This window comes from [Erwinia] mediterraneensis (assembly GCF_900604315.1).
Classification (GTDB): Bacteria; Pseudomonadota; Gammaproteobacteria; order Enterobacterales; family Enterobacteriaceae; genus Pantoea; species Pantoea mediterraneensis_A.
This window is the reverse complement of sequence record NZ_LR026978.1, coordinates 997,255-1,108,687: the sequence shown is the minus strand read 5'-3', so window position 1 is coordinate 1,108,687 and position 111,433 is coordinate 997,255. Positions and strand designations below refer to the sequence as shown.

General features: G+C 56.2%; 99 protein-coding genes, 4 tRNA genes, 3 rRNA genes, 1 other RNA gene and 1 pseudogene (1 of these 108 cut by a window edge). 64 read left to right on the top strand and 44 right to left on the bottom strand.

All coding sequences use genetic code 11. The features are described 5' to 3' along the window. Nucleotides 1–36: 36 nt before the first annotated feature. The 4 genes from E0E17_RS05195 to rrf (E0E17_RS05180) all read left to right on the top strand — a co-directional run bounded on the left by E0E17_RS05195 (nt 37) and on the right by rrf (E0E17_RS05180) (nt 3,387). Nucleotides 37–2,938: ribosomal RNA gene (locus tag E0E17_RS05195) — 23S ribosomal RNA — on the top strand. A 92-nt stretch (nt 2,939–3,030) separates the two neighbouring features. Next, nucleotides 3,031–3,146: ribosomal RNA gene (gene rrf, locus E0E17_RS05190) — 5S ribosomal RNA — on the top strand. A gap of 14 nt (nt 3,147–3,160) precedes the next feature. Then, nucleotides 3,161–3,236, top strand: a tRNA-Thr gene (locus tag E0E17_RS05185). A gap of 35 nt (nt 3,237–3,271) precedes the next feature. Further along, a 5S ribosomal RNA gene (rrf, locus tag E0E17_RS05180) occupies nt 3,272–3,387 on the top strand. A gap of 214 nt (nt 3,388–3,601) precedes the next feature. On the opposite strand, the gene E0E17_RS05175 is transcribed toward rrf (E0E17_RS05180), so the two are convergent. From E0E17_RS05175 to msrP, 14 genes are all read right to left on the bottom strand, one after another. Beyond that, the gene (locus tag E0E17_RS05175) at nt 3,602–4,363 is read right to left on the bottom strand and encodes an amino acid ABC transporter ATP-binding protein (protein WP_130832164.1); all 762 of its coding nucleotides are present in this window, start codon (nt 4,361–4,363) and stop codon (nt 3,602–3,604) included. 8 nt (nt 4,364–4,371) lie between these two features. Next, on the bottom strand, nt 4,372–5,472 hold the full coding sequence (locus E0E17_RS05170) for an amino acid ABC transporter permease (RefSeq protein ID WP_130832162.1): 1,101 nt from the start codon (nt 5,470–5,472) through the stop codon (nt 4,372–4,374). Between the two features lie 15 nt (nt 5,473–5,487). After that, complete coding sequence (locus tag E0E17_RS05165; protein ID WP_130832160.1) at nt 5,488–6,666, bottom strand: amino acid ABC transporter permease; 1,179 nt, start codon at nt 6,664–6,666, stop codon at nt 5,488–5,490. A 67-nt stretch (nt 6,667–6,733) separates the two neighbouring features. Beyond that, on the bottom strand, nt 6,734–7,759 hold the full coding sequence (locus tag E0E17_RS05160; protein WP_130832158.1) for an amino acid ABC transporter substrate-binding protein: 1,026 nt from the start codon (nt 7,757–7,759) through the stop codon (nt 6,734–6,736). A gap of 520 nt (nt 7,760–8,279) precedes the next feature. Beyond that, complete coding sequence (gene fis, locus E0E17_RS05155; protein ID WP_000462905.1) at nt 8,280–8,576, bottom strand: DNA-binding transcriptional regulator Fis; 297 nt, start codon at nt 8,574–8,576, stop codon at nt 8,280–8,282. A 24-nt stretch (nt 8,577–8,600) separates the two neighbouring features. Continuing rightward, entirely contained in the window at nt 8,601–9,566 is a 966-nt protein-coding gene (gene dusB / locus E0E17_RS05150; protein ID WP_130832156.1) for a tRNA dihydrouridine synthase DusB, read from the bottom strand. A gap of 339 nt (nt 9,567–9,905) precedes the next feature. Next, nucleotides 9,906–10,787 (bottom strand): 50S ribosomal protein L11 methyltransferase, encoded by an 882-nt coding sequence (gene prmA, locus E0E17_RS05145; RefSeq protein ID WP_130832154.1) that lies wholly within the window; start codon nt 10,785–10,787, stop codon nt 9,906–9,908. 11 nt (nt 10,788–10,798) lie between these two features. Next, complete coding sequence (gene panF, locus E0E17_RS05140) at nt 10,799–12,250, bottom strand: sodium/pantothenate symporter (protein ID WP_130832152.1); 1,452 nt, start codon at nt 12,248–12,250, stop codon at nt 10,799–10,801. Then, entirely contained in the window at nt 12,240–12,482 is a 243-nt protein-coding gene (locus E0E17_RS05135) for a YhdT family protein (protein WP_130835469.1), read from the bottom strand. Before E0E17_RS05135 ends, panF begins: the two co-directional genes overlap by 11 nt. A gap of 70 nt (nt 12,483–12,552) precedes the next feature. Then, complete coding sequence (gene accC, locus E0E17_RS05130; RefSeq protein ID WP_130832150.1) at nt 12,553–13,902, bottom strand: acetyl-CoA carboxylase biotin carboxylase subunit; 1,350 nt, start codon at nt 13,900–13,902, stop codon at nt 12,553–12,555. Nucleotides 13,903–13,913: 11 nt separating this feature from the next. Next, complete coding sequence (gene accB / locus E0E17_RS05125) at nt 13,914–14,378, bottom strand: acetyl-CoA carboxylase biotin carboxyl carrier protein (RefSeq protein WP_130832148.1); 465 nt, start codon at nt 14,376–14,378, stop codon at nt 13,914–13,916. 21 nt (nt 14,379–14,399) lie between these two features. Continuing rightward, a complete protein-coding gene (aroQ, locus tag E0E17_RS05120) occupies nt 14,400–14,852 on the bottom strand; it encodes a type II 3-dehydroquinate dehydratase (protein ID WP_130832146.1) in 453 nt (150 codons plus the stop codon). 187 nt (nt 14,853–15,039) lie between these two features. After that, nucleotides 15,040–15,681: a protein-methionine-sulfoxide reductase heme-binding subunit MsrQ gene (gene msrQ / locus E0E17_RS05115; RefSeq protein ID WP_130832144.1), complete on the bottom strand. Its 642-nt coding sequence runs from the start codon at nt 15,679–15,681 to the stop codon at nt 15,040–15,042. After that, nucleotides 15,682–16,686 carry a protein-methionine-sulfoxide reductase catalytic subunit MsrP gene (gene msrP, locus E0E17_RS05110; RefSeq protein ID WP_130832141.1) on the bottom strand — a complete coding sequence of 335 codons (1,005 nt, stop codon included), beginning with the start codon at nt 16,684–16,686 and terminating at the stop codon, nt 15,682–15,684. A gap of 286 nt (nt 16,687–16,972) precedes the next feature. On the opposite strand from msrP, the gene csrD reads away from it, so the two are divergent. The 8 genes from csrD to tldD all read left to right on the top strand — a co-directional run bounded on the left by csrD (nt 16,973) and on the right by tldD (nt 29,494). After that, a complete protein-coding gene (gene csrD / locus E0E17_RS05105; RefSeq protein ID WP_130832139.1) occupies nt 16,973–18,922 on the top strand; it encodes an RNase E specificity factor CsrD in 1,950 nt (649 codons plus the stop codon). A 309-nt stretch (nt 18,923–19,231) separates the two neighbouring features. After that, nucleotides 19,232–20,275 carry a rod shape-determining protein MreB gene (mreB, locus tag E0E17_RS05100; RefSeq protein ID WP_004385136.1) on the top strand — a complete coding sequence of 348 codons (1,044 nt, stop codon included), beginning with the start codon at nt 19,232–19,234 and terminating at the stop codon, nt 20,273–20,275. Between the two features lie 149 nt (nt 20,276–20,424). Then, nucleotides 20,425–21,459: a rod shape-determining protein MreC gene (gene mreC, locus E0E17_RS05095; protein ID WP_130832137.1), complete on the top strand. Its 1,035-nt coding sequence runs from the start codon at nt 20,425–20,427 to the stop codon at nt 21,457–21,459. Beyond that, the gene (mreD, locus tag E0E17_RS05090; RefSeq protein ID WP_130832134.1) at nt 21,456–21,944 is read left to right on the top strand and encodes a rod shape-determining protein MreD; all 489 of its coding nucleotides are present in this window, start codon (nt 21,456–21,458) and stop codon (nt 21,942–21,944) included. The genes mreC and mreD overlap by 4 nt, the downstream gene beginning before the upstream one ends. Before the next feature lie 8 nt (nt 21,945–21,952). Next, on the top strand, nt 21,953–22,546 hold the full coding sequence (locus E0E17_RS05085) for a Maf family protein (protein WP_130832131.1): 594 nt from the start codon (nt 21,953–21,955) through the stop codon (nt 22,544–22,546). Continuing rightward, nucleotides 22,536–24,005, top strand: a complete 1,470-nt coding sequence (gene rng / locus E0E17_RS05080) for a ribonuclease G (protein ID WP_130832129.1) — start codon at nt 22,536–22,538, stop codon at nt 24,003–24,005. The genes E0E17_RS05085 and rng overlap by 11 nt, the downstream gene beginning before the upstream one ends. Before the next feature lie 166 nt (nt 24,006–24,171). Next, a complete protein-coding gene (yhdP, locus tag E0E17_RS05075; protein WP_130832127.1) occupies nt 24,172–27,984 on the top strand; it encodes an AsmA2 domain-containing protein YhdP in 3,813 nt (1,270 codons plus the stop codon). Nucleotides 27,985–28,048: 64 nt separating this feature from the next. Then, nucleotides 28,049–29,494 carry a metalloprotease TldD gene (gene tldD / locus E0E17_RS05070; protein WP_130832125.1) on the top strand — a complete coding sequence of 482 codons (1,446 nt, stop codon included), beginning with the start codon at nt 28,049–28,051 and terminating at the stop codon, nt 29,492–29,494. A gap of 32 nt (nt 29,495–29,526) precedes the next feature. On the opposite strand, the gene aaeR is transcribed toward tldD, so the two are convergent. Then, entirely contained in the window at nt 29,527–30,444 is a 918-nt protein-coding gene (gene aaeR, locus E0E17_RS05065) for an HTH-type transcriptional activator AaeR (RefSeq protein ID WP_130832123.1), read from the bottom strand. A gap of 297 nt (nt 30,445–30,741) precedes the next feature. Here aaeR and aaeX point away from each other — a divergent pair, with 297 nt between their 5' ends. The 5 genes from aaeX to E0E17_RS05040 all read left to right on the top strand — a co-directional run bounded on the left by aaeX (nt 30,742) and on the right by E0E17_RS05040 (nt 35,774). Continuing rightward, nucleotides 30,742–30,945 carry a p-hydroxybenzoic acid efflux pump operon protein AaeX gene (aaeX, locus tag E0E17_RS05060; RefSeq protein WP_130832121.1) on the top strand — a complete coding sequence of 68 codons (204 nt, stop codon included), beginning with the start codon at nt 30,742–30,744 and terminating at the stop codon, nt 30,943–30,945. A 7-nt stretch (nt 30,946–30,952) separates the two neighbouring features. Continuing rightward, on the top strand, nt 30,953–31,885 hold the full coding sequence (gene aaeA, locus E0E17_RS05055; protein WP_130832119.1) for a p-hydroxybenzoic acid efflux pump subunit AaeA: 933 nt from the start codon (nt 30,953–30,955) through the stop codon (nt 31,883–31,885). 11 nt (nt 31,886–31,896) lie between these two features. After that, entirely contained in the window at nt 31,897–33,852 is a 1,956-nt protein-coding gene (aaeB, locus tag E0E17_RS05050) for a p-hydroxybenzoic acid efflux pump subunit AaeB (RefSeq protein WP_130832117.1), read from the top strand. 123 nt (nt 33,853–33,975) lie between these two features. Beyond that, nucleotides 33,976–35,430: an NAD-dependent succinate-semialdehyde dehydrogenase gene (locus tag E0E17_RS05045; RefSeq protein WP_130832115.1), complete on the top strand. Its 1,455-nt coding sequence runs from the start codon at nt 33,976–33,978 to the stop codon at nt 35,428–35,430. Between the two features lie 74 nt (nt 35,431–35,504). Beyond that, nucleotides 35,505–35,774, top strand: coding sequence for a barstar family protein (locus E0E17_RS05040; protein ID WP_130832112.1), 270 nt, complete (start codon nt 35,505–35,507; stop codon nt 35,772–35,774). 59 nt (nt 35,775–35,833) lie between these two features. Here the strand turns inward: E0E17_RS05040 and yhcN (E0E17_RS05035) are convergent, their stop codons facing one another. The 4 genes from yhcN (E0E17_RS05035) to argR all read right to left on the bottom strand — a co-directional run bounded on the left by yhcN (E0E17_RS05035) (nt 35,834) and on the right by argR (nt 37,742). Beyond that, the gene (gene yhcN, locus E0E17_RS05035; RefSeq protein ID WP_130832109.1) at nt 35,834–36,097 is read right to left on the bottom strand and encodes a peroxide/acid stress response protein YhcN; all 264 of its coding nucleotides are present in this window, start codon (nt 36,095–36,097) and stop codon (nt 35,834–35,836) included. Between the two features lie 96 nt (nt 36,098–36,193). After that, complete coding sequence (locus E0E17_RS05030; protein ID WP_130832107.1) at nt 36,194–36,466, bottom strand: YdgH/BhsA/McbA-like domain containing protein; 273 nt, start codon at nt 36,464–36,466, stop codon at nt 36,194–36,196. Nucleotides 36,467–36,529: 63 nt separating this feature from the next. Next, complete coding sequence (gene yhcN / locus E0E17_RS05025) at nt 36,530–36,793, bottom strand: peroxide/acid stress response protein YhcN (RefSeq protein WP_130832105.1); 264 nt, start codon at nt 36,791–36,793, stop codon at nt 36,530–36,532. A 478-nt stretch (nt 36,794–37,271) separates the two neighbouring features. Next, nucleotides 37,272–37,742, bottom strand: coding sequence for a transcriptional regulator ArgR (gene argR, locus E0E17_RS05020; RefSeq protein ID WP_130832103.1), 471 nt, complete (start codon nt 37,740–37,742; stop codon nt 37,272–37,274). 430 nt (nt 37,743–38,172) lie between these two features. Here argR and mdh point away from each other — a divergent pair, with 430 nt between their 5' ends. Continuing rightward, nucleotides 38,173–39,111 (top strand): malate dehydrogenase, encoded by a 939-nt coding sequence (gene mdh / locus E0E17_RS05015; protein WP_130832101.1) that lies wholly within the window; start codon nt 38,173–38,175, stop codon nt 39,109–39,111. Nucleotides 39,112–39,194: 83 nt separating this feature from the next. Here the strand turns inward: mdh and mscM are convergent, their stop codons facing one another. The 3 genes from mscM to rsgA all read right to left on the bottom strand — a co-directional run bounded on the left by mscM (nt 39,195) and on the right by rsgA (nt 44,584). Beyond that, a complete protein-coding gene (gene mscM, locus E0E17_RS05010; protein WP_130832099.1) occupies nt 39,195–42,527 on the bottom strand; it encodes a miniconductance mechanosensitive channel MscM in 3,333 nt (1,110 codons plus the stop codon). 15 nt (nt 42,528–42,542) lie between these two features. Beyond that, nucleotides 42,543–43,439 (bottom strand): archaetidylserine decarboxylase, encoded by an 897-nt coding sequence (gene asd, locus E0E17_RS05005; RefSeq protein WP_130832097.1) that lies wholly within the window; start codon nt 43,437–43,439, stop codon nt 42,543–42,545. Between the two features lie 92 nt (nt 43,440–43,531). After that, nucleotides 43,532–44,584, bottom strand: a complete 1,053-nt coding sequence (rsgA, locus tag E0E17_RS05000; protein ID WP_130832095.1) for a small ribosomal subunit biogenesis GTPase RsgA — start codon at nt 44,582–44,584, stop codon at nt 43,532–43,534. 103 nt (nt 44,585–44,687) lie between these two features. On the opposite strand from rsgA, the gene orn reads away from it, so the two are divergent. The 4 genes from orn (at nt 44,688) to E0E17_RS04980 (ending at nt 45,675) form a co-directional block, all read left to right on the top strand. Continuing rightward, nucleotides 44,688–45,236 carry an oligoribonuclease gene (gene orn, locus E0E17_RS04995; protein WP_130832093.1) on the top strand — a complete coding sequence of 183 codons (549 nt, stop codon included), beginning with the start codon at nt 44,688–44,690 and terminating at the stop codon, nt 45,234–45,236. A 153-nt stretch (nt 45,237–45,389) separates the two neighbouring features. Beyond that, nucleotides 45,390–45,465 (top strand) — tRNA-Gly (locus E0E17_RS04990). A 31-nt stretch (nt 45,466–45,496) separates the two neighbouring features. Beyond that, a tRNA-Gly gene (locus E0E17_RS04985) sits at nt 45,497–45,572 on the top strand. Nucleotides 45,573–45,599: 27 nt separating this feature from the next. Then, nucleotides 45,600–45,675, top strand: a tRNA-Gly gene (locus E0E17_RS04980). Between the two features lie 322 nt (nt 45,676–45,997). Here E0E17_RS04980 and queG read toward each other — a convergent pair. Then, nucleotides 45,998–47,137 carry a tRNA epoxyqueuosine(34) reductase QueG gene (gene queG / locus E0E17_RS04975; RefSeq protein WP_130832091.1) on the bottom strand — a complete coding sequence of 380 codons (1,140 nt, stop codon included), beginning with the start codon at nt 47,135–47,137 and terminating at the stop codon, nt 45,998–46,000. Between queG and nnr the strand changes: the two genes are divergently transcribed. The 15 genes from nnr to E0E17_RS04900 all read left to right on the top strand — a co-directional run bounded on the left by nnr (nt 47,136) and on the right by E0E17_RS04900 (nt 65,123). Further along, a complete protein-coding gene (gene nnr / locus E0E17_RS04970; RefSeq protein ID WP_130832089.1) occupies nt 47,136–48,650 on the top strand; it encodes a bifunctional ADP-dependent NAD(P)H-hydrate dehydratase/NAD(P)H-hydrate epimerase in 1,515 nt (504 codons plus the stop codon). The genes queG and nnr overlap by 2 nt on opposite strands. A gap of 6 nt (nt 48,651–48,656) precedes the next feature. Continuing rightward, nucleotides 48,657–49,133 (top strand): tRNA (adenosine(37)-N6)-threonylcarbamoyltransferase complex ATPase subunit type 1 TsaE, encoded by a 477-nt coding sequence (gene tsaE / locus E0E17_RS04965; RefSeq protein WP_130832087.1) that lies wholly within the window; start codon nt 48,657–48,659, stop codon nt 49,131–49,133. After that, on the top strand, nt 49,130–50,782 hold the full coding sequence (gene amiB, locus E0E17_RS04960; RefSeq protein WP_130832085.1) for an N-acetylmuramoyl-L-alanine amidase AmiB: 1,653 nt from the start codon (nt 49,130–49,132) through the stop codon (nt 50,780–50,782). The genes tsaE and amiB overlap by 4 nt, the downstream gene beginning before the upstream one ends. 43 nt (nt 50,783–50,825) lie before the next feature. Beyond that, on the top strand, nt 50,826–52,685 hold the full coding sequence (gene mutL, locus E0E17_RS04955) for a DNA mismatch repair endonuclease MutL (RefSeq protein ID WP_130832083.1): 1,860 nt from the start codon (nt 50,826–50,828) through the stop codon (nt 52,683–52,685). After that, nucleotides 52,678–53,628: a tRNA (adenosine(37)-N6)-dimethylallyltransferase MiaA gene (miaA, locus tag E0E17_RS04950; protein ID WP_130832081.1), complete on the top strand. Its 951-nt coding sequence runs from the start codon at nt 52,678–52,680 to the stop codon at nt 53,626–53,628. The genes mutL and miaA overlap by 8 nt, the downstream gene beginning before the upstream one ends. Nucleotides 53,629–53,728: 100 nt before the next feature. Then, nucleotides 53,729–54,040 (top strand): RNA chaperone Hfq, encoded by a 312-nt coding sequence (gene hfq / locus E0E17_RS04945; protein ID WP_130832079.1) that lies wholly within the window; start codon nt 53,729–53,731, stop codon nt 54,038–54,040. Nucleotides 54,041–54,116: 76 nt separating this feature from the next. Further along, on the top strand, nt 54,117–55,397 hold the full coding sequence (gene hflX, locus E0E17_RS04940) for a ribosome rescue GTPase HflX (RefSeq protein ID WP_130832077.1): 1,281 nt from the start codon (nt 54,117–54,119) through the stop codon (nt 55,395–55,397). A 117-nt stretch (nt 55,398–55,514) separates the two neighbouring features. Beyond that, nucleotides 55,515–56,756, top strand: coding sequence for an FtsH protease activity modulator HflK (gene hflK, locus E0E17_RS04935; RefSeq protein WP_130832075.1), 1,242 nt, complete (start codon nt 55,515–55,517; stop codon nt 56,754–56,756). Between the two features lie 3 nt (nt 56,757–56,759). Then, nucleotides 56,760–57,764, top strand: coding sequence for a protease modulator HflC (gene hflC, locus E0E17_RS04930; protein WP_130832073.1), 1,005 nt, complete (start codon nt 56,760–56,762; stop codon nt 57,762–57,764). 60 nt (nt 57,765–57,824) lie between these two features. Further along, nucleotides 57,825–58,022 (top strand): DUF2065 domain-containing protein, encoded by a 198-nt coding sequence (locus E0E17_RS04925; protein ID WP_130832071.1) that lies wholly within the window; start codon nt 57,825–57,827, stop codon nt 58,020–58,022. A 169-nt stretch (nt 58,023–58,191) separates the two neighbouring features. Then, nucleotides 58,192–59,490: an adenylosuccinate synthase gene (locus E0E17_RS04920; protein WP_130832069.1), complete on the top strand. Its 1,299-nt coding sequence runs from the start codon at nt 58,192–58,194 to the stop codon at nt 59,488–59,490. Nucleotides 59,491–59,678: 188 nt separating this feature from the next. Continuing rightward, complete coding sequence (nsrR, locus tag E0E17_RS04915; protein ID WP_130832067.1) at nt 59,679–60,122, top strand: nitric oxide-sensing transcriptional repressor NsrR; 444 nt, start codon at nt 59,679–59,681, stop codon at nt 60,120–60,122. A gap of 16 nt (nt 60,123–60,138) precedes the next feature. Continuing rightward, nucleotides 60,139–62,580, top strand: coding sequence for a ribonuclease R (gene rnr / locus E0E17_RS04910; RefSeq protein WP_130832065.1), 2,442 nt, complete (start codon nt 60,139–60,141; stop codon nt 62,578–62,580). 85 nt (nt 62,581–62,665) lie between these two features. Beyond that, the gene (gene rlmB, locus E0E17_RS04905; RefSeq protein WP_130832063.1) at nt 62,666–63,400 is read left to right on the top strand and encodes a 23S rRNA (guanosine(2251)-2'-O)-methyltransferase RlmB; all 735 of its coding nucleotides are present in this window, start codon (nt 62,666–62,668) and stop codon (nt 63,398–63,400) included. A gap of 97 nt (nt 63,401–63,497) precedes the next feature. Continuing rightward, a complete protein-coding gene (locus E0E17_RS04900) occupies nt 63,498–65,123 on the top strand; it encodes an isovaleryl-CoA dehydrogenase (RefSeq protein WP_130832061.1) in 1,626 nt (541 codons plus the stop codon). On the opposite strand, the gene bsmA is transcribed toward E0E17_RS04900, so the two are convergent. Both bsmA and E0E17_RS04890 read right to left on the bottom strand, forming a co-directional pair. Further along, nucleotides 65,097–65,420: a biofilm peroxide resistance protein BsmA gene (gene bsmA, locus E0E17_RS04895; protein WP_130835468.1), complete on the bottom strand. Its 324-nt coding sequence runs from the start codon at nt 65,418–65,420 to the stop codon at nt 65,097–65,099. The genes E0E17_RS04900 and bsmA overlap by 27 nt on opposite strands. 57 nt (nt 65,421–65,477) lie before the next feature. Beyond that, nucleotides 65,478–67,409 (bottom strand): methyl-accepting chemotaxis protein, encoded by a 1,932-nt coding sequence (locus E0E17_RS04890; protein WP_130832059.1) that lies wholly within the window; start codon nt 67,407–67,409, stop codon nt 65,478–65,480. Nucleotides 67,410–67,569: 160 nt separating this feature from the next. Here E0E17_RS04890 and yjfP point away from each other — a divergent pair, with 160 nt between their 5' ends. Continuing rightward, nucleotides 67,570–68,319 carry an esterase gene (gene yjfP / locus E0E17_RS04885; RefSeq protein WP_130832057.1) on the top strand — a complete coding sequence of 250 codons (750 nt, stop codon included), beginning with the start codon at nt 67,570–67,572 and terminating at the stop codon, nt 68,317–68,319. Between the two features lie 47 nt (nt 68,320–68,366). Here the strand turns inward: yjfP and E0E17_RS04880 are convergent, their stop codons facing one another. After that, nucleotides 68,367–68,573 (bottom strand): hypothetical protein, encoded by a 207-nt coding sequence (locus E0E17_RS04880; protein WP_130832055.1) that lies wholly within the window; start codon nt 68,571–68,573, stop codon nt 68,367–68,369. A 345-nt stretch (nt 68,574–68,918) separates the two neighbouring features. Here E0E17_RS04880 and rpsF point away from each other — a divergent pair, with 345 nt between their 5' ends. From rpsF to rplI, 4 genes are read left to right on the top strand one after another with little or no spacing between them, the layout of a single operon-like run. Next, nucleotides 68,919–69,314 carry a 30S ribosomal protein S6 gene (gene rpsF / locus E0E17_RS04875; RefSeq protein WP_130832053.1) on the top strand — a complete coding sequence of 132 codons (396 nt, stop codon included), beginning with the start codon at nt 68,919–68,921 and terminating at the stop codon, nt 69,312–69,314. Nucleotides 69,315–69,320: 6 nt separating this feature from the next. Then, on the top strand, nt 69,321–69,638 hold the full coding sequence (priB, locus tag E0E17_RS04870; protein WP_165446206.1) for a primosomal replication protein N: 318 nt from the start codon (nt 69,321–69,323) through the stop codon (nt 69,636–69,638). 4 nt (nt 69,639–69,642) lie between these two features. Next, nucleotides 69,643–69,870 (top strand): 30S ribosomal protein S18, encoded by a 228-nt coding sequence (gene rpsR, locus E0E17_RS04865; RefSeq protein WP_000135199.1) that lies wholly within the window; start codon nt 69,643–69,645, stop codon nt 69,868–69,870. Nucleotides 69,871–69,908: 38 nt separating this feature from the next. Then, nucleotides 69,909–70,358 (top strand): 50S ribosomal protein L9, encoded by a 450-nt coding sequence (rplI, locus tag E0E17_RS04860; RefSeq protein ID WP_130832049.1) that lies wholly within the window; start codon nt 69,909–69,911, stop codon nt 70,356–70,358. Between the two features lie 50 nt (nt 70,359–70,408). Here rplI and E0E17_RS04855 read toward each other — a convergent pair whose 3' ends face one another. After that, entirely contained in the window at nt 70,409–70,942 is a 534-nt protein-coding gene (locus E0E17_RS04855; protein WP_130832047.1) for an OapA family protein, read from the bottom strand. On the opposite strand from E0E17_RS04855, the gene E0E17_RS20410 reads away from it, so the two are divergent. Both E0E17_RS20410 and bamJ read left to right on the top strand, forming a co-directional pair. Beyond that, entirely contained in the window at nt 70,929–71,273 is a 345-nt protein-coding gene (locus tag E0E17_RS20410; RefSeq protein WP_130832045.1) for a hypothetical protein, read from the top strand. The genes E0E17_RS04855 and E0E17_RS20410 overlap by 14 nt on opposite strands. Before the next feature lie 11 nt (nt 71,274–71,284). Further along, complete coding sequence (gene bamJ / locus E0E17_RS04845) at nt 71,285–71,905, top strand: BamJ family beta-barrel-assembly machinery protein (protein WP_130832042.1); 621 nt, start codon at nt 71,285–71,287, stop codon at nt 71,903–71,905. A 42-nt stretch (nt 71,906–71,947) separates the two neighbouring features. Here bamJ and E0E17_RS04840 read toward each other — a convergent pair whose 3' ends face one another. Further along, nucleotides 71,948–73,894: a bifunctional 2',3'-cyclic-nucleotide 2'-phosphodiesterase/3'-nucleotidase gene (locus E0E17_RS04840; protein ID WP_130832040.1), complete on the bottom strand. Its 1,947-nt coding sequence runs from the start codon at nt 73,892–73,894 to the stop codon at nt 71,948–71,950. A 295-nt stretch (nt 73,895–74,189) separates the two neighbouring features. On the opposite strand from E0E17_RS04840, the gene cysQ reads away from it, so the two are divergent. Next, nucleotides 74,190–74,936, top strand: coding sequence for a 3'(2'),5'-bisphosphate nucleotidase CysQ (cysQ, locus tag E0E17_RS04835; protein ID WP_130832038.1), 747 nt, complete (start codon nt 74,190–74,192; stop codon nt 74,934–74,936). 46 nt (nt 74,937–74,982) lie between these two features. Here the strand turns inward: cysQ and E0E17_RS04830 are convergent, their stop codons facing one another. After that, complete coding sequence (locus E0E17_RS04830) at nt 74,983–75,540, bottom strand: YtfJ family protein (protein WP_130832036.1); 558 nt, start codon at nt 75,538–75,540, stop codon at nt 74,983–74,985. Nucleotides 75,541–75,854: 314 nt separating this feature from the next. Between E0E17_RS04830 and E0E17_RS04825 the strand changes: the two genes are divergently transcribed. After that, nucleotides 75,855–76,061 (top strand): DUF1107 domain-containing protein, encoded by a 207-nt coding sequence (locus E0E17_RS04825; RefSeq protein WP_130832034.1) that lies wholly within the window; start codon nt 75,855–75,857, stop codon nt 76,059–76,061. A gap of 30 nt (nt 76,062–76,091) precedes the next feature. On the opposite strand, the gene paeA is transcribed toward E0E17_RS04825, so the two are convergent. Continuing rightward, nucleotides 76,092–77,414: a polyamine export protein PaeA gene (gene paeA, locus E0E17_RS04820; protein WP_130832032.1), complete on the bottom strand. Its 1,323-nt coding sequence runs from the start codon at nt 77,412–77,414 to the stop codon at nt 76,092–76,094. A 491-nt stretch (nt 77,415–77,905) separates the two neighbouring features. Here paeA and tamA point away from each other — a divergent pair, with 491 nt between their 5' ends. Genes tamA through E0E17_RS04805 form a run of 3 tightly spaced genes read left to right on the top strand, consistent with a single transcriptional unit; the run spans nt 77,906 to nt 83,759 of the window. Beyond that, on the top strand, nt 77,906–79,645 hold the full coding sequence (tamA, locus tag E0E17_RS04815; RefSeq protein WP_130832030.1) for an autotransporter assembly complex protein TamA: 1,740 nt from the start codon (nt 77,906–77,908) through the stop codon (nt 79,643–79,645). Beyond that, nucleotides 79,642–83,412, top strand: coding sequence for an autotransporter assembly complex protein TamB (gene tamB, locus E0E17_RS04810; protein ID WP_130832028.1), 3,771 nt, complete (start codon nt 79,642–79,644; stop codon nt 83,410–83,412). Before tamA ends, tamB begins: the two co-directional genes overlap by 4 nt. A gap of 2 nt (nt 83,413–83,414) precedes the next feature. Further along, nucleotides 83,415–83,759, top strand: coding sequence for a gamma-glutamylcyclotransferase family protein (locus E0E17_RS04805; protein ID WP_130832026.1), 345 nt, complete (start codon nt 83,415–83,417; stop codon nt 83,757–83,759). A 50-nt stretch (nt 83,760–83,809) separates the two neighbouring features. On the opposite strand, the gene ppa is transcribed toward E0E17_RS04805, so the two are convergent. Both ppa and E0E17_RS04795 read right to left on the bottom strand, forming a co-directional pair. Next, nucleotides 83,810–84,340, bottom strand: coding sequence for an inorganic diphosphatase (gene ppa / locus E0E17_RS04800; RefSeq protein ID WP_130832024.1), 531 nt, complete (start codon nt 84,338–84,340; stop codon nt 83,810–83,812). 101 nt (nt 84,341–84,441) lie between these two features. Beyond that, complete coding sequence (locus E0E17_RS04795) at nt 84,442–84,891, bottom strand: DUF441 domain-containing protein (protein WP_130832022.1); 450 nt, start codon at nt 84,889–84,891, stop codon at nt 84,442–84,444. 247 nt (nt 84,892–85,138) lie between these two features. On the opposite strand from E0E17_RS04795, the gene E0E17_RS04790 reads away from it, so the two are divergent. After that, complete coding sequence (locus tag E0E17_RS04790) at nt 85,139–86,701, top strand: methyl-accepting chemotaxis protein (RefSeq protein WP_130832020.1); 1,563 nt, start codon at nt 85,139–85,141, stop codon at nt 86,699–86,701. A 40-nt stretch (nt 86,702–86,741) separates the two neighbouring features. Here the strand turns inward: E0E17_RS04790 and fbp are convergent, their stop codons facing one another. Continuing rightward, nucleotides 86,742–87,749 (bottom strand): class 1 fructose-bisphosphatase, encoded by a 1,008-nt coding sequence (gene fbp / locus E0E17_RS04785; RefSeq protein ID WP_130832018.1) that lies wholly within the window; start codon nt 87,747–87,749, stop codon nt 86,742–86,744. A 168-nt stretch (nt 87,750–87,917) separates the two neighbouring features. Here fbp and mpl point away from each other — a divergent pair, with 168 nt between their 5' ends. Then, entirely contained in the window at nt 87,918–89,270 is a 1,353-nt protein-coding gene (mpl, locus tag E0E17_RS04780) for a UDP-N-acetylmuramate:L-alanyl-gamma-D-glutamyl-meso-diaminopimelate ligase (protein ID WP_130832016.1), read from the top strand. A gap of 999 nt (nt 89,271–90,269) precedes the next feature. Here the strand turns inward: mpl and E0E17_RS20595 are convergent. Together E0E17_RS20595 and yjgA are read right to left on the bottom strand one after the other, a co-directional pair. Next, a pseudogene (locus E0E17_RS20595) lies at nt 90,270–90,494 on the bottom strand (DUF3106 domain-containing protein); the annotation flags it as partial. Between the two features lie 249 nt (nt 90,495–90,743). Next, nucleotides 90,744–91,286 (bottom strand): ribosome biogenesis factor YjgA, encoded by a 543-nt coding sequence (yjgA, locus tag E0E17_RS04765; protein ID WP_130832014.1) that lies wholly within the window; start codon nt 91,284–91,286, stop codon nt 90,744–90,746. A 114-nt stretch (nt 91,287–91,400) separates the two neighbouring features. Between yjgA and pmbA the strand changes: the two genes are divergently transcribed. The 10 genes from pmbA to E0E17_RS04715 all read left to right on the top strand — a co-directional run bounded on the left by pmbA (nt 91,401) and on the right by E0E17_RS04715 (nt 100,715). Then, the gene (gene pmbA, locus E0E17_RS04760; protein WP_130832012.1) at nt 91,401–92,741 is read left to right on the top strand and encodes a metalloprotease PmbA; all 1,341 of its coding nucleotides are present in this window, start codon (nt 91,401–91,403) and stop codon (nt 92,739–92,741) included. Between the two features lie 377 nt (nt 92,742–93,118). Next, nucleotides 93,119–93,451, top strand: a complete 333-nt coding sequence (locus E0E17_RS04755) for a glycine dehydrogenase (RefSeq protein ID WP_130832010.1) — start codon at nt 93,119–93,121, stop codon at nt 93,449–93,451. Between the two features lie 60 nt (nt 93,452–93,511). Further along, nucleotides 93,512–93,868, top strand: a complete 357-nt coding sequence (locus tag E0E17_RS04750; protein ID WP_130832007.1) for an SFCGS family glycine-rich protein — start codon at nt 93,512–93,514, stop codon at nt 93,866–93,868. 2 nt (nt 93,869–93,870) lie between these two features. Next, complete coding sequence (locus E0E17_RS04745) at nt 93,871–94,170, top strand: DUF4312 family protein (RefSeq protein WP_130832005.1); 300 nt, start codon at nt 93,871–93,873, stop codon at nt 94,168–94,170. A gap of 30 nt (nt 94,171–94,200) precedes the next feature. After that, on the top strand, nt 94,201–94,977 hold the full coding sequence (locus E0E17_RS04740) for a DUF4311 domain-containing protein (protein WP_130832003.1): 777 nt from the start codon (nt 94,201–94,203) through the stop codon (nt 94,975–94,977). 12 nt (nt 94,978–94,989) lie between these two features. Further along, entirely contained in the window at nt 94,990–95,631 is a 642-nt protein-coding gene (locus E0E17_RS04735) for a DUF4310 family protein (protein WP_130832001.1), read from the top strand. Between the two features lie 42 nt (nt 95,632–95,673). Next, the gene (locus E0E17_RS04730) at nt 95,674–96,807 is read left to right on the top strand and encodes an amidohydrolase/deacetylase family metallohydrolase (RefSeq protein ID WP_130831999.1); all 1,134 of its coding nucleotides are present in this window, start codon (nt 95,674–95,676) and stop codon (nt 96,805–96,807) included. Next, entirely contained in the window at nt 96,791–97,912 is a 1,122-nt protein-coding gene (locus E0E17_RS04725; protein WP_130831997.1) for a DgaE family pyridoxal phosphate-dependent ammonia lyase, read from the top strand. Before E0E17_RS04730 ends, E0E17_RS04725 begins: the two co-directional genes overlap by 17 nt. Continuing rightward, nucleotides 97,909–98,649 (top strand): 2-dehydro-3-deoxy-phosphogluconate aldolase, encoded by a 741-nt coding sequence (dagF, locus tag E0E17_RS04720; RefSeq protein WP_130831995.1) that lies wholly within the window; start codon nt 97,909–97,911, stop codon nt 98,647–98,649. The genes E0E17_RS04725 and dagF overlap by 4 nt, the downstream gene beginning before the upstream one ends. Before the next feature lie 155 nt (nt 98,650–98,804). Then, complete coding sequence (locus tag E0E17_RS04715; protein ID WP_130831993.1) at nt 98,805–100,715, top strand: BglG family transcription antiterminator; 1,911 nt, start codon at nt 98,805–98,807, stop codon at nt 100,713–100,715. Nucleotides 100,716–102,015: 1,300 nt separating this feature from the next. On the opposite strand, the gene E0E17_RS04710 is transcribed toward E0E17_RS04715, so the two are convergent. Then, nucleotides 102,016–102,915 carry a LysR family transcriptional regulator gene (locus tag E0E17_RS04710; protein WP_130831991.1) on the bottom strand — a complete coding sequence of 300 codons (900 nt, stop codon included), beginning with the start codon at nt 102,913–102,915 and terminating at the stop codon, nt 102,016–102,018. Nucleotides 102,916–103,047: 132 nt separating this feature from the next. Here E0E17_RS04710 and E0E17_RS04705 point away from each other — a divergent pair, with 132 nt between their 5' ends. Continuing rightward, complete coding sequence (locus tag E0E17_RS04705; protein WP_130831989.1) at nt 103,048–103,752, top strand: pirin family protein; 705 nt, start codon at nt 103,048–103,050, stop codon at nt 103,750–103,752. A gap of 29 nt (nt 103,753–103,781) precedes the next feature. Here the strand turns inward: E0E17_RS04705 and dolP are convergent, their stop codons facing one another. Genes dolP through E0E17_RS04685 form a run of 4 tightly spaced genes read right to left on the bottom strand, consistent with a single transcriptional unit; the run spans nt 103,782 to nt 107,350 of the window. Further along, entirely contained in the window at nt 103,782–104,354 is a 573-nt protein-coding gene (gene dolP, locus E0E17_RS04700) for a division/outer membrane stress-associated lipid-binding lipoprotein (RefSeq protein ID WP_130831987.1), read from the bottom strand. A 16-nt stretch (nt 104,355–104,370) separates the two neighbouring features. Further along, nucleotides 104,371–104,958, bottom strand: coding sequence for a DnaA initiator-associating protein DiaA (diaA, locus tag E0E17_RS04695; RefSeq protein ID WP_130831985.1), 588 nt, complete (start codon nt 104,956–104,958; stop codon nt 104,371–104,373). A 14-nt stretch (nt 104,959–104,972) separates the two neighbouring features. Further along, nucleotides 104,973–105,368, bottom strand: a complete 396-nt coding sequence (locus E0E17_RS04690) for a YraN family protein (protein WP_130831983.1) — start codon at nt 105,366–105,368, stop codon at nt 104,973–104,975. Further along, nucleotides 105,326–107,350: a penicillin-binding protein activator gene (locus tag E0E17_RS04685; protein WP_130831981.1), complete on the bottom strand. Its 2,025-nt coding sequence runs from the start codon at nt 107,348–107,350 to the stop codon at nt 105,326–105,328. Before E0E17_RS04685 ends, E0E17_RS04690 begins: the two co-directional genes overlap by 43 nt. 62 nt (nt 107,351–107,412) lie before the next feature. Here E0E17_RS04685 and rsmI point away from each other — a divergent pair, with 62 nt between their 5' ends. Then, nucleotides 107,413–108,276, top strand: coding sequence for a 16S rRNA (cytidine(1402)-2'-O)-methyltransferase (rsmI, locus tag E0E17_RS04680; RefSeq protein WP_130831979.1), 864 nt, complete (start codon nt 107,413–107,415; stop codon nt 108,274–108,276). 33 nt (nt 108,277–108,309) lie between these two features. After that, nucleotides 108,310–108,688, top strand: an RNA gene (gene rnpB, locus E0E17_RS04675) — RNase P RNA component class A. A gap of 425 nt (nt 108,689–109,113) precedes the next feature. On the opposite strand, the gene E0E17_RS04670 is transcribed toward rnpB, so the two are convergent. The 4 genes from E0E17_RS04670 to E0E17_RS04655 form a co-directional block, all read right to left on the bottom strand. Further along, nucleotides 109,114–110,100, bottom strand: coding sequence for a glutathione S-transferase family protein (locus E0E17_RS04670; RefSeq protein WP_130831977.1), 987 nt, complete (start codon nt 110,098–110,100; stop codon nt 109,114–109,116). A 92-nt stretch (nt 110,101–110,192) separates the two neighbouring features. Beyond that, complete coding sequence (locus E0E17_RS04665) at nt 110,193–110,606, bottom strand: DoxX family protein (RefSeq protein WP_130835467.1); 414 nt, start codon at nt 110,604–110,606, stop codon at nt 110,193–110,195. A 208-nt stretch (nt 110,607–110,814) separates the two neighbouring features. After that, on the bottom strand, nt 110,815–111,102 hold the full coding sequence (locus tag E0E17_RS04660; protein WP_130831975.1) for a YqjK-like family protein: 288 nt from the start codon (nt 111,100–111,102) through the stop codon (nt 110,815–110,817). Beyond that, nucleotides 111,099–111,433, bottom strand: partial view of a phage holin family protein gene (locus tag E0E17_RS04655; RefSeq protein ID WP_207302042.1) — the 3' portion only. 64 nt of this gene lie beyond the right edge of the window; only the last 335 of its 399 coding nucleotides appear in the window; its start codon lies off the right edge, out of view; it ends in the stop codon at nt 111,099–111,101. The genes E0E17_RS04660 and E0E17_RS04655 overlap by 4 nt, the downstream gene beginning before the upstream one ends.

Sequence of the window (111,433 nt, the reverse complement as noted above, 5' to 3'; positions counted from 1 at the left end):
TACGGGTCGCGACAGCGAAACGTCTGTGGGTTGTGAGGTTAAGCGAACAAGCGTACACGGTGGATGCCCTGGCAGTCAGAGGCGATGAAGGACGTGCTAATCTGCGAAAAGCGCCGGTGAGGTGATATGAACCTTTGACCCGGCGATGTCCGAATGGGGAAACCCGGTGCACTCAGTGCATCATCGCAACATGAATACATAGTGTTGCGAGGCGAACCGGGGGAACTGAAACATCTAAGTACCCCGAGGAAAAGAAATCAACCGAGATTCCCCCAGTAGCGGCGAGCGAACGGGGAGCAGCCCAGAGCCTGAATCAGCATGTGTGTCAGTGGAAGCGTCTGGAAAGGCGCACGGTACAGGGTGACAGTCCCGTACACGAAGGCGCAGATGCTGTGAGCTCGATGAGTAGGGCGGGACACGTGATATCCTGTCTGAATACGGGGGGACCATCCTCCAAGGCTAAATACTCCTGACTGACCGATAGTGAACCAGTACCGTGAGGGAAAGGCGAAAAGAACCCCGGCGAGGGGAGTGAAACAGAACCTGAAACCGTGTACGTACAAGCAGTGGGAGCCTCTTTATGGGGTGACTGCGTACCTTTTGTATAATGGGTCAGCGACTTATATTCTGTAGCAAGGTTAACCGTATAGGGGAGCCGCAGGGAAACCGAGTCTTAACCGGGCGTTAAGTTGCAGGGTATAGACCCGAAACCCGGTGATCTAGCCATGGGCAGGTTGAAGGTTGGGTAACACTAACTGGAGGACCGAACCGACTAATGTTGAAAAATTAGCGGATGACCTGTGGCTGGGGGTGAAAGGCCAATCAAACCGGGAGATAGCTGGTTCTCCCCGAAAGCTATTTAGGTAGCGCCTCGTGAATTCATCTCCGGGGGTAGAGCACTGTTTCGGCTAGGGGGCCATCCCGGCTTACCAACCCGATGCAAACTGCGAATACCGGAGAATGTTATCACGGGAGACACACGGCGGGTGCTAACGTCCGTCGTGAAGAGGGAAACAACCCAGACCGCCAGCTAAGGTCCCAAAGTCATGGTTAAGTGGGAAACGATGTGGGAAGGCCCAGACAGCCAGGATGTTGGCTTAGAAGCAGCCATCATTTAAAGAAAGCGTAATAGCTCACTGGTCGAGTCGGCCTGCGCGGAAGATGTAACGGGGCTAAACCATGCACCGAAGCTGCGGCAGTGACACTGTGTGTTGCTGGGTAGGGGAGCGTTCTGTAAGCCGCTGAAGGTGTGCTGTGAGGCATGCTGGAGGTATCAGAAGTGCGAATGCTGACATAAGTAACGATAAAGCGGGTGAAAAGCCCGCTCGCCGGAAGACCAAGGGTTCCTGTCCAACGTTAATCGGGGCAGGGTGAGTCGACCCCTAAGGCGAGGCCGAAAGGCGTAGTCGATGGGAAACAGGTTAATATTCCTGTACTTGGTGTTACTGCGAAGGGGGGACGGAGAAGGTCAGGTTAGCCGGGCGACGGTTGTCCCGGTTTAAGCGTGTAGGCTGGTTTTCCAGGCAAATCCGGAAAATCAAGGCTGAGGCGTGATGACGAGGCACTACGGTGCTGAAGTAACTGATACCCTGCTTCCAGGAAAAGCCTCTAAGCTCCAGGTAACACGAAATCGTACCCCAAACCGACACAGGTGGTCAGGTAGAGAATACCAAGGCGCTTGAGAGAACCCGGGTGAAGGAACTAGGCAAAATGGTGCCGTAACTTCGGGAGAAGGCACGCTGGCATGTAGGTGAGGGGACTTGCTCCCGGAGCCGAAGCCAGTCGAAGATACCAGCTGGCTGCAACTGTTTATTAAAAACACAGCACTGTGCAAACACGAAAGTGGACGTATACGGTGTGACGCCTGCCCGGTGCCGGAAGGTTAATTGATGGGGTCAGCCGCAAGGCGAAGCTCCTGATCGAAGCCCCGGTAAACGGCGGCCGTAACTATAACGGTCCTAAGGTAGCGAAATTCCTTGTCGGGTAAGTTCCGACCTGCACGAATGGCGTAATGATGGCCAGGCTGTCTCCACCCGGGACTCAGTGAAATTGAACTCGCTGTGAAGATGCAGTGTACCCGCGGCAAGACGGAAAGACCCCGTGAACCTTTACTACAGCTTGACACTGAACATTGAGCCTTGATGTGCAGGATAGGTGGGAGGCTTTGAAGCGCGGACGCCAGTCTGCGTGGAGCCATCCTTGAAATACCACCCTTTAATGTTTGATGTTCTAACCTGGCGCCGTGATCCGGCGCGGGGACAGTGTCTGGTGGGTAGTTTGACTGGGGCGGTCTCCTCCCAAAGCGTAACGGAGGAGCACGAAGGTGGGCTAATCACGGTCGGACATCGTGAGGTTAGTGCAAAGGCATAAGCCCGCTTGACTGCGAGCGTGACGGCGCGAGCAGGTGCGAAAGCAGGTCTTAGTGATCCGGTGGTTCTGTATGGAAGGGCCATCGCTCAACGGATAAAAGGTACTCCGGGGATAACAGGCTGATACCGCCCAAGAGTTCATATCGACGGCGGTGTTTGGCACCTCGATGTCGGCTCATCACATCCTGGGGCTGAAGTAGGTCCCAAGGGTATGGCTGTTCGCCATTTAAAGTGGTACGCGAGCTGGGTTTAGAACGTCGTGAGACAGTTCGGTCCCTATCTGCCGTGGGCGCTGGAGAACTGAGGGGGGCTGCTCCTAGTACGAGAGGACCGGAGTGGACGCACCGCTGGTGTCCGGGTTGTCACGCCAGTGGCATTGCCCGGTAGCTAAGTGCGGAAGAGATAAGTGCTGAAAGCATCTAAGCACGAAACTTGCCCCGAGATGAGTTCTCCCTGACCCTTTAAGGGTCCTGAAGGGACGTTGAAGACGACGACGTTGATAGGCCGGATGTGTAAGTGCAGCGATGCATTGAGCTGACCGGTACTAATGACCCGTGAGGCTTAACCTTACAACGCCAGAGGCGTTTTATGAGAGACGCGATTTTCAGTTTGTTACCCGGATATGTTGTGCGGCCTGCGGGCGGCGCGACAACAGAATTTGCCTGGCGGCCAGAGCGCGGTGGTCCCACCTGAACCCATGCCGAACTCAGAAGTGAAACGCCGTAGCGCCGATGGTAGTGTGGGGTCTCCCCATGCGAGAGTAGGGAACTGCCAGGCATCCAATTTAGTGTGCTGATATGGCTCAGTTGGTAGAGCGCACCCTTGGTAAGGGTGAGGTCCCCAGTTCGACTCTGGGTATCAGCACCAGTAGTATGGCATGAGTTCGGCAAATAAAGAATTTGCCTGGCGGCCAGAGCGCGGTGGTCCCACCTGACCCCATGCCGAACTCAGAAGTGAAACGCCGTAGCGCCGATGGTAGTGTGGGGTCTCCCCATGCGAGAGTAGGGAACTGCCAGGCAACCAAACCGACAGAGCCCCGTACGCAAGTACGGGGCTTTTTCGTCTTTGTTTTCTGATACTGGCGCGCTGTATCCTCTGATTTTGTGCCTTTGCTTACTCCGGCTGCACCCGTTTCTGTCCGTATGGATCCCCTGCCAGGCTAATCACACCGCATCTGGTACAACGAGGCTAAACGGTAGCCCCGGCATCAAACCGGGGGGAGATAACAGGTATCAGTGAATAACCTGGGAGAGGAAAGCGCGCGTACGTTCTGATTTGGGATTAGCAAAAAACTCCTGAGGTGGTGCCATCTCCACAATCTCGCCGCGATCCATAAAGATCACCCGGTCCGCGACCGTACGGGCAAAACCCATTTCATGCGTCACACACAACATGGTCATGCCGTCTTCTGCCAGACCAATCATGGTATCCAGCACTTCTTTGACCATTTCTGGGTCGAGGGCAGAAGTGGGCTCATCAAACAGCATAATTTTAGGCTTCATACAGAGTGAGCGGGCGATAGCCACGCGCTGCTGCTGCCCGCCAGAAAGCTGGCCAGGAAATTTATGCGCATGCTCAGCAATACGCACCCGCTGCAGATAGTGCATTGCCAGTTCTTCCGCTGCCTTTTTTGGCATTTTCCGCACCCATGACGGTGCCAGCGTGCAGTTCTGCAGCACGGTCAGATGGGGGAACAGGTTGAAGTGCTGGAATACCATGCCGACTTCGGTTCTTACCCGTTCGATATTACGCACATCATCATTCAGCGGAATGCCATCAACGATAATCCGGCCCTGCTGATGCTCTTCCAGATGGTTAATACAGCGAATCGTCGTGGATTTGCCAGAACCGGAGGGGCCACAGAGAACAATGCGCTCACGCGCCTTCACCTGCAGATTAATGTCTTTCAGCACATGAAATTGCCCGTACCATTTGTTCACGTTTTCGAGCGTAATCATCATAGCGTCAGAAGAAGAGTGAGAAGTGTGTGTCATGTTAAGCCTCAATGCGATTTACGCCCGGTATGAAAGCGCTTTTCCAGATACTGACTGTAGCGCGACATGCTGAAACAGAAGATCCAGTAGATCAGCGCAGCGAAGACATACCCCTCGGTCGACATCCCCAGCCAGGCCGGATCAACCGTTGCCTGTTGCACGCTACTGAACAGATCAAACAGACCAATAATGATCACCAGGCTGGTATCTTTGAACAGGGCGATAATGGTATTAACCAGACCAGGAATGGTCATCTTCAGCGCCTGCGGCAAAATTACCAGGCCCTGGGTTTTCCAGTAGCCCAACGCCAGTGATTCAGCTGCTTCGTACTGCCCTTTCGGCAATGCCTGCAGGCCGCCGCGCACCACTTCAGCGACATAGGCGGACTGGAACAAAATGACGCCGACCAGCGCCCGTACCAGCTTATCGATAGTGGTGCCTTCGGCCATAAACAGCGGCAGCATAACCGAGGACATAAACAGCACGGTGATGAGCGGGACGCCACGCCAGAACTCAATAAAGATAATCGACAGAGTCCGGACTACCGGCATACGGGAACGCCGCCCCAGCGCCAGCAAAATGCCCAGCGGCAGCGCACCGGCTATACCCACAGAGGCGATAATCAGCGTCAGCGTCAGTCCGCCCCACTGCCGGGTTTCAACATGCTCAAGGCCAAACATAGAACCATAGAGCAGCAGCCAGACGACGAACGGGTAAGTAATCGCCCAGCAGGCGATATAGCGTCCCCGCCGCGGCAGCTGCCTGATAAACATCGGGATGATCGACAGCAGCCCAATAACCAGAGCAAGATTGATACGCCAGCGCTGTTCATGGGGATAAAGGCCATACATAAACTGCCCGAAGCGTTGATGGATAAAAACCCAGCAGGCGCCTTCTCTGGTGCAGTCTGCACGTGTGGTGCCCACCCAGTTTGCCTGAAACAGCAACCAGTTGAGCGCGGGCGGTATCAGTGTCCAGATGATCCACAGACAGAACAGCGTCAGTAACGCGTTGAACCAGCTGGAGAACAGATTCTTTTGTGCCCAGACGACCGCTTTGGTCAGCGGTGACCTGGGGACGGGTGACGTTTCATGAGTAGTAACAGTCATAGGGATAGAGTTCTCTTAACGTTCAACCAGCGCAATTTTGCGGTTATAGATATTCATCAACAGGGAAATTATCAGGCTGATCACCAGGTAGACGCCCATGGTAATCGCGATAGTTTCAATGGCCTGTCCGGTCTGATTCAGCACCGTTCCGGCAAACAGCGACACCATATCGGGATAACCGATAGCTGCTGCGAGCGAGGAGTTTTTAACGATATTGAGGTACTGGCTGGTCAGCGGCGGAATAATGACGCGCATGGCCTGGGGAATAATCACCTGACGGAGCGCGATCGCGTGAGGCAAGCCGAGTGAGCGAGCCGCTTCATGTTGTCCGTGGGGAACCGACTGAATACCGGCACGGATAACCTCAGCAATAAATGAAGAGGTATAAACAGAGAGCGCCAGGGTTAAGGCCGCCAGTTCAGGGATCATGACAAAGCCGCCGCGAAAGTTAAATCCGCGCAGAGTCGGTACATCCCAGTGCATAGCCGCGCCCGCGGTCAGATGGGCCACCAGCGGGAAAACTATCAGCATCGCCAGGGCGGCGGGCCAGGTACGGCGCAGCTGACCGGTTTTCAGCTGATGGTTGCGGTTATAACGAAACAGCGCAACCGTGCCCAGCACCGCAAGCACCAGGGCGATAATAAAAGGCCAGGTACCAGGGGCATATTGTGGCCAGGGGATATAAAGGCCGCGATTACTGACAAAGGCCAGATCGAAAGCGTTTAACGCCTGACGCGGACCCGGCAGATTACGCAGCACAGCAAAATACCAGAAGAAGATCTGGAGCAGCGGCGGAATATTACGAAAAATCTCGATATAAACGGTGGAGATTTTGCGCAGCAGCCAGTTATCGGAGAGACGGGCCAGGCCAATAAAAAAACCGAGAACGGAGGCAAAAATGATACAGAGTGCGGACACCAGCAGAGTATTGGTCAATCCCACCAGAAAAACGCGCGCATAGGTATCGCCTTCCGTGTAATCAATCAGGTGCTGAACGATACCGAAACCGGCGCCGCGCTCAAGGAAAGCGAAACCGGAGGTGATGCCACGGTTGGCCAGATTGATTACTGTATTATGGATAAGATAACCCACCACAGCGAGCACCGCGATGATGGCCATGATCTGGTAAAGCCAGGCGCGAACCGTAGGATTACCAAATGAAAAATCCCTTTTTACGGTTGGGCGTTGGGACATGATGGAACCTCAATGACGAAAACGCTGGTCGGACACCGCCTGATGCGGTGTCCGGTCTGGAGGGTGATTAGCGTACCGGCGGGGCGTACTGGATACCGCCATCTTTCCACAGGGCGTTCTGGCCACGGGCAATTTTCAGCGGACTGTCTTTACCGACGTTGCGATCAAAGCTTTCCTGGTAGTTACCGACCTGTTTGATGATGTTGTAAGCCCATTTGTTATCAAGCTTGAGATCTTTACCAAAGTCGCCTTCTGCGCCCAGCAGGTGAGCCATATCGGGCGTGGTGGGTTTAGCCGTCATCTCATCAACATTCTTCGAGTTGATACCCATCTCTTCGGCGTTCAGCATGGCATAGAAGGACCATTTCACCACGGTGAACCAGTCATCATCGCCACGACGTACCACTGGCCCCAGCGGCTCTTTTGAAATCACTTCAGGCAGGACGATAAACTCATCGGGTTTACCCAGCTTGATACGCAGCGCATAGAGCTGGGACTGGTCAGAAGCCAGAGTATCACAGCGGCCGCTATCCAGCGCCTTGGCGGATTCGTCAGAACGGTCGAAGGTCACCGGCGTATATTGCATTTTGTTGGCTTTAAAAAAATCCGCCACGTTCAGTTCGGTATCGGTGCCAGCCTGAATACAGACCGTTGCGCCATCCAGTTCTTTAGCGCTTTTCAGTCCCGCTTTCTGATGGGTCAGAAAGCCAATGCCGTCATAATAGTTAACGCCTGCAAACAGGAAACCCATGCCGCCATCGCGTGAAGAGGTCCAGGTCGTGTTACGAGAGAGGATATCGACTTCACCTGACTGCAGAGCCGTAAAGCGCTCTTTCGCGGTCAGCGGGGTATATTTTACTTTGGTCGCATCGCCAAAAAGGGCGGCAGCGGTTGCCCGGCAGACATCAACGTCAAGGCCGGTAAACTTACCGCTGGCATCGGCATAAGAGAAGCCCGGCAGCCCATCACTGATACCACACTGTACGAAACCTTTCTTTTTAATGGCATCCAGGGTTGTGCCGGCATGCGCCTGCTGTGCAACCGCCAGCAGAGCAGCTGCCGCGACCAGAGTAGAAAGCATCATCTTTTTCATAAAGCATCCTGTGTGACGAAATCGTGTTGTGATGTTGTGTTATGCGCTTTTGATAAGCATTTTTTCTGTCTTTGGCGTAAGCCAGCTACGACATTGCAAAAACAATGCCAGGTGCAAATCATCCTGAATAGGTTAAAAATATCTCTTAATACACTGACGTAACTAGCAATCATGCTTACTATCGCGCACCAAAAGCACGCAAGGCGAGTCGACCCGATCACAAATAGTGCAAAAACTTCTATTATCAGAAAGGGGTGTGAGCGAGCGTCCATGAAATGGCGTGTAAGCGCTGTTCCGCTCGCGACAGAAGAGGAGTGCCGTTAACAGGCGGAGATGCGCGGAAAGCGGTGAGAGGCGTTACAGAGCAGGCGAATTGAGAAGCATATAACGGCAAAAAAAGCCGGTGCCGGTAGCGTTATGCCGGGAAAGAGCGATGAGGCACCCGTTCGGGTTGAAAAGAATAATTTAACAAAAAAAACGCCAGCCCGGAGGCTGGCGTCATTAGCGGCCTGAACCAGAATCAGTTCATGCCATATTTTTTCAGTTTTTTACGCAGCGTACCGCGGTTAATGCCCATCATCAGCGCCGCACGGGTCTGGTTGCCACGGGTATACTGCATCACCATGTCCAACAAAGGCTGCTCGACTTCAGCCAGTACCAGCTCATACAGGTCATTGACATCCTGACCGTTCAGTTGAGCAAAATAGTTCTTCAGTGCCTGTTTAACCGAATCACGCAGTGGCTTTTGGGTCACCTGATCCTGTGAGTTAACGGTAGATACGGTCAGTACGTCAGAATTTACGCGTTGTTCGAACATAGTTCTTTCAGCTCTTTATTTCGTTTACGCAAGATTTTCGAAGTATGCCTCCAACGCCTCCAGCTGTTCGCTGGCATCCTCAATGGCGTTGAATGTGCGCCGAAACTGGTCGTCAGGGGCATTTTCCTGCAAATACCAGGAAACGTGTTTTCGGGCAATACGGTATCCCTTGCGCTGACCGTAAAAGTCATGCAGTTCCCGTATATGTCCGATCAGCATGTGCTTAACCTCAGCCAGAGGCTTTGGCGCCAGCAGCTCCCCTGTGTCCAGATAATGCTGGATTTCCCGGAAGATCCACGGTCTTCCCTGAGCAGCGCGACCTATCATCAGAGCATCAGCCCCCGTATAGTCGAGCACTGCCCTGGCTTTGTGCGGGTCAGTAATGTCTCCGTTCGCGATAATCGGAATGGAAACGTTCTGCTTAACTGTCCGAATGCTGTCGTACTCAGCTTCTCCCTGAAACAAGCAGGCGCGGGTGCGTCCATGAATGGTCAGAGCCTGAATCCCACAACGTTCAGCCAATTGGGCAATTTCTACACAATTACGATGTTCAGTATCCCAGCCGGTGCGAATCTTCAGCGTAACAGGCACATCCACAGCATTAACCACGGCGGTAAGAATCGACTCTACCAGCTGCGGATACTGCAGTAACGCCGAGCCTGCCATCTTACGATTCACTTTTTTGGCCGGGCAGCCCATGTTGATATCGATAACCTGCGCGCCGGAATCTACATTAATTCTGGCCGCCGCAGCCATCTCATCAGGATCGCAACCGGCAATCTGCACGGCGCGAATCCCGGGCTCATCACTATGAACCATACGCAAACGGGATTTGTCGCTTGCCCACACTTCAGGGTTCGACGACATCATCTCGGAGACAGTCATCCCGGCGCCGTTCTCGAAACAGAGCGTGCGAAACGGCCTGTCTGTAACTCCGGCCATAGGCGCAGCTATCAATCGATTACGAAGCTGGTATTGTCCGATGCGCATGAAAAGAAGTGACCCTATCTGTTCGCAAGGCGGCGTATATTACGCATTTTTTTACGAAGATGAAAGGCCAAACTTTGAACAATCAGCCGCTAACAATCAAACAATATGCCCGCCACGCCAGGCTTAAAGAAAATAAACCTTCTTTTTCATATGGTTAAAAGTTTAAAGCTGAAATTGTGAACAAACATTTTTCTGCCAGAGCCCGAAAATGCGCCACATAAAAAACGTCACATGACGCAATTAGCGATACATGTGACGGAGTGTTGATAATTAACCTTGTTTATTATCTGAGCTCGCAAGCTATTGCCGGGTGGTTCGCTGTGACACGCGCGGAAAGCCTCAACGACGGATGCCGGTGATGCGGCACCACTCCTCTTTTTCCGCGACCGGATCAAGCTCGAAGGCGTCAGCGTAGGCTTCACATACGCTGTCAGCCTGCGTCGCCAGCACGCCTGAGAGGCCCAGATGACCGCCAGACTTTGGCAGCACGCTGATAAGCGGCGCCAGCTCACGCAGCGGACCGGCGAGAATATTGGCGACCACCACATCAGCGCTCAGATTCTCCGGCTGCTGGTGGGGCAAATAGAGTGATAAGCGATCGGCGACGCCGTTACGTTCGGCATTACTGCGACTGGCCTGAATCGCCTGCGGATCGATATCAATACCGATAGCCTGCGCGGCGCCCAGCTTCAGCGCAGCGATCGCCAGGATCCCGGATCCGCAACCAAAGTCGATCACGGTTTTGCCCTGTAGATCGAGGCCGTCAAGCCAGGTGAGGCAAAGCGAGGTGGTCGGGTGCGTACCGGTGCCAAAGGCCAGGCCGGGATCCAGCATTACATTCACCGCATCCGGATCTGGCACGTCGCGCCAGCTCGGACAGATCCACAGGCGTTCACCGAAGCGCATGGGGTGGAAATTATCCATCCACTCACGTTCCCAGTCTTTATCTTCGATCTGCTCGATCTTATGACGGAAACCGGCACCCAGTAGCGGATGCTGCGTCAGCGCGGCCACCACCTGATTCATCTCCACTTCCGCATCAAACAGGCCGATAACGTCAGTATCGCCCCACAGGCGTGTTTCGCCCGGCAACGGCTCATAGACCGGCGTATCGTGGGTATCCTGGAAGGTCACAGAAACCGCGCCGGTTTCTATCAGCGCATCGCCCAGCTCTTCAGCGTGGCGACCTTCGGTATTAATCTTGATTTGAATCCATGGCATAGCATATCTCTTTATTTCAACGTTATGGTCGCGTCAGAAAGAGCAGACTGGCGACCAAACAGATTCCCTGCCAGAAAAGCCAGCAGGCTGACTGTCAGTGCAGGCACGATAGGGTGAAAGCCCCAGACCTGCAGGTCCAGACTGGCGAGCAGGGTATAACAGGCAGCACCGCACACCATTCCGCTAATGGCACCGGCGGCGTTGGCTTTTTCCCAGTACAACCCCAGCACCAGCGGCCAGAGAAATACCGCTTCCAGACCACCGAAGGCCAGCAGGTTCAGCCAGATAATCATATCTGGCGGGTTCCAGGCGGCCAGCAGCAGCAGCGCACCGAGAACAAAAGTGATACCGGCGGATAAGGTACGCAGCAGCCGCTCATTTTCCATCTGCTGCGGTGCAATGCGCAGATAGAGATCCTTGATCAGGGTAGCGGAGGATTGCAGTAGCTGGGCATTAATGGTGGACATAATGGCCGCCATGGGCGCAGCAAGAAAGATCCCGGCCGCAATGGGTGGCAGCACGGTGATCATCAATGTCGGGATCACCCGATCCGGCACCGCCATATCCGGGATAATCGCCCGTCCCAGCGCTCCCGCCAGATGCATGCCTAACATCAGCAGCGCCACGACAATGGTGCCGATAATAATGCCGCGATGCAGCGCCTTACTGTCTTTATAAGAGATACAGCGTACGGCGGTGTGGGGTAAACCGATCACCCCGAAACAGACCAGCACAGCGAAAGAGCTTAAAAAAGTGGGCGTAATAATATTGCCGGGCCCCTGGGGCTCGACTAACTGAGGATCGATGGTGCGCAGCTTGCTGACGGCGACATCAAGTCCCCCGGCAGCGTGGATCACGGCGAACAGCAGCAAAAAGGTGCCGATCAGCATCACCAGGCCCTGCATCGCATCGTTCAGAACGCTGGCGCGGAAGCCGCCAAAAGCGGTATAGAGCGCAATGGTGCCGCCAAAGATCAGCAGGCCGGTGGTATAGGGAATGCCGGCGGCGGTTTCCAGCAGGCGCGCGCCGCCAATAAACTGGACGGTCATCGCACCGATAAAGGCGATCAGCAAGCTCAGGCTGCTCAGCCAGATTAGCAGCGGGCTGCGATAGCGCGCGTACAACATATCGTTCAGCGTAACCGCGTTATAACGCCGCGCCAGAATAGCGAACTTCTTCCCCAGCACCCCCAGCGACAGCCAGACGGCGGGGAGCTGGATCATCGCCAGCAGCACCCAGCCGAGGCCATATTTATAGGCGGCTCCCGGGCCGCCAATAAACGAGCTGGCACTGATATAGGTGGTGGTTAAGGTCATGGCCAGCACGAAGCCGCCCATGGAGCGATTACCGAGAAAATATTCGTTGAGAAAGCTGCCCTGGCGCTGTTTGCGTACCGCAAAAACCGAAAGTCCGGCAATCAGGATTAGATAACCGAGCAGGGGAAGAATAATTTCAGCTTCCATGCTTATCCTCCAGTGACATATCGCGGAACAGCAGCCGTATCATCAGCCAGCATAAAAAAATGAAGAGCAGGGGCGCAAAGAGGCAAGAGAGTTCGAACCAGCGTGGCAGGCCTGTTAATCCGCTGTCGCTACCGCCCAGCCAGGCGCTGATGCCCCAGACGGCCAGATAGGCCAGCGTCAGAAAAAACGACCAGCGTGCTTCTTTATGCGCTTGCAGAAAACGAGCATCCATCATTTCATCCCAAAGCCGACAAAAAATAAAAAGGCCGGATTAACCGGCCTTAAACTGAATTAGCGGAAAATTATTTCTCCTGCAGGCCCAGTTTTTTCTCCAGATAGTGGATATTGGTGCCACCATGCTGGAAGTTTTCGTCGGACATGATTTTCATCTGCAGTTCGACGTTGGTTTTGATGCCATCGATGATCAGCTCCGCCAGCGCATTCTTCATGCGGGCGATAGCGACGTCACGGCTTTCACCGTAAGCGATCAGCTTGCCAATCATGGAGTCGTAATAAGGCGGCACGCTGTAACCCGCATAGAGATGTGATTCCCAGCGCACACCAAAACCACCCGGTGCATGAAAACGGGTCACTTTACCCGGGCTCGGCAGGAAGGTGTTGGGATCTTCCGCATTAATACGGCACTCAACGGCATGGCCGCGAATGACCACATCTTCCTGTTTGATGGTGAGCGGCTGACCAGCAGCAATACGCAGCTGCTCTTTGATCAGATCCACGCCAGTGATCATTTCGGTCACCGGATGCTCTACCTGAATACGGGTGTTCATCTCAATAAAGTAGAATTCACCGTTTTCATACAGGAACTCAAAGGTGCCCGCGCCGCGATAGCCAATTTCCAGACAGGCTTGCGTACAGCGTTCACCAATGAAATGGCGCATTTCGGGCGTGATACCTGGTGCTGGCGCTTCTTCCACCACTTTCTGGTGGCGACGCTGCATTGAGCAGTCGCGCTCCGCCAGATAAATGGCGTTGCCCTGACCGTCAGCCAGTACCTGAATCTCGATATGGCGCGGGTTCTCCAGATACTTCTCCATGTAGACCATATCGTTGTTGAATGCCGCTTTGGCTTCAGCACGGGTCATACCAATGGATTGTTCCAGATCTTTATCCGCACGTACAACGCGCATGCCGCGACCGCCGCCGCCGCCGGACGCTTTGATGATTACCGGATAGCCGATACGTTGCGCGATAGCACGGTTTTTATCCATGTCATCACCCAACGGGCCATCAGAACCCGGTACGCAGGGCACGCCCGCTTTTTTCATCGCGTTGATCGCGGAGACTTTATCACCCATTAACCGGATGGTATCCGCTTTCGGGCCGATAAAGATAAAGCCGGAGCGTTCAACCTGCTCGGCAAAATCGGCGTTCTCAGACAGGAACCCGTAGCCAGGGTGAATCGCTACCGCACCGGTAATTTCTGCAGCAGAAATAATGGCCGGAATATTGAGGTAGCTTTTTACTGACTGTGCCGGGCCGATACAGACCGTTTCGTCAGCCAGCAGTACGTGTTTTAAATCGCGATCCGCGCTGGAATGTACCGCTACAGTCTTGATGCCCAACTCTTTACAGGCACGCAGAATGCGCAGCGCAATTTCCCCACGGTTAGCAATAACAATTTTATCCAGCATGGTTCGCCTCGTTATTCGATGACGACCAGCGGCTCGTCAAATTCTACCGGTTGGCCGCTTTCGACCAGAATCGCTTTAACCACACCAGACTTATCCGCTTCGATCTGGTTCATCATTTTCATGGCTTCAACGATGCACAGGGTATCACCCGCGTTCACTTTCTGACCCACTTCAATGAAGGCTTTCGCTTCCGGGCTCGGCGTGCGATAGAAGGTGCCGACCATCGGGGAACGCACGATGTGACCGCTGACTTCCGGCGCAGAGGCTTCAATCACCGGCGCGCTCACGGGCGCCACGGCGGCTGCCAGAGCAGGCTGCGGGGCAGGGGCCGCGTAAGCCTGTTGCATCACAGGATAACCGACATTTGCAGGTGAACGGCTGATACGAACTGACTCTTCCCCTTCAGAAATTTCCAGCTCAGCGATGCCGGACTCTTCAACCAGTTCGATCAGTTTTTTAATTTTACGAATATCCATGAGTGTGGTTCCGTACTCTGTTTAATTTGAATGTGACAGGCGTTTAACTGCCGTTTGTAAAGCCCATGAGTAACCGTCAGCGCCAAGGCCACAGATAACGCCAGCGGAAACATCAGAAAGATAGGAGTGATGGCGGAAAGGCTCGCGTGCATGCACGTTGGAGAGATGCACTTCGATAAAAGGAATGCTGACCGCCAGCAGGGCATCACGCAAGGCTACGCTGGTATGCGTAAACGCGGCTGGATTAATAATAATATAATCCACCTGGCCTTTTGCCTCATGAATGCGATCGATAAGCTGGTATTCCGCATTGGATTGCAGATGGCTCAGTTTCACCTGCAGTTGTTCGGCCTGACGCGTAAGGTCGCTGACAATATCGTGCAGTGTGGTATGACCATATTTCTCAGGCTCGCGGGTCCCCAGTAAATTCAGGTTGGGCCCATTCAAAAGCAGAATGTGGAATTTATGCGCCATCTTGCGGCTATCTCCGGCAATCATTGAGGCATCGCGTAAAATACCTTGCCACTCTTCATTTGTCACCCTTCGCAGTGAAAAAGAAGAGCCAGCTTGCAATAAAGCCGGGCATTATATCTCTTTCAGGGCAATTCGCAGCAAATTACTGATCTTATCTGCGAACTTGATTCGGGAGGCAACGCTGGCCTCACTTTTCAGCTTTATTGCCCGGAGAAAGCCGTTGCGCTGAGGCTGGCCACCATTTACGGAATTTTTTATAACGCCAGGCCAGTAACAACGCCGCCATCGCGGCATAAATCAGCGGCTGCGGCGAAATAACTTTTACTGACCAGATATAGTGGACAGGCGCGAGGATCGCCACCAGATAAACCAGATTGTGCAGCGTTTGCCAGCGCCGGCCCAGCTTACGCTGGGCGCGCTGAAACGAGGTGAGCGCCAGCGCCAGTAATATGATCCAACTGCTAATCCCCAGCAGCAGATAAGGGCGGGAAATCAATTCGCTGCCCAGCAGGCGCAGGTTATCGGCCCCCAGCTCCAGCAGGTAATAGCTCAGCAGGTGCAGACAGGCCCAGGCGAAACACCAGAGTCCGAGCAGGCGGCGCGTACGGATCAGCAACGGCTGTTTGCTGTAGCGCGATAGCGGCGAGACCACCAGTGTCGCCAGCAGCAGCTTCAGAGCCATGCGGCCTGTAAAGTGCTGAATATCTTTCGCCGGATCGGCGCTCAGCCAACCGTGTTGCAGGGCGAAAAAGAGCCACACCAGCGGCAAAAACGCCGCCAGATGCAGTAATACCTTCAGGCCCGTCACCTGTTTGAGGGTCAGACGCACTCAGTAATTCCTCCGTAAATCGAGTCCGCGATAGAGCGCGGCGACTTCCGTGCCATAGCCATTGAACAGCAGAGTGGGCTGCCGTTCGACCTTTAACAGACCGCCCGGCCCGATAAAGCGCTCGGTGGCCTGCGACCAGCGGGGATGATCCACGTGGGGATTCACGTTGGCATAAAAGCCATACTCATTGTCGGCGATCTGATTCCAGGTGGTGGGCGGCTGGTTGCGCGTCAGGGTAATTTTGACAATCGATTTAATGCCTTTGAAACCATATTTCCAGGGAACCGTGAGTCGAATGGGCGCGCCGTTTTGTGGCGGCAGCGCCTTGCCATAGACGCCGGTGCTCAGCAGTGTCAGCGGGTGCATCGCCTCGTCCAGGCGCAGCCCCTCTACATAGGGATAATCGATGCCTCCGCCGATAAAGCGATCTTTTTGTCCTGGCATCTGGTCGGGAGCATAGATCGTCTGAAAAGCGACAAAGCGCGCATGGCTGTTGGGCTCGGCTGCTTTTAACAATTTACCCAGTTCAAAGCCGACCCAGGGGATCACCATTGACCAGGCTTCTACGCAGCGCATTCGGTAAATGCGCTGCTCCATGGCAAAACGTTTGAAAATATCGTCCATATCCAGAGTCAGCGGCTTTGCCACTTCACCGTCAATTTTCAGCGTCCAGTTGTCGGTTTTTAGCGAGCCGGCATTGGCGGCGGGATCGGCTTTATCCAGACCAAACTCATAAAAATTATTGTAGCCAGCGACTTTATCAAAGGGCGTCAGTGGTAGATCTGCCTGATATTTTTCCGGGCGGGTAAAGTCGAGCGCCCGGCCTGCGGGTGCCGGAGGACGGTTATTGCCTTTAAACCAGTCAAGCACATTGGCTTGCGCGATGGCTGGCATGCCGAGCGCAGCGGCACCCAGACCCAGCGTTTTCAGAACCTGACGTCGCTGCATGTTAAATACGCTTTCAGGGGTGACGTCAGTTTCGCTCAGACGGTTAACGGGCTTCATGTGGCTCTCTCCGGGAAAAGATTCTGTTTTCAGCATGCGCAAAAGCTGTCCGCCTGACGAATTATTCTGCAAAAATATGAAATTTCCTGGCTACGGAAATGTCTCTGAAAGACAGCGCGGTTGCCGGGACCGTCAGTGTCAGACTTCAGACTTCAGGCTGCGCACAGCGACGGCACCAGCCACTGCCCCCGGTGAAGATTTATGCTATTTTGCTCAGGTTTACGTCAGGCGCACTGACCAGAGCGCACGTGAAAGGCTTTAAGGTTGCAGTAAAACAGGCACAGGGATGCGATTAACCACAAAATTTTCTGCGTTTATTACATTTTTAAGCGTGCTGGCAATGCTGTTGATGCTGGTCAGCTGCGCTATCAGCTTTTTCTGGCTTAACAGCCAGCACGTCGAACATCGGGTACAGACACTGGCCACGGAAGTGGATCAGGCGTTACTGAGCCAGACGCCGGAGACGCTGACCCCCTGGCTGTCACGCATAATGCCTGTGATCCATGCCAGGCAGGTGGAACTCCATCATGATGCTGATACGCTACTGAAACTCTCGCGGCACGAACACCCTATGCTGGATGACGAGCCTAACCGTTACATCCAGTTTGATATTCCCCTGGTGCAGCAACCAGGCATGGCGCTGCGCGTCGTGCTGCTGGATCCGGCAAAAACCTGGTTCAGCTCATTTATCGGCACCTATACCCTGCTGGCGATTTTCACGGTGGTATTGGTGATGGGTATCCTGCTGACGATGACGCATCGCTGGCTTAACCGCCAGTGGGAGGGAATGGAATGTCTTGAAGCGCGTGCGCAGAAAATTCTGGCTGGCGAGCGCAGCAGCACAGGGCCGGGAAAAAAGGATGAGTGGCCGCCGAAAGCGAGCCGCGCCATCGACCTGCTGCTTTCCGATCTTAATGAAGCGGGGGAGCAGCGCCTGCGTATTGACCGGCTGATCCGCGCTTTTGCCGCTCAGGATGCGCGTACCGGGCTGAACAATCGCCTGTTCTTCGACAACCAGCTGGCAACCCTGCTGGAAGATCAAGAGGCAGTGGGGACGCATGGCGTGGTGATGATGGTACGTCTGCCCGATCTGGACACCCTCAGTGAAACCCTGGGTGCGACGCTGGTCGATGAATACCTGTTTGATCTGGTCAATATGCTGTCGACTTTTGTCTTACGTTATCCGGGGGCGTTGCTGGCGCGCTATTTCCGCAGTGATTTTGCCGTGCTGCTGCCACATCGCAGTTTAAAAGAGGCAGATGGTATTGCTGCGCAGTTGATCAACGCCGTGGATTCCCTGCCACCCATGCGTATGGTCAATCGTGACGACCTGATTCATATTGGCATCAGCGCCTGGCGTAGCGGACAAAGCGTACAGCAGGTAATGGATAATGTTGAGCTGGCAACACGTCGTGCCACCTTGCTGGGGGGAAATAACTGGGCCGTGGGCGAGGGTAATCTGGTGGATATGGGGCGCGGTAGCGTAAAATGGCGCACGCTGCTGGAAAATACTCTTAATCGCGGCGGTCCCCGGCTGTATCAAAAGCCCGCGGTAACGTTAACCGGCAAGGTGCATCATCGCGAACTGCAGACGCGTATTTTTGATGGCGATAAAGAGGTGCTGTCAGCCGAATATATGCCGCTGGTAGTACAGTTAGGTATGGCGGATGCCTGGGATCGCCAGCTGGTGCTGCGTATTCTGGCGCTTTCTGAGGTCTGGCCGGATCAAACCCTGGGGCTGCCGGTGACTATTGACTCGCTGTTACAGCGTCCTTTTGTCCGCTGGCTGCAGAAAGTGCTGCTGCAATGTCCAAAAGCGCAAAGAAAACGATTTTTATTTGAACTTGCAGAGTCTGATGTCTGTCAACACACCAGCCGGTTAATGCCGGTTTTCCGGATGCTGCGGGCGTTTGGCTGCCGTATCGCGGTGAATCAGGCCGGGCTGACCGTGGTCAGCAGCGCCTATATCCGGCTGCTGCCGCTGGAATTGATCAAGCTGGATCCGGGGCTGGTGCGTAATATTGAGCGTCGTACCGAGAATCAGCTGTTTGTCCAGAGCCTGTTGGAAGTCTGTAAACCGACCGCGACTCAGGTGTTTGCCACCGGGGTGCGGAGCCGTGAAGAGTGGCAGGTGCTGGCAGGTTTAGGTGTCGCTGGCGGGCAAGGGGATTTTTTCTCCGCTTCGCAACCGGTGAATAGCAACGTAAAAAAGTACTCACAACGCTATTCTATTTAGCGGATTAAAAGCGTTCATTTGCCGTACACTTAACCTGAACTGCTCGCTGGCGCGCATATAGGCACGGCGTCCGGGCGGAAATGTTAAATTTTATGTCTGCTGTGGCGGACACCGTCAGATAAGAAGCGTAAGGAAGGGCGGAATCAGGGCGTCCCCTTACGATCTGATGAACATTCTTATGATTTGAAGGCAACTCAGCCTATTTTTTCACCGAAGCAGAACGTTTTTGCGCCTTGTGGCAGCTTCGTGTGGTTGGTAAAGTAAGCGGATTTTATTTTCCGCCCCCAGCTTGCAGGATTATCCTTTAGTATGTTTAAAAAATTTCGTGGCATGTTTTCCAATGACTTGTCCATTGACCTGGGTACTGCGAATACCCTGATTTATGTAAAAGGACAAGGCATCGTGCTGAACGAGCCTTCCGTAGTGGCTATCCGTCAGGATCGCGCCGGCTCCCCAAAGAGCGTAGCGGCTGTCGGTCACGAAGCCAAACAGATGCTTGGTCGTACGCCCGGTAATATCGCCGCTATCCGTCCGATGAAGGACGGGGTAATTGCGGACTTTTTCGTCACCGAAAAAATGCTTCAGCACTTTATCAAACAAGTGCACAGCAACAGTTTTATGCGCCCCAGCCCGCGTGTGCTGGTGTGTGTCCCGGTAGGCGCAACTCAGGTTGAACGCCGCGCCATTCGCGAGTCCGCACAAGGTGCCGGCGCGCGTGAAGTTTTTCTGATTGAAGAGCCGATGGCTGCTGCAATTGGTGCCGGTCTGCCGGTATCGGAAGCCACAGGTTCCATGGTAGTGGATATCGGTGGCGGTACTACCGAAGTGGCGGTGATCTCCCTGAACGGTGTCGTTTACTCTTCTTCCGTACGTATCGGCGGCGACCGCTTCGATGAAGCTATTATTAATTATGTGCGTCGCAACTACGGTTCACTGATTGGTGAAGCGACGGCGGAACGTATCAAGCATGAGATCGGTTCGGCGTATCCGGGTGATGAAGTACGCGAAATCGAAGTGCGCGGCCGTAATCTGGCTGAAGGGGTGCCGCGCGGCTTTACGCTGAACTCCAATGAAATCCTGGAAGCCCTGCAGGAGCCATTAACCGGTATTGTCAGCGCCGTGATGGTCGCGCTGGAGCAATGTCCGCCGGAACTGGCTTCTGATATCTCTGAGCGCGGTATGGTGTTAACCGGCGGTGGTGCACTGCTGCGTAACCTGGATCGCTTGCTGATGGAAGAGACCGGTATTCCTGTAGTGGTCGCCGAAGATCCGTTAACCTGCGTGGCGCGCGGCGGCGGGAAAGCGTTGGAAATGATCGACATGCATGGCGGTGATTTGTTCAGCGAAGAATAATCGCCTCAATCAGCTGTGATCGCTGTCAGACTACGCACGGAATGAGCGGGAAACTGACGCATATCGCGTCGGTATGATGCGTCCAGCTCAGGGGAGTGTCTGGCTCAGCCCGCTCTCCCTTACCTGTTGTCGAGGAACACGCAGAATTTATGAAGCCGATATTTAGCAGGGGGCCTTCCCTGCAATTGCGCCTTTCTCTGGCGGTGATCGTGGCGATTGCCATCATCATCGCCGATAGTCGCGTCGGGTCCTTTACCCAGATCCGCAACTATCTGGACACGTCGGTAAGTCCGTTTTACTTCCTGGCGAATGGGCCACGGGAGATTCTTGACAGCGTTTCAGAAACGCTGGCGTCACGCCAGCAGCTGGAGCTGGAAAACAAAGCGTTACGCCGTGAACTTTTCCTGAAAAACAGTGAAGTGCTGATGCTGGGGCAGTATAAGCAGGAAAACGCACGTCTGCGTGAGCTGTTAGGTTCACCGCTGCGTCAGGATGAGCAGAAAATGGTGACGCAGGTGATCTCTACCGGCGCCGACCCCTATACCGATCAGGTTGTCATCGACAAAGGCAGCGTAAATGGCGTCTACGAAGGCCAGCCGGTGATCAGTGATAAAGGCGTGGTGGGGCAGGTGATTGCTGTCGGTAAAATCTCCAGTCGTGTGCTGCTGATTTGTGATGCGTCCCATGCGCTGCCGATTCAGGTGTTACGTAACGACATTCGCGTGATTGCCGCCGGTAACGGCTGCGCTGAAGAGCTGCAGCTGGAACATCTGCCGGGCAATACCGACATTCGCGTGGGCGACGTGCTGGTTACCTCCGGTCTTGGCGGGCGTTTCCCGGAAGGCTATCCGGTGGCAGTGGTCTCTTCAGTGAAAGTAGATACGCAGCGCGCCTACACGGTGATTCAGGCACGGCCAACCGCAGGGCTGCAGCGTCTGCGCTATTTACTGCTGCTCTGGGGTGCCGATCGCAATGGCGCTATGCCGATGCAGCCTGATGAAGTGCATCGTGTTGCGAACGAGCGTCTGATGCAGATGATGCCGCAAGTATTACCGCCTGCGGGCGAGATGGGGCCGCCGGCGCCGTCGATGATACCTTCAGGGGCGCAGAAAGCCCCGGCCGGGCCAGCGACGAGCGCTCCCCGGGAGCAGGCTCCTCCCAGCGCGCACGGAGGCCAGCCTTGAGTAGTTATCGCAGCCAGGGCCGTTGGGTTATCTGGCTGTCCTTCCTTGTTGCCCTTATCCTGCAAATTATGCCCTGGCCGGAACAGTTTTATATGTTTCGGCCCTCCTGGCTGCTGTTAATCCTCATCTACTGGGTTCTGGCGCTGCCGCACCGTGTGAACGTCGGCACTGGCTTTGTGCTGGGTGCGCTGATGGATCTTATTGCCGGTTCCACGCTGGGGGTACGCGCGCTGGGACTGAGCATCATCGCCTACCTCGTCGCCTTTAAATTCCAGCTGTTCCGTAACCTGGCGTTATGGCAACAGGCGTTAATGGTGATGGTGCTGTCGCTGGCGATGGATGTTATTGTTTTCTGGGCGGAATTTTTGGTAATAGACGTCTCGTTCCGTCCGGAGATTTTCTGGAGTAGCGTTATCGACGGCATTCTCTGGCCCTGGCTATTCTTACTTATGAGAAAAATACGCCGTCAGTTCGCCGTTCAGTAAGGAATTTTATGCTAACCCTCTATCTGGCTTCCGGTTCACCGCGTCGGCGTGAACTGTTGACGCAGCTTGGACTGCAGTTTGAACGTGTGATCACGGAGGTGGAAGAGCGTCGTCAGCCTGGCGAAAGCGCAGATGCTTATGTACGCCGTCTGGCCGTGGAAAAGGCGCAGGCTGGCGTTGCGGTTGCGCCGCAAGATTTGCCGGTGCTGGGCGCTGATACCATCGTGGTATTAAATGGCGAGGTGTTGGAGAAACCCGCCAGTGAGGCGCATGCGGCGGAAATGCTGACGAAACTCTCCGGGCAGACGCACCAGGTGATGACCGCCGTGGCGCTGGCCGACCGTCAGCGGACGCTGGAGTGCCTGGTGATTACCGATGTGACCTTCCGCACCTTAACCCCGGCAGATATCCGCGACTATATCGCCAGCGGCGAACCCGTGGATAAAGCAGGCGCCTATGCGATTCAGGGCTCAGGCGGAAGATTTGTCCGCAAAATTAATGGAAGCTATTACGCAGTGGTTGGATTGCCCCTGGTGGAGACAGATGAACTGCTCAGCCACTTCCAGGCGCTGCGTGACTTGAGAGGACAACATGACGGCTGAGTTACTGGTAAATGTCACCCCTTCCGAAACGCGCGTCGCTTATATCGACGGCGGGATCCTGCAGGAAATCCACATTGAACGCGAAGCCCGACGCGGCATTGTCGGCAACATCTACAAGGGGCGCGTCAGCCGGGTACTTCCGGGGATGCAGGCCGCTTTTGTCGATATAGGCCTGGATAAAGCCGCCTTTCTGCATGCCTCGGACATTATGCCCCATACCGAATGCGTGGCGGGCGAAGAGCAAAAAAAGTTCAGCGTACGCAACATCGCTGAGCTGGTGCGTCAGGGACAGGATCTGATGGTGCAGGTGGTAAAAGATCCGCTGGGCACCAAGGGCGCGCGTCTGACCACCGATATCACCTTACCCTCGCGCTATCTGGTGTTTATGCCTGGCGCTTCCCATGTGGGCGTCTCACAGCGCATTGAAAGTGAAGCTGAGCGCGATCGCCTGAAGGCGGTGGTATCTGCCTATTGCGACGAACTGGGCGGTTTTATTATTCGGACAGCGGCGGAAGGGATAGGTGAAGAGGAGCTGGCGCAGGATGCCGCTTTTCTCAAGCGGCTCTGGACCAAAGTCAGCGAACGCAAAAAACGTAACCAGACGCGCTGCCTGCTGTATGGCGAACTGGCGCTGGCGCAGCGCGTACTGCGCGACTTTGCCGGCGCGGCGCTGGATCGCATACGCGTCGACTCACGGCTAACTTTCGATCTGCTGCTGGAGTTTACCCGCGAGTATATTCCGGAGATGGCCAGCAAGCTGGAGCATTACAGCGGCAAGCAGCCAATTTTCGATCTCTACGATGTGGAAAATGAGATTCAGCGTTCGCTGGATCGCAAGGTCGAGCTTAAGTCAGGCGGCTATCTGATTATCGATCAGACCGAAGCGATGACCACCATCGATATTAATACCGGCGCCTTTGTCGGGCACCGTAATCTCGACGAAACCATTTTCAATACCAATATCGAAGCGACGCAGGCGATTGCACGCCAGCTGCGGCTGCGCAATCTGGGCGGCATTATTATTATCGACTTTATTGATATGAGTAATGAGGAGCATCGCCGCCGTGTGCTGCATTCGCTGGAGAGCGCGCTGAGCAAAGATCGGGTCAAAACCGGCATCAACGGTTTCTCCGCGCTGGGGCTGGTGGAGATGACGCGCAAGCGTACGCGGGAAAGTATCGAGCATGTGCTGTGCGAGGATTGTCCGGTATGTAAAGGGCGCGGCACGCTGAAAACGGTGGAAACCGTCTGCTATGAAATCATGCGTGAAATTGTGCGCGTCCATCACGCCTATGATTCTGACCGTTTTCTGGTCTATGTCTCACCCACGGTAGGCGAGGCACTCAAAACCGATGAGTCCCATGCGCTGGCGGAAGTAGAGATTTTTGTCGGGAAACAGGTAAAAGTTCAGGTTGAGCCCCTGTATACCCAGGAGCAGTTTGACGTGGTGATGATGTAATTTTCGCGTACAGAGTGGCCCGGTGACGCTTTTATCAGCGAATCGCGCTAAATATAGCGCCTTGTTTGCGTTAAAATGCCACATCATGCCCACCGTTCTTCTCTGGCGATAGTTACGGCGTGAAGAGTTAACCATCCGTCACTGAGCGGAAGACAAGGAGAGGTGTGTGAGGCAGTTGCCCAGGATCTTGTTACTGCTGCTCGCCGCGATCATCGTGATCGTGGCGCTGCTGATCAGCGGGCTGCGTCTTGTTATGCCGCATCTCAACAGCTACCGCAGCGAGGTTTTGCAGACCATCACCAGGGTCAGCGGCGTAGCGGTGGAAGCGAGCGCGCTGCAGGGAAAGTGGGAAACCTTTGGCCCCACGCTACAAATTCGCGATCTCTCTCTCGACTTACAGGCTGATGGCAAACTGGCCATTGGCCGCATTAATCTGGCGCTGGATGTCTGGCAATCCCTGCTGCACTGGCGCTGGCAGTTTCGCGATCTCACCTTCTGGCAACTGCGTCTGGAAACCAACCGGCCGCTGATTAGCAGCGATAAACAGAGAAACAGTTTCAAACCGGCCCAGATCAACCAGCTCTTTTTACGTCAGTTTGACCATTTCGATCTGCGTGACAGCAGCATCCGTTTTCTGACCCCCTCCGGTCAGCACGCCGAACTGGCGATCCCGAGACTGACCTGGCTCAATGAGCAAACGCGCCACCGGGCGGAAGGGGAAGTGAGCCTCTCCAGCTTTACCGGTCAGCATGGCGTGGTGCAGGTGCGTCTCGATTTGCAGGATCGCGACGGCCTGCTCAATGACGGGCGTATCTGGATGCAGGCGGATGACGTGGATGTGAAGCCGTGGCTGGGGCGCTGGATGCGCGATAACACCAGTCTCGACAGCGCCCGCTTCAGTCTTGCCGCCTGGGTAAACCTGCATGAAGGGGAACTCTACGCCGGCGATCTGTTGCTGCGCAAAGGGGGGGCCAGCTGGCGCGGAGATAACGAAACGCATCAGCTTAACGTGGATGGCCTGACCGCCCATCTGTCACGTTTCCAGAGCGGTTGGGTGATCAATGTGCCGCAAACCCGTCTCAGCACGGATGATATTCCCTGGCCTGCGGGCCATTTTTCCCTGCTGTGGCAACCGGAAAACAAACAGTTACTGGGAGCGGATCAACAGGCAGAAATACGCGTACGCGCCACCCGGCTCGATTTACAGCGCATCGCTCCGCTGGTGCCGTTGATCGCCCCCTTATCGCCGACGCTGATTGAAAACTGGCGCTCTCTGCAGCCGCAGGGAGAAGTGCAGGCGCTGGCGCTGGATATCCCGCTGCAGCAGCCGGAAAACACGCGATTGCAGCTGAAGTGGCATAACCTGAGCTGGCAACACTGGCAGATCTTGCCGGGTATCAGTCATCTGCAGGGTGAGGCGAGCGGCAGCCTGACGAATGGTCAGTTGAACATCGCCATGGGCCGGGCCAGCGTCCCTTACGGCGAGATGTTTCAGGCGCCGCTGGAGATTCATCAGACGCAGGCGACGCTGAACTGGCAGCGTGACGCCAGCGGCCTGACGCTGGAAGGACGCGACCTTGATCTACAGGCGCGCTCGCTGCGGGCGCGGGGCGATTTTCGCTATCAACAGAACCTGGGCAAGGAGCCACGGCTCGATATTCTCGCCGGCATTCAGCTCACAGATGCCAGTGATGCGTGGCGCTATTTTCCGCAGCAGCTGATGGGATATAGCCTGACGCGCTATCTCAGCCAGGCGGTGCAGGGCGGGCAGGTAGAGAATGCCACCCTGCTGTTTGCCGGTAATCCGCAGCGCTTTCCCTTCCGCCGCAATGAGGGGATGTTTGAGGTACAGGTGCCGCTGCGTAACGCCACTTACGCCTTCCAGCCGGGCTGGCCTGCCCTGGAAAAGCTGGATATCGATCTCGATTTCATCAATGACGGGCTGTGGATGCTGGCTCCGGAAGCGAAGCTGGGCAACGTCAGCGCGAAAAATGTCAGCGCGGTTATTCCGGACTATGTCAAAGAGAAGCTGTTAATTGCTGGCGACATCAGCGGCGAGGGCGCGGACATTGCCGACTATTTCCAGCAAACGCCGCTGAAATCCTCACTGGGAGCGGCACTGCAGCAGTTGCAGATCAAAGGCGAAACCCGCGGCCAACTGAATCTCGATATTCCGCTGGATGGCGAACTGGTGCATGCCCGCGGTGACGTGACGATGCAGAACAATGAGTTGCATATCAAGCCATTAGATACCACCCTGAAAAACCTGAGCGGGCGTTTTCACTACGATAACGGCAATCTCGACAGCGAAGGCATGCAGGCCAGCTGGTTCGGGCAGCCAGTGGGCGTACGTTTTACTACCCGGGAGAACCCGGAGGATTTCGCCGTTAAGGTGAAATTAGAGGGAAACTGGCAACCGGGCAAACTGACACATATTCCGCCCGCGCTGGCGAAAGCGCTCACAGGCCATCTCGCCTGGCAGAGTGATGTGGATATCACCCTGCCGCACAAGGGCGGTGCGCGCTATGAGGTTGCACTGACGGGCGATGCGAAAGAGGTAAGCAGTCGCTTACCCTCACCGCTGGACAAGCGCGGCGGGCAGGCGATGCCGATAGCGATCAAAGCCACGGGTAACCTGAACCGTTTTGATCTCAGCGGCAGCGTAGCGGGGCAGCATCGTTTTAACAGTCGCTGGCTGCTGGAACCCCAGTTGCGCATTGACAGAGGTATCTGGCTGAACGCGGCGCAAAGCACGCCGCCATTGCCCGCGAAAGCTGGCATGGTGCTCAACCTGCCAGCGATGGATGGCGAAGCCTGGCTGGGTTTGCTGTCGGCTACGGGAGAAGGTTCGACGCGCGGCGCCTCAAAACCCGCAGTGCCGGCTATACCTGGCGATATTATTTTACGCACCCCGGCGCTGTGGCTGGCCGGACAGCAATGGCATGACCTGCAGGCGACCCTGAGTCAGGGGCCGACAGGGAACCGTCAGCTGGCAGTGGCGGGACGCGAAATTCGCGGCAATCTGAACATGGCGACCTATGCCCCCTGGCAGGCGGCGCTGGACTACCTGTATTACAATCCCGAGTGGGATACGCAGCAGAAAAGCCGTTCGCCGCTGTCACGTGACAGCGCTGATATCGATTTCAGTGGCTGGCCAGCCGTACAGTTCAGCTGTGCGGAGTGCTGGTTGCGCGGGCAGAAATTTGGCCGCCTGAGTGCCAGCTTACAGCCGCAGGGCGATACGTTGGTACTTACTAACGGGATGGTGGATACTGGCAGTTCAACGCTGAAGGTAGCTGGCGAGTGGGTCAACCGCCCCGGCGAAACCCGTACCTCGCTGAAGGGCGAGCTGAGCGGTAAAAACATCAATTACGCCATCAACTGGTTTGGCGTGAATACGCCGCTGCGCGATGCCCCCTTTAACATCAACTATGACCTGCACTGGCGCTCAGCGCCCTGGGAGCCTGCCGAAGAGACGCTGAGCGGCGTGGTGAAAAGCCATTTTGGCAAGGGCATGGTGGCGGATGTGGATACGGGGCGGGCCGGGCAGCTGCTGCGTCTGTTCAGCTTTGATGCGCTGCTACGTAAGCTGCGCTTTGACTTTAATGACACCTTCCATGATGGTTTCTATTTTGATTCGATCAACGGCATCGCCTGGATTGAAAATGGCGTAATGCGCACCGATAACCTGCTGGTGGATGGGCTGGAAGCGGATATTGCGATGCGCGGCAAGGTCGACTTTGTGAAGCGTCAACTGGATATGGAGGCGGTGGTAGCGCCGGAGATCTCCGCATCGGTAGGGGTTGCGACCGCTTTTGTCGTTAACCCGGTGGTCGGGGCGGCGGTATTTGCCGCCAGCAAAGTGCTGGGCCCGCTCTGGAACAAAATTTCTCTGCTGCGTTATCACATCAGCGGGCCGCTGGATAAGCCGGAAATCAGTAACGTTCTGAGTGAGCCGCGTGAAAACGGCAATAAGTGAATTTGACGCCGTCCGGGAATTGCCGCAGGCTATGACTATACGAGCACATAATGAGTGAGAAACGATGACTCTGAATCTGGTAAGTGAGCAGTTGCTAACTGCTAACAGCATTAATCAGCAGGACCTATTTTCCCTGTTAGGGCAGCTTTCAGAACGTCGTCTGGATTATGCCGATCTCTATTTTCAGTCCAGCTTCCATGAGTCCTGGGTACTGGAAGACAAAATTATTAAAGATGGCTCTTACCATATCGACCAGGGCGTCGGCGTACGCGCCATCAGCGGCGAGAAAACCGGTTTCGCCTATGCCGACCAGATTAGCCTTAACGCGCTGCGCCTGAGCGCCGAAGCGGCGCGCAGCATTGTGCGTGAACAGGGCGATGGCAAGGCACATACCCTGTCGGCCGTCAGTTATCCGGCGCTTTATGCGGCCGTCGATCCGCTGAACAGCCTGACGCGTGAAGACAAAATCGCGCTGTTGCAACGGGTCGATAAAGTGGCGCGTGCCGCCGACCGACGCGTACAGGAAGTGAACGCCAGCCTGAGCGGCGTCTATGAGCAGGTATTAGTGGCGGCGACCGATGGCACCCTGGCGGCAGATGTGCGTCCGCTGGTGCGTCTCTCTGTCAGCGTGCTGGTCGAAGAGAATGGCAAGCGTGAACGCGGCTCCAGCGGCGGTGGCGCGCGTATCGGCTACGAATTTTTCCTTGAGGATGAAAACGGCGAGGTTCGGGCGGACGCCTGGGCCAAAGAGGCCGTACGCATGGCGCTGGTGAATCTCTCTGCGGTGGCGGCACCAGCCGGAACTATCCCGGTGGTACTGGGCGCAGGCTGGCCAGGCGTGCTGCTGCATGAAGCGGTAGGACATGGCCTGGAAGGCGACTTTAATCGTCGCGGAACCTCGGTATTCAGCGGCCAGATGGGCAAGCTGGTGGCGTCTGAACTCTGTACTGTGGTGGATGACGGCACTCTGTCTGGTCTGCGCGGCTCGCTGGCAGTGGATGATGAAGGGGTGCCGGGGCAATATAACATCCTGATTGAAAACGGCATCCTGAAGGGCTACATGCAGGATAAGCTGAATGCGCGTCTGATGGGCATGAAGCCAACCGGCAATGGTCGCCGTGAGTCTTATGCGCATCTGCCGATGCCGCGTATGACCAACACCTATATGCTGGCCGGTAAATCGACACCGCAGGAAATTATCGAAAGCGTGGAGTTTGGCCTGTATGCGCCGAACTTCGGCGGTGGTCAGGTGGATATCACCTCCGGTAAGTTTGTGTTCTCTACTTCAGAGGCTTATCTGATTGAGAAGGGCAAAGTGACCAAACCGGTGAAGGGCGCGACGCTGATCGGCTCCGGCATTGAGGCGATGCAGCAGATCTCCATGGTCGGTAATGACCTGGCGCTGGATAAAGGGGTCGGCGTTTGCGGTAAAGAAGGACAAAGCGTGCCGGTGGGCGTCGGCCAGCCCACGCTGAAGCTGGATAAACTCACCGTGGGCGGCACCGCCTGATTCACAGAGACAACCCGCCCGCTGGCGGGTTGTCAGCTTTTACGGTGCTGCTGATACTGCACCGCCACCTGGTTAAAATATTCGGTCAGATAATCGATGCAGACCTGCACCTTCAGCGGCAGCATATCTTTCTCCGTATACAGGGCGTACACCGGCCGCGGTTCAGAATGATACTGCGAAAACAGGATGTCGATTTTTCCGCTGTTAATCTCATCAATTACCCACATCAGCGGCACGTAAGCGATGCCGAGCCCCGCTTTTAACCAGCGGATCAGCGTCAGCGAGTCGTTGGTGACAAAACGTCCCTGAGGCGCCAGACAGCTGACCAGCCCCTCGGGCGCGCTCAGTTCAAAGCTGTTTTCCGGCCGTACGCTATATTCCAGCCAGGAAAAATTACTCAGATCGCCCGGTTTTTGCGGCGTGCCATGCTGCGCCAGATAACGCCTTGCAGCGCACACCACCATCGGCATCGCGCCGAGACGGCGGGAAAACAGGCTGGAGTCCTGCAGTTTCCCTACACGCACCACCAGATCAAGGCCATTGGTGATCAGATCTGGCGCTGGAATGCCGGTAACAATATTAACGCTCAGGCCCGGATACTCACGCAGCATATCGGCTGTCATGTCGGCGAGTACATTTTGCGCCATAGTGGAGGAGCTGCCGATGCGGAGCGTACCGGTAGGGGTATTGTTAAACGCATAGAGCTGTTCGTGCACCTGAGAGGCTTCGGCCAGCATCCGGCGGCAACCCTGATAATAGATTCTGCCCGCTTCGGTGAGCCCAATGCTGCGAGTGCTGCGATTCAGTAGCTTTATCTGTAGCTCATCTTCCAGTTTTGCCACCATCTGACTGATGGAAGAGACGCTGAGTTGCAACTGGCGTGCCGCGGCAGTAAATGAACCTAATTCAACCACTTTGGCGAAAACTGACATGCCTTTGAGTCGTTCCATTGTTTACTCTGACTAAAAAGTGATTTAGCTCACAATAGGTAGAAAACGTATAGTCAGGCGCGTTACTATACGCACGCCGGGTCATCACGCGGTGATTTCCGTGTGTCTGGTGTTATACCGCGCAGCCATCATAGCGCGGAGCCAGAGTCAGCCTGATGATACGCTATTATTTATTTAGCTGTGGTTCGGATGTTGCCGTTAGGTTACTTCGCATCCCGCCACCATCAACCCGTTGCGAGCTGCCTGCAGTCGGGAATGCGAAGGATTAACCCGGCATGGTCGAACTAAGGATTTCTGATGAGTGTGCTTCCGGTTTTTGTTGTATTTGGGCTTTCATTCCCCCCTGTTTTTGTTGAACTGATTGTTTCGCTGGCGCTGTTCTGGCTGGTAAAGCGCGTGCTGACGCCCAGCGGTATCTATGATCTCGTCTGGCACCCATCACTTTTTAACACGGCGCTCTATTGCTGTGTGTTTTACCTTGTTTCCCGTTTATTAATTTGAGGTTTAAGTGAATACGCTAATAAGAAAAATCGCGCGTTACGCGATTACCCTTCTGTTAGTCATTGTGGCTATCGTGATCATCTTTCGTGCCTGGGTGTTCTACACCGAATCGCCCTGGACACGTGATGCCAGATTTGCTGCTGATGTCGTGGCTATCTCCCCGGATGTTACGGGTCTGATCACCGAGGTGCCGGTGCATGATAACCAGCAGGTAAAAAAGGGCGACACGTTGTTTGTCGTCGACCGTCCGCGCTATCAGAAGGCGCTCGAGCAGGCGCAGGCGGATGTGGCGTATTATCAGGCGCTGGTGAACGAGAAGCGCCGGGAAGCCGCGCGGCGCAACAAACTCGGTACGGTTGCCATGTCCCGCGAGGCGATTGAACAGGCGAACAATGATCTGCAGACCAGCGAACATCAGCTGGCGAAGGCGATCGCCACCCGTGATCTGGCGCAGATTGATATGGCGCGCACCACTATCAAAGCGCCCGCTTCAGGCTGGGTCACCAACCTCAACGTCTACGAAGGCGAATTTATTACCCGTGGTTCAGTGGCGGTGGCGCTGGTGCAACAGAATTCGTTTTATGTGATGGCCTATCTGGAAGAGACCAAACTGCACGGCGTTGTCCCGGGCTACCGGGCGCAAGTGACACCGCTGGGCAGCAATATCATTCTGACCGGTACGGTGGAAAGCATTGCCGCAGGGGTGAATAACAACAACAGTTCGGTCGACAGTAAAGGAATGGCTACCGTTGACTCCAATCTGGAGTGGGTGCGCCTGGCGCAGCGCGTACCGGTGCGTATTCGTCTGGATGAGCAGCCTGGCAACCGCTTCCCGGCGGGCACTACGGCCACCGTCGTGATTACCGGTAAAGAGGATCCCCCGCATATGACGACCTCTCCCGTGATGAAGTTGTTTAATCGTCTGCGTGAGTTTGGTTAAGCGGAGACGATATGATCGAGTTTCTGCGTTTTCCCACCAAGCTGACCTTCGCGTTGATCACCGCGCTGATGCTTGGCTTCCATTTTAATCTGGAAACGCCGCGCTGGGCGGTGATGACTGCCGGGATCGTGGCGGGCGGCACCGCCTTTGCCGCCGGTGGCGATCCCTATGCGGGGGCGCTGCGCCATCGTGGCGTACTGCGTATTATCGGCACCTTTCTCGGCTGTATTGCCGCCCTGACCATTATGATCGCGACAGTACGCGCGCCGGTGGTGATGATGTTGCTCTGCTGTATCTGGGCGGGTCTCTGCGTCTGGCTTTCATCACTGATTAAGGTGGAAAACGCCTATGCGCTGGGGCTGGCGGGCTATACCGCGCTGATTATTGTTGTGACTACCGATGCTTACGGTTCGCTGACGCTGGCGCCGCAGTTTGCGGTAGAGCGCTGCAGCGAAATTGTGCTGGGTATTCTCTGCGCCATTCTCGCTGATATGATCTTCTCGCCGCGCTCGATTAAAAAAGTCATCGACCAGGAAGTGGAGTCGTTGCTGGTGGCACACTATAAGCTGTTGCAGTTGTGCGTGGCCCACGAGAATAAAGAGGAAGTGGATAAAGCCTGGAGCGCGCTGGTGCGCCGCACTGCTGCGCTGAACACCATGCGCAATCAGCTGATGCTGGAGTCTTCGCACTGGCAGAACGCCAGCCGCCGGATGGCGATGCTGAATACCCTCTCGCTGACGCTGATTACTCAGGCCGCAGAAACCTTTTTGATCCAGAACTCGCGCGCTGACTATATTCCGCCTCAGTATCGTCTGCTGGTGGAGAAAGAGGCGGGCACGGTCAGCGAGGTGCATAAACGAATGAAAATTATGCGCCGCGTGATTACTGCCCACAGCAGTAAAAACATGCCGCTGACGCTGGCGATTTGGGTGGGGGCCGCGACCGAGTATTTGCTGTTGCTGAAAGGCATTAAAACCAACAGCAGAATTACCGCGATTGAAGAGAATATTCTGCAGCGCGAAGTAGTGATCCAGGCGCGCTCCGCAGAAACGCATCATGCCATGATTAACGGGATTCGTACTTTTGTCGCCACCGCGCTGGGATCGCTTTTCTGGCTCTACTCCGGCTGGACTTCCGGCAGCGGCTGTATGGTGATGCTGGCGGTGATCACGGCGCTGGCGATGCGCATGCCGAATCCGCTGATGGTAGCGAAAGATTTTCTCTACGGTATGGTGGTCGCGGTGCCACTTGGCTCGCTCTACTTTATGTATATTATGCCCGCGACGCAGCAAAGTGCGTTGTTGCTCTGCATCGCTCTTGGTGTGCTGGGGTTTGTTGCCGGCATCTTTATCCAGCGCCGTCAGATCGGGACGCTGGGCGCGCTGGCCGGGACGCTCAATGTACTGGTGCTTGAGAACCCGATGCCGTTTGATATCTTTTTCTTCCTCGATAACCTGCTGGGCCAGGTGATTGGCTGTTTTGTCGCGCTGCTGGTGATTTTGTTGATTCGCGATAAGTCAAAAGCGCGCACCGGCCGTAAGCTGCTTAACCGCCTGATGTATGCTGCGGTCGCGGCGCTGACCACCAATCAGGCGCGTCGGCGCGAAAATCATCTGCCAGCCCTGTATCAACAGCTGTTTTTGCTGCTTAACCTCTTTCCGGGGGATATCGACAAATACCGCGTGGCCCTGACAATGATTATTGGTCACCAGCGTCTGCGCAACGCAGAAATTCCCGTCAATGCCGACCTCTCGGCGTTTCACCGCCAGCTGCGCTACACCGCCGATCAGGTGATTGCCGCAGGCAGTGACGAAAAACGCCGCCAGCACTTTCAGCAGCTGCTGCGGGAGTTTGATATTTATCAGCAAAAGCTGCGCCACTATGCGGCACCCGACAGCGTTACCGAGCCAGTAAAACGCCTGGCGGATATGCTGGCTAAATATCAGAACACCCTGCTTAAAATCTGAATTTTGCCGCTACCCGGGTAGCTGCTGCCTTCCGGATGGCGCATTTCCGCGCCATCACAAAACCTGTCGGTATTGCCATCTATACTTTGCTCAACAGGAAGGCAACCAGACAGGAGAGAGCCCATGTCCACTCTTTTACACGAAAGCGATCTTTTCCAGACCGGTTATCTGGTCGATGGCAAGTGGCAGACTTTGCCCACCACCTTTGATGTCCTCAATCCCGCCACGGGCGAAGTGCTGGCAAAAGTCGCGAAAGCAGGCAAAGCGGAAACCGAGCAGGCCATAGCCGCCGCCCGGCGCGCTTTTCCCGCCTGGCGCGCGCAAACAGCGAAAGCACGTAGTGAAATTCTCTACCGCTGGTATCAGTTGATGATCGAGAACAAACGCTGGCTGGCGCAGCTAATGACTGCAGAGCAGGGCAAACCCCTGAAAGAGGCGGAGGGCGAAGTCGATTACGCTGCCAGCTTTATTCAATGGTTTGCCGAGCAGGCCAGGCGCGCCAATGGCGAAATTATTCCGCCAGCCAAAGCGGGGTCGCGCATTCTGGCTACCCGCGAGCCGATTGGCGTGGTCGCCGCGATCACGCCATGGAATTTTCCGATGGCGATGCTGACGCGCAAACTGGGGCCAGCGCTGGCGGCAGGCTGCACCGGCATTATCAAGCCGGCCAATAATACGCCGCTCTGTGCCTTTGCCCTGCTGGCGCTGGCGAAAAAAGCCGGAGTGCCGGATGGGGTGCTGAATGCGGTGGCTGGCGATACTCATGCCATCAGTGATGCCATTATGGCGAACAAGGCGGTCCGTAAAATCTCTTTCACCGGTTCAACCGAGGTGGGCAAACTGCTGGTGCGTAATGCCGCCGACACCATGAAAAAAGTTTCGATGGAGCTGGGAGGCAATGCGCCCTATATCGTATTTGAAGATGCCGATATCGATGCGGCGGTGCAGGGGGCCATCGCCAATAAGTTTCGCAACGCCGGGCAGGTCTGTGTCAGCGTGAACCGCTTCTTTATCCACAACGCCATTTACGACCGCTTCGTGAATCAATTGGCGGAAGCGGTGAAAAAACTCAAAGTGGGTAACGGTATGGAAGAGGGGGTGGTGGTTGGCCCCTTGATCAATGCGGCCGCGATAGAAAAGGTTGAAGAGCATGTGCAGGATGCGATGGCGCAGGGCGGCAAATTAGTGACCGGGGGGGAACGCCACGCGCTGGGCGGCAACTTCTGGCAGCCCACGGTGATTGCCGATGCCCATGAAGGCATGAAGCTGGCGCAGGAAGAGACCTTTGGACCGGTAGCGGCCTGTTTCCGTTTTGATGATGAAGATGAGGTGATCCAGCGCGCCAACGCGACCGAGTTCGGCCTGGCCGCCTATTTTTATACGCAGAATTTGCAGCGCGTCTTCCGCGTGGCGGCGGCGCTGGAAAGCGGCATGATCGGCATTAATGAATGTGCGGTTTCTACCGAGGTAGCGCCTTTTGGTGGTGTAAAAGCGTCTGGCCTGGGGCGCGAAGGCTCGGTGCTGGGGCTTGAGGAGTATCTTGAGGTCAAAACCCTGCATCTGGGCGGGCTTGACTGAGTACAGGCAGCGCGCTAAACAGCACATCTTTGGGCGGCTGCGGTCGCCCAACGCGACGTTATGGAGGCCCCGGCATGAGAACAGAGCGTTTTGACTTTAACGAGATCGTTGACCAGGGCCATTTCTACCGCCAGTTCAGCGAGCGTTTTGCCTTGTTTGATAGGGTAATTAACGATCTGGATAGCTTATGGGAGGTGGTGGCTGGTTCGGCGTTGCCTTTACCACTGCAAATTGAATTTGTGAATCTGGGAAGAGGGCAGAGACGACGCTACGGTGCGCTACTCCTGCTGTTTGAAGAAGCAGAAGAGGAGCTGGAAGGACAGCTCCGCTTTAATGTGCAATAGGCAGATATAAAAAAGGCCCCATGAAACGGGGCCAGAAATTCGTCAGGAGCGACGAGGAATTATTTATAAACTTCCGCAGTAAAGTGGTAGTTGTCGCCGGTACGCGCTTCGATGACGCGATAGGCGCTGGCACCTTGCGCATCAGCTTTCTGTGAGAGCTGAGCACGGTAATCCATCGGCGCGCCCGCGACGCCACTGATAGTGACGGTGCCTGCAGGCTGCAGGTTACGCGCGCCTTCAGCAGTGACCAGTTGTGCGGCAGAAGCACCAAAGGTCATGGCGGAAAGCAGGCTGACTGTTGCGATGGCTGTTTTGATTTTCATAATTCGTCTCCTCATTACAATCAACAACCTGCAGCATGGTACAGCGGTAGCGGGTCGTCGATGTCATTTCCGGGCGCCTCGGCAGCGCCGGGTCGATTATTTATAAAGTTCGGCGGTCACGTGATACGTGTTATCCAGGTGATTCTCAATAATACGGTAGTGACCTGCACCCTGCGCTTCCGCTTTGCGGGACAGCGCCTGACGGATATCTGTCTGGTCACCATTGCGACCGCTGACAGAGATCGTCTGGTTCATTGACTGCAGATTCATATTTTGTGCGTCCTGGTTACTTACCAGGCTGGCGGCGCTGGTGCCAAAAGAGACCAGTGAAGCCAGACTTAACGCGGCGATAAGATGTTTGGTTTTCATGGTTGATGCTCCTGAAATTCGTGACCGGGCAATCTGAAACATTGTCCTGGTATCCGCAGATGATTATTTGTAGAGCTCAGCGGTAGCGTGATAGTTGCCGTTGTTATAGGCCTCAATCACCCGGTAGGCTTTAGCGCCCTGCTGTTCGGCTTTAGCGTTCAGCTGCTCCTGGATAACCATCGGGGAGCCAGCAATACCGCTGACGCTGATAGTGCCTGCAGGCTGCAGATCTTTAGCCTGCTGTGCATTAATAGATTCTGCGGCGCAAGCGCCAAATGACAGGACAGATAGCACGCTCAGCGCAGCGACAGTCGTTTTCATGTTCATAGATATTTCCTCGTCTTCTGTTTTTTCTTTGTTGTTAGTGTGATGTTCATCACGAAAACAAGTATAGATCTAGTAACGCATGAAATTAATACCTGCCTAATAATGTTTTGTTGTTACACTTTAGCTATGTGTCATTTTTTAATATCCTTTGGTTATAAAAAACGTTCATTTTTCACCCAAAGCTCATCAAAAATCTTGTAAAACAGTGATCTAGGTCAATTTGTCTTTTTGTGCGAAAAGTTATGGACGATCGGTCTGGGTCAAAAAAATATCCTGGTGATTTCAACTGGATGTGTGGCTCACACCAGTGGAAAATAACAGCGTGCAACGGTTAGATGAAAAGGACCGACCAATAGTCCTGATGCGTAAAGGTTCCACAGGCATAAGACGGGCGCTAATAAAGGGCAGCAGGCAGGGGGGCACAGAGGGAAAAACTGAAAGGGAACCGGCAGGCAAGGCTGCCGGTAGCAGATGTGGATCAGAGTTCCTGTTCGAACAGCATCAGAATGGCGTCATACAACTGCCTGACGGTAAAAGTGCGAGCCGGAGTAATGAAAATCGTGTCATCACCGGCGATGGTGCCAAGAATTCCTTCCGCTTTACCCAGCGAGTCGAGCAGGCGCGCAATCAACTGGGCCGCACCGGGACTGGTATGGATCACGACTAACGCATCGTTGTAATCAACATCCAGCACCAGATTTTTCAGCGGGCTGGAGGTGGTAGGAACGCCCAGCTCCGCCGGCAGGCAGTAAACCATTTCCATTTTGGCATTACGCGTACGTACAGCGCCAAACTTGGTCAGCATGCGGGAAACCTTCGACTGGTTAATATTCTCGAAGCCATCTTCCTGCAGCGCCTGAACAATTTCGCCCTGGGAGCTGAATTTTTCTTCTTTTAATAAGGCTTTAAATGCCTTAATCAGATCGTCTTGTTTTGTTGGATTACGCATAGGCTACCAGTAATAAAGGGAAAAAAGCGAGAATCCGCCGCAGGCAGATAAATTATTATGCATATAAATGAATTTTTATGCAATGTGCATCCCGACGGGATGGCGGAAAAGGCGAGCGGGCGACGATTTTAGCAAAATTTTTCCGGCAGGCCAAAAAAAGCCCGGGTGAGCGCACAGGGCGAAGGTTGCAAACTTGTTATATTATTGACGGTGTTATTCGAGCCACAGGATAACCGTCGGGTCATTATCTGCATGCGTTAACGTCATCAATCTCCGGGATAACGGCTTTATACGACGCTTTCCCGCTCAAATTATTGCGGTAGTACGCAAATTGAACAGAGAGCACTCGCCATCACCGGAGAAGTAAATTAATGTCGTAAGCACATGGATTCCCGGCACTTCTCTGTCCCACCCTAATAAGGAGTATAGGATGAAAGTTGCAGTACTCGGCGCCGCTGGCGGTATTGGTCAGGCGCTTGCACTTCTTCTGAAAACCCAATTGCCTGCGGGTTCAGAACTCTCTCTCTACGATATTGCACCGGTTACACCTGGTGTTGCGGTTGATCTCAGTCACATTCCAACCGCCGTAAAAATTAACGGTTTTAGTGGTGAGGATGCAACCCCGGCTCTGGAGGGGGCGGATGTGGTACTGATTTCCGCTGGCGTTGCGCGTAAGCCTGGCATGGATCGCTCCGATCTTTTTAACGTTAATGCCGGCATCGTACGTAATCTGCTGGAGCAGGTGGCAAAAACGGCACCCCAGGCGCTGATTGGTATAATTACCAACCCGGTTAATACCACGGTCGCCATTGCTGCCGAGGTGCTGAAAAAAGCGGGGGTTTACGATAAGAACCGCCTGTTTGGTGTGACCACGCTGGATATTATCCGGGCGAATACTTTTGTGGCGGAACTGAAAGGCAAATCGCCGGACGAGATTGAAGTCCCGGTGATCGGCGGTCACTCGGGCGTTACCATTCTGCCCTTGCTGTCGCAGGTCAAAGGCGTCAGCTTTAGCGAGCAGGAAGTGAGTGATCTTACCAAACGTATTCAGAACGCCGGTACTGAAGTGGTTGAAGCAAAAGCGGGTGGCGGCTCCGCCACACTCTCGATGGGACAAGCCGCGGCACGTTTTGGCCTGTCACTGGTGCGCGCGCTACAGGGAGAAAGCAACGTTGTCGAGTGCGCTTATGTTGAGGGGGAGGGGGAATATGCCCGCTTCTTCTCTCAGCCACTGCTGTTAGGCAAAAATGGCATCGCAGAGCGCAGACCTGTCGGCGAGCTGAGTGCATTTGAACAGCAGGCTTTAAAGGGCATGCTGGAAACGCTGAAAAAAGATATCGCTCAGGGCGAAGCGTTTATGCAGCAGTAGCGCGTTCGGGGTTCCATCTGGCGCCGCGCATAAATCTTCATGACATGCCCGTTGCGATCCGTCGCGGCGGGCTTTTTTATGCCTTAAAGGCCGCCGGAACGGAAGGCTCTGGCGGGCGGCGTGCCGTTGCTGGCCGGTGTTTTCTTGCCGATGGTTTCCATGCGTACCTGGAAAGGTGGGAACGGCAATTCAATACCATGCTCTTCAAAGCCGCGCAGTATCAGCTGATGCAGTTCATGGCGCAGCGGCATACGATGCCCCATTTCCGCGGCATGGATACGCAGTTCAAACAGCTGAATGCCCTGCTGCAGATCCACCAGATAAACTTCCGGCGGTGGGGTATCCAGCACGTAGTGGCAGCGCGCGGCGGCCTGCTTCAGCAGGGTCGTAACCTCTTCGCTGTTAACCTTCGCCGGGGCGGGAATGGTCAGCACGACGCGCGTCACGGTGTCTGAGAGTGACCAGTTGACAAACTGCTCAGTGATAAAGGCTTTGTTGGGCACAATGATCTCTTTGCGGTCCCAGTCGGTAATGGTGGTCGCACGCGTATTGATCCGCGTAATACTGCCGGTAAGATCGCGAATGGTGACCGTATCGCCGATGCGGATCGGTTTTTCAAACAGAATAATCAGACCCGAAATAAAGTTGGCGAAAATCTCCTGCAGACCAAAACCGAGTCCGACACCGAGCGCCGCCACCAGCCATTGCAGTTTGGACCACTCGATACCAATCAGCGAAAAGCCCAGCAGGCCGCCAATCAGCATCAACAGATATTTGGTCAGCGTGGTGATGGCGTAGCCTGTGCCCGGCGTCAGGCTGAGATGTTGCAGCAGGGCCAGCTCCAGTAGCGCCGGCATATGGCGCACCAGCTGCGTGGTGATTATCAGCACCAGAATAGCAATCAGTACGGAGCCCAGGGTAATCGGCTGCAGGCTTTCTACGCCCTGTACCGTGGTACTGGCATCCCACAGGCGAATATTTTCCAGGAAGCTAAAGGCGGAGTGGATTTCCGACCAGAGCACAATCACGGAAACCAGCGCAATTAATGTCAGAATAGAACGCACCAGGCGCAGCGACTGGGCGCTGATAGCATCAAGATCGATAACCGGCTCATCAAGCTCCACGCCATCGGCATATTGCAGCACCGGTTCTTTCTCATCTTCATTACGGGCACGGTTAGCCAGCCGCTCCGCGCGACGCTGACGGGCGCGATCGAAGGCGATGCGTCGGCGCTGAATCAACATCCAGCGGCGAATAATGTGATAAATCACCAGCAGCAGGAACCAGATCGCCGCCGAGGTTTCCAGACGCGCCAGTAACGCCTGCGCCGTCGCCAGATAACCGATGCAGGAGGCGAAAGCCGCAATCAGCGGAATAGCGACCATCAGGTTCCACAAAATGCGGTTGACCATATTGTCGCCGTTGCCCTCTTTATCGAGATGCAGCGGGATACCGGCACGTTTAAGGCTGACGGTGACAATACTCAGCGCGCCGCAAATTAAAATAAAGCAGAAGCGGCCGAGGCTGGCAGAAAATTGCCGATCCTCCTGATTGGCGAAGGCGATAAGCAGCATCGTCAGCGGCACAATCAGCCCGACAGAGAGCGGATAGTAGCGCATGGCGCGCGCCACGCGCGTTTGCGGCCAGCGGAAATGGGTAATAAACAAACCGTGCGGGCGGGCAAAAGCGGCACCGATCATTAAGGTCCACATCAGAGGGAAGGTGTCGGTAATACCATGGCCGATAGCGACCGCAAAAGGATAAGGCCATGCGTGTTGCAGGCCATAGCCCAGCGCGCCCCAGAGCAGAGGCAGCGGTAAGGCCAGCAAAATCGACCAGAATACGGTACGTAGGGTCAGCTGAAAGCGATCCAGGGTAACCTTGCCCACTTTGCTGGCGGCGCGATCCAGAAATGCATGATAGTGGCGGCGGGAGCTGATGCTGAAGCCGAGCAGCAGCATGGCACCCAGCACCGGAAATACCGTCTCCTGGCTGGTAAATACCATCGCCAGCGCCTTGCCCATCTGACTGAGAGTATCAAATGACAGCAGACGGTAGAGATCGTGTACCACATCCAGCGGAAAGCTCAGGCTCACCGGGCTGACGTCTGCGGTCCAGAACAGGTAACGGTGGGTCGCTTCTTTGACCTCGGTCAGCGCCTCCTGCAGCTGGGTGTTGGCCACCTTCAGCTTAGTGATTTCCAGTATCAGCGTGTCGATACCGGAAATCAGGGAATTAAGCAGCTCACGCTGGGTTTTTAACTGGGCGTCGAGAATACGGTTTTGTTCGCTGCTCAGAGGAGCACCGTTGGCCTGTTTCTCTTTGCGCAGCTCATCCTGACGGGCAAACAGCCCTTCGTAATGCAGACGCTGTACGCGCAGCTGAGCCATTTCATTGTCAATCTGCTGCGATTTGGGCATCTCAGGCAGGCGGGCGACCTGCGCACGCAGCGCTTCTCCTAACAGGTTAGAGGCGCCCAGCCATTGCGATTGCTCACGCAGGGTAGTTAACGCCTGGCGCACCTGAAGCGTCTGATTGGTTGCCAGGCGCTGCTGCGAGGCCACCAGATCCATGCGCTGCGCCTGCTGATTCAGCGCCGCAGAAAGTTCACGGTTGACACGAAACTGATCGCGGATGGCGGGAGGCAAATCGCCGCTGTTCTCTGCCAGCTGTTCGGTGCGCGCCAGCGCCAGTTCCGCTTCCCGCTGCCGCTGATTATTCAGCTGGTTGCGCAATTCCTGCAGATAGTTGTCGAGCTGCGAGGCTTTGTGCTGATGCACTTCGGCGCGCATACGCGCCAGCTCCTGACGATTATTGGCCGAGAGTTGCGCCAGTTCGAGTTCATCCACGCGCGCTTTGCTGGCCGCATTTTCCGCCTGGCGCGCTGCCTGCTGCGCCAGCGTCAGCGGCGTACTACCTGCCGTGGTGCTCTGTAAACGCCGTTCACTCTCCGTCATGGCGCGCCGCGCTTCGGTTTGCTGCTGTGGCAGTAACGTCAGGGAGTCGCTGATCTCGCGCGCCCGATCCTGCTCCTGCTGCGCCTGTCGGCTCTCCTCCAGCAGCTGGCTGCTGACCTGCAGGATCTCCTGATCCAGCTCGGCGCTGCTCATGGTGCTGCGCACGGTTTTGCTGCTGTTTTTAAAGGCGGCAATTTGCTGGCGCAGTTCCCGGGCGAGGCGCGGGAAATCATCAATCACCTGCTGATACTGCTTTGCCCGTTCCAGCGATGCATCGCGTTCGTCGAGGTAACTCAGTGCTGTTTCCAGCGACTGGATCTGCTCAGTCTGAGCGGGGGAGCTTTTCGCGGCTTTGGCCGTTTCCAGTTCCTGACGGAGTTGGTTCGCTTCCGGCACGCCGGCGGCGAAGGTGGAAGCGCTGAGCCAGAGGCTCAGCAGCAGAATCATAAGTGAACGCACGGAAGTGACTCGGGGTTATTCAACAGTGGTGAGGTTTTCACCGGGTTGAGGCAAGATCATGGCCAGCGGCTGGCCTACACGGGTTTTGCTTTCCGCTTCCAGACTTTCCGCCAGCTTCAGGCGGCCAGGTGCAAACAGGTTAATCACGGTAGAGCCCAGCTTAAAGCGGCCCATTTCCTGCCCTTTCAGCAGCACCACGGCACCTTCCGCATCGGCAGCAGGGTAGTGCCAGCGTTTGATCACTCCTTCACGCGGCGGCGTAATAGTGCCCGCCCAGACGGTTTCGATGCTGCCGACAATGGTGGCGCCCACCAGAATCTGCACCATCGGTCCGAGATCGGTATCGAAATAGCAGATAACGCGTTCGTTACGGGCAAACAGGTTCGGGATATTGCGCGCCGTCAGGGGATTCACGGAATAGAGATCGCCCGGCACGTAGATCATTTCCCGCAGGATGCCGTTGCAGGGCATATGTACGCGATGATAGTCGCGCGGCGCCAGATAAAGGGTCACAAAGTCGCCGTCGCGGAACTGGGCGGCCATCTCTTCATTACCGGCCAGCAACGCTTCCAGAGAATAATAGTGCCCTTTAGCCTGAAAAATTTGATTGTCGTCAATACGCCCCAGCTGGCTGATAGCGCCATCGGCGGGTAAGACAACCAGATTCGGGTCAGCTTCGATCGGGCGCGCCTCATCTTTCAGCGGGCGCACAAAAAAGTCGTTAAAGGTGCGGTAGCTGGCCGTATCGGCCTTGCGCGCCTCAGACATATCGACTTTATAGAACCAGACGAAGATATCGATGACCGCTTTGGTCAGCCAGCCCGCACGGCGACTTGCGCCCCAGCCAGCCAGTTCGGTCAGCCATTTTTTTGGCAGAAAATGATTCAGGCCGAGCTTTAAACGATCAAACACCTTAGCCTCCTGGCTTAATTCAAGACGTTAACGAAAAGGGGCGCGCATTGTAGCAGCGCCCTGGTAAGTTGGCGAATCCGCTGTGAGGAGGGTTAATCTTCCCCGGCGGAGAAATTCTTACGCGTTTTCACCTGCGCCATACTCTCCAGAATGCGATGGTAATTTGCAAAACGCGAAGCATCGATCAAGCCATCCTCCACCGCTGCGCGGATGGCGCAGCCGGGATCAGTATCGTGTTTGCAGTCACGGAACTTACAGCTGCCGAGAAATTCCCGGAATTCGACAAATCCACGGGTAATTTGTTCCGGTTCGAGATGCCATAAACCAAATTCGCGCACGCCGGGAGAATCAATCACATCACCGCCGTGGGGAGCGTGATAGAGACGCGAGGCAGTAGTGGTGTGCTGGCCCAGGCCGGAGTTATCCGAGACGTCGTTGGTCAGGATCGCTGCTTCGCCGCTCTGCTCGAGATCCAGGATCGCGTTCAGCAGGCTCGATTTCCCTACGCCGGACTGACCGGCAAAAATACTGATATGGCCATTAAGCGCTGCTTCCAGGTCCGCCAGACCATCTTTTGCCTGACTGGAGACCATCAGCACGTGATAGCCGATACGACGGTAAATATCCATCTGCTCATCGACAAAGGCGCGCGCTTTGTCATCCAGCAGGTCAATTTTATTCAACACCAGCAGCGGTTCAATCCCCAGCGTTTCGCTGGCGACCAGATAACGATCAATGATATTGAGCGACAGTTCCGGCAGGATCGCGGAAACAATCAGAATCTGATCGATATTGGCGGCAATGGGTTTAACGCCATCATAAAAATCGGGGCGGGTTAACACGCTGCTGCGTTCATGCACCGCTTCAACAATACCTTTACCTGTACTTTCATTGGCGGCGCGCCAGACGACGCGGTCGCCGGTAACCAGCGAGCGAATGGTGCGGCGAATATTGCAACGATGAACATCGCCCGCGCTATCTTCCACGTCGGCGTGCATGCCGAAACGGCTGATGACGATGCCCTCCTGCGCTTCACCAAACTGGCTGTCATCCGGTTCCGGCTTTTCGCTGCGTTGCTTCAGACGGCGCTCATGGTTAGCGCTTACGCGACGCTGTTGGCCTTTTGACAGTTTATTTTTGCTCACTCATCCTCTCACTTGGTTTTGTCAGGCTTCGCCCTGCGGGGCAAAACGTCTATGATACACCCTATTTCATGGTAATGACGACCAGCCAACCGCAGGAAACAGCATGACGACGGGAAATGAAAATAATTTAATCTGGATTGATCTGGAGATGACCGGACTCGATCCTGAACGGGATCGCATTATTGAGATCGCCACCCTGGTAACCGATGCCCATCTTAATATCCTGGCGGAAGGGCCGGTGATTGCTGTGCATCAGTCGGATGCGCAGCTGGCGCTGATGGATGAATGGAATGTGCGTACGCACACCAACAGCGGTCTGGTCACGCGCGTGAAGGCCAGCGAATATGACGATCGCGCGGCGGAACTGGCGACGCTGGAGTTTTTAAAACAGTGGGTGCCCGCCAACTGCTCGCCGATTTGCGGCAACAGCATCGGCCAGGATCGCCGTTTTCTGTTTAAATATATGCCGGAGCTGGAAGCCTGGTTCCACTATCGTTACCTTGATGTCAGCACGCTGAAAGAGCTGGCGCGTCGCTGGAAGCCCGATATTCTGCCAGGCTTCAAGAAAGCAGGCACGCATCAGGCGCTGGATGATATCCGCGAGTCGGTGGCTGAGCTGGCCTACTATCGCGAGCATTTTTTGCAACTGTAGATGGGAAGGGTGCGCAGGAAAACAGCATTTTGCTGATTTAATCAGCAAACGCAGCGAAAACGAAAAAATTTGCTTTCAGGCTCTTGCGGCAAAAAGGAATTCTCGTATAATGCGCACCCCGTACCGATGAAGAATTTTATCTCGGTACAAGGCGCGGGAATAGCTCAGTTGGTAGAGCACGACCTTGCCAAGGTCGGGGTCGCGAGTTCGAGTCTCGTTTCCCGCTCCAGTTCAAACAGTAAGTAAAAGACATCTCTATTGCGGGAATAGCTCAGTTGGTAGAGCACGACCTTGCCAAGGTCGGGGTCGCGAGTTCGAGTCTCGTTTCCCGCTCCAGATTTCTTGTCAGTATTGCCCTTCTTAGCGGGAATAGCTCAGTTGGTAGAGCACGACCTTGCCAAGGTCGGGGTCGCGAGTTCGAGTCTCGTTTCCCGCTCCAGTTTTCTTACTTGTTCTTTCTTCTTGCGCGCCAGGCGCACGGTCCTGTTATCCACAGCGCGACTTGTGAGTTTTACCGCGGTTTTCCCGCCTCTGCTAAAGCCTTTTAAACAGAGTTATCCACAGATACGATTCGGCTTCGCTTACGCAAGGGTGATCGCAAAGTTTTACATCTTGATGATAAATTATTGTTTTTAAAGAAGATGAAGATATTTCAATTTGTTATTGAGGCGTATTGCGAAATTCCGGCCAGTTGAATGGCAACGGGTTTTTATTTTTATTCACAGCTTGTGGAAAAATCCTTTTGCCAGGGCAAAACGCTGTTATGCATCTCTCGGCAGCCCCTTTTCCACGGCGCGTATAAGCCGCTTTTTCTGCGCCGGTTCGACATCAATAACCCAGCTCTCCTGCCTGGCCTGTTGCTGAGCAATCGCCCAGTGAATATGTTCATCCAGCAGAGGATGTTCTCCCAGCCGCTGCTGCAACGCCGGAATAATCCCGGCTGACCAGGGCGCATTGCCCAGCGCGACCGCAACATTACGTAACCAGCGCAGATGCCCGATGCGGCGTATCGCCGATCCTTCCGTTACCCGCAAAAATGTGGCTTCATCCCACTGAAACAGGTCGAGTAAGCGCGGCGCGTGCAGCACGGCGCGCGGCGAAAAATCTTCTTCATCGCTCAGCTGGCTGTAACGGTTCCACGGACAAATCAGCTGACAGTCGTCGCAGCCGTAAATGCGGTTGCCAATCAGCGGACGCAGCTCTGCCGGAATTGCGCCCTCCAGCTCTATCGTCAGGTAGGAAATACAGCGGCGCGCATCGACCACATAAGGTTCAACAATGGCGCCGGTGGGGCAGATAGTCATGCAGGCCACGCAGCGCCCGCACTGCTCCGACTGCGGTTTATCCACCGGCAAAGGCAGATCGATCAACAGCTCGCCAAGGAAAAACCACGAGCCCGCTTCCCGGTTCAGAATCAGTGAATGCTTGCCGGTCCAGCCGAGTCCCGCTTTCTCCGCCAGCGGCCTTTCCAGCAGCGGCGCCGAATCGACAAAGGGACGGAAATTGAGTTCGCTGCAATACTCTTTAATCATTTCCCCAAGCTTTTTCAGGCGATTGCGCAATACTTTGTGGTAATCACGACCCAGTGCATAACGGCTGACGTAACCGGCATGGGGATTTTTCAGCGTCGAGGCAAAGGCCGCTTTGGCCGGGAGATAATTCATGCGCACGCTGATCACGCGTAGCGTGCCGGGCAGAAGCTCATGCGGGCGCGCACGCATCATGCCGTGTCGCGCCATCCACGCCATCTCGCCATGATATTGTTTCTCCAGCCACGCTTGCAGGCGCGGCTCCTCCGCGCTGAGATCGGTATCGCAAATACCGACCTGCTGAAAGCCGAGTTCCAGACCCCACTGTTTAATGCGTTGGGCAAGCTGATGAAGATCGAAAGGGTATGACATGAGAGACCAACTATCGGAAGCAAACGCGCACAGCTTACCATATTCTGTCTGGCCTGCGCAGGCCCTGCGTCAGCTGGAAACAGATGCTGCGGACAGCTACGGCATTGCGCTGTATGAACTGATGCAGCGTGCCGGGCAGGCGGTGTATGAGAAAATCCGACAGCTGTGGCCCGACGCGCAGCACTGGCTGATCCTGTGCGGGCACGGTAATAATGGTGGCGATGGCTATGTGGTAGCGCGTCTGGCGCAGGCGGCGGGGTATCAGGTCACGCTGCTGGCCTGTGAGGGAAGCAGCGACTTACCGGAAGAGGCGGAGAGCGCGCGCAACAGCTGGCTGGAAGCGGGCGGCGAGATCCATGCGGCGGATGCCCCCTGGCCGGAGAAGGTTGATGTCATTGTGGATGCGCTGCTTGGCACCGGTCTGAACCGTCCCCCGTCAGCCCCTTATGCGGCGTTGATCGAGAAAGCCAACGCGCATGCGGCGCCGGTGCTGGCAATTGATATGCCATCAGGGTTAGTGGCTGCTAACGGCACCGCCCCTGGCGCGGTAATAGAGGCTGCGCATACCCTGAGTGTGATTGCCCTGAAGCCGGGTCAGCTGACCGGCAAAGCCCGTGATTATATCGGGCAGCTGCATTTTCATGCGCTGGGTCTGGAAAACTGGCTGGCCGTTCAGTCAGCGCCGATGGCGCGTTTTGATGCCGGTTACCTCAGGCACTGGCTGCCGCCGCGCCGACCCACCTCGCATAAAGGGGATCACGGGCGACTACTGGTGGTTGGCGGCGATGACGGTACGGCCGGCGCCATTCGCATGGCGGCAGAGGCCGCGCTGCGTACCGGTTCAGGGCTGGTGCGAGTGCTTACTCACCCCCATAATATCGCGCCGATTCTGGCTGCGCGTCCGGAACTGATGGTGGACGCGCTGAGCGATCAAAGCCTGGCGCAGGGGGTAGAGTGGGCGGATGTGATCGCCATTGGTCCTGGGCTCGGACAGCGTGACTGGGGTCAGAAGGCGTTGAAAAGCGTTGAAAAAAGTGAAAAGCCGATGCTTTGGGATGCTGATGCACTTAACCTGCTGGCATTCAGTGCGCAGAAACGTCAAAATCGCATCATCACGCCGCACCCTGGCGAGGCCGCGCGTTTGCTCGGTATCAAGACCAGCGAAATTGAGAGTGACCGCTTACATGCAGCGGAGACCCTGGCAAAGCGCTACGGCGGTGTGGTGGTACTGAAAGGGGCTGGCACCATCATCGCCAGTGAAGCAGGACAGATGGCGTTTGCGGATGTCGGCAATGCGGGCATGGCATCCGGCGGCATGGGGGATGTATTAAGCGGTATTATCGCCTCGTTGCTGGGCCAGAAGCTGGCACTGTTTGAGGCCGCCTGTGCCGGATGCGTAGTGCATGGCGCGGCGGCAGATGCCGTGGCCCGACAGCGCGGTACGCGTGGTATGTTGGCAACAGATTTATTCGAACGGCTGTGGCAGTTCGTTAATCCAGAGATGATTTCATAAGAAAGCATGAAAACCTGTGTTATTTCTTTGCCCGATGAGGCAGCAACGCTCGAACTGGGCGCACAACTGGCCCGCGTCTGTCACGGCGCGACCATTCTTTATCTGTATGGCGATCTGGGGGCGGGAAAAACCACCTTTAGCCGCGGATTTTTACAGGCATTAGGCCATCAGGGTAATGTAAAAAGCCCGACGTACACGCTGGTTGAGCCTTATCAGATCGGTACGCGTGCGCTGTATCATTTTGATCTCTACCGGCTGGCCGATGCGGAAGAGTTGGAGTTTATGGGGATCCGCGACTACTTCAGCGGTGACGCCATCTGTCTGGTGGAGTGGCCGCAGCAGGGACAGGGCGTATTGCCTGAACCTGATGTGTCGCTCACCCTGAGCTATATGGGGGCTGCGCGTCAGGCGGAAATCGTTGCGCAATCGCCAGCCGGGGAAGCCATCGTTGCGCAATTCAGCCACCACAGGGATCTGACATGATGTCATGGATAAAAATCGGGCTGCTGGCGCTGTTGAGCCTGGTTTCAGGCTCAGCCCTGGCGGCCAGCCTGTCAGATATCAAGGTATCAAACGGCGACAGCCAGGCAACGGTGACGCTGAGCTTTGCCGGCCAGCCGGTTTACGGCTATTTTCCGTTGCGCAATCCCGATCGCGTCGTACTGGATATCCGTCAGAGCGGAACCATTCAGGGTTTGCCGCTAAACTTCAGCGGTGAAAATATTGTAAAGCGCATCCGCAGCAGCACGCCAAAAGATGCGCAAAGCATCCGCCTGGTCTTTGAGTTAACGCAGCCAGGGAAAACGCGCGCCGTGACCCAACGTAATGGCAGCAACTACAACGTGGTGTTTACGATTAAAGGCACGCAGCAGACGGCCCGGGTGCCCAGTGCAAACGCCGCCAGCAGCGCGCCGCGTCAGGTGCAGAATAGCGCGCCGGCGCGCAATCCTTTTGACGGCAACCGGGTGACCTCGGTGACCAGCACCAGCCAGGTGCGCACGCGCGCCGCCAGCAGCCGCAGCGAAACCATTATTGTCGCCATTGACGCCGGGCATGGCGGTCAGGATCCGGGCGCGATTGGTCAGCACGGGCTGAAAGAGAAGAATGTGACGCTTGGCATCGCACGTAAGCTGAAAACGCTGCTGAATCAGGATCCGATGTTCAAAGGGGTTCTGACGCGCGAGAGCGATTACTTTATTTCCGTGATGGGACGTTCTGACGTTGCGCGTAAAGCGAACGCCAATCTGCTGGTGTCGATTCATGCCGACTCAGCGCCCAATCACACCGCCAGCGGCGCCTCGGTCTGGGTACTCTCCAACCGCCGCGCCAACAGCGAAATGGCGAACTGGCTGGAGCAGCGCGAGAAACAGTCGGAGCTGCTCGGCGGCGCAGGGGATCTGCTGGCGAACAGCCAGGCCGATCCTTACCTCAGCCAGGCAGTACTCGATCTGCAGTTTGGTCACTCGCAACGCGTTGGTTACGATGTGGCCGTGAAGGTATTACAGCAGCTGCGTAGCGTATCGCCGCTGCACAAACGCTTACCGGAACACGCCAGTCTCGGTGTGTTGCGTTCGCCCGATATTCCTTCACTGCTGGTGGAGACCGGGTTTATCAGTAATGCCTCGGAGGAGCGGCTGCTCGGCAGTAGCGCACATCAGGAAAAGATTGCTCAGTCTATTTATCAGGGCTTGCGCAACTATTTTCTGGCGCATCCGCTACAGACGCTCCCAAAGGAGGAAAAGCAACCGTTCAGCTCAGCAGCGGCGGTTAGCGTGGCATCAAACGCGGCAACGGGCAAAGCGCGCTACAGCGGGGCGACCCGGCTGCATGTGGTCCAGCGCGGTGAAACGCTGTCGGGGATCGCCGCTAAATATGGCGTCAGTATGGCGACGTTGAGCGAGCTGAATCGCCTGAAAAAAGAGAGCGTCTGGGTGGGCCAGCGTCTGAAAGTGCCGGCGCAGGGCAGCAGCACCACAGCACGCAAACCGCTACGCCATAAAGTGGTACGGGGGGATTCCCTGACGGCGATTGCGGCGCATTATGGCGTCAGCCCGCAAGCGATCATGCAGGAGAATAATATGAAGTCGACCAATGTCATGCTGGGCCAGGCGTTGAAAATCCCCGCTTCCTGATGAGTGTACCTGTGCCGGATAAGCCCGCAAAAGGATAAACATCATGCCAATACAGATATTGCCGCCGCAGCTGGCTAACCAGATTGCGGCGGGTGAAGTGGTTGAACGTCCTGCGTCGGTAGTGAAAGAGCTGGTCGAAAACAGCCTGGATGCCGGGGCCACGCGCATTGATGTGGATATCGAAAAAGGCGGCGCGAAGCTTATCCGTATCCGGGACAATGGCTGCGGTATCGTCAAAGATGAACTGGCGATGGCGCTGGCGCGTCATGCCACCAGTAAAATCGCCTCGCTGGACGATCTGGAAGCGATCATGAGCCTGGGGTTTCGCGGCGAAGCGCTGGCGAGTATCAGCTCGGTCTCGCGCCTGACTCTGACCTCGCGCACCGCGGAACAGAGCGAAGCCTGGCAGGCTTATGCCGAGGGCCGGGATATGACGGTTACGGTCAAGCCTGCCGCCCATCCCTGCGGTACCACGCTGGAAGTTCTCGACCTGTTTTATAACACGCCGGCGCGACGTAAGTTTTTACGCACCGAAAAGACCGAGTTCGCCCATATTGATGAGGTGATTCGGCGTATCGCACTGGCGCGCTTTGATGTGTCGATCTCGCTGACGCATAACGGCAAGCTGGTGCGGCAATATCGCGCTGTCACGCAAGAGTCGCAACGCGAACGGCGCCTGGGCACCATTTGCGGCACCACCTTTATGACCCATGCGCTACGTATCGACTGGCAGCATGGCGACCTCCGTCTGCATGGCTGGGTGGCTGATCCGACGGGTTCGCGTCAGGTCACTGACCTGCAGTACTGCTACGTCAACGGGCGGATGATGCGCGACAAGCTGATCAACCATGCGATTCGCCAGGCGTTTCAGACTCAGCTGGCTGAGGATCAACAACCCGCCTATGTGCTCTATCTGGAAGTTGACCCGCATCAGGTGGATGTCAATGTGCATCCGGCCAAGCATGAGGTGCGTTTTCATCAGTCGCGCCTGGTGCATGACTTTATTTTCCAGGGGGTCCTGAGCGCCCTGCAGGCCAGCGCAGCGCCCGCTCTGGCGCTGAGCCAGGCAGGGCAGGCGGAAGAACCGCCGCCGCGCTGGCAGCCGGAGAACCGCCAGGCGGCAGGGAGCAATCATTTTTCCCGGCCTGCGCCTGCGCACCCGGAGACAGCGGGTGCGGCAGCGCCCTGGCAGCACAAGGAGAGCGGTTACCGCAAGCGGGAAGGTGCGGTTTATCAGCAGCTGCTGAAAACGCCAGCAGCACCGGCGCGTCCGGCGGCAGAACCGCCCGCCGCCGCGCCGCAAGGCCGTCAGGCACCGGCTGTCAGCGAGGCGCCGCTGGCGGCGCACGCGCAAAGCTTTGGCCGCGTGCTGACGGTGCTGCAGGCACAGTATGCGTTGCTGGAGCAGGAACAAGGGTTGGCGCTGATTTCGCTGCGGGTCGCGGCACGCTGGCTGAAGCAGGCGCAGCTGCAACCTGGTGAAGCGGGGCTGAAACCTCAGCCGCTGCTGATTCCGATCCGCCTGAAAGTCGATAAACCTGAGCGACAGGCGATCCAGACCTGGGCGAACCTGCTTGCCGCCATGGGCATGGAATTGCAGAGCGAAGGACAGCATGTGACGCTGCGCGCGGTGCCTTTACCATTACGAACACAAAATTTACAAAACTTGATTCCGGAACTGTTAGGCTATTTGGCCCGGCAGCAGGAAATGTCCGAGTCGCAGCTCGCTCAATGGCTGGCACGTCACAGCGACACGGAATCTCCGAACTGGAATCACTCACAGGCGATCGCCCTACTGGCGGAACTGGAACGACTCTGTCCCCAGCTGGTGAAATCGCCGCCTTCTGGCTTATTGCAAGCCGTAGCGATTGAGAACGCGTTAAACGCCCTGAAGCATGAGTGAAATGAACCAGACTGGCCGGCCAAAGGCTATTTTTTTGATGGGGCCTACAGCTTCCGGTAAGACCGCGCTGGCAATTTCGCTGCGTCGCTCTCTTCCGGTTGAACTTATCAGTGTTGACTCTGCCTTAATCTATCGCGGGATGGATATTGGTACGGCGAAACCGTCGGCTGAAGAGTTAGCACAGGCGCCCCATCGTTTGCTGGACATTCGCGACCCGGCGGAAGCTTATTCCGCTGCAGAGTTTCGTCGCGATGCGCTGGCAGAAATGGCGGAAATCACCCGAAGCGGGCGAATTCCGTTGCTTGTTGGTGGAACCATGCTCTATTTCAAGGCGCTACTGGAAGGATTATCGCCGTTGCCCTCGGCCGATCCTGAAGTACGCCAGCGTATAGAGCAAATGGCGCGTGAGAAAGGATGGGAAGCCTTACACCGCCAGTTGTGCGATATCGATCCGATTGCGGGCAGTCGTATTCATCCGAATGATCCGCAGAGACTTTCGCGAGCACTGGAAGTTTTTTTTATTTCGGGTAAAACTTTAACGGAACTGACAAAAACGTCTGGCGAAGCGTTACCCTACAATGTGTATCAATTTGCTATTGCACCGGCGAGTCGTGAGCTGTTACATCAGCGCATTGCTTTACGGTATGAACAGATGCTGGCGTCAGGATTTGAAGCGGAGGCTCGGGCCCTGTTTGCACGAGGTGATTTGCATACGGATATGCCTTCCATTCGTTGTGTAGGGTATCGCCAGATGTGGTCTTATCTGGCTGGCGAAACCGATTATGACGATATGGTTTATCGGGGAATTTGCGCGACGCGACAGCTCGCCAAGCGCCAGTTAACCTGGTTACGCGGCTGGCAAAATGTCCACTGGTTAGACAGTGACAAGCCAGAAGCAGCGCGTGATGCAGTGTTACAGGTTCTTAGTGCGAAGCATGGGTGATTGTGTACAATTGATCCGTTATCGTGCGCAAATTTTTACGCAGTTTTTCAGAACCATCGGTTCTCAGTAACAAACAACAAGCATATAAGGAAAAGATAGAATGGCTAAGGGGCAATCATTACAAGACCCGTTTTTGAACGCATTGCGTCGTGAACGTGTTCCGGTTTCGATTTATTTGGTGAATGGTATTAAGCTGCAAGGTCAGATTGAATCTTTTGATCAGTTCGTGATTTTGTTGAAAAACACGGTCAGCCAGATGGTATATAAGCATGCTATCTCAACCGTGGTCCCGTCCCGCCCGGTGTCACACCACAGCAATAATGCAGGTGGCGGCGGAAGCAATTACCACCATGGTGGTAGTAATCAGGCCGCGCAGTCGCAGCCACAACAAGACGGTGATAGCGCAGAGTAAGGCGTTGCCGTAAATCCAGGGCCGGGAGGCGCGAACGTTTTCCTGTCCTGGTATTTTATTTTAGCGAGGTTATAGCTTGTTTGACCGTTATGATGCCGGTGAGCAGGCCGTACTGGTACACATCTGGTTCTCCCAAGACAAAGAGATGGAAGACCTGCAGGAATTTGAAACGCTGGTTTCTTCCGCAGGCGTTGAAGCGCTGCAAGTGATTACGGGCAGCCGTAAAGCGCCCCATCCCAAATATTTTGTCGGTGAAGGAAAGGCAGCTGAAATTGCCGATGCGGTAAAGTCGAGTGGTGCATCGGTCGTTTTATTCGATCATGCCTTAACCCCTGCTCAGGAACGCAATCTCGAGCGTCTGTGCGAATGTCGTGTCATCGACCGCACGGGCTTAATTCTTGATATCTTTGCCCAGCGCGCCCGTACCCATGAGGGTAAACTGCAGGTCGAGCTGGCACAGTTGCGCCATCTTGCGACCCGCCTGGTACGCGGATGGACTCACCTTGAACGTCAGAAAGGCGGTATCGGCCTGCGCGGCCCGGGTGAAACGCAGCTGGAAACTGACCGTCGTTTGTTACGTAACCGAATCAGCCAGATTCTCTCCCGGCTTGAGCGCGTTGAAAAACAGCGCGAGCAGGGCAGACAAGCGCGCGCCAAAGCGGATGTGCCAACAGTTTCGCTGGTGGGCTATACCAACGCCGGTAAATCCACCCTGTTTAATACCATTACTTCCGCTAACGTCTATGCGGCGGATCAGCTTTTTGCGACCCTGGATCCCACGTTGCGTCGTCTGAACGTAGCTGATGTGGGCGAGGTAGTGCTGGCGGATACTGTAGGTTTTATCCGTCATCTGCCACACGATCTGGTGGCGGCGTTTAAAGCAACCTTGCAGGAGACGCGTCAGGCGGCCTTGCTACTGCATATTATCGATGCCGCGGATGTGCGTGCCAATGATAATATCGAGGCGGTTAACAGCGTGCTGGAGGAGATTGAAGCGGATGAGATCCCGACGCTGCTGGTGATGAACAAAATCGATATGCTGGAAGGCTTTGAGCCGCGTATCGATCGTAATGAAGAGAATCTCCCGATTCGCGTCTGGCTTTCTGCGCAGACCGGTGCGGGTATTCCTTTACTCTGGCAGGCTCTTTCTGAGCGCCTGGCAGGGGAAATTGCCCAGTTTGAACTCAGCCTGCCGCCGGAAGCAGGCCGTTTGCGTAGCCGTTTTTATCAGTTACAGGCGATTGAAAAAGAGTGGAATGAAGACGACGGTAAGCTGTGCTTGCAGGTGCGTATGCCGATGGTTGACTGGCGACGTCTGTGCAAGCAGGAGCCATCATTGATTGATTATATTGTTTAATTTGTTGCCCGAACGCATTTACCTGAAGGACTTTCCGCTGGCAGTGAATACCGCCAACACAGCTGCCAGCGGGAATCCGAAGGGTATCACCGCACATACAATAAATGGAGTATAAACATGGCGTGGAATCAGCCCGGTAATAACGGACAGGACCGCGACCCGTGGGGAAGCAGCAATAATCAAGGCAGCAACTCTGGGGGAAATAAAGGGGGGCGTGACCAGGGACCTCCTGATCTGGATGATATCTTCCGTAAGCTGAGCAAAAAGCTTGGTGGACTGGGCGGTGGCAAACAGAGCGATAATAATAACCCGCGCGGACCTGGTAACGGTGGCAAACTGATTGGCATCGTGGCGGTCGCTGCTGTGGTGATCTGGGCTGCCAGCGGTTTCTACACCATTAAGGAAGCTGAGCGCGGCGTAGTTACCCGTTTCGGCAAGTTCAGCCATCTGGTTGAACCCGGTCTGAACTGGAAACCCACCTTTATTGATCAGGTGCGAGCGGTGAACGTGGAAGCGGTGCGCGAGCTTGCTGCGTCCGGCGTCATGCTCACTTCTGACGAAAACGTCGTGCGCGTTGAAATGAACGTGCAGTATCGCGTGACTGATCCTGAACATTATCTCTATGCGGTTACCAGCGCGGACGATAGCCTGCGTCAGGCCACTGACAGCGCCCTGCGTGGTGTTATCGGGCGTTCCACTATGGATCGTATCCTGACCGAAGGGCGTACTGTGGTACGTAGTGAAACCCAGCGTGAGATCGAAGAGACCATTCGTCCTTACAACATGGGGATTACCGTACTGGACGTCAACTTCCAGGCGGCGCGGCCTCCGGAAGAGGTAAAAGCGGCGTTTGACGATGCGATTGCCGCACGGGAAAACCGTGAGCAGTATGTGCGTGAGGCGGAAGCCTATGCGAACGAAGTGCAGCCGCGCGCGAATGGTCAGGCGCAGCGTATTCTGGAAGAGGCGCGTGCTTATAAAGAGCGCACCGTACTGGAAGCGCAGGGTGAAGTGGCGCGTTTTGCCAAACTTCTGCCGGAATATAAAGCCGCACCGGAAATCACCAAAGAGCGTCTCTATATCGAAACCATGGAGCGTGTGCTCAGTAATACCCGTAAAGTGCTGGTCAACGATCGTGGCAATAACCTGATGGTGCTGCCGTTGGATCAACTGATGCGTAGCGCGCAGTCAACGGGCAGCAGCAACGATCAGCAGGGCGCTGGTCTGCTGAAGCTGCCGACGGAGAGCGGTAACAGCGCCAGCCGTAACAGCAGCTCATCATACAATCCAGCCAGCATCATGGATCAGCGTCGTGCGAATGCGCTACGCAACGATACCCAGCGCGAAGGGAGAGAGTAATCGATGCGTAAGTCAATCATAGTATCAGGCGTGTTCGTGCTGGTAGCACTGTATGCATCACTGTTTGTGGTACAGGAAGGTCAACGCGGCATTGTGCTGCGCTTTGGCAAAGTACTGCGTGATAACGACAACAAGCCGCAGATTTATGCGCCGGGCCTGCATTTTAAGGTGCCCTTTATTGAAACAGTGAAAAGCCTTGATGCGCGTATCCAGACTATGGATAACCAGGCGGATCGCTTTGTAACCAAAGAGAAGAAAGACCTGATTGTCGACTCGTATATCAAGTGGCGTATCAGCGATTTCAGCCGTTACTACCTGGCAACCGGCGGCGGTGATATCTCGCAGGCAGAAGTGCTGCTGAAACGTAAGTTCAGCGACCGTCTGCGTTCTGAGATGGGGCGTCTTGACGTGAAGGATATTGTTACCGATTCCCGCGGCCGTCTGACTACCGATGTGCGCGATGCGCTGAATACTGGTAGCGCAGGCAGCGACGATGAAGTGCAGACGCCTGCTGCAGATGATGCCATTGCCAGTGCGGCCGCACGTGTTGAGCGTGAGACCAACAGCAACGAGCCGGCTATCAATCCGAACAGTATGGCGGCGTTAGGCATTCAGGTGGTGGATGTGCGTATCAAGCAGATCAACCTGCCAGCGGAAGTCTCCGATGCTATCTACAACCGTATGCGCGCTGAGCGTGAAGCGGTTGCGCGTAGCCAGCGTTCACAGGGTCAGGAAGAGGCGGAAAAACTGCGTGCGCAGGCGGATTATCAGGTCACCCGCACGCTGGCTGAAGCTCAGCGTCAGGCACTGATTACGCGTGGTGACGGTGATGCAGGCGCGGCGAAACTGTTTGCCGATGCATTCAGCCAGGATCCTGACTTCTACGCCTTTATCCGTAGCCTGCGTGCTTATGAAACTAGCTTCAATAACAACCAGGATGTGATGGTATTGAGCCCGGACAGCGATTTCTTCCGTTACATGAAGACGCCTTCTAACGCAACACGCTAAGAAAGTGCTATAAACTACGGGCCGACAATGATGTTGGCCCGTTTTTTTTGGAATAACAGAATGAATAACACCATCTGGATGGCACTGGCGTTGGTACTGGTGCTGGAAGGGCTTGGACCGATGTTTTTACCCCGTCTCTGGCGGCGCATGATCCTGTCGATGGCGCAACTCCCCGATCGCCTGTTGCATCGCTTTGGCGGCGGCCTGGTCGTTGCCGGAGTCGTGATCTATTACATGCTGAGCGTACACGGGCAGTAAACGACGTCAGGGCTGACGTAACAAATTGTGTCTGGGCAGTGCGCTTTCCCCCATATGTTGTATTGATCAAAACCCAGGCAAAAAAGCGCGCAATCGTATGCTAAAAGTGCTGAAAGTGTAAAAGTCAGATGGTAGAATCCATTTTTAAGCAATCGGTGATTTTGAAAAAATGGGTAAGAACGTCGTCGTACTGGGCACCCAATGGGGTGACGAAGGTAAAGGAAAGATCGTAGACCTTCTGACTGAGCGTGCAAACTATGTTGTACGCTATCAAGGCGGCCACAACGCGGGCCATACGCTTGTCATCAACGGTGAAAAAACCGTTCTCCACTTGATCCCATCAGGCATTTTGCGTGAAAACGTGACCAGCATTATCGGTAACGGTGTGGTGCTGTCGCCAGAAGCGCTGATGAAAGAGATGAAGGGACTGGAAGAACGCGGTGTGCCGGTACGTGAACGTCTGCTGTTGTCTGAAGCCTGCCCGTTGATTCTGCAATACCATGTGGCGATGGACCTGGCGCGTGAAAAAGCGCGCGGCGCGAAAGCGATCGGTACTACCGGTCGCGGCATCGGTCCCGCCTATGAAGACAAAGTGGCACGTCGCGGTCTGCGCGTCGGCGATCTCTTTAACAAAGAGTCCTTTGCCGCCAAGCTGAAAGAAGTGGTGGAGTATTACAACTTCCAGCTGGTGCACTACTACAAAACCGATGCGGTGGATTACGACAAAGTCCTGCAGGATGTGCTGGCGATCGCCGATGTGCTCACCGGCATGGTCGTTGATGTCTCTGAGCTGCTGGACAACGCGCGCAAGCGTGGCGATCTGATCATGTTCGAAGGCGCGCAGGGCACGCTGCTGGATATCGACCACGGTACCTATCCTTACGTCACCTCTTCCAACACCACCGCCGGTGGCGTGGCTACGGGTTCCGGCCTGGGTCCGCGTTATGTGGACTATGTGCTGGGCATCGTGAAAGCCTACTCCACCCGCGTGGGTGCAGGTCCGTTCCCGACCGAGCTGTTCGATGACATCGGCGAGTATCTGTGTAAGAAAGGCAACGAGTTCGGTGCTACCACCGGTCGTCGTCGTCGTACCGGCTGGCTGGATGCGGTTGCCGTACGACGTGCCGTGCAGATCAACTCCCTTTCTGGCTTCTGCATGACCAAACTGGACGTGCTGGATGGCCTGGAAGAGGTCAAAATCTGTGTGGCTTACCGTATGCCGGATGGCACTGAAGTGACCACCACCCCGCTGGCGGCGGAAGGCTGGGAAGGCATTGAGCCGATTTATGAAACCATGCCGGGCTGGAGCGAGTCGACTTTTGGCGTGAAAACGCTGGAAGGTCTGCCGCAGGCGGCACGTGATTATATTAAACGTGTAGAAGAAGTAACCGGTGTACCGATTGATATCATCTCTACCGGTCCGGACCGTAGCGAGACTATGATTCTGCGCGATCCGTTCGACGCGTAATCGACCCAGGCCGGACACTGTCCGGCCTCTGTTTTTTTGCCCGCTGGCTTCATTTATCCCGCCTTTCTGTTTCAACTTCACGACTTACCTGAAAAAAACAGACCCGCAGCAATGCACTGGTTTATCATCTGTTAACGCAACGCGAAGGATCCGTTGAAAATCCTTTTTACTGATTCACTGAGGTATGTGTGCAGCTGACAAGTTTTACCGATTACGGCTTACGCGCGTTGATTTTTATGGCGACCCTGCCACCGGGGCGCCAGACCAATATTACTGAAGTAAGCGCAAAGTACGGCATTTCGCGTAACCATATGGTGAAAATCATTAACCAACTGAGCCGGGCGGGCTTTGTAGCGGCAACGCGCGGCAAAAACGGCGGCATCCGTTTAGGGATGGATGCAGACAAAATCGTCATCGGCGACGTCGTACGTAAAATGGAGCCGCTACAATTAGTTGATTGCGCAGGTTGCCATATCACGCCAGCCTGTCGCTTACGAAAAGTATTGAATGATGCTGTGCAGCTTTTCTTGCAGGAGCTGGACAAATACACGCTGGCAGACTTAGTGAAAGGCAACGAGCCTTTGTATCACCTTTTATTGTCTGAACCGCCGGTGACAATGACACATGAATGACATCGGAGGAACCGCTATGTCAAATGATCCTTTTCAGGAACGAGAAGCTGAAAAATACGAAAATCCCATTCCGAGCCGTGAGTTTATCCTTGCTCACTTAGAAAAACGCGAAAAGCCCGCCAGCCGGGAAGATCTGGCGCAGGAGATGAATCTCAGCGATGAAGAGCAGCTGGAAGCGCTGCGTCGTCGTCTGCGCGCGATGGAGCGCGACGGACAGCTGGTCTTCACCCGTCGTCAGTGCTACGCGCTGCCGGAGCGACTGGATCTGCTGCGTGGCCGGGTGATTGGCCACCGTGACGGTTACGGCTTCCTGCGCGTGGAAGGTCAGAAAGATGACCTCTACCTCTCTGCTGAGCAGATGAAAATGTGCATGCACGGCGATGTAATTCTGGCGCAACCATTGGGCGCGGATCGCAAAGGCCGCCGCGAAGCGCGCGTGGTGCGCGTGCTGGAGCCGCGTAACAGCCAGATCGTAGGCCGTTACTTTACCGATGCGGGCGTCGGTTTTGTCGTCCCGGACGACAGCCGCTTAAGCTTCGATATTCTTATCCCCCCCGAAGAGACGATGAATGCACGCATGGGCTTTGTCGTGGTGGTGGAGCTGACGCAGCGGCCCACGCGTCGTACCAAAGCGATCGGTAAGGTAACGGAAGTGCTGGGTGACAACATGGGCACCAGCATGGCGGTGGATATGGCGCTGCGCACGCATGAAATCCCACATAGCTGGCCGCCGGAAGTGGAGCAACAGGTCGCTTCGCTGAGCGAAGAGGTGCCAGAGGAGGCGAAACAGGGGCGCATCGATCTGCGCGAGCTGCCGCTGGTCACCATCGATGGCGAAGATGCACGTGACTTTGATGATGCGGTGTACTGCGAGAAAAAACGGGGCGGCGGCTGGCGTTTATGGGTAGCCATCGCGGATGTCAGCTACTATGTGCGTCCCGGCACGCCGCTGGATAATGAAGCGCATCAGCGTGGCACCTCGGTCTATTTCCCGTCGCAGGTGGTGCCGATGCTGCCGGAAGTGCTCTCCAATGGTCTCTGTTCACTGAATCCGCAGGTGGACCGCCTCTGTATGGTGTGCGAAATGACGGTGTCGTCCAAAGGCAAGCTGACTGGCTTTAAACATTACGAAGCGGTGATGAACTCCCATGCGCGTCTGACCTACACCAAAGTGTGGAACATTCTGCAGGGCAACGCCGAGCTGCGTGAGCAGTATGCGCCGCTGGTAAAGCCGCTCGAAGAGCTGCATCGTATGTACAAAGCGCTGGAAGAGGCGCGTGAACAGCGCGGCGGCATCTCTTTTGAAACGGAAGAAGCGAAATTTATTTTTAACGCGGAACGTCGTATTGAGCGCGTGGAGCGTACGGTACGTAATGATGCGCACAAGCTGATTGAAGAGTGCATGATCCTGGCGAATATCGCCTCAGCCCGCTTTGTCGAGAAGAATGAGGAGCCGGCATTGTTCCGCGATCACGATCGTCCCGGGGATGACAGCATTACCAGCTTCCGCACCGTGCTGAATGAGCTGGGGCTGAGCCTCTCCGGCGGCGTTAAGCCGCAGCCGGTGGATTACGCTGAGCTGTTGACGCAGATTGCCGATCGTCCCGATGCAGAGATGCTGCAAACTATGCTGCTGCGCTCAATGAAGCAGGCTGTCTATGATCCGGAGAACCGCGGGCACTTTGGCCTGGCGCTCGCCTCCTATGCGCACTTTACCTCGCCGATTCGTCGTTATCCCGATTTGCTGCTGCATCGCGCCATCAAATATCTGCTGGCGAAAGAGCAGGGCGAGGTAAAAGGCAATACCACGCCGACCGGCGGCTATCACTACGAGATGCCGCAAATGCTGCAGCTGGGTCAGCACTGCTCCATGACCGAGCGCCGCGCTGATGAGGCGACGCGTGATGTGGCGGACTGGCTGAAGTGTGACTTTATGCAGGATCAGGTGGGTAACGTCTTTAACGGCGTGATCTCCAGCGTCACCGGCTTCGGTTTCTTTGTGCGCCTCAACGACCTGTTTATTGATGGTCTGGTGCATGTGGCGACCCTGGATAACGACTACTATCGCTTTGATGCGGTAGGGCAACGTCTGATTGGCGAATCGGGCGGACGTACCTATCGTCTGGGCGATGCGGTAGAGGTGCGGGTTGAAGCAGTGCATATGGACGAGCGCAAAATCGACTTTGCCCTGATCTCCAGCCAGCGCAAACCGCGTGGCGAGGGGAAAACCGCGCGCGACAAAGCGAAGCGTGGTGATGGCAAAAAAGCGCCGCCTAAACGTCGGCGTGAAATGGGGAAAAGCGTTAACTTTGAGCCAGACGCTGCCTTCCGCGGCGGCAAGAAAAGCGCCGACAATGCGCAGAGCAAGAAAAAAAGTAAAACCCCATCGGAAAAAACCCGTAAAATCGCCGCCGCCACCAGAGCGAAACGCGCCGCGAAGAAAAGCGGCACGGCCTGATCTCTGACGTGCCGCATGCTCCCTCGCTCCGCGTGAGCGGGGGAGCAAGCCGAACTTTTTACATTCCCAAACACTGAGCAGATCGATGAGTGAAATAATTTTTGGTATCCACGCCGTGCAGGCGCTGCTGGAACGCGATCCCCAACGTTTTCAGGAAGTCTTTATTTTAAAAGGACGTGACGACCGTCGTCTGCAACCGCTGGTTGCCGCACTGGAAGCGCAGGGCATTGTCATTCAGCTGGCTACCCGTCAGTGGCTGGATAGCACCTCAGAAGGCGCGGTACATCAGGGCATTGTGGCGCGCGTGAAGCCGGGACGGCAATATCAGGAAGGCGATCTGCCGGATCTGCTCGCGGCGCTGGAACAACCTTTCCTGCTGATCCTCGATGGCGTCACTGACCCGCATAACCTGGGCGCCTGCCTGCGTAGCGCCGACGCCGCTGGCGTGCATGCGGTAATTGTACCGAAAGATCGCTCGGCTGCGCTCAACGCCACGGCCAAAAAAGTGGCCAGCGGCGCAGCGGAAAACGTGCCGCTGATTCGCGTGACCAATCTGGCGCGTACCATGCGTCTGCTGCAGGAATATAATATCTGGATCGTAGGTACTGCAGGCGAAGCGGACCATACGCTCTATCAGAGCCAGATGCGCGGCGCCATGGCGCTGGTGATGGGCGCTGAAGGAGAAGGTATGCGCCGTCTGACGCGCGAACATTGCGATGAGTTAATCAGCATCCCCATGGCGGGCAGCGTCTCCTCGCTCAACGTGTCGGTGGCAACCGGCATCTGTCTGTTTGAAGCGGTACGTCAGCGCAACGCCTGACGCGCGGGCTGACGTGATCGTCAGCACAAAACTGCCGCTGTGCCAGGCATATCTGCTCGTCGCTCACATAATTAAGTGAGCAAACCGAGGAGTGGATATGACCTGGACAACCCACACCGTTTTTAATCAACCTTATCCGCTCAGCAACAGCAACCTGTTCCTGTCTGATACGCCGCTGTGTGAAGCCGTGGCGCGTGAAGGGGCCGGGTGGGATCGCGAGCTGCTCGCCTCTGTAGGGTTACAGCTCGGCAGCGCCGAATCCCTGGAGCTGGGCCGTCTGGCCAATGCCGCGCCGCCTGAACTGCTGCGTTACGACAGCCGGGGCGAACGGCTTGATGAGGTGCGCTTCCATCCGGCCTGGCATCTGCTGATGCAGGGCGTCTGCGCTAACCGCCTCCATAATCTCAGCTGGCAACCCGACGTGCGCGAAAATGCTATGGTGGCGCGTGCGGCGCGCTTTATCCTGCATGCGCAGGTGGAAGCGGGCACCCTTTGTCCGGTCACCATGACCCATGGTGCGATTCCGCTGTTGCAGACGTTGCTGCCTGCCAGCTTTAAAGCGTGGCGCGAGCCTCTGCTGTCCGACCGTTATGATCCTCATCTTCAGCCTGGCGACCAGAAACGGGGATTGCTGATTGGCATGGGGATGACAGAAAAGCAGGGCGGCACCGATCTTCTCAGTAATACTACCCGTGCCGAACCTCTCGGCCGCTCAGGTCCCGGCGAAGCTTATCGTATCACTGGTCATAAATGGTTCTTCTCCGTGCCGCAAAGCGATGCGCACCTGATTCTTGCGCAGGCGAAAGGGGGGCTGAGCTGCTTCTTTTTACCGCGCCTGTTGCCTGACGGTAGCCGCAACGCCATTCGGCTTGAGAGACTGAAAGAGAAACTGGGCAACCGCTCCAATGCCAGCAGCGAAGCCGAATTTACCGATGCCACCGGCTGGTTGCTGGGCGAAGAGGGCGAGGGCATACGGCTGATCCTGAAGATGGGCAGTATGACGCGCTTCGACTGCGCGCTGGGCAGTCATGGTCAGATGCGACGCGCGTTCTCCCTTGCGCTCTGGCATGCCCATCATCGTCAGGTGCTGGGGAAAAATTTGATTGAGCAGTCGCTGATGCGTCAGGTATTGGGTAGCCAGGCGCTACAGTTGGAGGGGCAGACGGCGCTGCTGCTGCGTCTGGCGCGCGCCTGGTCCACGCCGCAGCGGGAGGCGGAGCAGGCCTTCGCCCGGCTTTTCACCCCGGCCGCGAAATATGTCATCTGCAAAGCGGGAATGCCTTTTGTTGCCGAGGCGATGGAGGTGCTGGGAGGAACCGGCTATTGCGAAGAGAGCGAACTGCCGCGACTCTATCGTGAAATGCCGGTTAACAGTATCTGGGAGGGGTCGGGCAATGTGATGTGCCTGGATGTGTTGCGAGTGCTGAACAAACAGCCTGGCGTGCTGGAGATGCTGAACCATGAGTTTGAGGCGGTACGCGGCTGTAACCGTGACTTTGATGCCTGCTGGCACGCGCTGCGCATAGGACTGCGGAGCCCTGAAGAGGCGCAGGCGCGGCATCTGACCCACAGCCTGCTGCTGCTGGCCACTGCCGCGCAGCTGCTGAAATATGCGGAGCCGCCACTGGCCGACGCCTGGTGTCGGCAGTGGCTGAGTCACACTGGCAGCGAAACGCTGGAGCCGGTGGTGGAGCGTTTACTGCTGCGCGCCTGTGGTCGTTGAAGCGCCATACAGGATCGCGGTGGCATACCAGATACCCGGCATCACGGTTTCATCAACCATTACGATCTGGTAATAAATGGCACCCGCCTGATTGGCTTTTGCCGCCAGTTCGCGCTCCGCATCATCCGGCGAACCGCGCACACTCACGCTGATATTGCCCAGTTTCGGCAGATTTGCGCTCTGTGCCCGGCTGATCTCCTGCGCCTGTGATGTCGGGGGTGGTGGCGCTTCCGGCGTGGTTTTCAGGGCTGAACAGCCGCTCAGCAAGAGTAAACATGCAATCATCAGATAACGCATCATCTTTCCTTTGCGGGGATAAATAAGCTTAAAGTTTAACCTATCCCCGCTCTGGCGTTAGTTTTTCAGCCGGAAAATACTCACCAGGTCGGTGAGATGATGGCCTTTCTGGCTGAGCGCCTGCGCCGTGGTCTCCGCCTGGGTGACCAGACTGCTGTTATGGTGTGTCGCCTGGCTGATCTGGTTCATGGCGATATTGACCTGTCCGATACCGGCGGCCTGTTCCTGCGAGGCCACGTTAATCTCGCCCATTAAATCTTTCACCTGCTCGATGCGCTGTACGATATTTTCCATGGCATCGCGCGTCTGGCCGGAAAGCTGATGCCCCTCCGTCACCTTGCTGATGGTGTTGTCAATCAGGGTATCGATCTCCTTCGCCGCCTGCGCGCTGCGCTGGGCAAGAGCACGAACCTCGGCGGCAACGACCGCAAAGCCTTTGCCATGCTCACCGGCACGCGCCGCTTCGACCGCCGCGTTAAGCGCCAGAATATTGGTCTGGAAAGCGATCGACTCGATAACATGGGTAATATCGGCAATGCTGCGTGATGCTTCCTGAATGGCAGACATGGTGTTCGCCGAGCGCGTTACCGTCTCTTCGCCCTGATTAACCGTCGAGGCCGCTTCGGCTACCAGCACCAGCGCCTGACGAACGTTATCGGCATTCTGCTCGACCGTTGCGCCAAACTGCTCCATGCTGGCCGAGGTCTCTTCGATGCTGCTCGCCTGGCGGCCGATCTGCTCGCTGATATCAAGACTGCCGGCAGCGATTGCATCCGTACCGTCACTGATCTCCTGCGCGGCGCCACGTACCTGGGCGACAACGTCCTCCAGCCCGTTGCCGATGCCGTTAATGGCGCTGATCAGCTGACCAATTTCATCCTGACGTCGGGTATTCAGCTGCGCCTGCAGATTGCCCGCGGCATACTGCTCGGCCAGGTAGATCACCTGCTGCAGCGGCTTGCTGATGGCGCGACGGCTGTACCAGACAAAGCCAACCGCAAACACCACCACCAGCAGCAGGCCAATCAGCATAAACAGGTTACGGCTGTGATGGATGGTTGCCAGCAGGCTGGCGCGGCTCATCTCGCCGATAATTACCCAGTCCCATCCCGGCAACTGCCGCCAGGCAAGCAGGGTGCTTTTGCCTTCCAGCTGCACTTCCCTGATTCCCTGGGGCTCACTCAGTAACTGTTGTTGTAGCGCGGCGTCCCAGCGTGGCAGCTGGCCTTCACGATCGGTGTGAAACAGATACTGACCCTGATTTTCACCGGCAGCGCCATCAAGCACATAGAAATAGCCGCTGTCGCCAAGATGACGCGCCAGCACTTTGTCACGCATCAGCGCGTATTGTTTATCGATCTCTACCCCAATAAACAGCACGGCAATCACTGTGCCATGCTCATCTTTCACCGGCTGATATTGCGTGATATAGCGATGGCCGAACAGCGTCGCCAGCCCGCGATAAATCTCGCCCTGGCTTACCTGCTGCCAGGCGAGGCTGCGCTGATCCAGCCGGGTGCCCAGCGCGCGGCTGCCATCCTGTTTTTTCAGCGACGTTGAGATACGGATATAATCATCACCGTCGCGCACAAAAATAGTGGCGACAGCCCCGGTGCGTTGCAGGAAATCGTCTACGATCTGCTGATCAAGATTGAGCACTTGCTGATCGGCGCGCAGCGTGGGCGTGGAAATCTCGCCGACCTGCACACGTGACTGTTCGTCGCGACTAAAATGCTGCGGCAAAAAATTTTGAAAAAGTGATGTGTAGTTTGACACTTCTTCTGAGAGGGTTGCGTTAAATACCGTGGCGATTTCGCCGATGCCCTCGACCTGATTCTCTATATCGTTGACAGCCAGCTGCTCCAGCTGGCGAGCGGCGTTATGGCTTAACGTCAGAGTTAAAATTAACAGGAGAATCGCTACGCTGAATGACGTCATTACAGACAGCTTAATACCAAGACTCATTGCGCTGAGAGAGAGACGCTTCATGCTTAACCTTCAGAATAACAGACAGAGTAGATGGTTAACGGCATGGCACGGGAAAGATTTAGCAGAGAAATAGAAGGGAACACCCGGTACTTCGTAACATAATCTTGCCGAGGCAAGCGGAAATTCGACAGTAAACGTTTGAGATAATTCAGGAGACAGCATGATTGAACTCACCACGGAATCGCTGGCGGGAATCGAATGTATTCACGCCGCACCGGCAGGGCTGCGCCATACCCGCTTGCCCACCGTGATCTTTTATCACGGCTTTCTCTCTTCGAAAGAGGTATATGCCTATTTTGCCGTAGCGCTGGCGCAGGCGGGGTTTCGCGCGCTGCTGCCCGACGCGGATATGCACGGCGCACGCGACAATGGCGATGCGGCCGGACGCCTGAGCCATTTCTGGCAGATCCTCAAAAGCAATATCGATGAAATGCCGGCGCTTGAAGCGGCGCTGCGTGAAAAGGATCTGATCGACGGTGATCGTCTGGCGCTGGCGGGGGCATCCATGGGCGGGATGACCGTGCTGGGCGCCATGGCACGCTATCCGCATATCAGGAGCGTCGCCTGCCTGATGGGATCCGCCTATTTTATGCAGCTCAGCCATCAGCTGTTTCCGCCGCTGGTGGCGCAGACGCCGGAGGAGCAGCAGATATTTGCACAACGTATGGCGCCGCTGGCGAGCTATGATCCTTGCGAACACCTCGCCGCGCTGGCTAACCGGCCGTTGCTGCTCTGGCATGGCGAGGCAGATGAGGTGGTGCCTTTTGCGGAGACCCGGCGGCTGGTAACAGCGTTGCAGGAGCAGGGACTGGATAGTCATGTGCGCTTTCTGTCAGAAAAACAGATCGGCCACAAAATCACGCCGCTGGCGCTGAACGCGCTGATCGAATTTTTTCAGCAGCAGCTCTGACATGAAAGCGGGCTGACTGGCAGGCCAGCCCGACCGATCACAGCGCCTTACAGATTTTGCGACAAGCGTGCTGCAGCGCTGGTGTTGGGACCAGAATGGTTTTCGCCGGGCGCATCCAGGCGATTGACATATACATAGCCTGACGCCGCATTGCTGCTGTTACTTCTCATCTGCTGCGCACAGTCAGCGAGGCTGGCAAGAGCGGGTGGAGACAGGAAGAGACCCAGTAAAGTGGCGATGATGAACGTTTTCATTATCGACTCCCCACTACGGCAATTCACCCTCAGGGGGTGGTTAAAAAACCATCACCCCTGTAACAAAGTGTAGTGCGTAAAGCGTGCCCTGCCAGGTCAACAGCTGGCCCTGACGGGCAACCTGTTTACGCCTTTGCACGTAACCTGCTGAATTCACCTCTTTAGCACAAAAGGCCACCTCAGCTGGCACGGTACGGGCAATTTGATGAAATGTGCGCTTGAGTTTCTCCCGTCACGCCAGTATGATTACGCGTCAATTTTTCAGCCGCACACTAAAACGTTCCTTGCTTCCATGGGCCGCGGTTGACCCTGACAGGAGGCTGAATAATCCGTAAGGAGCAATCGATGCGTCATTACGAAATCGTATTTATGGTCCATCCTGACCAGAGCGAACAGGTTCCGGGCATGATCGAGCGTTACACGGGTGCTATCACCGGTGCACAGGGCACGATCCATCGTCTGGAAGACTGGGGCCGCCGTCAGCTGGCTTACCCGATCAACAAACTGCACAAAGCACACTACGTTCTGATGAACGTTGAAGCGCCGCAGGAAGTTATCGATGAGCTGGAAACGAACTTCCGCTTCAACGACGCCGTTATCCGTAGCATGGTTATGCGCGTTAAGCACGCGGTAACCGAAGCATCTCCGATGGTTAAAGCGAAAGACGAGCGTCGTGAGCGCCGCGAAGACTTCGCTAATGAAACCTCTGATGACTCAGATGCTGGGGATTCTGAAGAGTAATCAATCGTGACGGCAAATCGTCTGCGTCTGTCTGGCACTGTGTGTAAGACACCAGTTCGAAAAATCAGCCCGTCAGGAATTCCACACTGCCAGTTTGTGCTTGAGCACCGCTCTGTGCAGGAGGAAGCCGGATTTAACCGGCAAGCCTGGTGTCGCATGCCGGTGATTATCAGCGGCACTATCCATCAGGTGATTACTCAACATATAACGGTCGGCACGCAACTCACACTCGAAGGTTTCATTAGCTGCCATCAGGCGCGCAATGGCCAGAGCAAAATGGTGTTACATGCCGAGCAGATTGAATTGATAGATTCTGGAGACTAGCCAAATGGCACGTTATTTCCGTCGTCGCAAGTTCTGCCGTTTCACCGCGGAAGGCGTTCAAGAGATCGACTACAAAGATATCGCTACGCTGAAAAACTACATCACTGAAAGCGGTAAGATCGTACCGAGCCGTATCACCGGTACTCGCGCAAAATACCAGCGTCAGCTGGCTCGTGCTATCAAGCGCGCGCGTTACCTCTCTCTGCTGCCGTACACTGATCGTCATCAGTAACGGCTGTTGTCCATTAACGACTTTAAGAGGATAAGGTAATGCAAGTTATTCTGCTTGATAAAGTAGCAAACCTGGGCAGCCTGGGTGATCAGGTTAACGTTAAAGCGGGCTACGCTCGTAACTTCCTGGTTCCGCAGGGCAAAGCTGTTCCTGCTACCAGGAAAAACGTTGAGTTCTTCGAAGCACGTCGTGCTGAACTGGAAGCCAAACTGGCTGACGTTCTGGCTGCGGCCAATGCACGCGCTGAGAAAATCAATGCGCTGGGCAGCGTGACCATCGCGTCTAAAGCAGGCGACGAAGGTAAACTGTTCGGTTCTATCGGTACGCGCGACATCGCTGACGCTGTAACTGCAGCTGGCGTTGACGTGGCGAAGAGCGAAGTTCGTCTGCCGAACGGCGTTCTGCGCACCACCGGTGAGCACGAAGTGAGCTTCCAGGTTCACAGCGAAGTATTCGCAAAACTGATCGTGACCGTAGTTGCTGAGTAATCACTTCTGCAACGATCGCAAAAGCGCCGGCCTTGTGCCGGCGTTTTTGTTTATTGCGCGCGAATAAAGCTGCCATCCGGCTGGCGCGTAAACAGCACCTGCCCGTTATCGCTTTCCACTGTTAACCCCGTTACTACTCCTTGCGTATTCTGACGAATTCGCACCTGCTGTCCGCTCTGCAGCGAACTCAGTGGTTGGTCGTTCCCCTCGACGCGCGCCATGGCAAACACATCATTGACCGGTAAATTGTTATCACGAAACAGCTGGGCCAGCGTCTGGCCAGATGCCACGACATAGCTGCGCCAGGTGCCCTGCGCATCAGCTGGCGCCTCTGCTGGTGGTCGGGCGCTATCATAAATCTCCGCCTGCATCGGCACCTCTTTGGGCGTGCCGGGCTGCGGACGCTCCACAGGGTACTGTGGTGTTGAGCCGGGCCAGAGAAAACCGATCAGCATTACCAGCAGCGCCAGAATAATGCCGCGTCGGTGGAAGGGCGGCAGCGGATCCATCCAGCGCAGGTTATCGGGCAGATGCCAGATCTGTTGCAGCCAGTAAGAAAGGCGAAGTGTGATGCCTGAAGCCATGCGGGATTCCTCTTTGCCGGTTGCGTCGCGCTTCCTGCGGGCTGGCAGCCAGCGTTGCAGCCATGTCGAAACAGGTGATGTGCGCATCCTGCGCCGTCTGGGGGCAATCTGGCCCATAGTTACTCTCTCAGTTCAGATTCAGTGCGGCAGGGTAACCAAATGTTACCCCTCTTTCATAGTATGGCAATGCAGCGGCGAAGTGGTTGCAGGCATTGATAAATTTGACCTGCCTATTGTTTCTCTTTCCCTGGAAAAAGTCACCCGCGATGCACGGGATTTTACGACGGCGGCTGGCGCTGTTATGCTGCCCGTTCGAATTTATCCGAGATGAAAGGAACTGAGATGACGACCCCTTCTTTTGACAGCGTCGAAGCACAAGCAAGTTACGGTATTGGTTTACAGGTTGGTCAGCAATTACAGGAGTCCGGTCTGCAGGGGCTGCAGCCGGAAGCGCTGCTGGCGGGCCTGCGCGACGCGCTGGAAGGGAACTCTCCTGCAGTGCCGGTTGATGTGGTTCATCGCGCGCTGCGTGAAGTGCATGAGCGCGCTGAAGGCGTGCGTCATGAGCGCACCAAAGCGATGGCGGCGGAAGGCGAGAAATTCCTTCAGCAGAACAGCCAGCGTGAAGGCGTGAGCAGCACCGAGAGCGGCCTGCAGTTCAGCGTGATTAAACAGGGCGACGGCCCGATTCCCGCGCGTCAGGATCGCGTACGCGTCCATTATACCGGCAAGCTGATCGACGGCACGGTGTTTGACAGCTCTGTCGCTCGCGGCGAACCGGCGGAATTCCCGGTGAGCGGCGTGATTCCGGGCTGGATTGAGGCGCTGACCCTGATGCCGGTGGGCTCCAAATGGGAACTGGTGATCCCGCAGCACCTGGCTTACGGTGAGCGTGGCGCCGGCGCTTCCATCCCGCCGTTCAGCACGCTGATTTTCGAAGTCGAGCTGCTGGAAATCCTGTAAGTTCGGGCAGGGTGGCGTGCATGCCACCCTGCTTTCCTGCCGTTATAGCTCCTGCTGTAAATTAACCTGCCAGATCGCGAACCCGATAGCGTCACTGCCCTGCGGGCTGAGCGGATACTGCCCATGCTGGCGAATAAAGCGGGTCGCCTTTTCCCCTGGCGCGGTTTCAAACCGGATATCCAGCGGCGTATCGCTCTGCACCGGCGCCAGTCGCCAGTTATTGTCCGCCTGCGGCTGTACTTCCCCCTGCGTCCGGGTTTGCGCACTGATGTAAGCGGCCACCACGGAACGGTTCTCATCCGGAGAGGCGAAGGCGACATAGCGCTCGCCGGTGCCGGCAAACTTGCCGCCGTAAGCGCGATAGTTATTGGTTGCTACCAGAAACATCGCCTGCGGATCGATCGCTTTACCCTGCCAGGTCAGATCCTTAATACGCCTGGCGTTATCGTTGATGCGCTGGCATTCGCCATCGTAGCGGGCGGGCTGGGTGACATCGATCTGATAATTGACCCCGTCAATCACATCAAAGTTATAGGTACGAAAATCCCAGTTAATCAGCGACTGCGGTGCCGGATTGTGGGGATCGATCTGGTTAAACTGCGCCGCTGAGCATTCCAGCCACTCTTTTACCTGCGCACCGCTGATCTTCAGCACCACCAGCGTGTTGGGGTAGAGATAAAGATCCGAGGCGTTGCGAAAGGTGAGCGGGCCTTTCTCCACTTCCACATAGCTGGCGGGATCGTTTTTACGCCCGCCCACTTTAAAGGGCGCAGCGGCGGAGAGCACCGGCAGCTTACCGAGATCGGGATCGCCCTGAATAAAGCGCTCAACATAATCGCGCTGGGCGTTATTGACGATCTGCACGGTGGGATCATCCTGGATCAGCGCCAGATAGCTGTACATCACGTCAGCGGATCGGCCAATGGGTTTGGCAACAAAGGCGCGCGTTGCACGATGATCTTCCGCCAGCAGTTGCACCAGCGCCGGATCTTCCGCTGCCAGCGCTTTTTTCGCCTGCGCATCGTAAACCGGCCGCGCCTGCGCCTGCGCAGAAACTACCTGCCAGCTGCCCTGCGCATTGCTCAGCATCAGATCCACCACCCCAAGATGGTCACCCCACATGCCGGGCATCACGGCAGCTATGCCGTTCAGCGTGCCTTTCACAATATCAGCGCCCGGAATGGCGGCAAAATCTTCGCCCGGGAAAACCGCATGGGCATGACCAAACATAATGGCATCAATACCCGGCACCTGGCTGAGGTAGTAAACGGAGTTTTCCGCCAGCGCCTGATAAGGCGCGCTGCTCAGACCGGAATGGGCGACGGCAATCACCACGTCTGCGCCTCTGGCGCGCATCTCCGGCACGTAGTGGCGTGCGGTTTCGGTAATATCGTTTACCCGTACCTTGCCCTGCAGGTTCGCTTTATCCCAGATCATAATTTGCGGCGGTACAAAGCCGATATAACCGATTTTCAGCTGATGCGTCTTGCCGTCCCGATCCACCACTGGCGTCTCTTTAATCAGATAAGGCGTCAGCAGCGGCTTGCCGGTGGTTTCATCAATGATATTGGCGTTAACGTAAGGAAAGCGGGAACCGGCCAGCGCTTTCTTCAGATAAGACAGACCATAATTAAATTCATGATTGCCCGGGCTGCCCACGCTGTAATCCAGGCTGTTTAACGCCTTGTAGACCGGATGAATATCTCCCGGCTGCAGCCCTTTTGCCGCCATATAGTCGCCCAGCGGGCTGCCCTGAATAAGATCGCCGTTATCCACCAGCACGCTGTTTTTTACTTCCTGGCGGGCGGCATGGATCAGCGACGCAGTGCGTACCAGACCGAATTTCTCACTGGGCGTATCCTTATAATAATCAAAATCCATCATATTGCTGTGCAGATCGGTCGTCTCAAGAACGCGCAGATCGATCTCCGCAGCCTGCACGGCGGTGCTGATACAGAGCGCCAGTAGCATCATGCCGGGCTTAAACATGCCTTTCTCCTGAATCTGTTTCTGGTTGGCCTCTCAAAATAATGTAAAAGGGTTACGTTTTCTCAGATGAAAACGTGATACGTATCGGAAAAATCATATCCTGGCGGCAGCCTCTGTGGCTGGCCGCAAGGGCAACAACTGCAAAGATGGCGGCCGGTCAAGAACTATGGTATTGATAATTAAAAGAATACGCGGTGTAGTAGCGGTCTCCCGGCAGCAGCGATGAAGCTGCTAGAATTTATAGAGCTGATGCAGCCGCAAATGTGCGCAGAATCGGCATAGAAAGAGGTGAAAAATGTTAGAGCAAATTTGCCAACTGGCACGCGCGGCGGGCGACGCCATTATGAAAGTGTATGATGGCGAGGTTCCGCTTGACGTTTCTCACAAAACGGATGATTCACCGGTGACCGCAGCCGATCTGGCGGCGCACCAGATTATTCTGCAGGGACTGAAGCAGCTGACGCCCGATGTGCCGCTGTTATCAGAAGAGGATCCGCCTGCCTGGGAAGTGCGTCAGCACTGGCAGCGTTACTGGCTGGTGGATCCGCTGGACGGCACCAAAGAGTTTCTCAAGCGTAACGGCGAGTTTACCGTCAATATCGCTCTGATCGAGCATGGCAAGCCGGTACTGGGTGTGGTGTATGCCCCGGCACTGGACGTAATGTACTCCGCTGCAGAAGGGAAAGCCTGGAAAGAGGAGGGCGGGCAGAAAGCGCGGATTCATGCCGCAGACGCGCGTCCGCTGCTGGTGGTGATTAGCCGTTCCCATGCGGCATCTGATGAAGAATTAAAAGAGTATCTTAATCAGCTGGGTGAGCATCAGACCACGGCGATTGGCTCCTCCCTGAAGTTCTGCCTGGTGGCTGAGGGCAAAGCGCAACTCTACCCACGCTTCGGGCCGACCAACATCTGGGATACCGGTGCCGGACACGCCGTAGCGCTGGCTGCCGGTGCCCATGTCACCGACTGGAAGGGAAAAACGCTGGACTACGCGCCGCGTGAATCTTTCCTGAACCCCGGCTTTCGCGTCTCCATCTTCTGATTATCAGGCGGGCGGGAATTTTTTCCGCCCGCCGCGCCTCTCTCCATTACTGTTGCAGCAGCTGTTTCAGTAAGCTGATGACCTGTGCCACTTCCTGCTGCGTCAGAGCGCCATCTTTGGCAAACCGCACGCGCCCGGTGTTATCCAGCACAACGATGGCTGAGCCGCCGTCAGCGAGTTGCCAGGCGTGTTTCGCATTGCCTTTGCTGTCGACGATAAATTGTGACCAGGGATACTGGCGCTTGTTATTTTCAATACTGCTGCGTACAAACATGCCGGTGCCGGGAAGCGCATCGTCGGTGTTAACAAGGGTGGTGGTCTGGTAGCGTTCGCGCGGCAGGTCCGCCGCTTTAATCGCTTCAATCAGCGCCGCGTTTTGTTCTTTCGCTGAAGAACGCCCGGCAATATGCTGGATGACCCGCACCTTGCCGGGCAGCTGAGCGCTGTTCCAGCTCTGATAGCTGAATTTATCCTGTTGATAGAGTAATTCACCTTTATCCGCCACACCGATGGCTGGCACCCGCTCTCCGGGTATAAACGCGTGAGAGAAAGCGATGGCTGGCACCAGCATGACCAGCGCAGCAAGAAAATGATGTCCCCGCATAACAGCTCCTCTGAAGTGATCAGACCAGATGGTCATGTTTCTGCAATATAAAACAGAAATAATCACCCTGTCCGGACGATGTGAAGCTTTTGTTACTACTGACACAATTCTGTAACGAGCAAAGGTTTATACTGCATTATGTGAGCCGGTTAACACAGTCTCCGGTAACGAAGTGTCAATTCAGTAAAAAAATTCATTTTTCGGAACATTGCCAGAAAAGGATGTTCTATAGTTTTATCCGCACTTTGCGCTTCAGCAGTCCGTACCCTTTTGGCCACGGCGGAGCGTACTGAAACTGTACAGGAGTTAGAACAATGAAAATCTTCCAGCGCTATAATCCGCTGCAAATTGCGAAATATGTAAAAACGCTGTTTCGAGGAAGGTTGTATATCAAGGATGTGGGTGCATTTGAATTTGATAAAGGTAAAGTGCTGATCCCGCGCGTGAAGGACAAACAGCATCTGAGCGTAATGTCAGAAATCAACCGCCAGGTGTTGCGTTTGCAAATGGAATATCGTTAAGAAAAAGGGCGCCGACGGCGCCCTTGAACGTTACTCTTCCGGGGTTTTGGTTACGTTCAGCACCGGCGGACGTTCATCAATACGCGTCACCAGCAACTGGTCGATGCGATAACTGTCAATATCGACCACCTCAAACTTGTAGCCGGAAAACTTCACGAAGTCGGTACGCTTCGGAATTTTGCGCAGCATATACATCATAAAGCCGCCGATAGTCTCGTAGTTGCCGGACTGAGGGAAGTCGTCAATATCCAGTACGCGCATCACGTCATCAATCGGCGTGCCGCCTTCCACCAGCCAGGAGTTCTCATCACGCGCGACGATCTGCTCTTCCAGCCCCTGGCCGACCAGATCGCCCATCAGGGTCGTCATCACATCGTTCAGGGTGATAATCCCTACCACCAGCGCATATTCGTTCATGATCACTGCAAAGTCTTCGCCCGCGGTTTTGAAACTTTCCAGCGCCTCTGACAATGTCAGGGTATCAGGCACGATCAGCGCCGAACGGATCTGCACGCCGCTGTTCAGCGCCATGCTCTGATTGCCCAGCACGCGCAGCAGTAACTCTTTCGAGTCGACATAGCCCACAATATGGTCAATATCGCCGTCGCAAACCAGGAATTTGGAGTGCGGATGTTCAGCGATTTTGGTTTTCAGGCTGAGCTCATCTTCGTGCAGATCAAACCAGATAATATTTTCACGCGAGGTCATGGAAGAGGGGACGGTACGGGATTCCAGCTCAAACACGTTCTCGATCAGCTCATGTTCCTGCTTACGCAACACGCCCGCCAGCGCGCCCGCTTCCACCACCGCATAAATATCGTCTGAGGTGATATCATCTTTGCGCACCATCGGGATATTGAAGATGCGGAAGAAGTTGTTCGCCATGCCGTTGAACAGCCAGACCAGCGGACGGAAAACCAGCAGGCAAAAGCGCATCGGGTTGATGATGCGTAGCGCAATGGTTTCTGGCGCGATCATACCGATACGTTTGGGCGTCAGATCGGCAAAAAGAATAAACAGGCTGGTGACGATGGTAAATGAGCAGATGAAACTGAGCTGGTCAGCCAGTTCCGGCTCCATAAAGCGTTGAAACAGGCGGCTGAAAGCGGGCGAAAAGGCCGCATCGCCTACGATACCGCCAAGAATCGCTACGGCATTGAGACCAATCTGCACCACGGTAAAGAAGGTGCCGGGAGTTTCCTGCATCTTCAGCACGCGCTGCGCGTTAATATTGCCCTGGTCAGCCAGCAGCTTCAGTTTGATTTTGCGTGCAGCAGCAAGCGAAATTTCCGAAAGAGAGAAAAAGGCGCTGATTACGATCAGCAATATAATGACAAGCAAGCTATCTAACATAAAACATCCGTAGGTTTATACACTTGTCATTTTTGGCCTGGGCAGCGCGGGAAAGAGTGCACATATCTGTGCTCACCAGTCGAACAGGCTATCCGTGCCAAAAATGTCTGCGCCAATTCGACAAGGTTGATTGATGTCGGGGCAGAAATGAAGCCAGGCGCAAGGCCTGTGGTGGCTGATTATAGCAGCAGCCATCCTGTCACCGCCAGAGGGCAACCGCGCCTGAATTGCTGAAAAATTGCACTTCATAGCCACCGCTACGCCAGGATTAATCTGAGTGCGACACATCCACCTCCGCTAAAACCGCTCCGTTGTTGTATCGCTCGCCGCATTTATTGACAATGGGTCACGATTTGGCCGTCGCCCTGCGATTACCTCTCCTGCGGGGCGCAAGTGCGGCTATGCTGTTGGTGACGTCAGAGAGAGGCTGGGCACTGACAGAAGATTCACGCCCTGGGGAACAGAGGCAGATATGATTAACGGGAGTAAGTGTGCCACGATTTCATCTCTATTGCATGGTCAGCCTTCTTGTCGCCGCGCCTGTTGTGCAGGCCGCAACCGTGCGATTGCAGCTGGAAGGCCTGACCGGGGACGTACAGAAAAATGTCAGGGCACGTCTGTCCACCATTGGCAGCGATGAGGTTTCGAACGATGGGCGTTTCCGTGCCCGGGTGTCGGAGGCGATAAAAGAGGGATTACGTGCGCTGGGCTACTATGAGCCTGATATCGATTTTGAATCGCGTCCGGCCCCTGCTGCTGGCGGCCGTCCGGTGCTGATCGCCCGCGTCACTCCCGGACCGCCGGTGAAAATTGGCGGCAGCACCATTGTGGTACGCGGCGAGGCGCGGGACGATCCTGACTATCAGGAGTGGGTTAAGCAGGGACGACCCGCGGTGGGGAGCCAGCTTAACCATGGTGACTACAGCAAATTTAAAAATGGCTTCTCAAACCTGGCGCTGCGTAACGGCTACTTTGACGGTGATTTTAAAACCAGCCAGCTTGGCGTGTCGGTGGAGCGGCGCGAAGCGTTCTGGGACATTGATTATGACAGCGGGCCGCGCTACCGCTTTGGCGACGTCAGCTTTCAGGGATCACAGATTCGCGAAGAGTATTTGCAGAATCTGGTGCCGTTTGAGAAGGGCGAAAAATACAGCTCGCGTGAGCTGGCGGAACTCAACCGGCGGCTCTCCGCCACTGGCTGGTTTAATTCCGTGGTGGTGGCGCCGGAATTTGAGCAGGGGCGGCAAACCAAAGTGCTACCGCTCAGCGCGGTGGTCTCCCCGCGAACTGAAAACACCATTGAAACCGGGGTGGGCTATTCGACCGATGTCGGCCCGCGTCTGAAAACTACCTGGAAAAAACCGTGGGTGAACGATCGCGGCCATAGCCTGGCTGCCAGCGCCTATATTTCCGCGCCGGAGCAGCAGCTCGATCTCAGCTACAAAGTACCGCTGCTGAAAAGCCCGCTGGAGCAATATTATCTGCTGCAGGGCGGCCTGAAACGCACTGATCTTAACGATACCAAATCGGATTCCACCACCCTGGCGGTGTCGCGTTACTGGGATAACAGCAGCGGCTGGCAGAAAGCGATCAACCTGCGCTGGAGTCTCGATCACTTTACCCAGGGCAGCGTGACCAACACCACCATGCTGCTCTACCCGGGCGTCAGCGTAAACCGTACCCGTTCACGCGGTGGCCTGATGCCAACCTGGGGCGATTCGCAACGCTACTCCATTGATGTATCTGATACCACCTGGGGCTCCGATGTCGACTTTATGATCCTGCAGGCGCAAAACGTCTGGATCCGTACCCTTGCGGATAAGCACCGTTTTGTGGCGCGCGGCAATCTCGGCTGGATCGAAACCAACGATTTCGAGCGGGTGCCACCGGATCTGCGCTTCTTTGCCGGTGGCGACCGCAGCATTCGCGGTTATGGCTACAAAGAGGTCTCGCCACGCGACGAAGAGGGCAAACTCACCGGCGCCTCCAAACTGGCGACCGGCTCGCTGGAGTATCAGTACAACGTGAGCGGCAAATGGTGGGGCGCAGTGTTTGTCGATTCGGGTGAAGCGGTGAATGATATCAAACAGAGCAATTTCAAGACCGGGGCTGGTGTCGGCGTACGCTGGGCGTCGCCGGTTGGCCCGATTAAGCTGGATATTGCCCGCCCCATTGGCGATGACAAGGAGCACGGGTTGCAATTTTATGTTGGACTGGGGCCTGAACTATGAAGCTGTGGAAAAAGGTCCTGATCGGGATTCTGATTTTTTTCGTGCTGCTGCTGGGCGGCATCCTCTTTCTGGTGGGTACCACGCCGGGTCTGCATCTGTTGCTGAACGGAGCGTCGCGCTGGGTGCCCGGGCTCTCTATCGCTCAGGTTGAAGGGGGCTGGCGTAATCTGAAACTGGGCGGATTGCGCTACGATATGGCGGGCGTCAGCGTCAACGCCGGGGAGTTCCGCCTGGCGCTGGATACCGGCTGCCTGCTGCACTCCGCCGTCTGTGTCAACGATATCAGCTTACGTGATGTCAGCGTGGTGGTGGACAGCAGCAAAATGGCACCTGCCAGCGAAGCCGCGCCGGAAGAAGAAGAAAGCGCTGGCGATCTCAGCACCCCTTATCCCATCACGCTGCGTCGTATTGCGCTGCACAACATCAACGTCAAAGTGGACGATACGGCGATCTCGCTGCTGGATTTCACCAGCGGCCTGCAATGGCAGGATCGCGCGCTGCAGCTGACGCCAACGCATATTCAGAGCCTGCTGGTCGCGTTGCCGAAAGCGGCGGAGGTGGCGAATGAAGAGGTGGTGCAGCCGAAGGTGCAGCAGCCACAACCGGAGGAGAAGCCGCTGGGTGAAACTCTGCAGGCGATGTTCGCCAGACCGCTGCTGCCTGAACTGCCCGATTTTCGCCTGCCGCTGGATATCGAGGTGCAGGAGATACTGGGTGAGCAACTGCGTATTACCGGCGATACCGATATTGCTATCAATCGCCTGCTGCTGAAGGCCAGAACCCGGGATCGTCTGCTGCAGCTGCAAACGCTGGATATCGACGCGGCGCAAGGCCTGTTAAATGCCAGCGGCGAGGCGAGGTTGGCGGACAACTGGCCGCTGAACTTTACCCTGAATGGCGCGCTGAATGTTGACCCCATTAAAGGGGAGAAGATCAAAATGACGCTGGGCGGGGCGATGCGCGATGAGATGACGCTGGCGCTTAATCTCTCCGGACCGGTGCAGGCGCAGCTGGCAGCAGCGGCGCAGCCTGCCGTAGCCGGGCTGCCGCTCGACCTCACGCTGACCAGTCCGCAGCTGCGCTGGCCGCTCAGCGGCCCGGTGGCGTATCAGGCGGATAATCTCGATTTCCGCTTCAGCGGCAAAGCGACCGATTACGCGATGTCGTTGCGCACGGCGGTGAAAGGGGAGTCGGTGCCGCCTGCGGCCATTACGCTGGACGGTAAAGGAAACGTTGAACAGTTTAATCTCGATAAGCTGCGCGTCGGCACGCTGCAGGGCAATATTGATCTGACGGCGCTGCTGGACTGGAGCAAGGCGATCAGCTGGCACAGCGAGCTGACGCTGGCGGGGATCAATACCGCAAAACAGTACCCTGACTGGCCGGCAAAGCTGGACGGCAAGATCACCACGCGCGGCAGCCTGTATGGCGGCAGCTGGCAGATGCGGGTGCCGGAGCTGCAGCTGAAGGGCAACGTGAAGCAGAATGCGGTCAGCGCCCAGGGTTCGCTGTATGGCAACAGCTACAACCAGTGGGATATCCCGGGCATTCGCCTGGTGCTGGGACGTAACAACATTGATGTCAAAGGGGCGCTGGGCGACAAACTGAACCTGGACGCCACTATTGACGCGCCTCATCTCGACAACGCCTTGCCCGGACTGGGCGGCGTGGCGCAAGGCACCATCAGGGCGCGCGGCACGCTGCAGGCACCGCAGCTGCTGGCGGATGTCACTGCCAGGGCGCTGCGCTGGCAGCAGTTGCGCATTCGCCGGGTCTCGCTGAAGGGGGATGTCAGCTCGGGCGAGACGATCGCCGGCAAGCTGGCGTTGCGTATTGAGCAGCTGAAGCAGGATGCGCTGAGCGTCGGGCTGCTGACCCTTAACGCCGACGGCAATGAAAAACAGCATCAGCTGAATCTGAACGTGCAGGGCGATCCGGTCTCTGGTCAGCTGACGCTGAACGGCAGTTTCGATCGCGCCACTCAGCACTGGCAGGGCGCGCTGCGCGATACGCGTTTCGACACGCCAGTAGGCGAATGGCGCCTGACGCGGGCCATGTCGATTGATTATCTCAATGCCAGACAGACCGCAACCATCGGCACGCACTGCTGGCGTAATCCAGACGCTGAGCTGTGCGTGCCGCAGCCCATTGAAGCAGGCCCAAGCGGCCATGCCCGTGTGGTGCTGAACCGTTTTGATCTGGCCATGCTGAAGCCCTTCCTGACTGACGCCACGCAGCTGAGCGGCGTCTTCAGCGGAGATGCTAATGTCAACTGGACCGCCGACGGCAAGCTGCCCACCGGTAAAGTGGCGCTGAAAGGTAATGGGGTGAAGGTGACGCAGGATGTGCAGGGCAACCCGCTGCCGATCGCCTTCAGCACCCTGAATCTGAATGCCGCGCTGGATAATGGCCGCGCGCAGCTGAACTGGCTGATTCGCCTCGTCAATAACGGGCAGCTGGATGGCAACGTACAGATTAACGATCCTGCTAACCGGCGTACGCTGGGAGGGAACGTTAATATCCGCAATATTTCGCTGGCGCTGCTTAACCCGGCGCTGATGCAGGGGGAAAGCATTCAGGGCAACCTGAACAGCACGCTGCGTCTTGGCGGCAACCTGAAGCAGCCGCAGGTGTTTGGTCAACTGGGATTACGGGATGTGGATGTTGAGGGCAGCTTTATGCCGGTCGAGCTGACCGCCGCTAACCTTAATGTGGCCTTTAACGGCATGAGCTCCACGCTTAACGGCGCGATCCAAACGGCCCAGGGCAGTATCAATCTGAACGGCAATGCCGACTGGAGCCAGCTCGATAACTGGCGGGCGCGTATTGCGGCGCAGGGCAGTCGGGTACGGGTGACCGTGCCGCCGATGGTGCGCATGGATGTGTCGCCCGATCTGGTGTTTGAAGCCTCGCCAGCCGCTTTTAACCTCGACGGCAGCGTCGACATTCCCTGGGGCCGTATTATTGTCCAGGAGGTGCCGGAGAGCGCGGTGGGCGTTTCGTCCGATGAGGTGATGCTGGATAAAAATCTGAAGCCGGTTGCGCCGAAAACCGCGGGCATTCCGATCAACAGCAATCTGGTGATCCATGTGGGTAATAATGTGCGTCTCTCGGCCTTTGGGTTGAAAGCGCGCCTGAATGGCGACCTGAAGCTGGTGCAGGATAAAACCGGTCTGGGCCTGAACGGACAAATCAATATTCCGTCGGGCAGCTTTAAAGCTTATGGTCAGGATCTGCTCGTGCGCAAAGGCGAGCTGCAATTTGCCGGGCCGCCGGACCAGCCTTATGTTAACCTGGAGGCGATTCGTAACCCGGATGCCACCGAGGATGGCGTCACCGCCGGGCTGCGCGTCACCGGGCTGGCGGATGAGCCGAAGGTCGAGGTCTTCTCCGATCCGGCGATGTCGCAGCAGGAAGCGCTTTCCTACCTGCTGCGCGGCCAGGGACTGAATACCGACGGCGACAGTAACGCCCTGACTTCAGCATTGGTGGGTCTGGGGGTTGCACAAAGTGGTCAGGTTGTGGGTAAAATCGGGGAGACTTTTGGCGTCAGTAATCTGGCCCTGGATACCACCGGCGTTGGCGACAGTCAGCAGGTGCAGGTCAGTGGCTATGTGCTGCCGGGTCTACAAGTAAAATATGGTGTTGGCATATTTGATTCACTGGCGACCTTAACCTTGCGTTATCGCCTGATGCCCAAACTCTATTTGGAAGCCGTATCCGGCGTGGATCAGGCTCTTGACTTGCTTTATCAGTTTGAGTTTTAGCAATGCGAATAATCGTTTATGGCACTTTACGGCGCAAGCAGGGAAACAGTCACTGGATGACCAACGCGCAATGGTTAGGGGACCATCAGATTGAGGGCTATGAGCTTTACAATCTGGGGCTCTATCCCGGCGTGATCGCGGGGGATGGTCAGGTTTACTGTGAGGTATATCGTATCGATGCCTCCACCCTGGCCGAACTCGATGCGCTACGTACCCGGGGGGATGAGTATAAGCGGCAGCTGATACCCACGCCTTACGGCAGCGCCTGGCTGTATGTTTATCAACGCTCTGTGGCAGGTTGTCAGCGCATTGTGAACGGCGACTGGGTGCGGCGTGACGAAGCATAAATAAAAACACCGTCCAGTGGACGGTGTTTTTTTATGCGGCGGCGAAAAAATTATTTCTTTTGAGCGCGCTCGAAAGAGGAAATGATTTCCGCTTTAGCAGCTTCAGCATTATCCCAGCCATCCACTTTAACCCACTTGCCTTTTTCCAGATCTTTATAGTGCTCAAAGAAATGGGTGATCTGGGCGCGCAGCAGCTCTGGCAAATCGTTCACGTCTTTCACGTGATCGTACTCTTTGGAGAGTTTGGTGTGCGGTACGGCAACGACTTTGGCGTCTTCACCAGACTCATCGGTCATTTTCAGTACGCCAACCGGACGGCAACGAATAACGGAGCCGGGCTGCAGCGGATACGGGGTTGGAACCAGCACGTCAACCGGATCCCCATCCAGAGAAAGGGTGTTGTTAACGTAGCCGTAGTTGCACGGGTAGAACATGGCGGTAGACATAAAGCGGTCTACAAACAGGGCGCCAGACTCTTTATCGACTTCATATTTGATCGGATCGGCGTTGGCCGGGATCTCAATGATGACGTAAATATCTTCTGGCAGCTCTTTACCTGCAGGCACCTGGTTCAAACTCATCTGTTATTCCTTCACTAGTCGTAAGTTGAGTGACGGCTATTATAGCCAACTGACTCTGAAAGTATGCCCTCTTTTTGGCCTTTCGGAATGCTCCCCGGCACTCATTTTTGCGTCACGAACAGGGAGACAATGCCGGCGGCAATCAGCGGCCCGACCGGTACGCCGCGGAACAGCGCAACGCCAATAATAGTGCCAACCAGCAAACCCCCGATCACCGACGGCTGGCTGCTCATCAGATTCACCCCACGGCCGCCAAGCCAGGTGACAAAAATCCCCACCGCGATAGCCAGCAGCGATTTCCAGTCAGTAAAGGATTTCAGCAAGGCGGAGGCGGGCATGCTACCGCTGGCCAGCGGTGCCATTACCGCAATGGTCAACAGAATGATCCCCAGCATAATGCCCTGCTTTTCTATATAGGGAAAAAACTGCGCCAGCGGCGTGATCTTGATCAGTAACAGCACCACGATGGAAATAGTGACGGCATTGTTATGTACGAAATAGCTCAGAATAGCGAGGCACACCAGTATCAGTGTGGAGGCGTAGGCAGCCATAATATCTCCCTGCAGGAATAAAATATTGGTCAACCGCGAGACTACGCGGTGAACAGCCGTGTCGTAACAGCGCTTGTTTGTGGTTATCAATACGCTTTTGATCAGGCGCAATGCGTAACGCGCCCGTACTGTTAATTTATTACCCTGCTAACAATTAATAAAGTTAAAGTTTTTCCGGCAAGCGCCGATATTCATACCGTTTTAGGGGTACTGGATTCTGCCTTGCTGACGTTAAGGGAAAACTTTTATGTTAAGACAAATTTCACTACGCACGGGTTTACTGTTACTGCTTGGATGTATGACGCTGCTGCTGCTGGCGGTGAGTTATATGGGGATAGTGGCGATTAACGCAGGAAATCGTTCACTGGAGGTCGTTAACCGTATTGAGGGTATTGAGCTTAACAGTCTGCATCAGAGCAACAGCGATTTGCTACGCGCCAGAGCCACGGCGGCGCTGGCGGTACGAAAAATTGAAATTGGTCTGCTGGATGAAGGGGCGAGTACGGCGCAACAGGCCAGCGCCGATGTCGCCGCCTCACAACAGCAAATGAAGCGTTTTATTGCAGCCGGTACCGTTACCGCACACGGTAAAACGCTGGCAAATGCTGTGGCGTCCAGCTTCAACGCCTATCTGCAACAGGGCATTACGCCGATGATGACGGCATTGCAGAAACAGTACACCGATGAGTATTACACCGTGCTGGAGGGTGGCCTCTCCCGGCTCGCCACCGACTATGCCAAAGCCGTTGATGATTTCAGTGTCTATGCCGGTCAGGTAACCGAGGCACAGCTGCAGCAGGCGGCGCACAACGAAAGGATGATGAAAATCCTGTTTGCGGTTGCTGGCGTGCTGACGCTGCTGTTAATGGCCATCGCCTGGCAAATCCTGCGCAGCATGATGCTGAAGCCGCTCGACCGCGCCATTCTGCATCTGGAGCAGGTCGCTGAAGGGGATCTGTCGCAGCCGCTGCCGCCTGTCAGCAACAATGAGTTTGGTCGCCTGAACCGGGCGCTGGGCGCGATGCAGCAGGCATTACGCGCCTCGGTCAGCCAGGTACGCGAGGCGAGTCTGCAGATTGATGTTGGCAGCCGCGAGCTGGCCGCAGGCAACAGCCATCTGTCACAGCGCACCGAAGAGTCCGCCGCCTCCCTGGAGCAGACCGCTGCCAGTATGGAGCAGCTGACCGCCACGGTGCGCCAGAATGCCACCAATGCGCAGCAGGCGCATCAGCTTGCCAGCCAGGTGTCGGACACCGCCGATCGCGGGGCGGAAGTGGTCTGTTACGTGATGGAAAAAATGCAGGAGATTACCCAGAGCGCAAATCGCATCGGCGATATTCTTGGGGTGATCGACAGCATCGCCTTCCAGACCAATATTCTGGCGCTGAACGCGTCGGTGGAAGCGGCGCGTGCCGGTGAGCAGGGCCGCGGCTTCGCGGTAGTCGCCAGCGAGGTGCGTAACCTGGCGCAACGCAGCGCCAATGCGGCGAAGGAGATCCGTACCCTGATTGCGGAATCGCAGTCGCGGGTGAAAGAGGGTAGCGATATGGCGACGCAAGCCGGTGAGACGATGGATGAAATCTCCAGTGAGGTGATGCGCGTAACGGCGCTGATGAAGGAGATCTCGACGGCGTCCAGCGAGCAGAGTCGCGGCATTGAGCAGGTGAATCAGGCCGTAATCCAGATGGATGAGGCGGCGCAGCAGAACGCGGCGCTGGTGGAGCAGGCAAACGCGGCAACCCGGTCGCTGGAAGCGCAGTCGCGCCAGCTGCAGGAAACCATGGCGCTGTTTCGCGTAAGCGCCGCCTGATCAAATAAGGGCGCGGTTGCCCGCGCCCTTATGCTGGTGATTATGCCTGTTGCTCGTCAGGATATTCACGCAGAAAACGTTCTACGTCTTCCATCATATCCCGGTTGCCCACAAAGAACGGGCAGCGCTGGTGCAGGGTTTCTGGCTGGAGATCGAGAATACGGGTTTTACCGTCGCTCGCTTTACCACCTGCCTGCTCAGCAAGAAATGCCATCGGATTGCATTCATACAGCAGACGCAGCTTGCCTTGCGGATGGCTGGCGGTGCTCGGGTAAAGATAAATACCGCCTTTCAGCAGGTTGCGATGGAAATCAGCAACCAGAGAACCGATATAACGCGAGGTGTAAGGACGCTGCGTCGCTTTATCCTCTTCCTGACAGAACTTAATATATTTCTTCACGCCCTGCGGAAAACGGATGTAGTTACCTTCGTTAATTGAGTAGGTATACCCTTTTTCCGGGTAAGTCATACGTTCCTGGCTGAGACAGAAAACGCCGAGTGAAGGATCGTAGGTAAACGCATGTACGCCACAACCGGTGGTATAAACCAGCATGGTAGACGAACCGTAAACCACGTAACCGGCGGCAACCTGTTTATTACCGGGTTGCATAAAGTCCGCTTCGGTGACGGGCGTGCCCGGCGGCGTCACACGACGGTAGATAGAGAAAATCGTACCCACAGACACGTTGACATCGATGTTAGAGGAGCCATCCAGCGGATCCATCAGCACCACATATTTGCCATTTTCTACGCCTTCGAAGATAACGAATTCATCTTCTTCTTCAGAGGCGATGCCTGCCACGATGCCGCGCGCTTTCAGCGCTGCTTTCAGCTTTTCGTTAGCAAACAAATCCAGCTTCATCTGCTGTTCACCCTGAACATTTTCCACACCGCTGGTGCCGAGAATATCCACCAGACCCGCTTTGTTAATATCGCGGTGGATAATTTTTGCGCCCAGTTTGATGGCGGAAATCAGCGCCGTCAGCTCACCGGTGGCATGTGGAAAGTCGTGCTGCTTTTCGACGATAAATTCGCCTAACGTTTTCATAACACATTTCCTGAATCTTCAATGAAGTGGCAGCACAGTTAACAAACTGCCAACGTATGCCCACGCAGTTTAGCCGATTGAACTTCAAAAACCATAGTCCTAATCCGTTTCTTCCGTTTGCGCTCGGGGTTACACTGTGCGCCGAACTTTTGAGTAATGGATCTCTTTATGCGTATTCACATCCTTGGGATTTGCGGCACTTTTATGGGCGGGCTGGCGATGCTGGCGCGTTCACTGGGTCATGAGGTGACGGGCTCGGATGCTAATGTATATCCGCCGATGAGCACACTGCTTGAGCAGCAGGGCATTGTATTAACCGAAGGTTATGATGCCAGTCAGCTTGAGCCGATGCCGGATCTGGTGATTATCGGCAACGCCATGACGCGCGGCAATCCCTGTGTGGAAGCGGTGCTGGAACGCAATATTCCTTATCTTTCCGGTCCGCAGTGGCTGCATGATTATGTGTTGCGCGATCGCTGGGTGCTGGCAGTGGCCGGTACGCATGGCAAAACCACCACGGCGGGCATGGCCGCATGGATTCTGGAAGCCTGTGGGCTGGAGCCCGGTTTTATTATTGGCGGTGTGCCGGGCAACTTTGACGTTTCGGCCAGGCTCGGCAACAGCCCGTTTTTCGTGATTGAGGCGGATGAGTATGACTGCGCCTTTTTCGACAAGCGCTCCAAGTTTGTTCATTACGCGCCGCGCACCCTGATTCTTAACAACCTGGAGTTTGACCACGCGGATATTTTTGACGACCTGCGGGCAATTCAGAAGCAGTTCCACCATCTGGTGCGTATCGTGCCGGGGCAGGGCAAAATCCTGCTGCCGGAGCATGACAGCAACCTGAAGCAGGTGATGGCGATGGGCTGCTGGAGCGAGCAGGAGAGCGTGGGTGACGGTGGTCACTGGCAGGCGAAGAAGCTGACGCCGGACGCCTCACACTGGGAAGCCTGGCTGGATGGCGTCAAAGTGGCTGAAGTGAGTTGGGCGCTGGTGGGCGAGCATAATATGCATAACGGCCTGATGGCGATGGCAGCGGCGCGCCACGTGGGCGTGAAGCCGGAAGATGCGGGCAGGGCGCTGAATGATTTTATCAACGCCAGACGCCGTCTGGAGCTGCGCGGTACGGTCAATGATATCAAGGTATATGACGACTTTGCTCATCATCCAACGGCCATTCTCGCAACGCTTTCCGCTTTACGCAGCAAGGTTGGCGGCACCGCGCGTATTCTTGCCGTGCTGGAGCCGCGTTCTAACACTATGAAGATGGGCGTGAATAAAAACGAGCTGGCGCCTTCGCTGGCGCGCGCGGATGAGGTTTTTCTCTTCCAGCCGCACCATATTCCATGGCAGGTTTCAGATGTGGCGGAAGCCTGCATGCAGCCCGCCCACTGGAGCGCTGATATCGATGCGCTGGTGGCGATGGTGGTTAAAGCGGCACAGCCAGGAGACTCGATTCTGGTGATGAGTAACGGCAGTTTTGGCGGGATCCATCAGAAGCTGCTGGAACGACTGGGGTAAGAGGGAGCCTGTCGGCGGAGGTTACCGCAGCCTGCGGGCTGGCTGCGGAGAAGATTTCGTTCGCCAGAGCGAACCGGCAGTTTCAGCCCCGCCTGCTGCGGACGACCGACAAGGGGGCGCCAGTCGCCGCGCCCCCTTGACCCCGGGCTTGCGGCCCCCTTCATCGCCGCTGCGCGGTCCCTTCGCGTCTTCAGGATTTCAACCGGACCGCCCGGGACGCGCCCTCCCTGGCGCGACCCGTCGCTCTCGCCGACGTCCTGTCGGCGCGTCCTGAAATCCTTCCTCCGCTCAGCGATGAAAAGGCCGCACCACGGCCCCGCTGTACGGCCAGCAGCCGTTCTTTCGACTGCGTCATAGCTGAAAGATTGAAGGGAGGCTGTTCTGTTACTTCCGGGTTCGCACTGCGTTCTCCTTCTTTATTTCTCCGGAGTGGGGAAAACCGCACTGAATCAGCCTGTTAAAAACTTCCAGACGATCCCATACGCAAAGAAAATAACGAGGACTTACAGACGGCTCCCCGGTTCCGGCTTCCGGGGCGCTGAGGAGGGAACGACGGCCAGGACGAGCCGCAGGGATGCGGCGAGAGCGAAGGGCCGCGTCGGGAACGCGTCCCGAGCGGTCCGTGGGACGGCGTGAGTGACGAAGGGACAGCGCGCAGCGCTGCGCCACGGCAGCCGGTCGCGGGGATTGTTAAGAGGCCGGCGAAAAGGCCCCTTAACCCGGCCGCGTGTGGCGCAGCCACTGAAACTGCCGCACGCCTGGCGGGCGGAACTGTGCGGCCTTCCCCTCACCCTGGCCCTCTCTGGGGGGAGAGGGACTGCTCCGTGCGGTCTTTGCCCTCACCCTGAGCCTCTCCCGGAGGGAGAGGGGACTGCTCCGTGCGGTCTTCGCTCTGACCCTGACCCTCTCCGGGGGGAGAGGGACTGCTCCGTGCGGTCTTCGCCCTCACCCTGACCCTCTCCCGGAGGGAGAGGGGACTGCTCCGTGCGGTCTTCGCCCTCACCCTGACCCTCTCCCGGAGGGAGAGGGGACTGCTCCGTGCGGTCTTGCCCTCACCCTGACCCTCTCCCGGGGGGAGAGGGAACTGCTCCGTGCGGTCTTCGCCCTCACCCTGACCCTCTCCCGGGGGGAGAGGGGAATAGTCCGTGCGGTCTTTGCCCTCACCCTGACCCTCTCCCGGGGGGAGAGGGGACTGCCCCGTGCGGTCTTCGCTCTGACCCTGACCCTCTCCGGGGGGAGAGGGACTGCTCCGTGCGGTCTTTGCCTTCACCCTGACCCTCTCCCGGGGGGAGAGGGGAATAGTCCGTGCGGTCTTTGCCTTCACCCTGGCCCTCTCCCGGAGGGAGAGGGGACTGCTCCGTGCGGTCTTCGCTCTGACCCTGACCCTCTCCGGGGGGAGAGGGACTGCTCCGTGCGGTCTTCGCCCTCACCCTGACCCTCTCCCGGAGGGAGAGGGGACTGCTCCGTGCGGGCTCAGGCTTCCGCCAGCTCCCGCAGGTACTGGAAAATCTGGCGGGAAGATTTTGCCGGCTTGTTAGCCGCTTTCTCTTTCTGCGCATTACGGATCATGCTGCGCAGCTGCTGACGATCCGCTTGCGGGTATAAGGCGATAACTTCTGTCATCGCATCATCTCCTTTCTCAATCAGGCGGTCACGCAGCGACTCCAGTTTATGGAACAGCGCGACCTGCTGGTTGTGGCGGTTTTTCAGTTTGTCGAGTGCGAGGCGGATCGGTTCAACGTCGCGTGAGCGCAGAAGTTTACCGATCAGCTGTAACTGACGGCGGCGGCCTTCCTTCTTAATACGCTGCGCCAGTTCAATCTCTGCGCGCAACTGCTCATCCAGCGGAATACGATCCAGTGAGTTTTTTCCCAACTCGACCAGCTCTGCGCCAAGGCGTTTCAACTCTTCAGCGTCACGTTTGATTTCGCTCTTACTGACCCAGATAATCTCTTCGTCTTCTTCTTCCTGATTATCTGGCACATCGTCGAGCCAGTCTTCGGGCTGTTTGGTCATCTGTTGGCTCCCAAAAAAAGAGGCTAATCCTACCAGTTTATCGGCTGACTGCGAAATTGTTCTCTGACTCTGATAGACTCAGAGCATTCACCCTTAAGATTAGACGGCAGGTCGATGAACGTATCTTCTCAGGTTGCAGAACAACGAAAAGTCCTGGAACAGGCAGTCGCGCAGGCGCTCGAGTTGGCCAAAGCCAGTACCGATGGCGCAGAAGTCGCGGTCAGTAAAACCACCGGCATTGGCGTCAGCACCCGTTACGGTGAAGTGGAAAACGTGGAGTTCAACAGCGATGGGGCGCTGGGCATCACCGTTTATCACCAGAACCGTAAAGGCAGCGCGTCTTCTACCGATCTTTCTCCCGAAGCGATCCGGCGCACCGTGCAGGCCGCGATCGATATCGCCCGTTATACTTCGCCGGATCCCTTTGCCGGGATGGCTGATGAGCAGCTGCTGGCGTATGAAGCGCCCGATCTCGATCTCTATCATCCGTGGGAGATCGATGCCGATCGCGCCATTGAGTTGGCCGCGCGCGCCGAGCAGGCGTCGCTGCAGGCGGACAAGCGTATTATTAATACTGAAGGCGGCAGCTTTAACAGCCATGTCGGTATCAAAGTTTTTGGTAATACGCACGGCATGTTGCAGAGCTATTGCTCGAGCCGCCACTCTATCTCCAGCTGTGTTATCGCCGGGCAGGATGGCAATATGGAGCGCGACTACGCCTACACCATCGGTCGCGCCATTGACGATCTGCAGAGCCCGGAATGGGTGGGCGCGGAGTGCGCGCGTCGTACCTTGTCACGGCTGTCGCCCCGTAAACTCTCCACCATGAAAGCACCGGTTATCTTTGCTCCGGAAGTCGCCACCGGCCTGTTTGGTCATCTGGTGGGCGCGATCAGTGGCAGCAGCGTTTACCGCAAATCTACCTTCCTGCTGGATGCGCTGGGGCAGCAGATTCTGCCGTCGTGGCTGACGATTGAAGAGAAGCCGCACCTGCTGAAAGGCCTGGCCTCTACGCCGTTCGACAGCGAGGGCGTACGTACTCAGGATCGCGCCATTGTGCAGAACGGTGTGTTACAAACCTGGCTGTTAACCAGCTATGCGGCGCGCAAGCTGGGCCTGCAGAGCACGGGGCACGCGGGCGGCATCCATAACTGGCGCATCGCCGGGCAGGGACACAGCTTTGCCGATCTGCTGAAGCAGATGGGCACCGGCCTGGTGGTCACTGAACTGATGGGCCAGGGCGTCAGCGCCATTACCGGCGACTACTCGCGCGGTGCAGCAGGCTTCTGGGTGGAAAACGGTGAAATCCAGTATCCGGTCAGTGAGATTACCATTGCTGGTAACCTGAAAGAGATGTGGCGCAATATCGTTACCGTCGGCGACGATATCGAAACGCGCAGCAACATCCAGTGTGGATCGGTACTGCTGCCGGAAATGAAGATCGCCGGTCAGTAAACTTCTTCATCACGAAAAGGCAGCCTGCATGACTGCCTTTTTTACCCTTTTTTCCGGTTCTGACCTCTGTTTACCCTTCTTCCGTCAGGGCCAGTCATACTTTTTGCTTATCACCTGACGGCATCAGCCCTGCATTCCTCCTGATAGCTGACCATCCCGTGCGCAGATCACGCGTTCTGTCGGGCTTAGGCGCACTGAATCTTCCTCAGAGACAGCGAAGCGCCCGATCTGTGCATTATGCGATCTGGCGCACAAACCCCTTCCCGATTTCCACTTTCATGCGGAAATGTTGCGTCTCCACAGCGTACGGCTAACCGCGTAATTTATTTGCAATGCAAATTAAGCGCAAAAGTGCGGTGCGAAACAGGAGTAGCAAGGTGAGTAGTGATGCAGTTCCGGTTAGCCAGACCCTGACGGATGAAACAGAAGCGCTGACAGAAAAAGTGATGGCGCAAATTCAGGCTATTTATACATGCCATGATATTCACCCCAACCCGGTTCAGCAGCAAATGCTGGCTTCGCACGTGCGCGCGATGGCGTCGCGCTCGTTAACCGGTGAAGCCTTGCCCGAGGTTGATGAATCCTTGTTTGAGGACATCTCCCCGGAAACCATGCAGCTGGCGCAGCAGGTGGTGGATCTGTTTGGCAACCTGCCGAAAGAGGAGGCGTGGTTGCTTTCCATACATATCGAAGTGGCGCGCGAAGGCTGAGACAGTGCGGCGGCACTCCGCCGTGCGTCAGTAATTTATCAGAACAGAGAGGAAACGCAGATGGTAACTGTAGTGATTGGCGATCGTTTAGGTAAAGGGCAGAAAGTCGCGGCAGGCGTGGAAAAAGCGGGTGGCCGTGCCGTGGTGGTGCCGGGCGTAGCGGCAGATATGAAGCTGGGCGACGTCATGAAGGCAGAAAACGCCGATTTTGGCATCTCTTTCTGCGGCAGCGGCGGCGCAGGCGCCATTACTGCCCAGAACAAGCATGGCTATAAAGCCAAACACGGTATGCGCTCCATTGACGAAGGCGTTACGGCCATCAATGAAGGGGCCACCGTGCTGGGTTTTGGCTTTATGGATAAGGAAGAGCTGGGCGAAAGGCTGGTACAGGCCTGGAACAAGAAGTACGGCAGTTGAGTATGAAAGAGCAATACATCACTCAGGTGAAGGTTCAGGGCAAAGGAGACAGCAAGGCCAAAGCCTTTGCGGATGCCCTGAGCCGGGTACAAAGCCAGGTATTGCAATCGACGCAAAAGATTCTGTTGCGCATCGAGCCGCAGGATGTGCGAGTGCTGCGCGCGCAGGAGAGCGTCCGGACGGAAAAGTTTCTCTTTTTCTTCCTGGCGCGCCAGCGACGGAACTACAGCGTTGAGCTGGAGATTACCGTCAACGTCACCGTAATCGACTGTGAAAAAGTCACCTTTACGGCGGCGACTTAACTACAACAGACGAAAAACAAAGGTAAAAATATGTTTTTAATCATTTTGTTTAAGTCGTTAATCATCGGAGGTTTGGTCGGTGTGGGCGTGGGTGCTGGCGCGGCGCGCATGTTCCACGCACCGACCACGCAGGGGATGGGCGCGTTTCGTACGCTGGGCGAGCTCAACTCCTGTGAAGGCGATCCTGCTTCACACTTCTCCTTTGGTCTCGGCTTTTTCTTTAACGCCTGGGCTTCTTCCGTTGCGGCGGGTTCTTTCACACAGGATGTTGATCATCGCATCATCCCTAACTGGGGCGCGGCTGCGTTGATGGTGAAAAACCGCAACGTGGCGGAAACGCTGCATGATCCGAAAAAGATGGCCATCGCCTGCGGTCTGATCGGCATGATCGTCGTAACCTTCCTGAACACCACTGCCTCGGCGGTACCCGCCGCGCTACAGGTGACGGCGGTAAAAGTGCTGGTGCCAGCGGCAAACCTGCTGGTCAATACCGTGATGCCGGTTATTTTCTGGCTGGCCGCTATCGACGCCGGTAAAAAATCGGGCTTCTGGGCCACCATTTTTGGCGGGCTGGCACAGCTGATTATGGGCAACGCCGTCCCGGGTCTGGTACTGGGTATTTTGATCGGCAAAGGGGTTGAGGAGAGCGGCTGGAACAAAGTCACCAAAGTGATGATGACCGCCATTGTGCTGCTGTTTGTGCTGAGCGGCTTCTTCCGCGGCTTTGATATGAAGTTGCTGGAGTCCTTCCAGCTCGGCATTCCCGGCTGGCTCGATATGATCCATAACTCCCTGAGCGGTAAATAAGAGGCGATCGTCATGAATGAAAATAAAAGCTTCTGGTATGCCGACTGGTCATTCCCGATTTTTGTCGGCCTGCTTTCATCCGGCGTGTTTGCGGGTACCCACATGTATTACCTCTATAGCATCGGCGCTTTTAACGAAGTCGCTTTTGTCTCCATGCTGCGGGCCGGGATGGAAACCGGCGTCTATGGCGCGGTAGCCGCCTTCGGCGCCAGCTTCCTGTTTGCACGCATTATCGAAGGTTCGCTGGTGGGGATTCTCGATATCGGCGGCGCCATTCAGACCGGGGTCGGTCTTGGCGTGCCCGCGCTGCTGCTGGGGGCGGGCATTGTTTTCCCGGTGGCTAACTTTGCTGCCTCGTTGGTAACCGGACTGGTGATTGGTCTCGCCATTGGCTATGTGATTATCCTGGCGCGCAAATTTACCATTAACCAGAGCGACTCCACCTATGGCGCGGATGTGATGATGGGCGCGGGTAACGCCTCGGGCCGCTTCCTCGGGCCGCTGATTATTCTCTCTGCCATGGGCGCCTCTATTCCGATTGGTCTGGGCTCGCTGGCGGGCGCACTGCTGTTCTATCTGTGGAATAAGCCGATCACCGGCGGCGCGATTCTGGGTGCGATGTTACTCGGCGCTATCTTCCCGGTAGCGCTCTGACAGACGGCCCGCGCGCTGGCGGGCCGTGGTTAAGGAGTTTGTATGTTTGATTTGATTATCCGACGCGCGCGCATGCTCGATGAGCAGCTGGTGGATATTGCTTTGCGCGACGGCAAAATCGCTGCCATCGGTCAGGTCGCAGGCAAGGCGACACAGGAGCGCGATCTGGCCGGGCGCTACTATGTCAGCGCCGGCTGGATTGATTCCCATGTGCACTGTTATCCCAAATCCCCCATCTACCACGACGAAGCGGATCGCATCGGCGTCAGCACCGGTGTAACCACGGTGATCGATGCGGGCAGCACCGGCGCGCAGGACATTGATGACTTTTATCAGCTGACGCGGCAGGCGACCACCCGGGTCTATGCGTTGATCAATATTGCGCGCACCGGCATTGTCACCCAGAACGAACTGGCGGACATGACGCAGATCGATGCTGATGCTGTGATCGCGGCGGTCAAACGCCGACCCGATTTTATCGTGGGGCTGAAAGCGCGTATGAGCAGCAGCGTGGTCGGACAAAACGGTATTCAGCCGCTGATCAAAGCGAAGGCGATTCAGCAGGCGGCCGGGGGATTACCGCTGATGGTGCATATCGGCAACAACCCGCCGAACCTCGATGAGATTGCCGATCTGCTCAGCAGCGGCGACATCATTACTCACTGCTATAACGGCAAGCCTAACCGCATTCTGACGTCGCAGGGTGAACTGCGCGCCGCAGTCAAAAATGCGCTGCAGCGCGGCGTACGGCTCGATGTCGGGCATGGCAGTGCCAGCTTCAGCTTTGAGGTGGCACGCATCGCCATCGCCCAGGGTATTCTGCCCGACACCATCAGCTCCGATATCTACTGCCGCAACCGTATCAACGGCCCGGTCCATCACCTGGCGCATGTGATGTCGAAATTTTTCAGTGTGGGAATGACGTTGCCGCAGGTGATCGACTGCGTCACCAGGAAGGCGGCGGAAGGGCTCGGATTAGCGCACAAAGGTCGTCTGGCGCCGGGTTACGACGCCGATCTGACCGTGTTTACCGTGACTCAGGAGCCCTGTGCCTTTGTCGATGCAGAGGGTGAGCAGGTGACGGGTGAGAAACAGCTGGTGCCGCTGGCCGCCGTGGTGGCAGGTCAATGGCATCTGACCAATCAAGGGAAAAGCAATCATGTCTTCGATTTATGAGAAATATGGCCTGAAGCAGGTCATCAACGCTTCTGGCCGCATGACGGCGCTGGGCGTCTCAACGCCTGCGGCTGACGTAGTGGATACGGTGAAATATGGTCTTAACCACTACTTTGAAATGAAAGACCTGGTGGATAAAACCGGCACCTATATTGCGGGTCTGCTTAATGTAGAAAATGCGGTGGTGGTCTCCTGCGCCTCGGCAGGTATCGCGCAATGCGTGGCCGCCACCATTGTGAAAGATGATGCCTGGCTGCTGGAAAATCTGCACGCTGCGCCGCTGCAGGTGCCGCACGATATTGTGGTGCCCAAAGGGCATAATGTGAATTTCGGCGCGCCGGTGGGGACAATGGTCACGCTGGGCGGTGGTCGCGTCGTCGAAGCGGGTTACAGCAATGAATGTTCACCAGCGCAGCTGGCGGCGGCCATTACGCCGCAAACCGCAGCTATTCTCTATGTGAAGTCTCATCACTGCGTACAGAAAAGCCATCTTAACGTGGAGCAGGCGGCAGCCGTGGCGCGCCAGCATGGCGTCCCTCTGATTGTGGATGCAGCGGCAGAAGAAGATCTGCAGTGCTACTACCAGGCGGGCGCAGATCTGGTGATCTACAGCGGGGCGAAAGCGATCGAGGGGCCAACCAGCGGTCTGGTGATCGGCCGTCAGCAGTATGTTGAGTGGGTAAAACGCCAGACCAACGGCATCGGCCGCGCCATGAAGGTGGGCAAAGAGGGCATCCTCGGCCTGACGCATGCGATTGAAAACTATCTGACGCAGCAAAAAACCACCGGTGCTGAGATGGTGGAAAAGATGACGCCCTTTATCGCCAGCCTGAACACCCTGCACGGCGTTACGGCACGTGTGGTATGGGATGCGGCCGGACGCGACATCGCCCGCACCGAGATCGCTTTTGATGAGGCGGCGATCGGTCAGCGCACCGGCGATCTGGTGCAGGCGCTGAAGAACGGCGCTATCGCCATTTACTTCCGCGGCTACAAAGCCAATGAGGGCATTATTGAGGTGGACGTACGTAGCGTCACGCCCGAACAGCTCAACACCATTTTTACGTCTGTGCAGACGCTGTTAAACGGAGAGAAAAGCGCATGAAGCTGACGCCTGATTTTTATAAGGATCGTCTCTGCCTGAATGTTCTGGCGGGATCAAAAGCGAATGCCCGCGCCATCTGGGAGGCGGCAGAAGGCCATGTGCTGGTGGGGGTACTGTCGAAAAACTACGCCAGCACCGAAGCGGCGATTACTGATATGCGCGAGTATGCGCAGCTGATCGATAATGCGATTTCAGTGGGGCTGGGGGCCGGGGACCCCAACCAGTCGGCGATGGTGAGTGCTATCGCCGCCGTGCTCCAGCCGCAGCACGTAAACCAGGTATTTACCGGCGTCGCCACCAGCCGCGCTCTGCTGGGACAGACGCAGACCGTGGTGAACGGTCTGGTGTCGCCCACCGGTACGCCAGGCAAAGTGAAAATCTCCACCGGCCCGCTCAGTTCGCAGGGGCCGGACGCCATCATTTCTGTCGACAGCGCCATAGCCCTGTTAAAAGACATGGGCGGCAGCTCGATCAAATATTTCCCGATGGGCGGCCTGCAAGCGATCGAGGAGTATCGTGCCGTGGCGGAAGCCTGTGCCAGACACGATTTCTGGCTGGAGCCGACCGGCGGTATTGATCCGGATAACTACGCGACGATCGTGCAGATCGCGCTGGAGGCCGGGGTGAGCAAAATCATCCCGCATATCTACAGCTCAATTATCGATAAGTCGAGCGGCGACACGCGTGTGGAAGATGTGCGTCAGCTGCTGGACATCAGCAAAAGGTTACTGGCATAACTACAGGAGCCGTTGGCCGCAATAAGGCGCTGAAACCAGGGAAAGGCGGGCCGGGCTGACGGCGCTTACATGACCGCAAAGGTCGTTTTCTGATAGTAGCGAACAACCCGCTGCGCTATTGGGATGTCACTAACCGCAGTAACAGGTAACGCACCGTGAGATTACCCAATCAACGCCTTGCGCAACTTTTTGAAGCGCTGCAAAACGAAACCCTGCCACAGGATGAACTGGCGCGTCGCTTTGACGTTTCGACTCGCACCGTACGTACTGATATCACGGCGCTGAATGCGTTACTGGCGGAGCACGGGGCGCAGTTCATCCTGAACCGGGGAGAAGGCTACCAGCTACGGATTGATGACGAAGCGCGCTTCCAGCGCTTGCGCGCGCAGTCGCCTGCCACGCTGCGCGTTCCCCGTAACTCGCCGGATCGGGTGCGCTATCTGCTGACGCGTTTTCTCACCTCGGCCTTCTCACTTAAGCTGGAAGATCTGGCCGGGGAGTGGTTCGTCAGTCGGGCCACGCTGCAAAACGATATGGCGGATGTGCGTGAATGGCTGGGGCGCTATCATCTCACTATCGAAACCAAGCCGCGTTACGGTATGAAGCTGTTTGGCAGCGAGGTCGCAATCCGCACCTGTCTGACCGATTTACTCTGGCAGATCGACCAGGAGAACCCCGACAGCCCGCTGCTGACCATTGAAGCTCTGAACAGCGGCATTCTGCAGACCCTGCAGCCGCTGCTGCACCAGTGCTTTGCCCGTCACAATATTCGTCTGAGCGATGAGGGGGAACGCTATTTACGTCTTTACTGTGCAGTTGCCGTGCGACGAATAAGCGAAGGCTATCCGCTCAACGACCCGGGCGAGGGTGAGGTGGATGATGAGGTGCGTGAGGCGGCGCGTCAGCTGGTCAGCCTGATGCGCCCGCTGGTGGGCAAACCGATCTCCATGGCGGAGGAGCACTGGCTGCGGGTGAATATTGCTGCGCGACGTATTCAGGAGGTGGCCCCCAGCGCCATTAATGCGGATGACGCGGATACGCTGGTGGATTATCTGCTGAGCTATATCAATACCCACTACAACTATAACCTGCAGGATGACGTTCAACTGCGCGCCGATCTGCTGACGCACATTAAGACGATGATCACCCGCGTGCGTTATCAGATCCATATTCCCAATCCGCTGCTGGCAAACATCAAGCAGCATTATCCGATGGCGTATGACGTGACGCTGGCCGCTGTGACCAGCTGGGGAAAATATACGCCTTACGTAATCAGTGAAAATGAGATCGGCTTTCTGGTGTTGCATATCGGCGTGGGGCTGGAGCGTCACTATGACGTGGGCTATCAGCGGCATCCCCGGGTGTTGCTGGTGTGCGACAGCGGCAATTCCACGCTGCGCATGATTGAAGCGATGCTGTTACGTAAATATCCGCAGCTGCAGGTCACGGCGCGCCTGTCGCAGCGCGACTATGAGACGCGCACGCGTATCGATGAAGATTTCGTGATCTCCACCATCCGCCTGACGGAGAAAGAGAAACCGGTGGTGGTGATGTCACCTTTCCCCACCGATTTCCAGCTGGAGCAGATTGGCAAGCTGGTGCTGGTGGATCGTACGCGCCCTTATATGCTGGAGAAGTATTTTGACGAGGAGCATTTTCTGATTGTCGACCAGCCGATATCACAATCGGCGCTGTTTCGTCAGCTCTGCGATCAGCTTGAGCGGGAAGGGTATGTGGATGCCGCCTTTTACCCTTCGGTAGAGGAGCGCGAGGCGATTGTCAGCACCATGCTGGGGGAGGGCATTGCTTTGCCACACTCGCTGGGTTTGCTGGCGCAGAAGACCGTGGTTTACACCGTGCTGGCCCCACAGGGGATCTGCTGGGGTGAAGATACGGCCTATGTGATTTTCCTGCTGGCTATCAGCAAAAGCGAATATGAGGAGGCGATGGCGATTTATGACCTGTTCGTTACCTTTATGCGCGAACGAGCAATGTCCCGTCTGCGTAGCAGCACAGATTTCGCCAGCTTTAAAGCCGTGGCCATGGATTGCCTGAGCAGGCTGTAGCTGTCCCCCTCCTGCGGGGGAAAGTCGCACGAAACAGTTCCCTCTCCCTCCGGGAGAGGGTCAGGGTGAGGGGGAAGGCCGCACGGGACAGTTCCCTCTCCCTCCGGGAGAGGGTCAGGGTGAGGGGGAAAGCCGCACGGAGCAGTTCCCTCTCCCTCCGGGAGAGGGTCAGGGTGAGGGGAAGGCCGCACGGAGCCGTCCCCTCTCCCTCCGGGAGAGGGTCAGGGTGAGGGGGAAGATCGCACGGGACAGTTCCCTCTCCCTCCGGGAGAGGGTCAGGGTGAGGGGAAGGCCGCACAGTTCCGCCCGCCAGGCGAGCGGCAGTTCCAGCGGCTGCGCCACACGCGGCCGGGTTAAGGGGCCGTTTCGCCGGCCCCTTAACAATCCCCGCGACCGGCTGCCGTGGCGCAGCGCTGCGCGCTGTCCCCTCGTCACTCACGCCGCCCCACGGATCGCCCGGGACGCGCCCTCCCTGGCGCGGCCCGCGCTCTCGCCGACGTCTTGTCGGCTCGTCCTGGCCGTCGTTCCCTCCTCAGCGCCCCGGAAGCCGGAACCGGGGAGCCGTCTGCAGGTCCTCGCTTTTTTCTTTGCATGTGGTGTGGTCTGAAAGGCTGTTAATGCGCTGAATCAGTGCGTTTGTTCCCCTCACCCCGGCCCTCTCCCAAAGGGAGAGGGGGAAACAGTGCAAGTCTGGAATAATGGAGAGGGGGAAAATCGTGCCAGTCCGGAAGTGGGAGAACGGGAAAAAGAGAAAACAGCAGTTCCGCGCACTAACACTGTGCACAGACATGTACAGTTCCCTCTCCCCCCGGGAGAGGGTCAGGGCGAGGGGGAAGACCGCACGGGACAGTTCCCTCTCCCCCGGGAGAGGGTCAGAGCGAGGGGGAAGACCGCACGGTCTATTCCCCTCTCCCTCCGGGAGAGGGTCAGGGCGAGGGGGGAAGACCGCACGGGACAGTTCCCTCTCTCCCGGGAGAGGGTCAGGGCGAGGGGGGAAGGCCGCACGGTACAGTTCCCACTCCCTCCGGGAGAGGGTCAGGGCGAGGGGGGAAGACCGCACGGGACAGTTCCCTCTCCCCCCGGGAGAGGGTCAGAGCGAGGGGGAAGACCGCACGGTCTATTCCCCTCTCCCTCCGGGAGAGGGTCAGGGTGAGGGGGAAGGCCGCACGGAACAGTCCAGCTACCCAGCCTGTCCTTCAGATGTGGCGCTGTTGCAGGAACCATTTCTGGCGGTGCGGCGGGGGCCTGAGGCGATCCCTTGTCGGTCGTCCGTGGCTGATGCCGCGTTTCGTTCCCGGGGTCAGCCGCGTTTACTCAGTAAACGCGGGATTTCCCGCAGGCACCAGGCTTTGGCTTCGCCCATGCTGTCCCGGCGCCAGGCCATAATAATATCCACTTCGCGCGTATACTCGGCGCTGACCACTCGTAAGCGGCCTTCAGCGATATCTTTTTCCACCATCGGATAGGGCATGGTGGCGACACCCAGACCCGCCAGCAGCGCCCGGCGTTTATCCTCCATCGAACTCACCGTCAGACGCTGCTGTTTGTCCAGCAGCTGAACCGTCAACACCGGGCGTTCACGCGCCGTATCGGCAACGGCGATGCCCCGGTACTTCACGCGCGTCACTTCCGACAGCGGTTCCGGCTCGTTATGAATAGGGTGATCCGGGCTGGCTACATAGACGCTCATCATGGTGTACAGCTTGCGGCTATTAATCTCTGTAGAGGCGCGAAAATGCATATCCGGTGCGATCACAATATCGGCCCGGCCTTGCTCCAGCCGCTCCCAGGCACCTGCCAGCACCTCGGTCATCAGCGAGATCTGCGTACTGGCTTTCTCCGCCAGCTTATCTACCAGAGGAAACAGCTGCCGGGCGGGTACCAGCGCTTCGGTGACAATGGTTAAATGGGTTTCCCAGCCACGCGCCAGCGCTTCGGCATCGGTAGTGAGTTTATCCGCCGCCTCCAGCAACACGCGACCACGCTCCAGCAGCATACGCCCGACGTTAGTAAACTTAGTCCGATGACCGGAACGATCGAACAAAACAACGTCCAGCTCCTCTTCCAGTTTTTGCATTGTATAGCTGAGCGCGGAAGGAACACGTCCCAGCTCATCCGCCGCCGCAGCAAAGCTGCCACGACGATCGATAGCGTCCATTACACGTAAGGCTTCCAGGGTCAGGGCGCGCTCTTTAGCCATGCGATTTCTCTTTCAGGAAATTTGAACATGCCAGGCAGATTAACTGGCTAACAATCCGGCGTCCAGCTCTTTACCATTACCCATAATCAGCTTGCGGCTGAAGTAAGCCGTCAGCGGTCCGGAGGTAAGATAATGATTATGACGCGCAGCGCAGAAGCGTGTGGTCAGGCCGATTTTGGCTGGCTGCAGGCGCGCTACAGCTTCTCTTTTGGCCACTATTTCGATCCTCACTTACTGGGTTATGCCTCGCTACGCGTCCTCAATCAGGAGGTGCTGGCACCGGGCGCCTCGTTGCAACCGCGTACCTATCCCAATGTCGATGTCCTGAATCTCATCCTGCAGGGCGAAGCGGAGTATCGTGACAGCGAAGGCAACTATGTAACGGCCCGCGAAGGGGAGTCAGTGTTGCTGTCTACCCGTCAGAACGTCAGTTACAGCGAATTCAATCTCAGTAAAATGCGCGCGCTGACCCGCATGCAGCTGTGGCTGGCCGCCTGCCCGACGCAGGAAAATCCGCAGGTGCAGAAAATTGCCCTGCCCGATAAGCCAGGCAGCTTGTTGCTTGCTTCACCGGATGGCGCGCAGGGGAGTCTGCAACTGCGTCAGCAGGTCTGGATTCATCACCTCAGACTGACGCCGGGTGAAATCACTATGCTGGATATCAAAGGCCCACGCGCTTATCTGCAATCGATCCATGGATCGCTTGAGGTGTTGACCAGCAGCAAGCAGCAGAGAATGCTGGGCTGCGGGGATGGCGCATTTTTGCAGGATGAACAGCAGATACAGCTCACGGCAAAAACGCCGCTGCGTGCACTGGTGGTGGATATTCCGGTATAAAAAGGGCGGCTTAGCGCCGCCCCGGCGTGTTATTGCAGAATGGTAAAGGCAGTCGTGACGTGTTTGACGCCGCTTACCCGGCTGGCGATATCAGCAGCGGCCTGCGCTTCCTGTTGTGTCACCAGGCCTAACAGAAACACCTCGCCATTTTCCGTCGTCACCTTCACGTTAGAGGATTTGACCTGATCGCTGCCCAGCAGCTGGGAGCGGATTTTGGTGGTAATCCAGGTATCTGACGAGGAGGTGCCCAGGGTCACTTTCGGCCCGATACGCACTTCGTTATAAATTTCGTTGGCACCCTCTACGCCAGCCGCGATCTGTCTGGCCCGGCTGGCAACGTCGTTAGACGGAGCCTGACCCGTCAGCAGCACTTTGCCCTGATACGCCGTTGCGATAATCCGCGCCTCATTTTTGATCTGTTCATCTTTCGCCAGAGCGTTCGAGACGCGCAGTTCCAGGGTGCCATCATCCACCTGGGTGCCCACCGTACGGGGATCGGTGGCGCTTTTGGTGGCGACAGCGGCACTGCCCACAACCACAGCGGCACAGCCCTGTAACATCAGTACAGCCAGCAGACAGGCTACAGCATTCAATGCTTTCATTTATGCTCCTTCAGTTTTATTCCTGGTGAGGAAATAAGGTGTTATCGATCAAATCGCACAGGCAATTCAGCGTCAGCATATGCATCTCGTGAATGCGCGCGCTGCGGTGCGACGGGATCCTAATCTCCACATCATGGGGGCCTAACAAACCGGCAAGCTCGCCGCCGTCATGGCCAGTGAGGGCAACGATGGTCATATCGCGCGTCACGGCAGCTTCAACTGCCTTAACGATATCGCGCGTATTGCCGCGGGTAGAAATCGCCAGCAGCACGTCGCCCGCCTGTCCCAGCGCACGTACCTGCTTGGCGTAAATTTCATCATGCAGACGATCGTTGCTGATGGCTGTCAGCATCACGTTATCCGCGCTGAGCGACAGCGCAGGCAGACTGGGTCGCTCCGTCTCGAAGCGGTTAATCATGCTGGCAGCGAAATGCTGCGCGTTGGCGGCGGATGCGCCGTTACCGCAGCTGAGGATTTTGTTGCCATTCAGCAGCGATTGCACCAGCGTCATTGCGGCGCGAGAAATGGCATCGGGCAACGCTTCTGCTGCCGCAATCTGCGTCTGAATACTCTCTGTAAACCATGCTTTGATTCTGTCCTGCACACTACCACCTGGTTTTAAACGTCAGCATTAAAGGCATCGGGTAACCACTCCAGTTGGGCACCGGTGATGGCGATGATGTCAAAACGGCAATTCACCGTATCGAAACTTGTTCCACGCGCCGCCAGCCAGAGCGCAGCGGTGCGCAGTAACTTTTGTTGCTTCTGGCGCGTGATGCTGGCGAGCGCGCCGCCAAAGCGCGCATCGCGGCGGTAACGCACCTCCACAAAAACCCAGCAATCGGCGTCGCGCATGATAAGGTCAATCTCACCACCCCGAAAGCGCACGTTACTGGCTACCCATCTCAGGCCCGCCCGCTCCAGATAACCACGGGCCCGCCGTTCCTGTTCAGCACCGATGCGACGGGCGATCAGGGAACCTGAACGATCTGTCCCTGACGATACTGGTTCCATGTCAACTTCCTGTTGATCACGCAGTCCTGACTGGCGCTCAGCTTGCCGGTATTGCCATCAATCGCAAAGCCCGGCATCTGGCGCATCTGGTTGAAATTGTTGGCCAGGATCCAGGCGTCCATCCCCATGGCATAGAGACGCACCAGCGAATAGTCATTGTTAAACGACCGTGCCGCCTGCTGCATCAGCGCCGGATTAGCGCCAGACAGCAGAGGGATATCGCTGAACTGCAGGCCTTCCATCTCCAGACGGAAATCAGGGCCCGCGCCCGCCTTGAAGCTACGCGAGCTGGCATACAGCGCAATGTTACTACGGCTGCCGGTGCGCATAGCGATCATCGGTTTAATCAACTGCAGTTCATCCTGCGTGGATACGATATACACCGCATCCACAGCGCCACCGCTGGTGGCCTCCGCCGGCGCGCGCTCCTGCGGCGCCGGAATACTCAGGCCCGCAATGCTAATGCTTTGCGCCGCTGGCGGCGCTACTGACAGCGGCGTGCCGCTCAGTGCAATGCCGGCACCGCTGTTGATACCCTGTTTCAGCTCCGCTTCCGAGCCAAACTGCTGCTGCAGCACATCCGCGCCGCCCAGGGTCTGCCACTCACGGGCAAAGGCTTTGCTGACGCGGTCTCCCAGCGCACTGCGCGGCACCAGCAGCAGCGGCTGCCGTTTGCCCTGCTCCCAGATATGGTGCGCGGCATCACGCGCTTCGTCTTCAGGAGAAAGCGCAAAATAACAAAGATTCGGATGGTTCTGGATCTGTTCCGGCTCGTTGAGCGCCAGCACGTTCAGCGTTGTCTGGCTGTTCGCGACCTGCTCCACGCTGCTTTTTAACAGCGGGCCAACCACCAGAGTAGCGCCATCCTGCTGTGCCTGTTGCATAACCTGCTGAATTGACTGCGCGCTGGTGTCGTAGACTTTGACCTGCGCTGTGTTGTCAGCCGGGGCGGCGGAGGCGCTATCTGCCATTGCCGGTTGCGTGGCGGGCTGGTCAGGCGGCGTAATGGCTGCAGCGGCCGGACTCACTACCGTATTGGCTTCTCCCGGGATGGCCGCGGGCTGATCCGCCGCAGGCTCGCCCGTTTCTGCCGGCGCGGCAGAAGGCGGCGGCGCGCTCAGCACGCCATTTTTCGCATCGTTGAAGCCCTGCTGAATGGCGTTGGAAAACACCTGCGCCTGACCGTTAAGGGGCAGCAACAGGGCAATAGTACTGGTGGACGCCTGGGTAAAGTTCTGCATCTGGCTGAGTGGTGTCGGCAGAGTTTTCGCGGCGGGATTCTGCGGATAGCGCGTCTGCCATTCTTTGATGGCGCTTTTCAGCATCTCAGCATCGTGGCTGCTGGCGCGCCAGACATTTAACAGGTCAAGCCAGCCCTGCAGCGTATTCTCATCCGCGTTGATCACCAGATTGTTCGCCTGCTCCTGCGGCATCTGCAGCAGCGTCTGCCAGGTGGCATCAATATTTTGCTGATGCTCATCGCCCTGCAGCAGGGGTTCCTGCGCGATATAGGCACGCAACAGCGGCAGCGAGGGCTGTCCCTGCAGCGCAGCAATCTGCAGGGCGTAGTAACGCGCCTGTTGATCTTTCGACAGAGCGCTGGCGTCAAGCTGACTCAGCAGTTGCTGAGCGCCGTTGCGATCCTGATTACTGAGACGTAGCTGGGCGTCCAGCAACTGGCGCTCCTGCTGCTGCGTGGCGGAGAGTTTTTGTGGCAGCAGACTTAGCTGCTGGCTGGCCTGAGGATACTTTCCTTCTTTCATCAGGGCGCGGATAGCAAGTAATTGCCAGTCGGTCTTGCTATCATCGCTGCTTTGCTGCACCTGCTGCAGATAGTAATCGGACGAGCCGGTAGCTGGCCCCTGAATGTTCACCGTTGAAGTTTGTGGTTCCTGACTGGTACAGGCGGCTAAAATCAGCCCGGCGAGAAGAACAGGTACAAAACGTCCTGCTTTATGACGAACAATTTTTGAAGGAAGCATACTGTATCCAGTGATGTTTTTTTCAAGATGCTCAATATTAAATCGGCAATGCGGATGAAACAATGAAACAACTCGATCGGGCAGAGATTTCTGCCAGCACGCTCTATATCGTACCCACGCCGATCGGTAACCTGGGGGATATTACCCAGCGGGCCCTGACGGTGCTCTCGAGCGTCGATCTGGTGGCTGCGGAAGATACACGTCATACCGGACTGTTGCTACAACATTTCGCCATCAATGCGCGACTCTTCGCACTTCACGATCACAATGAGCAGCAAAAGGCAGAGCAACTGTTAACCCGATTACAGGAAGGGCAGAGCGTTGCGCTGGTCTCCGATGCTGGCACGCCGCTCATTAACGATCCGGGTTACCATCTGGTACGCCGCTGCCGGGAAGCGGGCGTGCGTGTGGTGCCGTTGCCAGGTGCCTGCGCCGCCATTGCTGCCTTAAGCGCCGCTGGCTTGCCTTCCGATCGCTTTTGTTACGAGGGGTTTCTTCCTGCCAAAAGCAAAGCGCGTTGCGATACGCTGCGTGCCCTCGCCAGCGAGCCGCGGACGCTGATTTTTTATGAATCCACTCATCGTCTGCTCGATAGCCTGCAGGATATGGTGAGCGAGCTGGGCAGCGAGCGCTATGTGGTGCTGGCGCGTGAAATCACCAAAACCTGGGAGTCGATTCAGGGCGCGCCTGTGGCTGAACTGCTGGCGTGGGTAAAGGAAGATGAAAACCGGCGCAAAGGGGAGATGGTGCTGATTGTCGAGGGGCATAAGGCAGACGAAGAAGCGTTGCCCCCCGAGGCGCTGCGTACGCTGGCACTGCTGCAGAAAGAGCTGCCGTTAAAAAAAGCGGCAGCCCTGACCGCGGAAATCCACGGCGTGAAGAAAAATGCTCTCTATCGTTTTGCTCTTGATCAGCAAGAAGAGTGACAAAAGACGCTGAATGCCCTATCATCCTGCGCCGAAGCTGACCAGACAGTCGCCGCTTTGTCGTCGTCCTCTTTCGGGGGGAGACGGGCAGAGGGGAGGAAAGTCCGGGCTCCATAGGGCAGGGTGCCAGGTAACGCCTGGGGGGCGCAAGCCTACGACCAGTGCAACAGAGAGCAAACCGCCGATGGCCCAGCAATGGGATCAGGTAAGGGTGAAAGGGTGCGGTAAGAGCGCACCGCGCGGCTGGTAACAGTTCGTGGCACGGTAAACTCCACCCGGAGCAAGGCCAAATAGGGGTTCACAAGGTACGGCCCGTACTGAACCCGGGTAGGCTGCTTGAGCCAGTGAGCGATTGCTGGCCTAGATGAATGACTGTCCACGACAGAACCCGGCTTAACGGTCAGCTTCAACTCATTCAACGCCCTGTACAGTAAAATCTGTACGGGGCGTTTTGCTTTGCTCAGCGGCTGGAATGAAAAACAAGATGAATGACTGTCCACGACGCTGTCTATGGAAAGAACGCGGCTTAACGGTCAGCTTCAACTCATTCAACGCCCTGTACAGTAAAATCTGTACGGGGCGTTTTGCTTTGCTCAGCGGCTGGAATGAAAAGCAAGATGAATGACTGTCCACGACGCTGTCTATGGAAAGAACGCGGCTTAACGGTCAGCTTCAACTCATTCAACGCCCTGTACAGTAAAATCTGTACGGGGCGTTTTGCTTTGCTCAGCGGCTGAAACGAAAAACAAGATGAATGACTGTCCACGACGCTGTCTATGGAAAGAACGCGGCTTAACGGTCAGCTTCAACGTAATTCAGCGCAAAGCTGACGCCGTTTCAACGAAAACGCTCATCACGGCCATGAGGCTCATCCCAGTCAAAGGCGGGTCCGGTGGAGATCACGCCATGCGGGTTAATGGTCTTATGACTGCAATAATAGTGGTGGCGGATGTGCGCCAGATTCACGGTGTCGGCGATGCCTGGCATCTGATAAATATCCCGCAGGAACCCGTTCAGGTTCAGATAGTTGCTGATACGATGGCGGTCGCATTTAAAATGAGTGACATAGACCGGATCAAAACGCACCAGCGTGGTCCAGAGACGTAAGTCCGCTTCCGTCAGTTGAGCACCAGTCAGATAACGGTGCTGACCCAGAATCTGCTCCAGACGTGACAGAGAGCGGAACAGGGCGGTGACCGCTTCATCGTAAGCCGCCTGCGACGTGGCAAATCCCGCTTTATATACGCCGTTATTCACCGTGTCGTAAATCCAGCTGTTCAGCTCATCGATATTTTCACGCAGCGCCAGCGGATAATAATCCCCCGCTTTTGCGCCCAGCGCGTCGAAAGCGCTGTTAAACATGCGCATAATGTCCGCTGACTCATTACTGACGATGGTATTCTGCTTTTTATCCCACAGCACCGGAACAGTAACGCGCCCGCTGTAGTGCTCATCGGCATGCAGATAAAGCTGATACAGAAATTCATTCTGATAAAGGCTGTCACCGGTTGCGGCGGGGAAGCTGTCGTCAAAGGTCCAGCCATTTTCCAGCATCAGCGGATGCACCACCGATACCGGGATTATCTCCTCCAGACCTTTCAACTGACGCATCAGCAGCGTGCGGTGCGCCCAGGGACATGCCAGCGAAACATAAAGATGATAGCGATCGCGCTCTGCGGCAAAACCGGCTTGTCCGCTGGGGCCCGCACTGCCATCAGGGGTAATCCAGTTACGCCAGGCTGATTCCGAGCGTTTAAAGCGGCCACCCGTGGATGTGGTGTCATACCAGGTGTCATGCCAGACACCGTCAATTAATTGTCCCATGGGGCCTCCAGAAAATGAGGCGAGGAAATCCTCGCCCTGATGAGTATATCGCTGATTGTGCTGCACGCTGGGTGGCACATCGCACCCTGCGCTTAACGTGCTACGCTGGCCGCCAGGAATTTCTTACGCAGCAGACGATCGATACTCCAGGCTCCCGGTCCCACCAGGCCCAGCACCAGAAAGCCGCCGGCAATAGAGAGGTTCTTCATAAACATCAATTCGTTGGCACCCTCAGCAAAGTTGCTGTGGAACAGAAAAGCGGTCAGCACGGTAAAAGCTGCCGTAAACAGAGCGGTAAAGCGGGTCAGAAAACCGAACAGAATAGCCAGACCGCCGCCAAGCTCAAGCAGGATCACCAGCGGCAGTAAAAAGCCCGGTACGCCCATCGCTTCCATATATTGCTGCACACCACTGTAACCGCTGATCTTGCCCCAGCCGGCGCTGATAAACAGCAACGGCATTAAAAGACGTGCCAGCAGCAACCCTGTATCTTCGAATTTTTTCATCATGATCTCCAACCTTTACCTCTGTATGGCGCTCGCGCCCGCTGTCGCTGTTTCCCGTCAAATGGCGTGTTAGCCGTTCAATGGGTCGATAACTGGCGATGATAGTCGCGACAGGAAAAGGTTGTAAGTAAGATTAACTGTCGAAGTTTTTCAGAAAATTTGAAAATAAAAAGCCGGGTCAAATAAACCGGCTTCTCATCAGCGGAAATCAATGTCTGGAGGGGAGGGAGGCCTTCACCAGCCGCCAGGTACTCCAGAGGCCAAGACCCCTTTTCGCCCAACGCAGCAGAAAGTTAGGGTTGCGTACCGACCAGATAGCAAGGGCGCTGCTGCCAATGGCAAAATAACGGCGCATGCTCACCAGGGTCAACCAGCCACGATCGTACTGCGCCGTGCCCAGTAACCAGTCGCGTTTAGCTGCGCTCATATCCAGACGCTGCTGCTGTACCTGATTCAGCAGCTCATGTTTCCGCGCTTCACGCTCCAGTCGGGTCATGAATGATGATCCTCCATCAGCTGACGATCGGTCGCCAGCTCTTTGCGCGTATGGTGTAACAGCGTGGACTGGCGCGATTTTTTCAATGTCCAGAGCCCGAATATAAGCGCCAGAATAAACAGCACCACGGTAGTGATACCAATCGCCATCAGGCGATATTGCGCATCCACAGCCCAGATAATCAGAACCATCAGGCTCATCAGGCCAAACGCGGTAAAAAGCATAGTCAGGCCAATCATAATCAGCATCTGAATCAGATTGGCTTTTTCCTCTTCCAGTTCAACTACGGCCAGACGCACGCGTGTCTCAACCATTTTGACCAGCGTAGTTA

What these genes read in the sequence shown, in the direction of transcription:
- E0E17_RS04705 (WP_130831989.1), top strand. Translation starts at nt 103,048, where the DNA reads ATGATTATGACGCGCAGCGCAGAAGCGTGTGGTCAGGCCGATTTTGGC.
- fis (WP_000462905.1), bottom strand. Translation starts at nt 8,576, where the DNA reads ATGTTCGAACAACGCGTAAATTCTGACGTACTGACCGTATCTACCGTT.
- orn (WP_130832093.1), top strand. Translation starts at nt 44,688, where the DNA reads ATGACGACGGGAAATGAAAATAATTTAATCTGGATTGATCTGGAGATG.
- paeA (WP_130832032.1), bottom strand. Translation starts at nt 77,414, where the DNA reads ATGTTAGATAGCTTGCTTGTCATTATATTGCTGATCGTAATCAGCGCC.
- yjgA (WP_130832014.1), bottom strand. Translation starts at nt 91,286, where the DNA reads ATGACCAAACAGCCCGAAGACTGGCTCGACGATGTGCCAGATAATCAG.
- E0E17_RS05160 (WP_130832158.1), bottom strand. Translation starts at nt 7,759, where the DNA reads ATGAAAAAGATGATGCTTTCTACTCTGGTCGCGGCAGCTGCTCTGCTG.
- aaeB (WP_130832117.1), top strand. Translation starts at nt 31,897, where the DNA reads ATGATCGAGTTTCTGCGTTTTCCCACCAAGCTGACCTTCGCGTTGATC.
- E0E17_RS04685 (WP_130831981.1), bottom strand. Translation starts at nt 107,350, where the DNA reads ATGCTTCCTTCAAAAATTGTTCGTCATAAAGCAGGACGTTTTGTACCT.
- rplI (WP_130832049.1), top strand. Translation starts at nt 69,909, where the DNA reads ATGCAAGTTATTCTGCTTGATAAAGTAGCAAACCTGGGCAGCCTGGGT.
- yhcN (WP_130832105.1), bottom strand. Translation starts at nt 36,793, where the DNA reads ATGAACATGAAAACGACTGTCGCTGCGCTGAGCGTGCTATCTGTCCTG.
- E0E17_RS05170 (WP_130832162.1), bottom strand. Translation starts at nt 5,472, where the DNA reads ATGACTGTTACTACTCATGAAACGTCACCCGTCCCCAGGTCACCGCTG.
- E0E17_RS04690 (WP_130831983.1), bottom strand. Translation starts at nt 105,368, where the DNA reads ATGGAACCAGTATCGTCAGGGACAGATCGTTCAGGTTCCCTGATCGCC.
- E0E17_RS04920 (WP_130832069.1), top strand. Translation starts at nt 58,192, where the DNA reads ATGGGTAAGAACGTCGTCGTACTGGGCACCCAATGGGGTGACGAAGGT.
- csrD (WP_130832139.1), top strand. Translation starts at nt 16,973, where the DNA reads ATGCGATTAACCACAAAATTTTCTGCGTTTATTACATTTTTAAGCGTG.
- E0E17_RS04660 (WP_130831975.1), bottom strand. Translation starts at nt 111,102, where the DNA reads ATGACCCGACTGGAGCGTGAAGCGCGGAAACATGAGCTGCTGAATCAG.
- aroQ (WP_130832146.1), bottom strand. Translation starts at nt 14,852, where the DNA reads ATGGCGCATAAATTCCACATTCTGCTTTTGAATGGGCCCAACCTGAAT.
- yjfP (WP_130832057.1), top strand. Translation starts at nt 67,570, where the DNA reads ATGATTGAACTCACCACGGAATCGCTGGCGGGAATCGAATGTATTCAC.
- rsmI (WP_130831979.1), top strand. Translation starts at nt 107,413, where the DNA reads ATGAAACAACTCGATCGGGCAGAGATTTCTGCCAGCACGCTCTATATC.
- E0E17_RS04725 (WP_130831997.1), top strand. Translation starts at nt 96,791, where the DNA reads ATGTCTTCGATTTATGAGAAATATGGCCTGAAGCAGGTCATCAACGCT.
- E0E17_RS04880 (WP_130832055.1), bottom strand. Translation starts at nt 68,573, where the DNA reads ATGAAAACGTTCATCATCGCCACTTTACTGGGTCTCTTCCTGTCTCCA.
- hflK (WP_130832075.1), top strand. Translation starts at nt 55,515, where the DNA reads ATGGCGTGGAATCAGCCCGGTAATAACGGACAGGACCGCGACCCGTGG.
- accC (WP_130832150.1), bottom strand. Translation starts at nt 13,902, where the DNA reads ATGCTGGATAAAATTGTTATTGCTAACCGTGGGGAAATTGCGCTGCGC.
- dusB (WP_130832156.1), bottom strand. Translation starts at nt 9,566, where the DNA reads ATGCGCATCGGACAATACCAGCTTCGTAATCGATTGATAGCTGCGCCT.
- E0E17_RS04805 (WP_130832026.1), top strand. Translation starts at nt 83,415, where the DNA reads ATGCGAATAATCGTTTATGGCACTTTACGGCGCAAGCAGGGAAACAGT.
- E0E17_RS04855 (WP_130832047.1), bottom strand. Translation starts at nt 70,942, where the DNA reads ATGGCTTCAGGCATCACACTTCGCCTTTCTTACTGGCTGCAACAGATC.
- miaA (WP_130832081.1), top strand. Translation starts at nt 52,678, where the DNA reads ATGAGTGAAATGAACCAGACTGGCCGGCCAAAGGCTATTTTTTTGATG.
- E0E17_RS04825 (WP_130832034.1), top strand. Translation starts at nt 75,855, where the DNA reads ATGAAAATCTTCCAGCGCTATAATCCGCTGCAAATTGCGAAATATGTA.
- E0E17_RS20410 (WP_130832045.1), top strand. Translation starts at nt 70,929, where the DNA reads ATGCCTGAAGCCATGCGGGATTCCTCTTTGCCGGTTGCGTCGCGCTTC.
- yhcN (WP_130832109.1), bottom strand. Translation starts at nt 36,097, where the DNA reads ATGAAAATCAAAACAGCCATCGCAACAGTCAGCCTGCTTTCCGCCATG.
- bsmA (WP_130835468.1), bottom strand. Translation starts at nt 65,420, where the DNA reads ATGCGTTATCTGATGATTGCATGTTTACTCTTGCTGAGCGGCTGTTCA.
- msrP (WP_130832141.1), bottom strand. Translation starts at nt 16,686, where the DNA reads ATGAAGCCCGTTAACCGTCTGAGCGAAACTGACGTCACCCCTGAAAGC.
- panF (WP_130832152.1), bottom strand. Translation starts at nt 12,250, where the DNA reads ATGGAAGCTGAAATTATTCTTCCCCTGCTCGGTTATCTAATCCTGATT.
- mreC (WP_130832137.1), top strand. Translation starts at nt 20,425, where the DNA reads ATGAAGCCGATATTTAGCAGGGGGCCTTCCCTGCAATTGCGCCTTTCT.
- E0E17_RS04925 (WP_130832071.1), top strand. Translation starts at nt 57,825, where the DNA reads ATGAATAACACCATCTGGATGGCACTGGCGTTGGTACTGGTGCTGGAA.
- argR (WP_130832103.1), bottom strand. Translation starts at nt 37,742, where the DNA reads ATGCGTAATCCAACAAAACAAGACGATCTGATTAAGGCATTTAAAGCC.
- E0E17_RS04735 (WP_130832001.1), top strand. Translation starts at nt 94,990, where the DNA reads ATGAATGAAAATAAAAGCTTCTGGTATGCCGACTGGTCATTCCCGATT.
- E0E17_RS05045 (WP_130832115.1), top strand. Translation starts at nt 33,976, where the DNA reads ATGTCCACTCTTTTACACGAAAGCGATCTTTTCCAGACCGGTTATCTG.
- hfq (WP_130832079.1), top strand. Translation starts at nt 53,729, where the DNA reads ATGGCTAAGGGGCAATCATTACAAGACCCGTTTTTGAACGCATTGCGT.
- E0E17_RS04740 (WP_130832003.1), top strand. Translation starts at nt 94,201, where the DNA reads ATGTTTTTAATCATTTTGTTTAAGTCGTTAATCATCGGAGGTTTGGTC.
- pmbA (WP_130832012.1), top strand. Translation starts at nt 91,401, where the DNA reads ATGAACGTATCTTCTCAGGTTGCAGAACAACGAAAAGTCCTGGAACAG.
- aaeX (WP_130832121.1), top strand. Translation starts at nt 30,742, where the DNA reads ATGAGTGTGCTTCCGGTTTTTGTTGTATTTGGGCTTTCATTCCCCCCT.
- E0E17_RS04890 (WP_130832059.1), bottom strand. Translation starts at nt 67,409, where the DNA reads ATGAAGCGTCTCTCTCTCAGCGCAATGAGTCTTGGTATTAAGCTGTCT.
- amiB (WP_130832085.1), top strand. Translation starts at nt 49,130, where the DNA reads ATGATGTCATGGATAAAAATCGGGCTGCTGGCGCTGTTGAGCCTGGTT.
- E0E17_RS05135 (WP_130835469.1), bottom strand. Translation starts at nt 12,482, where the DNA reads ATGGATGCTCGTTTTCTGCAAGCGCATAAAGAAGCACGCTGGTCGTTT.
- mreB (WP_004385136.1), top strand. Translation starts at nt 19,232, where the DNA reads ATGTTTAAAAAATTTCGTGGCATGTTTTCCAATGACTTGTCCATTGAC.
- E0E17_RS04750 (WP_130832007.1), top strand. Translation starts at nt 93,512, where the DNA reads ATGGTAACTGTAGTGATTGGCGATCGTTTAGGTAAAGGGCAGAAAGTC.
- queG (WP_130832091.1), bottom strand. Translation starts at nt 47,137, where the DNA reads ATGTCATACCCTTTCGATCTTCATCAGCTTGCCCAACGCATTAAACAG.
- E0E17_RS05175 (WP_130832164.1), bottom strand. Translation starts at nt 4,363, where the DNA reads ATGACACACACTTCTCACTCTTCTTCTGACGCTATGATGATTACGCTC.
- E0E17_RS04830 (WP_130832036.1), bottom strand. Translation starts at nt 75,540, where the DNA reads ATGCGGGGACATCATTTTCTTGCTGCGCTGGTCATGCTGGTGCCAGCC.
- nnr (WP_130832089.1), top strand. Translation starts at nt 47,136, where the DNA reads ATGAGAGACCAACTATCGGAAGCAAACGCGCACAGCTTACCATATTCT.
- aaeR (WP_130832123.1), bottom strand. Translation starts at nt 30,444, where the DNA reads ATGGAACGACTCAAAGGCATGTCAGTTTTCGCCAAAGTGGTTGAATTA.
- dolP (WP_130831987.1), bottom strand. Translation starts at nt 104,354, where the DNA reads ATGAAAGCATTGAATGCTGTAGCCTGTCTGCTGGCTGTACTGATGTTA.
- E0E17_RS04670 (WP_130831977.1), bottom strand. Translation starts at nt 110,100, where the DNA reads ATGGGACAATTAATTGACGGTGTCTGGCATGACACCTGGTATGACACC.
- tldD (WP_130832125.1), top strand. Translation starts at nt 28,049, where the DNA reads ATGACTCTGAATCTGGTAAGTGAGCAGTTGCTAACTGCTAACAGCATT.
- fbp (WP_130832018.1), bottom strand. Translation starts at nt 87,749, where the DNA reads ATGAAAACGTTAGGCGAATTTATCGTCGAAAAGCAGCACGACTTTCCA.
- E0E17_RS04745 (WP_130832005.1), top strand. Translation starts at nt 93,871, where the DNA reads ATGAAAGAGCAATACATCACTCAGGTGAAGGTTCAGGGCAAAGGAGAC.
- hflC (WP_130832073.1), top strand. Translation starts at nt 56,760, where the DNA reads ATGCGTAAGTCAATCATAGTATCAGGCGTGTTCGTGCTGGTAGCACTG.
- E0E17_RS04795 (WP_130832022.1), bottom strand. Translation starts at nt 84,891, where the DNA reads ATGGCTGCCTACGCCTCCACACTGATACTGGTGTGCCTCGCTATTCTG.
- mpl (WP_130832016.1), top strand. Translation starts at nt 87,918, where the DNA reads ATGCGTATTCACATCCTTGGGATTTGCGGCACTTTTATGGGCGGGCTG.
- cysQ (WP_130832038.1), top strand. Translation starts at nt 74,190, where the DNA reads ATGTTAGAGCAAATTTGCCAACTGGCACGCGCGGCGGGCGACGCCATT.
- ppa (WP_130832024.1), bottom strand. Translation starts at nt 84,340, where the DNA reads ATGAGTTTGAACCAGGTGCCTGCAGGTAAAGAGCTGCCAGAAGATATT.
- mutL (WP_130832083.1), top strand. Translation starts at nt 50,826, where the DNA reads ATGCCAATACAGATATTGCCGCCGCAGCTGGCTAACCAGATTGCGGCG.
- rpsF (WP_130832053.1), top strand. Translation starts at nt 68,919, where the DNA reads ATGCGTCATTACGAAATCGTATTTATGGTCCATCCTGACCAGAGCGAA.
- rnr (WP_130832065.1), top strand. Translation starts at nt 60,139, where the DNA reads ATGTCAAATGATCCTTTTCAGGAACGAGAAGCTGAAAAATACGAAAAT.
- E0E17_RS05040 (WP_130832112.1), top strand. Translation starts at nt 35,505, where the DNA reads ATGAGAACAGAGCGTTTTGACTTTAACGAGATCGTTGACCAGGGCCAT.
- accB (WP_130832148.1), bottom strand. Translation starts at nt 14,378, where the DNA reads ATGGATATTCGTAAAATTAAAAAACTGATCGAACTGGTTGAAGAGTCC.
- E0E17_RS04840 (WP_130832040.1), bottom strand. Translation starts at nt 73,894, where the DNA reads ATGTTTAAGCCCGGCATGATGCTACTGGCGCTCTGTATCAGCACCGCC.
- E0E17_RS04665 (WP_130835467.1), bottom strand. Translation starts at nt 110,606, where the DNA reads ATGAAAAAATTCGAAGATACAGGGTTGCTGCTGGCACGTCTTTTAATG.
- prmA (WP_130832154.1), bottom strand. Translation starts at nt 10,787, where the DNA reads ATGCCATGGATTCAAATCAAGATTAATACCGAAGGTCGCCACGCTGAA.
- E0E17_RS04790 (WP_130832020.1), top strand. Translation starts at nt 85,139, where the DNA reads ATGTTAAGACAAATTTCACTACGCACGGGTTTACTGTTACTGCTTGGA.
- tamB (WP_130832028.1), top strand. Translation starts at nt 79,642, where the DNA reads ATGAAGCTGTGGAAAAAGGTCCTGATCGGGATTCTGATTTTTTTCGTG.
- E0E17_RS05085 (WP_130832131.1), top strand. Translation starts at nt 21,953, where the DNA reads ATGCTAACCCTCTATCTGGCTTCCGGTTCACCGCGTCGGCGTGAACTG.
- rlmB (WP_130832063.1), top strand. Translation starts at nt 62,666, where the DNA reads ATGAGTGAAATAATTTTTGGTATCCACGCCGTGCAGGCGCTGCTGGAA.
- mdh (WP_130832101.1), top strand. Translation starts at nt 38,173, where the DNA reads ATGAAAGTTGCAGTACTCGGCGCCGCTGGCGGTATTGGTCAGGCGCTT.
- E0E17_RS05165 (WP_130832160.1), bottom strand. Translation starts at nt 6,666, where the DNA reads ATGTCCCAACGCCCAACCGTAAAAAGGGATTTTTCATTTGGTAATCCT.
- bamJ (WP_130832042.1), top strand. Translation starts at nt 71,285, where the DNA reads ATGACGACCCCTTCTTTTGACAGCGTCGAAGCACAAGCAAGTTACGGT.
- dagF (WP_130831995.1), top strand. Translation starts at nt 97,909, where the DNA reads ATGAAGCTGACGCCTGATTTTTATAAGGATCGTCTCTGCCTGAATGTT.
- E0E17_RS04710 (WP_130831991.1), bottom strand. Translation starts at nt 102,915, where the DNA reads ATGGCTAAAGAGCGCGCCCTGACCCTGGAAGCCTTACGTGTAATGGAC.
- E0E17_RS05030 (WP_130832107.1), bottom strand. Translation starts at nt 36,466, where the DNA reads ATGAAAACCAAACATCTTATCGCCGCGTTAAGTCTGGCTTCACTGGTC.
- E0E17_RS04900 (WP_130832061.1), top strand. Translation starts at nt 63,498, where the DNA reads ATGACCTGGACAACCCACACCGTTTTTAATCAACCTTATCCGCTCAGC.
- E0E17_RS04730 (WP_130831999.1), top strand. Translation starts at nt 95,674, where the DNA reads ATGTTTGATTTGATTATCCGACGCGCGCGCATGCTCGATGAGCAGCTG.
- rpsR (WP_000135199.1), top strand. Translation starts at nt 69,643, where the DNA reads ATGGCACGTTATTTCCGTCGTCGCAAGTTCTGCCGTTTCACCGCGGAA.
- tsaE (WP_130832087.1), top strand. Translation starts at nt 48,657, where the DNA reads ATGAAAACCTGTGTTATTTCTTTGCCCGATGAGGCAGCAACGCTCGAA.
- rng (WP_130832129.1), top strand. Translation starts at nt 22,536, where the DNA reads ATGACGGCTGAGTTACTGGTAAATGTCACCCCTTCCGAAACGCGCGTC.